The organism is Streptomyces sp. LBL, from assembly GCF_029893585.1.
Lineage (GTDB): Bacteria > Actinomycetota > Actinomycetes > Streptomycetales > Streptomycetaceae > Streptomyces.
This window is the reverse complement of the sequence record NZ_JARXYX010000008.1, coordinates 57672-171296: the sequence shown is the minus strand read 5'-3', so window position 1 is coordinate 171296 and position 113625 is coordinate 57672. Positions and strand designations below refer to the sequence as shown.

Here is a 113625-nt window from a genome sequence, read left to right as displayed (position 1 = left end):
GTTTATGGCCGACCCGCCCTTGACCGAGAACGCTCAAGGCCGGTGTCGTCCCGGATCCAGGGGGTCGGCAGGTTCTGCCTTCATCGGCGCATCTCGGACGACTCCCTGTGCGAGCCGTCCGTCGAACGGATCGTCGTTGCGGAGGGCCGGTGTCCGAGGTGAGAATGCGTGGAGGTGCCGGGTGGTCATCCCGGCGAAGTGTTGGAGGCGCTGCTTGTGAACACCGCATCGCGGTGCGCCTCGCTATGCGCGCCAGACGCTGACCACTTCGCTTCGCCCATCGGCTGACCTGCTTCATTCACGGTGGGCGCTTCCCCTTATGGGAGACCACCGTAGTGTCCGAAGACTTCGGGACGGTTGATCGCCGTCCTCTGGCAACGGTTCTTGCCGCCAACCTCGTTTCGATCACAGGGAATTGCCTCACGTACATGGGCGGGGGGTGGGGGGAGCCCCCGCATATCCTGAACCGCGCCCCGCGTTTCCCCATACATATGGGGAAACGCGGGGCGGGAGTCTCCCCGTAGGAAACCTTGCGTGAGGGGTCAGGACGAGGCAGGCAGGGCCTTGATAGCGGCCTGCCATGGGTAGGCGTCGAGGTTGCCGTGCCGTGGTGGGTGCGGTACGAACGCGTCTTCACCGAGCAGGACGGTGACGCCAGCGTCGCGCAGGGTCTGGACGCTGCGGGTGATAGCGGGGTGTGCGTCCTGGGCGTTGTTCCAGTGGGGCAGGGCGACGATGGGCAGCTGCAGCCCGATGCCCTCGGTGATGAGCCCGAGGGCGAGGGTGTCGCTGATGCCTGCGGCCCACTTGTTGACCGTGTTGCTGGTCAGCGGGGCGACGAGCAGCGCGTCGGGGGCCGGGAGGACGTCCTCCTGGCTGGGGAGTTTGTACTCGTGGCGGACTGGGTGCCCGGTGAGTTGCTGCAGGGCCTCGATCTCGCCCTCGGCGTCCTCGGATGCCCACCGGTAGGCGGAGGGCGTGAGGATCGTGCAGACGTCCCACCCGGCCTGTTGGGCAGCGCGGATGGGCACGGTGAGGCGGCGGGAGGGCGGTGCGGCGCAGGCGATCAGGTACAGGGTGCGGTTCGTCACCGGGGCAGTCCACAGCGATCAGCGAGCGTGCGCAACCGGCCCTCGGCGGACCCGGCTCCGAGTAGGCGCAGGTTCTCGACGGTGGTCTTCGTGCGGGGTCGGCACTGGACCTCTTCGGGGGCCAGCTCCTCGGCATCCAGCAGGGTGTCGACCGCCTTCTCACGCTGTCCGGCCTGCAGCTCGCCGAGGGCACGGTCGGCGAGCAGGTGCGCCCGGCGCTCCTTGGGGAGGTTGCTGAACGCCTGGGTCGGGATGACCGCGACGGCGTCCGCTCCTTCGCTGAGCTGGACGTGTGCGGCGACGCGGGACAGCGACACGTTCGTCGGCCCGAAGCTGGTCCACAGCAGATTGTCGTCCCGGCCGAGGCGGGCGGCGTGCTCGTCGGCCTGGTCGAGGTGGTCGGGGAGCTGGCGGGCGTGGGCGGCGGGGTTGCGGTCGTCGGCCTCGGCGGCCGCCGCGGACGCCATGGCGGCCTTGAGGTAGAGCATCCCCAACACCGAGAAGCCGCCCGGACCGCTGCGCAGCAGCTCGTCCTGGAGGCGGTGGGCTGAGGCGAGCACGAACCGGGCGGCGTCGGCGGCCTGGCCGTGGTTGGTCATCGCGTTGCCGAGGTGGCGGGCGGCCGAGGCCATGAGGACGGGGTTCTCGCTGCGCTCGGCGGCGGTGACGGCGCGGTGCCCGGCGATGAGCGCCAGCTCGGTGTCACCCCACTTGATGGCGGCGACCTCGGTCAAACTCCAGGGTGAGCGAGAGCAGCTCGTACGCGGTGCGCCGGTCGTCGCCGCGGTGGTGCTGGGCGGCCCGGGTCGCGTTGACGAGCAGGGCGGGGATGGCGCTGCCCAGCTGCGCGAAGTGCCCGGCCTGGAAGCCGGTCCTGGCGTACGTCAGGGCCGGGCGCAGCCGCTCGACGGGCAGGGGCTCCTCGGGGGAGTCGTCGACCGCGCCCGTGATCACGTCGTGCCGGTGCAGCGCGCGGCGTACGGCGTCGATCTCGCTCTGCCCAACGCACTCGGTGTCGATGACGTCGGCGATCAGCCGCTCCAGCGTGATGCCGAGGCGCAGGGCGGCGAGCCGCATCACCGACAGCTGCGGGTCGGCCTGGCGGCGCCCGCCTTCGAGCTCCTCGACCCAGCGCAGGGACTTGCCCATGAGGTAGGCGAACTCCTGGCGGGACATGCGTCGGCGGGTGCGCCAGTAGTTGACTCGGCGGCCGAACTGGAAGGGGTCCATGGGTTTCTCCGGATGCGGAGCACGACCCACACACATCGTGTGGTCTGACCCCGGTATACCGCCCCTACCGTCCGGATATGGCCAAGTCCCAGAACCCCCTCACCCCAACGTGGGGGCCCTCCTCGTCCCTGACGACAACACCCTCGCCCATCTGCGCACCGCCAGCCCCGGCGCGACCCGCTTCGTCCAGTGCGGCGGCGGCCGGGACGCGGTCGTGATCTCGCCCCTGCAGCGCGGCCTCGCGGCGCTCGACGCCCTGGACCTGCCCGTCGAGGACGGGTACTCGGTGTTCGCCGACCCCTCCCGCCAGGAGCTGATCGTGGTGGTGGACGAGGGCTGGGTGCATCTGTGGGAGGACACCCCCGGTGTGCGAGTGCTCTCCCTCAGCTCCTGGCTCCTGCTGCCCGCGCCGGGCGGCGACAGCTCGTACTCCGCGCACTGGCTGAGCCGCCCGGCGCGGGACATCCCGTCCCTGTGGCGGGACCAGGAGACCGACCCGCTCCTCGGCGGGATGTCCGCCCGGGTCGATCCGCGGGCCCTGCTCGACGCGCTGGCCACGGTCGACAAGCCCGTGACGGCCCCGGTGGCGGCGTCATGAGCTCGTACACCGTGCTGTACGACCCGGAGGGTCTGCTCGGCGCGGAGTTCCCCCTCGACAGCGAGCCGTACATGAAGCTGGTCAAGGAACTGCTCGACTGGCCGGACATGGCCGACCTGTCGTCGAGCGACTGCCTGCAGCTCGCCCTGCAGCTGACCGGGCACGGCCGGGCGGTCGCCGGCGAAGTCCGCAAGCTCTGCGACGAACTGGCCGAGGGCGACGAGATCCGGGCCCTGGGCGAGGTCGTCCTCGCCGAAGCGGACCGCCAGCTGTCGGCTCGCCGGATGGGCACAGTGCACTTGCGTACAGCAGCGGGCCCGCATGGTCCGCGCCCTCTACGAACGCCTTGACCGGCTCAACAGCACACGCCCGGCAGCGTCCTCGACCTGATCGGCCCCAGACCGCCCGTCGTCTTCCCCCGTGGACGCGGGCGTACGGAGCCCCCAGCTGGCCGTTCCACCCGACCCAGCTGGGGGCTCTCCCATGCCCGGCCTGCTCCTGGTGGTCCGCCGCGCGGGTCACCGCAGGCCCGCCAGGGCCGAGGAGCTGCCGACCCTCGCGCCGCGACCGGAGCGGGAAAAATCGGGCATTGAGGCACTGTCCAGGACGTGCAGCACGTACGGGTGAAGCCCTCTCGGCCCCGTCCTGGATGAGGGTGCAGCGCGTGCTGATGCCGGACTCGGAGGCCGAGTCGTGGACCGTGCTCGGGGACGACCACGTGGCGGTCGCGCCGATCGAGCGCTACCTGGCCTGGGGCGAGAAGTCACCGAACACGGTCAAGGCGTACGTCCACGATCTGAAGGACTGGTTCGTCTACCTGGTGGCTTCCGAAACCGCCAGAGCCAACGCCTCCGATCACACTGCGCAACCACCCGAAGGGCCCGCAGCAAGCTGACGACCCATCAAGTTTGTTGACCCAGGAAACCCCCGGATGCCATACGGGTGGCACTCGAATTGATTATTATTGGGGCCTCTTGGCTTACAGTAGAGATCCTCTCCTGCTTCATTGCTGCTACTTTTTTTTGACTTGCCACCAATGGCAGAGTCATTTGGTGGATGAGCCATGACTTCACGAAAATTCTCAAGGAAAGGAATCGGATAATGGATGCCACTACATGGGTGAGTCACCGGGACTACCGCCTCTTCAAGGGAAATCGACTCGCCTGCATTGACACAGAAGCGGGCAACATCATCACGTTCGGCGGGACGATCGCCGATCACGGTACCTACAAGCACCTGCCGGAGGACTTCAAGCTGGGGGTCGACGCCACTACGTGGGTATATGGCAAAGACTACCGCCTCTTCAGGGGCCGTCGACTGGTCTGTATCGACACGGAGGACGGGAACTCTGTCACGTTCGACGGTAAGATCGCCGACCACAACACCTACAAGAATCTGCCGGAGGACTTCAAGCTGGATATTGATGCCACTACGTGGGTCAGCCACAGGGATTATCGCTTGTTCAAGGGTGACCACCTCGTGTGCATCGACACGACAAACGGTAACGCCATCACCTACGACGGTAGAATTGCCGATCACGGCACCTATGAGAACCTGCCGAAGGAGTTCAAGCTGGGGGTCGACGCCACTACGTGGGTAAGTGGCAAAGACTACCGCCTCTTCAGGGGCCGTCGACTGGTCTGTATCGACACGGAGAACGGGAACTCTGTCACGTTCGACGGTAAGATCGCCGACCACGGCACCTACAAGAACCTCTCCTCTTTCTGGACCAGTTGATGCCGAACTGGTCGAGAGGCCATTCGGGCCCCGTCAAGGGGTTCCCGTAGCGCCCACTGAAAAACGCCGATGCCCCGGGTGTCAGCTTTCGAAGTCGGCTGCACAGATGCCCGAAGTGGTCTGCACTCGCTGATGGCGGATCGCGCTGGGGCCAGCCAGGAGAGCCTGGCTGGCCCATCTTCTCTTGTCAGACCTTGTTCACCGGTTCTTGGAGTTCGGTGACCCACTCGTTGTGGTTGCCGGGGCATTCCAGGTTGATCTCTCGGGGGTAGCCGGCCGAGCGGTAGCCGTTGGCGTCGATCCAGCGGCCGAGGGTCTGGACGGTGGGCAGGACGCGTAATTCGTGCTGCAGAGCACGGGCAGTGCCGCCAAGGCCGGGACCGTGGCGTTCTGCACGCTGCTGCCCGCCGTGCTCGCTGCGCTCGTCAGCGGTCCGGTCATCGACCAGATGGGCCGACGGCGGGTGAGTGTCGCCTCGGATCTCGCCTGCGGGGTCGCCGTTGCGGCGATCCCGCTTCTGCAGTTCGCCGGCATCCTGCAGTTCTGGATGCTGTGCGTGCTGATGGCGATGACAGGGCTGTTCCGTGCGCCGGGTGAAGCCGCTCCCGGCGTCCTGTTGCCCACGCTCGCCGAACGCGCCGGAATGCCGCTGACCAGGGCCGCCGGGCTGTACGACGGTGCGGCACGCTGTGCGGCTCTGACGGCATCCGCTCTCGGAGGTGTGCTGATCGCCGTACTCGGAGCCGCCAACGTCCTGTTGGTAGATGCCGCGACCTTCGCCGTGGCCGCGCCACCTTTCGCGTTCGGGGTGCGCGGCATGCCAGAGGCACGGGCCCAACGACGGGCCGAGCCGACGACGCTGCGGGCCTACCGTCGTGAACTCGCTGAAGGGTATCGCTTCGTGGCGGCCACGCCGCTGCTGCTGGGCCTGTGCCTGATGACCCTGGTCACCAGGGGACTCGACCAGGGATGGAGCGCCGTGCTCCTGCCCGTCCATGCCCGTGAGGAGCTTGACGGTGCCGTCCATCTCGGTCTGCTGAACGCGTCGTTCGGGATCTGCGCTCTCACCGGGGCGCTGGTCTACGGGGCGGTGGGCAGCCGCTTTCGGCGGTGGCCCGTGTTCACGATCGCCTTTCTCATCGGGGGCCTGCCGCGCTTCGTGGTGGCCGCCTTCACCGACACCTTCACCCCGCTGGCTCTGACGATGGCGGTAGAGGGTCTCGCCTTCGGTGTACTCAACCCGATCATGGCCACCGTGACGTATGAGACGGTCCCGGAGGACCTGCGCAGCCGCGTGCTGAGCGCGACAACGGCCTCGGTCCAGCTGGTCACTCCGCTTGGCGGACTGGCCGCAGGCTTGCTCGTGGACTCGGTCGGCCTGCCCTCCACGCTGCTGGCGGTTGGCGGTGTGTATCTGCTCGCCACGCTGTGTCCAGTGATCTTCCCGGCCTGGAGAAGGATGGACCGTACCGGTTCTCCCCACGCCAGGGCGAAGGGCTCGCCGCTGCGAGGCTCGGGGTCGAAGCGGGTGTAGAGGCTCGGGCTGTTTGTGCCTAGGCTGTCTTCCGCCCACGGACCGCCGCACGGAGTCGCCCGGCCGCCGCGACGATTGACAACACGGAACGGGCGGCATCGTGATCACGATGCCGCCCGTTCCGTCGGTGCGTCAGCGCCGCTTTCGTCGGTGCCCATCATCGAGGAATGGGGCCGCGGAGGGGCGAGGTCGTCCGAGGCCGTGGGTGCGGACGCTTCGGCGGGGCGTACTGAGGTGGCGCCGGGGCCGCTCATGCGGGGGTCTCACGCTTCTCGCCGTCCGGCTCGGACGTGATCTGATAGGACAGCAACTGCTGGAACAAGCCCGGCTGTTGGGAGAGCTGGGCGTAGGTGCCCTCCTGGACGATTTTGCCGTCGTCGAGGACCACGATGCGGTCGGCGATGGCGACATTGGTGATGCGGTGGGTCACCAGCAACACCGCCCGGTCCCGGGCGAGGTTTCGCAGCCGCTGGAAGATGCGGTACTCGGCGCGGGGATCCAGGTTCGCCGTCGGCTCGTCGAGGACCAGCAGACCGGCCTGGCGGAAGAACGCTCTCGCCAGGGCGATGCGCTGCCACTGGCCGCCGCTGAGTTCCTCCCCGTTGAGCCACTCGCGGGCCAGGAGGGTGTCCAGGCCGGCACCGAGCTTGTCGACGACTTCGTCGGCGTCGGCCGCTTCGCACGCCTCGCGGACCGCCGCGTCGCCGCGCGCCGTGGGCTGACCCTGGGTCACGTTCTCGCGCACGGTCAGTGGCCAGTGCGCGTAGTCCTGCGGCACGAGGGCGACCTGCTGCCACAGAGCCTGCGGATCGGCGTCACCGGTGGGGACACCGTCCCACAGCACCTGCCCGTCCGTGGGCAGGTAGAGGCCGCTGACCAGCTTCGACAGCGTCGACTTGCCCGAGCCGTTGAAGCCCACCAGCGCGGTGACCTCGCCCCGGCGCAAGGTGAGGGAGACGTCGGACAGCGCGTCGCGGTCCTTGCCGGCGTACCGGTGGGTGACCGACTTGACCTCGATCGTCCCCGGCGACTCGGGACGGCGCGGGCCCCGGCGCATGCGGAAGCCGCCGGCCTTGTCGAGGAAGCCGGTCCAGTCGTCCATGTACAGCCCAGTCCGCACTGCGCGCGCACCGACGGCCACCAGACCGCGGACCGACATGCCTACCGTCTGCAGGGCGAAGACGGCCGTCCCGGCATGCCCGACGGTGATCCGGCCGGTCGCGAGCAGCCACACGACCGCCGCCCACACCACCGCCGAGCCCAGCCCTCCGCACACCGCGCCGACCAGGGACATCCGGGCTCCCTTGTCGGCCGCGGCCCGGTCCTCGCGGTTGATCCGGGCGACCGTGTGCCGGTACCGGCCGGACAGGAAGCCGGCCATGGTGCCGGCGCGGATCTGGTCGGCGGCGTCCTTGGTGTAGATGTGCCAGCGCAGCACCGACAGCATCCGGTTGTCGCCGTTGCTGCGCAGATTCGCCAAGTACCGGACGCGCGCAGCGCTCACCTGAGCCAGGGCCTGCGGCAGGCTGGCTGCGACGAGGAGCGGGAGAAGGACCCAGTGCACGCCGGTCAGCACGATCGCCCCGGCGAGGAAGCCGGCGCCCGAGGCGATCAGGTCCTGGCCCTCGTTGATCAGGTCGCCGGTGACCTGGGCGCCGCGGTCGGCGGCTTCCCGGTCACGGTTGAAGTCGGGGTCGTCGTACGCGCACAGCTCGACCTCGGCGCAGCCGGTCAGCAGCATCTGCTCGGCCTCGCGTGACATCAGCGGGCCCAGCCGGGAGGACAGCCAGTTGACGGTGATTCCGAGGAGCGCGCGCACACCGGCGGCACCGGCGAGCAGGGCGACGGAGGGCCACGCCTGAAGGAGCCGATGGTAGACGTCTCCCTCGCGCAGCAGGGCGGTCAGGGTGCCGGCGATGGCGATCAGGCCCAGGGCCTGCATCATGCCGGTGACGGTCTGGCACAGCAGAAGGCCGACGGTGGCGCGTCGATCGACGCGCCAGGCGAGAGCCAGCGAGCGGCGCACCAGCTGCGGCAGGCGTCGGGCCATGTCGCGCATCCGGATCGAGCGGCCGGCCGCCTCGCGGCTGCCGGTCAGGTCGACGTACCGCATCTGCGGCTCGGGAGCGGACGGGTGCGAGACGCCACTCGGTGCGGAGGGGGCGGTGGGGGACGCTGCGGGGGTGGTGCGCGGTCCCGGGACACTGGCGGCTGATGCATCGGTGGGCTCACTCATGCCGCCCACCCCGTATCCGGACGTGCTGAGCTGAGCTTGCCGTCAACGTTGTGCGTGATCACGCCGGGCCGCCGTTCGATTCCAGGAGTCTGCTGCAAGGGGGCAGGGGTGGGGTGCATGGCGTGTCCTCCGTCTGGGCGTCGGTGTGGCATCGATGCTCTAAAAACGCGCTGGACCTGGTCCCGTCACGGCCCGATCGGAGGGCATTTGGTGAACGGGAGTTCTCATCCCAGGGGCAGGGCGTGCGGGCTCTGGGCGGACGCGGCTCAAACTCGTTCGATCAGGGCGGTTCACTCCTTCAGGGGGTTGCGGACAGCACGGACCGGGCCGCAGCGGAAGTCCGCGGCGGCCGTGCGGTAGGCACGGCCACGAGTACATGCCGGAGAACGGATACCTGGGCTCTCGTCGGCAGGTGCGGCAGTGCCGGAGCGGGGCAAGGCCCGCCAGGTCCACCCCGGCGATGTGACATCTCGTGACAGATGAGAGGGTCAGGCGGGTGAGTGAGACACCGACGAACACCCTGCAATACCGCTTTGACGGGCCAGAAGACGCTCCCGTCCTGATCCTGGGTCCCTCCCTGGGTACCACCTGGCACATGTGGGACCGGCAGGTCCCCGAGCTGGCGAAGCAGTGGCGGGTCTTCCGGTTCGACCTGCCGGGGCACGGCGGTGCGCCCGCGTACCCGGCAGGTGCCGTCGGAGACCTCACCGCGCGACTGCTCGCCACCCTCAACGGCCTCGGTGTGCAGCGCTTCGGCTACGCGGGCTGTGCGCTCGGCGGCGCGGTCGGGATCGAGCTGGCCCTGCGCCATCCCGAGCGTCTCGCCTCACTCGCGCTGATCGCCGCCTCGCCCCGCTTCGGCACGGCCGACGAGTTCCGCCAGCGCGGGGTGATCGTGCGGACGAACGGGCTCGACCCCATCGCCCGTACGTCCCCGGACCGCTGGTTCACCGGTGGTTTCGCCGCCGCGCAGCCCGCCATCACCGAGTGGGCCGTGCAGATGGTACGCACCACCGACCCCGGCTGCTACATCGCCGCCTGCGAGGCGCTGGCCTCGTTCGACGTACGGGGCGAACTGGCCCGGGTCGGTGTCCCGACGCTCGTCCTCGTCGGCTCGGACGACCAGGTCACCGGCCCCGCCGAGGCCCGCACCCTGGTCGCCGGGATCCCGGACGCCCGGCTCGCCGTCGTCCCCGGGGCCTCCCACCTGGTACCGGTCGAGCAGCCCGGCGCCGTCACCGACCTGCTGGTCAGACACTTCTCCACCGCCTGGCAGCCCGGCTTCGACTCCACCACCGGTATGACGGCGATCCAGGCGGCCCCGGTCAAACCGATCCTGGCCGCCGCGCCGCCGCAGCCCGCGCAGCCGATCGCCGAGATCGCCCCCGCCGCCGTCGAACCGCAGGTCATGGGCCGCCCGGACCCGTACGACGCCGGCCTCAAGGTGCGCCGTGAGGTGCTCGGCGACGCACACGTCGACCGGGCGATGGCCCAGGCCGACGAGTTCTCCGGGGACTTCCAGGAGCTCATCACCCGCTACGCCTGGGGCGAGATCTGGGACCGGCCCGGCCTGGACCGGCGCACGCGCAGTTGCGTCACCCTCACCGCCCTGGTCGCGGGCGGCCACCTCGACGAGCTCGCGTTCCACACCCGCGCCGCCCTGCGCAACGGCCTCACCCCGGCCGAGATCAAGGAAGTGCTGATGCACGCGGCCGTCTACTGCGGGGTTCCGGCGGCGAACAGCGCGTTCAAGGTGGCCCAGCAGGTCATCCGCGAGGAGACGACCCCCACCGAGTGAGCCCCGCGCGCGCGGCGGAGGCAGGATGGACGTCATGAAACTGACGAAAATGTCGCACGCCTGCGTCCGCCTCGAGAAGGACGGGCAGACGCTCGTCCTCGACCCCGGCGGATTCAGCGAGGAGGACGCCGCCCTCGGCGCGGACGCGATCCTCGTCACGCACGAGCACCCCGACCACTTCGACGAGGGGCGGCTGCGGGCGGCCCTGGCGGCCGACCCGGCCACCGAGATCTGGACCCTCGGATCGGTCGCCGAGCAGATCTCCGCCGCCTTCCCCGGCCGTGTCCACACCGTCGGCCACGGCGACACCTTCACCGCCGCCGGCTTCGACGTCCAGGTCCACGGCGAGCTGCACGCGGTCATCCACCCGGACATCCCGCGGATCACCAACGTCGGCTACCTCGTCGACGGCGGCAAGGTCTTCCACCCCGGCGACGCGCTCACCGTCCCCGACCACGCCGTGGAGACGCTGATGCTCCCGGTGATGGCCCCCTGGAGCAAGCTCTCCGAGGTCATCGACTACGTCCGCGAGGTCGGGCCGCAACGTGCCTACGACATCCACGACGCCCTCCTCACCGACCTCGCCCGCCCGATCTACGACGGTCAGATCGGCGCCCTGGGCGGCACGGACCACCTGCGGCTGACGCCGGGGGAGTCGGCCGAGGTGTGACGCCCCCTCCGGGGTCCCGGGCGGGCGGCGTTGTCAGACCCGCCCGGTAGGTTGTGAGACATGCGCATCGCGACCTGGAACGTGAACTCGATCACCGCCCGCCTGCCGAGGCTCCTGGCCTGGCTGGAGAGCAGTGGCACCGACGTGCTCTGCCTCCAGGAGGCCAAGGTCGCCGAGGCCCAGTTCCCGTTCGACGAGCTGCGCGAGCTGGGCTACGAGGCGGCGGTGCACGCCACCGGCCGGTGGAACGGCGTGGCGGTGATCTCCCGTGTGGGCGTCGAGGACGTGGTCAAGGGCCTGCCCGGCGACCCCGGCTACGACGGCGCCCCGGAACCCCGTGCCCTCTCCGCGACCTGCGGCCCGGTCCGTGTCTGGTCGGTGTACGTGCCGAACGGCCGCGAGGTGGACCACCCGCACTACGCGTACAAGCTCCAGTGGTTCGAGGCCCTGAAGGCGGCTGTCGCGGGCGACGCGGCGGGCAGCCGCCCCTTCGCGGTGATGGGCGACTACAACGTGGCTCCGACCGACGACGACGTGTACGACAGGGCCGCCTTCGAGGGCTCCACCCACGTCACCCCCGCCGAGCGCGCCGCCCTCGCCTCCCTGCGCGGGGCCGGCCTGTCCGACGTGGTCCCGCGGCCCCTCAAGTACGAGCACCCGTTCACGTACTGGGACTACCGCCAGCTCGGCTTCCCCAAGAACCGCGGTATGCGCATCGACCTGGTGTACGGCAACGAGCCGTTCGCGAAGGCCGTGAAGGACGCCTACGTCGACCGCGAGGAGCGCAAGGGCAAGGGCGCCTCGGACCACGCGCCCGTCGTGGTCGACCTCGACGTGTAGCCGCGCAGCAGCCGCAGGTCCACCGGCTCCCCGAGCGCGGCCAACCCCGCGTACCCGGGATGCAGATGGTCCCCGCTGTCGTAAGGAGACACCGGAGACAGGTCGACGAGCGATGCGCGAAGCCCTCGTGAGGTCGACCCCATCGAAAGCCCGCGCGCCTGTGGTGCGCAGGGTGGGGTGAATGACACGCTGGGCGTATGAAGATCCCTTTTCTGGGCCACCGGCACGACAAGCCCGGAGCCCCCGACCCCGAGGGCATCGCCGACCTCCTCTCCGAGTGTGAACTGCTGCGTTCGCAGGCGTCCCGGGAGGGCATCCAACTCGACGACACCGCGGCCTCGTTGGAGGCGCTGGACCAGTTGGTGCCGCGCTGGCGGGACGACGAGGAGGTGCTGCCCTGGCTCGGCAACGACGCCGGGCTCTACCTCGGCACGGTCGTCGTACGAACCGTCCCGGGCGCTGCCTGGGACCTCCGGCCGGACGGCCAGCCCGTGATCCGGCTCGACTCCGGCCGTGAGTTCGACGTCGTCGCCTCCGGTCACGAGTGGGCCTCCAGCGGGGCGCCCGAACTCTCCCAGTTGTACGCCGAGGTCGCCGAAGCGTGAATCCCTGGCCCGCAGTTCGATGTAAATACGGCTAATGCCCGAAAAGTGCGTGTCGTTCATTGAAGTCGATCTTGTGCGGATAAGTTGCGGCACCTACGACACGGCTGAGAGTGAGCTGAGAGTGAGTAGGGCTGGGCATGGCCGTCGATCCTCCGATCGACTTGCGTGACGTTTGCGTGACGTCACACCGACCCGCGCAGCCACCGCGCCAAGGACTTCATCTCCAAGATCCTCAAGTACTGAGCGGGGGAGTGTGCACCGTGTTCCGCACCACTCGCGTGTCCCTCGTTCCGGTGGTCACGGCGACGGTGTCCTCGGCGCCGTCGAACCGGCCGTCGGCGCCGCCCTGTCACGCCGGCAAGGTCATCGCGTCGAACCTCGACTACGATGTGCCGTTCATCCCCGTGATGACGGTGATCTCGCCGATCGCTCCGACCGATCCAGGGACGCTGCTGCGGGTGGGGGCCCTACGGCCCCTGGACCGCAGGGGGCGGCAGTCACAGAGCCCTACCCGCCCGGCGCCGGCCGGAGATCACTGCTCGCGCAGCGGGATCGACACGTACGACGGGTCGTTCGCCGGTGAGGAGAAGGTCAGCCGAGCGCCGGACGGGTTGTGCTCGAAGGGGAGCGGGTCGACCGTGTCGACCACCAGGGCCGGCCGGTGCCCTGGGCCAGGACGTCGTAGCCGTGGAGGGCAGCTCCGGGCCGACGCCGAACGGCTTCCGGGGCGTTCGCTCGTGGAAGGCGTACGGCGAACCTAGGAAGCCCGGTGGGAGTTGCGCGCAGCCGCCGGGGTCGGCAGAGGTGCCTGCGCCGCCCGCGTCACGTCCCCGACCAGTTCGACCACATCGGGGCCGTACGCCTGTGAGTTGACGACCTTCAGAAGCAGCACGAAGGAGTTGTGGCCGTGTTTGCGGGCCAGCCGCTCGTGATTGCGGGAGAGATAGCGGGTCGCGGCCTGGTTGGTGATCGCGCGCTGGCCGCAGAACAGGAAGACGGGCCGGGCCAGGCCCGGTTCTCCGGCCGTGAGCCGGGCCAGCAGCACGTACTCGGTCAGGCCGGCCTCCATGCGGTAGCGCTCGCTGCCGATCTGGAAGGCCAGTCGGTCAGGGCCCGGGTCCGGGTCGGTGTTCACGCGCACCCCGGGCAGCATGGCGAGCATGTGGGCCGCCATGCGTCGATTCGAGCCCGGGCCGCCCACGCAGAACTCCGTCCGCTCACCGAAGCCCTGCCGGGCCGCGTCCTGGGTGATCACCTCGGCGTGTGCGCCGCAGTCCTTGATGAGCGCGGAGAGTTCGAGGAGCGCGAACACGTCGTAGCGGTGCACCGTGAGGTCGGGGCTGCCCGCGTCACGGTTGACGACCAGCAGGGACTCGGAGTTGTCGGGCAGCCCGAAGAAGGCCTGCTTGCGGCGGAGCTTCCGCTTCCACAGGTAGGTCCGGGCCAGCCAGCCGAACGCGGCACTGATACCGGCGGCCACCACGCCCAGGACGAGGTTGCGCACGTCGTCATTCATGGGCGCGCATGCTAGCGGGCGAACGGCGAACCCGTGTTCGAGACCGGTCGACGCGCCTTCCTGACGGGGGCATGGCGATCGCATAAGCTGCGCGGACGGTCTTTTGCTGGAGGTTCGGATGCGTCGCCCTGTCGCACGGAAACTGTCGGTGCTGGCGGTCTCGGCCGCCCTGGTGTCGGTGGGGGCGGCAGCTCCACCCGCCCCGCCCGGCGCCCCCGTCGGGAAAGTCCCTGTGGCCGTCGGCTACGGCGGTGCCGTCTCGAGCGTCGACGCGGACGCCTCCGCCGCCGGCATCGAGGTCCTGAAGAAGGGCGGCAACGCCGTCGACGCGGCCGTCGCCACCGCCGCCGCGCTCGGCGTCACCGAGCCCTACTCCTCCGGCGTCGGAGGAGGCGGCTACTTCGTCTACTACGACGCCAAGTCCCGTACGGTGCACACGATCGACGGGCGTGAGACGGCACCGCTGAGCGCCGACTCCGACCTCTTCGTGGAGAACGGCAAGCCGCTCGCCTTCGCGAACGTCGTCAGCAGCGGCCTGAGCGTCGGCACCCCGGGCACGCCCGCCACCTGGCAGACAGCACTCGACAACTGGGGCAGCAGAGGGCTCGGCAGCGTCCTCAAGCCCGCCGAGCGCATCGCCCGGGACGGATTCGTCGTCGACGACACCTTCCGCTCACAGACCGCCTCCAACGAGACCCGGTTCCGTTACTTCCCGGACACCGCGAAGCTGTTCCTGCCCGGCGGGCAGCTCCCGGTGGTCGGCTCGACCTTCAAGAACCCCGATCTCGCCCGCACCTACGCGGAGTTGGGCCGCAACGGCGCCGGCGCGATCTACCGCGGAGACCTCGGCGACGACATCGTCGACACCGTGAACAACCCGCCGGTGGACCCGGGTTCCGGCTGGAACGCCCGCCCCGGCGACCTCTCGGAGAAGGACCTCGCGGCCTACCGCGCCAAGCTCCATGCGCCCACGAAGACCTCGTACCGCGGGCTCGGCGTCTACTCCATCGCCCCCTCCTCCTCCGGCGGCACGACCGTCGGAGAGGCCCTCAACATCCTGGAGAACACGAACCTTTCGAAGGCCGGCGAGGTCCAGTACCTGCACCACTTCATCGAGGCGAGCCGGATCGCGTTCGCGGACCGGGGGCGCTGGGTCGGCGACCCCGCCTTCGAGGACGTACCGACGAAGGGGCTCCTGTCGCAGAAGTATGCCCGCTCGCGGGCGTGCCTCATCAAGGACGACGCGGTGCTCACCAGCCCGGTCGCGCCCGGCGATCCGCGCCACCCGGCGGCCTGCACAGCGGGCGGTACGGCGGCGCCGACGACGTACGAGGGCGAGAACACCACGCATCTGACCGTGGCCGACAAGTGGGGGAACGTCGTCTCCTACACGCTCACCATCGAGCAGACCGGCGGCAGCGGCATCACGGTCCCCGGGCGCGGGTTCATCCTCAACAACGAACTGACGGACTTCTCCTTCGCCCCGGCCAACCCGGCCGTCCACGACCCGAACCTGCCCGGCCCGGGCAAGCGGCCGCGCTCGTCGATCTCGCCGACGATCGTGCTCGACCAGCACAACAAGCCGGTGGTGGCGCTCGGTTCGCCCGGTGGCGCGACCATCATCACGACCGTGCTGCAGACCCTGACCGAGTTCCTCGACCGCGGGCTGCCCCTCGTCGACGCGATCGCCGCACCGCGGGCCAGCCAGCGCAACGCGGCCCAGACCGAGCTGGAACCGGCGCTCTACGGCAGCGAGGTGCGCAAGCACCTCGAAGCCATCGGGCACTCCTTCAAGCTGAACCCCGAGATCGGCGCGACGACGGGCGTGCAGCGCCTGCCGAACGGGAAGTGGCTGGCCGCCGCGGAGACGGTACGGCGCGGCGGCGGCTCGGCGATGGTCGTGCGCCCGGCGAAGCAGCAGAAGTAGACGGCGGTCACAACTCGGCGGCGGGCGGCGGGTCTTCCGTACGGACGACGGGCGGCGGGTCTTCCGTACGGAAGGCGAGCTGCCCGTCCGCCAGGTCCACCGTCACCCGGCCGTCCTCGCCGATCCGGCCGTCCAGCAGCAGCCGGGAGAGCCGGTTGTCGACCTCCCGCTGGATGGTGCGGCGCAGCGGCCGGGCGCCGTACTCCGGCTGGTAGCCGCGCTCGGCGAGCCAGTCGACCGACGCGTCGGTGAAGTCGACGGCGATGCGCTGCGCGTGCAGCAGCCGGCGGGTCTTCTCCAGCAACAGCTTGGTGATCTCCCGCAGTTGGCCGGCGGTGAGCTGGCGGAAGACGACGATCTCGTCGATACGGTTGAGGAACTCGGGTCGGAAATGCTCCCGCAGCGGCCGCAGGATCTGCTCGCGCCGCGCCTCCTCGTCGGCCTCCGCGCCGCCCGCCCCGAAGCCGATGCCGGCGCCGCGCCGGGTGATCGCCTCGGAACCGAGGTTGCTCGTCATCACGATGACCGTGTTGGTGAAGTCGACCGTGCGGCCCTGGGAGTCGGTGAGCCGGCCGTCGTCGAGGACCTGGAGCAGGATGTTGAAGACGTCCGGGTGCGCCTTCTCCACCTCGTCGAGGAGCAGCAGCGAGTACGGGTGGCGGCGGACGACCTCGGTGAGCTGGCCGGCCTCCTCGTGGCCGACGTACCCGGGCGGGGCTCCGACCAGGCGGCTGACGGTGTGCCGCTCCTGGTACTCGCTCATGTCCAGGCGGACCATCCGCTCCTCACTGCCGAACAGTGCCTCGGCGAGCGTCCGCGCCAGCTCGGTCTTGCCGACACCGGTGGGACCGAGGAACAGGAAACTGCCGATCGGCCGGTCCGGGCTCGCCAGCCCGGCGCGGGAGCGCAGCACGGCGTCGGCGACCACACGGACCGCCTCGTCCTGGCCGACGATCCGTTCGTGCAGGTGCGCCTCCAGGCCGAGCAGTCGGTCCTTCTCCTCCTCGGTGAGGCTGCTGACCGGGATGCCGGTCTGCCGGGACACCACCTCGGCGATGGCTTCCGCCGTCACCTCCAGGTGCTGGCCCTCGTCCGCCGTGTCGCCACCGGTGGCCGCGGCGATCTGCTTCTTCAACTCGCCGATCCGGTCCCGTAGTTGCGTGGCCTGCTCGTACTGCTCGTCCGCGACCGCCTGGTCCTTGTCCTGGGTGAGCTGCTCGACCTCGCGCTCCATGGCCCGTACGTCCGTGCCCTTGGTCCGCGCCCGCAGCCGTACCCGGGCGCCGGCCTGGTCGATCAGGTCGATCGCCTTGTCGGGCAGACGACGGTCGGTGAGGTAGCGGTCCGACAGTTCCACGGCGGCCACCAGGGCCTCGTCGGTGTAGCGGATCTGGTGGTGGGCCTCGTAACGGTCACGCAGACCGCGCAGGATCTCGATCGCGTCCGCGGTGGTGGGCTCCGGCACCAGGATCGGCTGGAAACGGCGGGCCAGCGCCGCGTCCTTCTCGATCCGGCGGAACTCCTCCAGCGTGGTCGCGCCCACGATGTGCAGCTCGCCGCGGGCCAGGGCGGGCTTGAGGATGTTGGCGGCGTCCATGGAGCCGCCCTCGCCGCCGCCTCCGGCACCGACGACGGTGTGCAGTTCGTCGATGAAGACGATCAGCTCCCCGGAGTGGTCGCGGATCTCGCCCACGATCGTGTTCAGCCGCTCCTCGAAGTCCCCGCGGTAGCGGGTGCCCGCGACCACGCCGGTCAGGTCCAGTGCGAAGACCCGCCGGCCGATGAGCACGTCGGGCACGTCACCGTCGATGATCCGCTGCGCGAGCCCCTCCACGATCGCGGTCTTGCCGACGCCCGCGTCACCGATGAGCACCGGGTTGTTCTTGCCGCGCCGGGAGAGCACCTCGATCGTCTGCTCGATCTCCCCCTCCCGGCCGATCACCGGGTCGATACCGCCCTGCCGGGCCAGGTCGGTCAGATCGCGGCCGTACTTGTCCAGCGTGGGTGTGCCGGTGGAGGCCGGCCGTTCGCCGCGGGCCTGCCCGCCGTCGGGTGTCGCCTCGGGCGGCAGACCGGAGGGCGCGTAGTGGGCCGAGTTGAGGATGTGCCCGGCGGCCGAGTCCGGGTTCGCGGCGAGGGCGCTCAGCACGTGTTCGGGGCGGATGTGACCGGCGCCGCGCGCCCGGGCCAGGTCGTGCGCGTCCAGCAGGGCACGCTTGGCGGCCGGGGTCAGGGACAGCGAGGTCGGCGGCGGGGCCTCGCCCGGCTGGTGCTGGACCGGGCCGGAGCGCTGGTCGATCTGCGAGGCGAGCGCGTCGGGATCCGCGCCGGCGCGGCTGAGCAGGCTCCGGGTCGACTTGGCGGACAGCGCGGCCCGAAGCAGGTGCTGCGTGTCCAGGTCCCGGCTGCCGTGCTCGGCCGCGTACTGGGCGGCGCCCCGCACCAGCTCCCGGGCGGGCTGACTGAGCAGTCGCCCGATGTCGATCTGGCGGGGACCGGAGCGTGGTCCGCCGAAGAAGCGGGCGAGGAACTCTCCGAAGGGGTCATAGCCCTCCGGACCGGTGAAGCCGCTGGTCATGGCGTTCCCATCCGGCGTCCCTGCGCGGGCCGGGGACGCCCTCGCTGATCGACGTGCCGGAGCCGGGTAACCCGGGCGGGAGCCGGTACACACCTGGGCGCGCGTTCGTAGAAAACCTTCGCACGATCGGTGGGAGGGGGCACCTTCTGCAACACAACGCAATTAATATACCGGTATGAGAATGGCGGCATGGTGCGTAACCCTCTCACTCCCGAAGAGCGTGAACGCGGCGAACGGCTCGGCAGGTTGCTGCGCGCGGCGCGGGGCGGCAGCATGACCGAGGTCGCGGCGAGCGCCGGCATCTCCGCCGAGACGCTCCGCAAGATCGAGACCGGCCGTGCGCCGACGCCGGCCTCCTTCACCGTGGCCGCGCCTGCCCGCGCGCTCGGTCTGTCGATGGACGACCTGGCGGGGAGGTGTGCGCCGGCGCGGGCGGGAGGGGGCTTTGCCGGGGTTCCGTAGGGTGCCCTTGACGGGTTCCGTAGGGTGTCTTCCGGGCGGTCGGCGTGCAAGGGCCCGAGGTTCGGTGTCGAGGTCCCCGCACTGCCCCCGAAAACTGTTCGTAGCTCTCCCGTAACACGACTGGTGTTCCCTACGGACCGGAGTTCTCCGGTCTGGCGGGAGTTGGGCGATAATTGTGGATCAACTCCCCGTGCAGGTACGGGAGTTCGCGAACTACCTGGACGCTCTCCTGGCACGCCTCGACCAGGGCGGCGGTTGGTGCGGTGTGTTCTGGGAGCGCGACCCCGACGGCATGCAAGCCTGCCTCGACGGCCGCGAGATGCCGCCGTGGGACGTCGTGGAGGCCCTCCTTCAGGACCTCGCGACGGCGTACGGTCCCCAGGTCGCCGGCGCCGAGACGGAACGCGCCCGTGCGCTGCACGCCGCCGCGCTCGTCGCGTACGACGCACGTCCCGATGGCAGGGACGCCCTCGAGGACCGCTTCGACGTCATGCTCCGCGAGCAGCGCTACGCCATCGAACGGCAGGCGGAACTGGGCCGGCTGCTGGCCTCCGCCACCACCCAGGAGGAGGCCGACGCCCTCCGCCTCGACCTCGCCTGGGCCCGCGACGACCACGCCCGCGCGACCCGCCGCTGCGCCGAGATCCGCTCCCGTATGACGTACCTGGACCGGCGTACCACGGACCAGCAGGCACAGGCGATCCGACGCGAGGCAGTCGGGGAGGGCGCTGTGATCCGGACGCGCGAGGAGTTCCGGGCGGAGGGAGCGGGGACGGACGTCGGACGGCCGGACGGACGGGGCGCCGGGGGTGCTCCGCACGGTGCCTCACATGACGCCGGGCGCGGCGGGGGTGCAGCGGGACCGGAGGGCCGCGGGCCCGGCGGTGCGCGATCGACCAGCCAGGACGCCCCGGGCGAGGGGCGGAACGGGGGCGGTTCGTACGGCAGCCAGTCGGACGGGCACGGCTCGGCCCCGGCCCGGTCGGATGGGCCCGGTGCGTCGTCGGACGGACAGGTCGCCGACGGGCCCGGCTCGTACGGCGAGCGGGCCTCGTCCACCGAGCAGCCGGACGGGCCCGCCTCGCACGGCGAGCATCCCGACGGGCTTGGTATGCACGACGGGCGTGGCGCGCGCGACCGCGGCTTCCCGCAGATGCCGAGCCGGCGCGATCACGACGCGCGGCCCGCCGCCGCAGCGACCGGTTGGCTGGAGGCGGCGGAGGAGACCGCCGCCGGGATACGGGACGGTCGCGAGGCGCGGCGGCAGGCTCCTGCGGGTCCTTCCCTGCCCGACGGCTCCGCCCATCCCGTCCCCGGTGCCTACGGTGCACATCCAGGCTCCGGTGCCCATTCGGCCACGTCCCCCGCATACGACCCCCGCCTGCGCACCACCGCCCCTCCGCAGTCCCATCCCGGCTACGACGCCTCGGCTCCGCAGCCGACGTCCACCGACGCCCCCGTCACCCCTCAGCCGGCCCCCGCGGCCAAGCAACGCAAGCGTCGCCGGAGCAGTGCCCGCTTCGCCGGTATGACCGAGGGGACAGCCGCCCCCGTCGCCGTACCGCCGACCGCCGTACCGGATCTGCCCATGACGCCCATGACGCCTGTGACGCCCGAGGTCGGCGGCCGCACTCAGCGCGGGGCCCGGTTCGCCGGGGCAGCGCGGGCGGACGCGCGGGCTGACGCGCTGTCGGAGCCGGGGGCCGAGTCGTTGGACGCGGGGGGCCGGCGGGAGGCGGTCCGGACCGTGGAGCGGCTCATGCGGCTGCGCGTCGAGGGCCGCAGCGGTGAGGCACACGCCCTGCTGATCGAGCTCGCGTACTGGCCCGCCGCCCGCTACCCACTGCTCGCCATGGAGATGCAGCGCGCCGGGCTGGGCGCCGACTGGGCGACCCTGCTCTGGGAGGCAGCCTCGCTGCCCGCCGACCGGCTCGTCGCCGCCGCCGACGCGCTGGTCGAGGCCGGGCGCAGCATCGACGGCGAGCAGATCCTGCGGCAGGGCGTCGGGCGGCCCGCCGCCGAGGTCGGGAAAGCCGTGCTCGCGCTGGCGACCGAGGGCCGTCACCGCGAGGTCCGCGCCCTCCTCGACGCCTACGTGCGCGTCCGCACCCCTGAGGAGGCCGCCCGCAGTGCCGAACCCGACCCGGACACGCTCGTCCCGCTCCTGGTGGAGGCAGCCCAGGGCGTCTCGGACGAGCGCCACTGGGACCTGGTGCACGCACTTCGCGTCGCAGGATTCAGCGCCTGACTCTCTGCAGAGCCCCTCCCTGTCCGACGCAGAGCCCCCTGTCCGCCGCAGAGCCCCCCTGTCCGCCGCAGAGCCCCCCTGTCCGCCGCGCAGAGCCCCTCCCTGCCCCTCCCCGACGCCCCGCTGAGCTTCCCCCGACGCGCTCCGAGCGCCCCCGGACGCACCTCCGTGCTCCCCTCCTCCCGCCGAGCTCCCTGGCACTCCGCTCACCGGCCCAGCGACTCACCCACAGAGGTGTGAAACGTGATCGACTCAGCGGGTTAACGACGATGGTCTTGGCAAGCCCCTTCAGGAGGCTTACGTTCGTCCCTCTACAGCCTGCGTCTACGGGCGTAGATTTTCTTACGCTCGTCAAAGGAGCAGCTCATGGCCAACGTCGTACGTGCCGCTCTGGTCCAGGCCACCTGGACCGGCGACACCGAGTCCATGGTGGCGAAACACGAGGAGCACGCCCGCGAGGCGGCCCGCCGGGGCGCCAAGATCATCGGCTTCCAGGAAGTCTTCAACGCTCCCTACTTCTGTCAGGTCCAGGATCCGGAGCACTACCGCTGGGCCGAGCCGGTGCCCGATGGGCCGACCACACGTCGTATGCGGGAGCTCGCGCGCGAGACGGGCATGGTCGTCGTCGTCCCGGTCTTCGAGGTCGAGCAGTCGGGCTTCTACTACAACACCGCGGCCGTGATCGACGCGGACGGCACCTTCCTCGGCAAGTACCGCAAGCATCACATCCCGCAGGTCAAAGGCTTCTGGGAGAAGTTCTACTTCAAGCCGGGCAACCTCGGCTGGCCGGTCTTCGACACGGCCGTCGGCAAGGTCGGCGTCTACATCTGCTACGACCGTCACTTCCCCGAGGGGTGGCGGCAACTCGGCCTGAACGGCGCCCAGTTGGTGTACAACCCGTCCGCCACCCACCGAGGTCTCTCCTCCCATCTGTGGCGGCTGGAGCAGCCGGCGGCCGCGGTCGCCAACGAGTACTTCGTCGCCGCGATCAACCGGGTGGGCGTCGAGGAGTACGGGGACAACGACTTCTACGGGACGTCGTACTTCGTGGACCCGCGTGGCCAGTTCGTGGGGGAGACCGCGAGCGACAAGGAGGAGGAACTGGTCGTCCGCGACCTGGACTTCGATCTCATCGAAGAGGTGCGGCAGCAGTGGGCGTTCTACCGCGACCGCCGTCCCGACGCCTACGAGGGGCTGGTGCAGCCGTGACCAGGGACCTGATGGCCCGCCACCGGAGCGTGCTGCCCGACTGGCTGGCCCTCTACTACGAGGAGCCGCTGGAGATCACGCACGGCGAGGGCCGGTACGTCTGGGACGCCGAGGGCAACAAGTACCTCGACTTCTTCGGCGGCATCCTGACGACGATGACCGCGCACGCCCTGCCCGAGGTCACCAAGGCGGTGAGCGAGCAGGCCGGGCGGATCATCCATACGTCCACGCTCTACCTCAACCGGCCGATGGTCGAACTCGCCGAGCGTGTCGCCCAGTTGAGCGGCATCCCGGACGCCCGCGTCTTCTTCACCACCTCCGGCACCGAGGCCAACGACACGGCCCTGTTGCTGGCGACGACGTACCGCCGCAGCAACACGATCCTGGCGATGCGCAACAGCTACCACGGCCGTTCCTTCAGCGCGGTCGGCATCACCGGCAACCGCGGCTGGTCCCCGACCTCGCTGTCGCCGCTGCAGACGCTGTACGTCCACGGAGGCGTGCGCACGCGGGGTCCGTACGCCTCGTTGAGCGACGAGGACTTCATCGCCGCCTGTGTCGACGATCTGAACGACCTCCTCGGCCACACCCGCCCGCCCGCGGCTCTGATCGCCGAGCCGATCCAGGGTGTCGGCGGCTTCACCTCACCCCCGGACGGCCTGTACGCGGCCTTCCGCGAGGTGCTGCACGAGCGCGGCATCCTGTGGATCGCCGACGAGGTGCAGACCGGCTGGGGCCGCACCGGCGACCACTTCTGGGGCTGGCAGGCCCACGGGCACAACGGCCCGCCCGACCTCCTCACCTTCGCCAAGGGCATCGGCAACGGCATGTCCATCGGCGGCGTGGTGGCTCGCGCCGAGATCATGAACTGCCTGGACTCCAACAGCATCTCGACCTTCGGCGGCACCCAGATCACCATGGCGGCGGGTCTCGCCAACCTGACGTACCTCGTGGAACACGACCTCCAGGGCAACGCCCGGCGCGTCGGTGGTCTGCTCAGGGAGCGGCTGCAGGCGGCCGGGGCGCAGATTCCGGGCGTACGGGAGGTGCGCGGACGCGGGCTGATGCTGGGCATCGAACTGGTCAGGCCCGGCACCGACCAGGCCGATCCGCAGGCCGCGGCAGCCGTGCTGGAGGCGGCCCGCGAAGGCGGGCTGCTCATCGGCAAGGGCGGCGGGCACAACACCAGCGCCCTGCGGGTGGCCCCGCCGCTGTCCCTGACCGTCGCGGAGGCCGAGGAGGGCGCCGCGATCCTCGAAGCCGCTCTGAGGAGCATCCAGTAACAGCATCCAGTAACACCGTCAAGCGACACCATCAAGTAACACCGTCCTGAGCAAGGGAATCCGCGCCCCGGTGAAGGGCGCAGCCGCGGTGAGGGGCGCAGCCGTGGTGAGGGGCGCAGCCGTGGTGAGGGGCACGGGGCGGCGTCCCTGTGCCGCTCCGCCGCAGGGCGCGACCAGCCACCGACATCGGCCACCGACGCCGACCACCGACGACCCGCATCTTTCGACCACGACCCAGCGGAGCGTTCACACATGAGCAGCCGTACCGTCATCCGCGGTGGTCTCGTCATCACCGCGTCCGACGAGATCCACGCCGACGTCCTGATCGAGGACGGCCGCATCGCCGCCCTCGCCGCCTCCGGCACTCCGGCCGCTGCGGCCTGGACGGCCGAGCGCACCATCGACGCCACCGGGAAGTACGTCATCCCGGGAGGCGTCGACGCACACACCCACATGGAGCTGCCGTTCGGCGGCACCTTCGCCTCCGACACCTTCGAGACCGGCACCCGGGCCGCCGCCTGGGGCGGGACGACCACGATCGTCGACTTCGCCGTGCAGAGCGTCGGCCACACCCTGCGCGAGGGCCTGGACGCCTGGCACGCCAAGGCCGAGGGCAACTGCGCGATCGACTACGGCTTCCACATGATCGTCTCCGATGTGAACCAGGAGACACTCAAGGAGATGGACCTTCTGGTGGCGGAGGGGGTGACCTCATTCAAGCAGTTCATGGCCTACCCCGGTGTGTTCTACAGCGACGACGGCCAGATCCTGCGCGCCATGCAACGCTCCGCCGAGAACGGCGGCCTGATCATGATGCACGCGGAGAACGGCATCGCGATCGACGTCCTCGTCGAGCAGGCACTCGCCCGCGGGGAGACTGACCCCCGCTATCACGGCGAGGTCCGCAAGGCCCTGCTGGAGGCTGAGGCCACGCACCGCGCCATCAAGCTGGCGCAGGTCGCCGGCGCGCCCCTGTACGTCGTGCACGTCTCCGCGATGGAGGCGGTCGCCGAGTTGGCCAGGGCGCGTGATCAGGGGCTCAACGTCTTCGGCGAGACCTGCCCGCAGTACCTCTTCCTGTCCACGGACAACCTTGCCGAGCCCGACTTCGAGGGCTCCAAGTACGTGTGCTCGACGCCGCTGCGCCCCAAGGAGCACCAGGCCCACCTGTGGAAAGGCCTGCGGACGAACGACCTGCAGGTCGTCTCCACCGACCACTGCCCCTTCTGCTTCGTGGGCCAGAAAGAGCTCGGCCGGGGCGACTTCTCGAAGATCCCCAACGGCCTGCCGGGCGTCGAGAACCGCATGGACCTGCTGCACCAGGCCGTCGTCGACGGGCACCTCTCGCGCCGCCGCTGGATCGAGATCGCCTGCGCGACCCCGGCGCGGATGTTCGGTCTGTACGGGAAGAAGGGCACCATCGCGCCGGGCGCGGACGCCGACGTCGTGATCTACGACCCGACCGCCGAGCAGGTCATCTCGGCGGACACCCACCACATGAACGTGGACTACTCGGCGTACGAGGGCAAGCGGATCACCGGACGGGTCGAGACCGTGCTGTCGCGCGGCGAGATCGTCATCGAACAGCGCGAGTTCAAGGGCCGGGCAGGTCATGGCACGTACACCCCGCGCTCCACCTGTCAGTACCTCAGCTAGGAGCAGCCAGAGCCATGGACTTCGGACTTGTCCTGCAGACCGACCCACCGGCCACGAAGGTGATCGAGCTGATGCAGCGTGCGGAGCGTAACGGCTTCACGCATGGCTGGACCTTCGACTCGGCGGTGCTCTGGCAGGAGCCTTTCGTCATCTACAGCCAGATCCTCGCCAAGACGGACCGCCTGATGGTGGGCACGATGGTCACCAACCCCTCCACCCGCACCCCGGAGGTGACCGCGTCGACCTTCGCGACGCTCAATGACATGTACGGCAACCGCACGATCTGCGGCATCGGGCGTGGCGACTCCGCGATGCGGGTCGCGGGCCGCACCCCCAACACCCTGGCCAGGATCAGCGACGCGATGCGCATCATCAAGGCGCTCGGTGCCGGCCAGGAGGCGGACCTTGGGGGTGCGACCATCAAGTTCCCCTGGGCGAAGGAGGGTTGTGAGGTTCCGGTCTGGATGGCGGCGTACGGTCCCAAGGCGCTGAAGATGACGGGGGAGGAGGCCGACGGCTTCATCCTGCAGCTGGCGGACCTGTACCTGACGGAGTGGATGGTCAAGGCGGTACGCGATGCCGCCGTGGCAGCGGGACGCGACCCGGCCGACGTGAAGATCTGCGTGGCGGCCCCCGGGTACGTCACCGAGGACGACTCGCCCGAGGCCCTCGCGCACGCCCGCGATCAGTGCCGTTGGTTCGGCGGGATGGTCGGCAACCATGTCGCGGACCTGGTGTCGAAGTACGGCGAGGGCACGGGCATGGTCCCGCAGGAACTCACCGACTACATCAAGTCCCGTGAGGGGTACGACTATTCGCACCACGGCCGCACCGGCAACCCGGACACGGCGTTCGTCCCCGACGAGATCGTCGACCGGTTCTGCCTGATCGGCACGGCGGAGACACACATCGAGAAGCTGAAGGCCCTGCGCGCGGTGGGGGTCGACCAGTTCGCCCTGTACAACATGCAGGACACCAAGGAGTCGGTGATCGACACGTACGGCGAGCGGATCATCCCCGCGGTCAACGCCTGACCTCACTCCTGCCACCCAGACGTCCCCTCCCCGCCGTCCCGGGGAGGGGACCGACGCACACCCGCACACCCGCACGGCCCATTCGCACCACCCCTCCCGTCCCCAACTCCCCTGAACGAATGGCCTGCTCATGACCGAAACCGCGATACCGTCCCCCTCGCCGACCACCGAGATCCCCGACGGCCGTTACGCCAACGACGACCTGAGCCCCGTACCGGAATCCCAGCGCACCTGGACGACCTACAATTTTGTGGCGCTGTGGATCGGCATGGCGCACTGCATCCCGTCCTGGACCCTGGCCTCTGGCCTGGTCGCGCTCGGCATGGACTGGAAGCAGGCGGTCCTCACGATCGCCCTGGCCAACACCATCGTCCTGCTCCCCATGCTTCTCACCGGCCACGCGGGCCCCAAGTACGGCATCCCCTTCCCGGTCCTGGCCCGCGCCTCCTTCGGTATCCGGGGTGCGAACCTGCCCGCGATGATCCGGGCGGCCGTGGCCTGCGCGTGGTTCGGGATCCAGACGTGGATCGGCGGCCAGGGCGTCTTCGTCCTGCTCGGCAAGATCTTCGGCGGCTGGGCGGACGCGTCGAAGGTGGGCGGCTACCCCTGGACGCTCTGGCTCTGCTTCGTCATCTTCTGGGCCATCGAACTGGCCATCATCTACCGGGGCATGGACACCCTGCGCCGCTTCGAGAACTGGGCGGCGCCCTTCGTGCTGGTCGGCGCGCTGGTCCTGCTGATCTGGATAGCGAACAAGGCGGGCGGCTTCGGCACCCTCCTGGACGAGCCGTCGAAACTGGGCTGGGGCAGCGACTTCTACAAGGTCTTCTTCCCGGGCCTGATGGGCATGATCGGCTTCTGGAGCACATTGAGCCTGAACATTCCGGACTTCACGCGCTTCGGACGCGGCCAGCGCGCGCAGATCTGGGGTCAGACCTTGGGCCTGCCCACCACCATGACGCTCTTTGCGCTGATGTCGGTGCTGGTCACCTCGGGCTCGGAGAAGGTCTACGGGGTGGCGATCTGGGACCCGGTCGCGCTCGCCTCGAAGACGGACAACACCTTCGGGCTGCTCTTCGCGCTGATCACGGTGTTCGTCGCGACGATCTCCGTGAACATCGCGGCGAACATCGTCTCGCCCGCGTACGACCTGGCCAACCTCGCCCCGAAACTGATCAACTTCCGTACCGGGGCGCTGATCGCGGGTGTGATCGGCGTACTGATCATGCCGTGGAAGCTGATCTCCTCGCCCCAGCTGTACATCTTCACCTGGCTCGGTGTGGTCGGCGGTCTGCTCGGCACGGTCGCCGGCATCCTGATCGCCGACTACTGGATCATCCGCCGCACCCGCCTCCACCTGGCCGACCTCTACACCCCGTCGGGCCGCTACTGGTACACGGGCGGCTGGAACTGGCGGGCGCTGGTGTCCTTCGCGGTCGGCGCGGTCCTGGCCGTCGGCGGCTCCTACTCCACCCTGGACGCGAAGGGGAGCAAAGCAGGTCCCTTCCCGGTCGACGGACTGATCCCCTTCCTCAAACCCCTTGCCGACTACGGCTGGGCCATCGGCCTCGGGTCCTCTCTGGTGTTGTACGCGGCGCTGATGGCGGGCTCCCGCGCAACTGAGCGCGGTTGACTGCGCTAAGGACCTTCCCGCCGACGGACCGCGAGGTTGAACGTGTCGCTCTGATGGCAAGGATTCAGCACCGCGTCAGGACGCCCAAGCACGTAGCTACCCCAGTCCCCCGACTGGGGTAGCGTGCTCGTTCTGGTGCAGGTAAGTGATGCCGAAGCCGCGTACCTCGCGGTACTGCTGGTACTTAATCGACAGATCGAATGCGTGGGCGGCCGGGGCGGGCCGCCCTCCGGGTCGGCTTCCGGCCGCCCTCCGGGCGCCCCCCGGCTCAGCTCTTCCCGCCGTCCTGCAACGGGGCGACCGCCTCCTTGGCGGCCTTGATGGCACCCTTGTTGATCTCGTCCGCGCTGGGCGCCTTCTTCGTCTCGAAGTCGCTGCCGTTGTACGTGACGGTCACCAGCGCGTTGGACACACGGACCAGCACCACGCCCTCGCGGGTCTGCTGCTTGTCCTCGGTGGCGAGGTTCACGACGGAGTAGCCCGAGTCGCCGACACCGGGCACCTCTCCGCCGCCGCTCTTCTCCGATACCGTCTCCTGGTACGACTTTTGCGCCGCGGCGTCCGACTCCACGATCTCGTAGGACACGTCCAGCCAGCGGTAGTCGTATCCCTTGAGCGCGTTCCAGGAACAGGTGCGGCGCAGCTTCGCGTCCGTGGACGGAATCTCCTTGCCGGCCGTCTTGGCGCCCGGAACGAGCGACGTGATCGTCTTCTTCGCCACGCTCGCGCACGGCGAGGGCGCGGCCGAGTACGCCTTCGAGGCCGCCGCTGTCGCGGGGGCGGAGGCGGAGGCGGGCTGGTTCGCCGTCTTCCGCTCCTCCTTGTGCTCGGCGGCGGGCGTCGCGGCGAACGGACCGGACGACATCGCCCAGCCCGCCGCGGCGAGCACGACGACAGGCGACAGACGCGCGGTGAGGGCGAGCGGCAGGGGCAGAGAACTGGAACGCACGTGCGCACATTTCGTGGGGGACGGTGCGGAGCGGGGTCCGCACTGCGGACGGGACGCCAGTCTCACACGACTCCCTGTGGGGCGGAAGAGCCAACTCGCTCCGTGGCTGCCCGGTGACTGTGGTGGTGCGCCGCCGGTGCGCCAAGTATCCGCTTATGTCCGGGCGATGGGGCGATGGGGCGATGGGGCGATGCGGCGGTGCGTCGATGGGGTGATGCGGCGGTGGAGCGCTGATTCGATGTGCTGATGGTTCGATGCCCTGATGGATGGTGTGTGGCCGCGCTCCACGTGGCGTCGGGCCGCCTCTGGCAAACGAGTGGCGGGTACGCCCGTTCGGCCCGCCCGTGTTGCTGTGCCTCGCCGGGGCTTCTGTGATGGGTCGGGGTGCTCCTGACGCCCTGTGGACTCGATCTTTCGGAGGTATCAGTGGCAATACGTCAATGGAGTGCGAGTGTGGCCGCTACGGCCGGCCTTGCCGGTTCCCTTCTGCTCAGTGCTCCCCCGTCCGCTGCCGTGGACACGCAGACATCCACCGCCCATCGCTCCCTGACACCGGCGGTTTTCGTTCCGCCGCCGGCGGGTGGCCGGACAGCCGACCAGGGCAAGCAGCGGCAACAGGACCTCCAGCCCGGAGCGGACGACCAGGAGACCCGCTGCCTGGGGCTGGTGCCGTCGCCCTACCCTTACGCACACACGCAATTCGAGTGCAACGACTGGCGGTTCGGCCCGGCCGAGCTGCCGCGTACCGGGATCCTCGGCACCATCCTCAAAGGCTACGATCGGTTCGGCACCCTCACCCCGGTGGAGTTCCTCAACAAGTGGTGGGACCCGATCGCCGACTCCGGGCAGGGCGACTGGAAGTACTCGCTGGTCCCCGACGACGGCTTCGCCCATGACATGAACGGGAACGTGATCGCGGCCGAGATCACTCTCAAGCCCGGCCAGCTCCTGGACCGCTTCGGCAACGAGTTCGGCAAGTTCCTCGCGCCGGCCGGTGCCAAGTACGGTGAACGCTCGATTCCGCCGTCCAATCTCAACACCCAGGACCCGCGGTACCCCTACGACTACCGCCTGTACCGGGTGAAGAAGGACACCCTCGTGTGTACCGGGCCTGTCGCCCCGGCGTTCGAGCAACCTGGCCTGGGCGTGCAGTACGTCACCTCGGTCTCGACCAAACAGACCAAGTACTGCCCGCACGTGAAGACCGGTGCGACAGTGAACTCCCTGGTGTTCAGCAAGAACCTGGAGCGCGCGAACTGACCGAACCGACCGACAACAGCTCCCGTCAACAACTGCTCCAGGGCAGAGGGGGCGACGGGCACGTGGAGGAGATGGCCTCGCGCTCTTTCTCCTCGGACTCTCCCCACGGCCCGTTTTGATGTTGGATGGGTCGACCGACGCACGCAAACACCGGGGTGAGAGATGCAGTTCACGACTCGGCCCACACTTCAAGGCACCTTCGGCATGGTGTCGTCCACGCACTGGCTGGCCTCGCAGTCGGCGATGGCGGTGTTGGAGGACGGGGGGAACGCGTACGACGCCGCTGTCGCGGGGGCGTTCGTGCTGCATGTGGTCGAGCCGCATCTCAACGGGCCCGCCGGTGAGGTGCCGATCCTGCTCGCCCCGGCGGGCGGGGAGGTGCGGGTGCTGTGCGGGCAGGGCGTCGCGCCGGCCGGGGCGACGGTCGCGCACTACCGGGGGCTCGGCCTGGAGCTTGTCCCCGGCACCGGGCCGCTCGCCGCCGCCGTTCCCGGCGCCTTCGACGCCTGGATGCTCCTGCTGCGGGACCACGGCACCAAGTCCCTCGCCGACGTCCTCACATACGCCATCGGGTACGCCGAACACGGGCACGCGCCCGTGGAGAACGTCGGGGCGACCGTCGAGACCGTGCGGGAGCTGTTCGAAACGGAGTGGACCACGTCGGCGGAGGTGTATCTGCCGGGCGGGAAGGCACCCCGGCCGGGCGAGCTCTTCCGTAACCCGGCCCTCGCCGCCACCTGGAAGCGACTCCTCGACGAGGTCGCCGGGGCCGGCGGCAGGGAGGCGCAGATCGAGGCCGCGCGGGAGGTGTGGCGCACCGGGTTCGTCGCCGAGGCGCTGGTACGGCAGGCGCGGCGGCCCACCATGGACACCAGCGGCGAACGGCACACCGGCACGCTCACGGCGGCCGACCTCGCCGGGTGGTCCGCGACCTACGAGGTGCCGGCGACGTACGACTGGAACGGCTGGACGGTGTGCAAGGCCGGCCCCTGGAGCCAGGGCCCGGTCCTTCTCCAGCAGCTCGCCCTGCTCCCGCCCGAGCTGCCCCGCCACGGCTCCGCGGACTACGTCCACCTGCTGATCGAGGGCTGCAAGCTCGCCATGGCGGACCGGGAGGCCTGGTACGGGGACGCGGCCGAGGTGCCGCTCGACGCGCTGCTGTCGGACGCGTACAACGCGGGGCGGCGGGAGCTGGTGGGGGAGAAGGCCTCGTACGAGCTACGGCCCGGCAGTCCGGGCGGGCGCGCGCCCCGGCTGAGCGGCCACGCGCGCGTGGTCGCCGATGACGAGCCCGGCTTCGACGGGCTGGGCGTCGGGGAGCCGACGGTCGCGATCCGCGACGTACTCGGCGCCGGGGAACCCACTGTCGCCACGTACCCCACGACGTCCGCCATCCCAGGGGAACCGGCCCCGGGGGAGCCTGAGGTGGACGCCCTCGACAGTGCACGTGGCGTCGCCCTCGACGTCGGCGCCGACGGCCGCACCCGGGGCGACACCTGCCACCTCGACATCGTCGACCGCTGGGGCAACATGGTCGCCGCCACGCCCAGCGGCGGCTGGCTGCAGTCCAACCCCGTCGTGCCCGAACTGGGCTTCCCGCTCGGGACCCGGCTGCAGATGACCTGGCTGGAGGACGGCCTGCCGAACACTCTCACCCCTGGCCGCCGTCCCCGCACCACCCTCACGCCCTCGATCGCGCTGCGCGACGGGGTGCCGGTGATGGCGTTCGGGACGCCCGGCGGGGACCAGCAGGACCAGTGGCAGCTGCATTTCTTCCTCGCGGTCGCGCTGCGGGCCCACGTCCGCGGCGGGCTCGACCTTCAGGGCGCCGTCGACGCCCCGAACTGGCACAACGACAGCTTCCCCGGCTCCTTCTACCCCCGCGGCATGCGACCGGGCAGCGTCACGGTGGAGTCCCGGACGGCCCCGGACGTCGTGGAGGAGCTACGGCGGCGCGGGCACGACGTGACCGTGGGCGCCCCGTGGTCGGAGGGACGTCTGTGCGCGGTCGCCCGGGATCCGCGGACCGGCATCCTGTCGGCGGCGGCGAACCCGCGGGGCATGCAGGGGTACGCGGTCGGTCGCTGAGCCCGACGTCGGCCTCGCTCGCAGCGCCGGCGTACGGCATTCCTGGTGATCCGCCGGGTTCCGGTATTCATGGTGATTCCACCCGCTGTGCACCGGACGGGCGGGGATTGTCAGTGGCGCGTGCTCTCATGGAGCCATGATCGGAGACAAGGAAACCATCGACGAGTTTCTCGCCCACCACTCGGCCGCCGTGGAGGAGGCCGTCCGCAAGGCGGCCGCGGCCGAGATCATGCCGCGCTTCTGCCGGCTCGCCGCGCACGAGGTCGACCAGAAGACCGGCCCGCACGACCTGGTGACGGACGCCGACCGCAACGCCGAGCGGTATCTCACCGAGGCGCTCGGTGCCCTGCTGCCCGGCTCGGTCGTGGTCGGCGAGGAGGCGGTGCACGCCGACCCCATCTCGTACGAGGCGATACAGGCCGACGCCCCGGTCTGGATCGTCGACCCGGTGGACGGCACACGGCAGTTCGTGCACGGCGACACCGGATTCTGCACGCTGGTCGCGCTCGCCCGACGTGGAGTCCTCCTCGCCTCGTGGACGTACGCCCCCGCCCGTGACCAGATGGCCACGGCCGTGCGGGGACAGGGCGCGTTCCTCGACGGCGAGCGGCTGATACCGGGCGCTCCGGAGCCGGGCCGTGAGCTGCGCGTGGCTCACTCGCACCCGGACTACACGACCGAGGAACAGAAACAGGACCTGCTGGGCCTGTGGACCGAGGGCGTGGCACCGCGCGCGTGCGGCTCGGCCGGCCTGGAGTATCTGGCCATCGCCCGGGGCGAGTTGGACGCCACGGCGTTCTCGTGGGAAGCCGCATGGGACCACGCGGCCGGACTGCTCCTGGTGGAGGAGGCGGGCGGCGCCCACCTGACCCGCTCGGGCGAGCCGTTCCGCATCACCGGCCACAACACGCTCCCGTTCACCGCGGCCCGCGACGCGGCCACGGCCCGCCGGGTGGCGGAGCTGCTGGGGGCGCGGTAGCGCCTGGGCTGTCACGGAGGGGTAGCCCCAGCTGTCACGGATGCGGTAGCCCCAGCTGTCACCGACGCGATAGCCCCAGCTGTCACCGACGCGGTGCTCGCTGCCGCTGAAGCCCTGCCCCCACCACCGGCGACGCCCCCGCTCCACCCTGTCCGTACTCCGTCATATCCTGATCCTCACAGGCCGTCGGCTGACGAAGGAGTCCGAAGGTGCCGTCGATGCTCGATGTGGTCGTGGTGGGTGCGGGGCCGAACGGGCTGACCGCTGCCGTGGAGCTGGCCCGGCGAGGCTTCTCCGTGGCCGTCTTCGAGGCTCGGGACACCATCGGCGGGGGCGCCCGCACCGAGGAACTCACCCTCCCCGGCTTCTGGCACGACCCGTGCTCTGCGGCCCACCCGCTCGCGATCAGCTCCCCCGCGTTCCGCGCGATGCCCCTGGAGCGGTACGGCCTGGAGTGGCTGCACGCCGACCTGCCCATGGCGCACCCCTTCACCGACGGCACCGCCGCCGTCCTGGCACGGTCGGTCGGCGAGACGGCGGCCTCGTTCGGACCGCGCGACGCGGGCACCTACCGCAGACTGGTCGAGCCGTTCCTGCCCCGGTGGGACACCCTGGCCCGGGACTTCATGTCCCTGCCGTTGACCGCGCTGCCCCGCGACCCGGTCACCCTCGCCCGGTTCGGCCTCGTCGGTCTGCCCCCGTCGACCTGGCTGATGCGCCGCTTCCGCGACGAGCGGGCCAGGACACTGTTCGCCGGTCTCGTCGCTCACGTCATGGCCCCGCTCGGCGGCTTCGCCACCAGCGCCATCGCCCTGGTCTTCGCCCTCGCCGCGCACGCCCGCGGCTGGCCGGTGGCCCGTGGCGGCTCCCAGGCCGTCTCCGACGCGCTCGCGGCCTACCTCAAGGACCTCGGCGGCACCGTCCACACCGACTACGAGGTCAAGCGCCTCGACGACCTGCCGCCCGCCCGCGCGTACGTCTTCGACACCTCGCCCACCGCCCTGGCCCGTATCGCCGGCTTCGGCAGCTACTACGCGAACTTCCGGTACGGCCCGGGTGCCTTCAAGATCGACTACGCGCTGGACGGCCCCGTGCCCTGGACCGCGCCCGAGGCGCACCGGGCCACCACCGTGCAGATCGGCGCCGACAGCGCCGAGATCAACGCCGCCCTGCGCGCGGCGTCCCGCGAGGGCCGCGCACCCGACAAACCCTTCCTGATCACCGTGCAGCCCAGCGTCGTCGACCCGGGCCGGGCCCCGGCCGGCAAGCACGTCTTCTGGGCGTACGGCCATGTCCCCAGCGGCTGGACCGGCGACCTCACCGACGCCATCGAACGCCAACTGGAGCGCTTCGCCCCGGGATTCCGCGACCGCGTCCTGGCCCGCGCGACCGCCGGACCCCCCGAACTCGCCGCCCGCAACGCCAACTACGTCGGCGGCGACATCGCCTCCGGCGCGGTCTCGGGGCTCCAGACCCTGCTGCGCCCCAAGCTCTCCCTGTTCCCGTACGGCACCCCGCACCCGGCCGTCTTCATCTGTTCGTCGGCCACCCCGCCCGGGCCCGGGGTGCACGGCATGTCGGGGCACAACGCGGCCAAGGCCGTCTGGAGGAGGCTGCGCGGAGCATGACCACGCTCACCCTCGTCCAGGGCGACATCACCCGGCAGAGCGCCGACGCCCTCGTCAACGCGGCCAACTCCTCCCTGCTCGGCGGAGGCGGCGTGGACGGCGCCATCCACCGCCGGGGCGGCCCCGCGATTCTCGCGGACTGCCGCCGACTGCGCGCCGGTCACCACGGCAAGGGACTGTCCACCGGCCAGGCCGTCGCGACGACCGCGGGGGACCTGGACGCGCGCTGGGTGATCCACACCGTCGGTCCGCGCTACAGCAAGGAGGAGGACCGGTCGGAGCTGCTGGCCTCCTGCTACCGGCAATCGTTGCGCGTCGCCGACGAGTTGGGCGCCCGGACGGTCGCGTTCCCGGCCGTGTCCGCCGGCATCTACGGCTGGCCGCTGGAGGACGCCGCCCGCATCGCGGTGGAGACGGTGCGGGCCACGGACACGGCGGTCGAGGAGGTCCGGTTCGTGCTCTTCGACGAGCGGGCGTACGAGGTGTTCGCCGGCTGGGTGGGATGACGAGCCGTCGCTACGCCGCGTCGGGCATGACCCGCTGGTAGGACGACGATGCGTGCGGTGTCGACGACACGTGCGGTGTCATGGTCGGGTGCAGCAGGCCGGTCTCGTAGGCGAAGATCACGGCTTGGACGCGGGTGCGTGCGCCGATCTTGGTCAGGATGTGGCTGACGTGGGATTTGACGGTCGTCGGGGCGATGGAGAGCCGTTCGGCGACCTCCGCGTTGGAGCATCCTGAGGCGACCGCTGTGAGCACGTCCCGTTCGCGCCCGGTGAGGGCGTCGAGCCGGGGCGCCGGGGCGGGCACCGAGACGGGGCGCTGTCTTCGGACGATGTCGATGAGTTCCCGGGTCAGGCCGGAGGAGATGACGGCGTCTCCGACGGCGACCGTGTGGATGGCCGCGGTCAGTTGGTCGGGGGTGGCATCCGGTTCGATGAATCCGCCGGCCCCGGCGCGCAGAGCGGCGGCGACGTAAGGGTCGTGCCCGGTGGGGTTCAGGAGGAGCACGCGGGAGGACCGGGTGAGACGGCGGACCGTCTCGATGCCGCCCGTACCGAGACCGCGGCCGTCCATGAGGACCACATCCGGTCGGAGTCGGTCGGTCAAGGGAATAGCCTCGGCTTCGTCGGCTGTTTCCCCGACGACGGTCAGACCGGGGCGGGCCGCCAGGAGCATGCGCAGACCGAGTCGCTGCAGAGCCTGCTGGTGGACGATGAGTACGGTGATCATGCTCCCCCCTTCTGAACGAAACGGTTTCGTTCACCTCGATGGCGTCAGCCTAACCCCGGCATTATCGAAACGGTGCCGTTTTTGTTGTGGCCTGCGTCACATGCGTGCCAGGCGGGGCGTGCCACACGCAGGACATGCAGGCCCTCCTCGCACGCAGGCCCCGTGTCGCAAGAGGGCCCCGTGTCGCATGCGGTCGGGAGTCATGTGCTGATGCGACCCACACTCCCTCGACCAACAGGACCGCACAAAGTCCGACAGGATCATTGCTTCGATTGTGTGCGAGTTCTAGGGTTTCCTGGCTGACGCACCCTCAGTCCGCGCACCCCACTGTCGAACCGAGGAAGGCCCCGCCATGCCGCACCCGCACGTGCCCCACGCCGACCGTCCGCTCGTCAGCCGCCGCCGTCTCCTGGAAGGCGGCGCCGCCGTGTTCGGCGCGCTCGCCCTGTCCGCGTCGCCCGGCCTCGCACGGGCGGCCGGTCCGCGCGCGGCGGCGGACGGATCGCCGGAGTGGAACGGCCACATCGACGTCTTCCGGCTGGGTGCCGAGCCCGCGCACACCACCCTCATGCCGTACCAGGACGTCAGACAGGCCCTGGCCGCCGACCGCACCCGCTCGCCGTACCGCCTCAGCCTCGACGGCACCTGGAAGTTCGCCTACGCCGACCGCCCCGACGACCGGGACATCGACTTCCACCGCACCGACGTCGACGACCGCGACTGGGACACCATCCCCGTCCCCTCCGCCTGGCAACTGCACGGCTACGACCGTCCGATCTACATCAACATCACGTACCCGTGGTGGGGCCCCAACGGTCAGGGCGAGGAGGCGCAGCCGCCGGCCGTCCCCACCCGGTACAACCCGGTGGGGCAGTACCGGCGCACCTTCACCGTCCCGCGGGACTGGTCGGGACGGCGGACGTTCCTGCACTTCGAGGGCGTGAAGTCCGCCCACTACGTGTGGATCAACGGGGAGTTGGTCGGCTACCACGAGGACTCCTACGACCCCGCCGAGTACGACATCACCCCGCACCTCAAGCCCGGCACCAACCAGATCGCCGTCGAGGTCTACCGCTACTCCGACGGCGACTGGCTGGAGGACCAGGACATGATCCGGCTGAGCGGCATCTTCCGCTCGGTCCACCTCTACTCCACGCCCGCCGTGCACCTGCGTGACTTCAAGCTGGACACCCCGCTGAGCGACGACTACCAGGCCGCCGAACTGTCGGTCACCGCCGGGGTGCGCGACTACGGCGGCAAGGGCGCCGGTCAGTACTCCGTCGAAACTCAGCTGTACGACGGGAACGGCCACCCCGTCTGGTCCCGCCCGTTGCAGCAGACGGTCGCACTGGACTCCGGCGCCGAGACGACCGTACGGGCCGCGAAGGCCGTGCCCGCTCCGCGCCTGTGGTCGGCCGAGCACCCGAACCTCTACACCGCGGTGCTCCAGCTGCGCGACCCGGCCGGCAAGGTGATCGAGACCCTCTCGCACCGGGTCGGTCTGCGCGAGTTCGCGCTCAAGGACGGGCTGATGCGGATCAACGGCAAGCCGGTCTCCTTCCGGGGCACCAACCGGCACGAGATGCATCCGGTGCACGGCTCGGCGCTCACCCGCGCGGACCTCGTCGAGGACATCGGCCTCATCAAGCGGCTGAACATCAACAGCGTCCGCACCTCGCACTACCCCAACAACCCGTTGTGGCTGGAACTTGCCGACGAGTACGGCCTGTACCTCGTGGACGAGACCAACCTCGAGACGCACGGCATCCGGGACGAGTACCCCGGCGACCACGCCGAGTGGACCGCGGCGTGTGTGGCCCGGGCCCAGAACATGGTCCACCGCGACAAGAACCACGCCTCGGTCGTCATCTGGTCGCTGGGCAACGAGGCGGGCGGCGGCAGCACCTTCAACGCCATGCACGATTGGATACGCTCCTACGACCCCACCCGCGTCATCCAGTACGAGGGTGACGACCGCCCGGAGATCAGCGACCTCCGCTCCAAGATGTACGAAAGCCCCTCCCGCGTCGAGGCACGGGCGCAGGACACCGGCGACACCCGGCCGTACGTGATGATCGAGTACTCCCACGCGATGGGGAACTCCAGCGGCAACTTCAAGAAGTACTGGGACATCGTCCGCCGCCACGACGTGCTGCAGGGCGGCTGGATCTGGGACTTCGTCGACCAGGCCCTGAGCTGGCCCACCCCGACACGCAAGCTGCTCACCGAGTCCGGGCCCGCAGCCCTGCGCGGCGAGGTCATCGCCCCCAGCGGCACCTTCGCCCGCGGCACGGGCGTCCTCGGCGGCACCGTCTTCCCGCGCGACGAGAGCCTCGACCTCACCGGCTCACTCACGCTCGAGGCGTGGGTCACCCCGCACGTCACCGGACCCCACCAGCCGATCCTCGCCAAGGGCGACACCCAGTACGCCCTGAAGCAGTCCGGCGGGACCCTGGAGTTCTTCATCCACGGCGGCGGCGAGTGGGTCACCGCGAGCTGGGCGTTGCCGGACGACTGGTCCGGACGCGAGCACCACATAGCCGGCGTCTTCGACGCGGAGGCCGGCACGCTTACCCTTCACGTCGACGGTTCGGTGCGGGCCACCCGCAGCACCACCCGGCGCCCCGGCATCAACTCGGCGCCGCTGGCCCTGGCCACCGACGTCGACAACCCGACCCGCGAGTTCAGCGGCACCATCCGGCGGGCGCACGTGTACGCCCGGGCCCTGAGCGCGGCCGAGCTGGCCTCCGACGCCCGTGGCCCCGGCGGCGACGAGGTGCGGTTCTGGTTCGACGCCGCCACCGTCGGCCTCACCGAGAAGCGGCCCCGCGACAGGACGTTCCTCGCCTACGGCGGCGACTGGGGCGACAACCCCAACGACGGGGCGTTCTCCGGTGACGGCATCGTCACCGCAGACCGCGGCCACACCGGCAAGGCGGCCGAGGTCAAGCAGATCTACCAGGCGATCAACGCGGCGCCCGCGTCCGGCGACACCGTCACCTCGGGACGGGTCACCCTCACCAACGAGTACCTGTTCACCAACGTCCGTGAATTCGACGGCAGTTGGTGGCTCGTCGCCGACGGCAAGGTCGTCCAGCGCGGCAAACTGAGCCGCGACCAGCTCGACATCGCCCCGCTGACCAGCAAGAACATCACCATCCCGGTGCGGCTGCCGGCGAACCCGGCGCCCGGCACGGAGTACTTCCTGCACCTCTCCTTCACCACCAAGGCGCCCACGAAATGGGCCGAGGCCGGCTTCGAGACGGCCAAGCAGCAACTCCCCGTCGACGCGAGCAGCCCGGCCGTGAAGCCCGTACCCCTGGAGAGCGTCCCGGCGCTGCGCCATGAGGACACCGGAAAGGCCGTCACCGTCCGGGGCCGGGGATTCTCCGTCACCGTCGACAAGAGCAGCGGGACCATCACGTCGTACGAGGCCGGAGGCGTCCGGCTGATCACCTCGGGGCCCGTGCCGAACTTCTGGCGGGCGCCGACCGACAACGACCGGGGCAACAGCCAGCACACCCGCAACCAGACCTGGCGCGACGCGGGTTCCCGGCGCGAGATCACCGACGTCACCGTGCGTGCCCTGCGCGACAGGGCCGTCGAGATCAAGGTCAGCGGCACCCTGCCGACGACCGTCGAGTCGACGTACACCATCACGTACACCGTCTTCGGCAACGGCGAGGTCAAGGTCGACAACACCCTGCACCCGGGCGCGTCGAGCCTGCCCTACGTCCCCGAGGTCGGCACCCTGCTGTTCCTGCCGAAGCATCTGGACCGTCTGCACTACTACGGCCGCGGTCCCGAGGAGAACATGTGGGACCGCAACCACGGCACCGACGTGGGCCTGCACTCCGGCACCGTCGCCGGGCAGTGGACCTCCTATCTGCGTCCGCAGGAGAACGGCAACAAGACCGACGTCCGGTGGGCCGCGCTGACCGGACGCGACGGCGTCGGGCTGCTGGTCAGCGGGGAGCCGCTCATCGAGGTCAGCGCCTCGCACCTGACTCCGGAGGACCTGTCGGTCGGGGCACGTCACGACTACCAGCTCACGCCGCGCGACGAGGTCGTCCTGCGCGTCAACCACCGGCAGATGGGAGTCGGCGGCGACAACAGCTGGGGGGCTCACACGCACGACGAGTACAAGCTCCTGGCCGACCGTGACTACGCCTACACCTACCGGCTGCGTCCATTGCGGGACGTCGACGGGGCGACGGCGGCCTCACGGCGGCCGACGGCGACGGAGTAGCCGCGCGGCGGGCGGTCCTTCGCGGTGCCGGGGCCTGGGGACGGTGTCCCCAGGCCCCGGCACCGGCGCAGGCCCCGGCACCGTGACGGCGGGTCTGTGGTGCCCCCTGGCCGCCGCCATGGGCAGCACCCCGCTCTGCGCACCACCGGCCATGGGCGGCACCCCGCCAGGGGCACCTCCCCCGGGACGAACGCAGGTGCCGGTCGCGGGCAGGCAGATGTCGTATTCCTGCCAGCCGGGCCACCCCACCGTGCTCGATGCTGGACGCATGCAGAACGGGATGCACCACGAACGGGAGCGCTGCGTACGCGCCGTCCAGTCGAAGGACGCGCGCTTCGACGGCTGGTTCTTCACCGCCGTCCTGACCACCCGCATCTACTGCCGGCCCAGCTGCCCGGTCGTACCGCCCAAGCCCGAGAACATGACCTTCCACCCGAGCGCGGCGGCCTGCCAGCAGGCCGGATTCCGGGCCTGCAAGCGCTGTCGCCCCGACACCAGCCCGGGCTCCCCCGAGTGGAACCAGCGCGCCGACCTGGTGGCCCGGGCCATGCGTCTCGTCATCGACGGGGTCGTGGACCGCGAGGGCGTCCCCGGACTCGCCGCCCGGCTCGGCTACAGCACCCGGCAGGTCGAACGCCAGCTGCTCGCCGAACTGGGTGCGGGCCCGCTCGCGCTCGCCCGCGCCCAGCGCGCCCAGACCGCGCGTCTGCTCATCGAGACGACTCCGCTGCCGATGGCGGAGGTCGCCTTCGCCGCCGGGTTCTCCTCGGTCCGTGGCTTCAACGACACCGTGCGCGAGGTCTTCGCCCTCTCCCCGAGCGAACTGCGCGCCCGGGTGCCGAGGAAGAACGCCCTGTCCGCTTCTGGCGCGTTCGCCCCGGCCGCCTCTGGTGGGCTCGCTCCGGCCGCCGCGGGCGCGCTCGCCCTGCGCCTCCCCTTCCGTGCCCCCCTCAACCCCGACAACCTCTTCGGCCACCTCGTGGCGACCGCGGTCCCGGGTGTCGAGGAGTGGCGCGACATGAGGCGGGCGGGCGGCGCGGATCGCCCCGACAAAGGGGCGGTGAGGGCAGAGGCAGGAGAGATGGCAGAGGCGGGAGACGGGTGGGCGTACCGGCGCACGCTGCGACTGCCGAACGGCCACGGCATCGTCGCGCTCACCCCGCAGCCGGACCACATCGCCTGCCGCCTCGCCCTCAGCGACCTGCGCGACCTGACCGTCGCCATCAGCCGCTGCCGCCGCATGCTCGACCTGGACGCCGACCCGGTCGCGGTCGACGACCACCTGCGCACGGACCCGGTCCTCGCCCCGTTGGTCGACAAGGCCCCCGGCCGACGCGTCCCGCGCACGGTGGACGAGGCGGAGTTCGCCATGCGCGCGGTCCTCGGCCAACAGGTCTCGACGGCGGCGGCCCGCACCCACGCGGCCCGCCTGGTCACGGCGTACGGCGACCCGGTGGACGACCCCGAGGGCGGCCTCACCCGCCTCTTCCCCACCCCCGAGGCGCTCGCCGCGCTCGACCCCGAGTCACTCGCCATGCCCCGTACCCGCCGCACCACTTTCACCACTCTGGTGGGCCAACTGGCCGACGGTACCCTCAACCTGGGCGTGGAGAGCGACTGGACCCAGACCCGCGCCCAACTCCTCGCGCTCCCCGGCTTCGGCCCCTGGACGGCCGACGTCATCGCGATGCGCGCCCTCGGCGACCCCGACGCCTTCCTCCCGACCGACCTCGGAATCCGCCGCGCCGCCCAGGAGTTGGGCCTGCCCTCGACCCCGGCCGCGCTCACGGCCCGGGCGGCGGCCTGGCGGCCCTGGCGGGCGTACGCGGTCCAGTACCTGTGGGCGACCGACAGCCACCCGATCAACTTCCTTCCCACGCAGGGTGTTTCGTGATGAGCTCGACCAAGCAGCACACCGTGATCGACAGCCCCTACGGCGCCCTGACCCTCGTCGCCGACGACGGCGTCCTGTGCGGCCTTTACATGACCGACCAGCGCCACCGCCCCGCGGAGGAGACCTTCGGCGCCCGCGCCGAAACCGCCTTCGCGGCGGCCGAGGAGGAGCTGGAGGCGTATTTCGCGGGCGAGTCGGAGGAGTTCACCCTCCAACTGAGTCTGCACGGAACCCCGTTCCAGCGCAGCGTCTGGGAACAACTCCGGAAGATCCCTTACGGCGAGACCCGCACCTACGGCGAACTGGCCGACGCCCTCGGCAGCCCCACCGCCTCCCGCGCGGTGGGTCTCGCCAACGGCAGGAACCCGATCGGCATCATCGTGCCCTGCCACCGCGTCGTCGGCGCGAACGGCAGCCTCACCGGATACGGCGGCGGCCTGGACCGCAAGCAGCGCCTGCTGGACTTCGAGAGCGGAACGGCGCTGTTCTAGCCGCGCCTGCGGTCCTGGCTGTACCGCTCAGGTCAGCCGGCGCGCTGCGCCGCGCTCCACGCATCACTCGTTGCCCTCCGGGTCTCCCAACACTCCGTTCTAGCGGTTCTGGAGTGTGGCCGTGGTGGCATCGGTGCTGGTCAAGGGCGAGAACGTCAGGAACTCTCTGGTCCCCAAAGAGAGCATGACGACTACCCGCAACCCCCTGGTTGGGACGGACTACACCGAGACCCTTCGGGGTGTGCGGTGCGTCAGGCTCTCGGTACTCACTGACGAGACCACCAGCCCCGAGCGGCAGCGCGAACCCGACGACATCGCAGCGGCAGCCCTCGGAATCGACTTCGGCGAGGGTGACGCGCTCCGCGAAGCCGTCGACCTGGACGTGAGCGCGTCCGCGTTCGGCCCCTTCGACCGTCCGCAACTCGGCGGATGGCTTGCCCGTCCGGACGAGTACGACGCGCTTGTCTGGTGGCGTTTTTTGACCGTGCCATCCGGTCCATGAGCCACATGCGCGGATCTAGCCGAGCTGGAGACCCGCGAAAAGGTCGACCCGCAACGCGTCGTGCCCCCCACGGGCCGCACGTTCGCGGACGAGTGGACGGACGCGGACACGGCGGGCCAGCGAGCCATGCTCATTGAAGCGGGGGTGCGGCTGGACGTCCAGTGTGGCGGATGGCGGAAGCTGGACACGTCCCGCGTGGACTTCACCATGACGGGTGAGCTGGACCCCGCAGCGGAAGTCGTGCCCGTAGCCGCTGACACCGAAGCCGAAGCCAACGGCACGGACGTTCCCCCGATGCCCGGTGCCGTGGCACAGCTTGCGGAGACCACGGCTGTGCATCCAGCTCAAAACAGGGCAATTGCCAATCCCACGAACAGCGCAGCCGAGACGACCCCAAGAGCGATGTAAACAACCCTGGACCACTGCTCAGCACTCACCGAACTCTCCCCTCCCTGGACAACTAGCCCAATAATTCTATGTCCGTGACACCCCAAATGGGGCGCTCACGAGAAGAGAAGATGCCAGCGCCCCCTGTACGCCCGTGAGCATGCGGTGTATTGACTGCACCGAGCCCGCCACTCACCGGGGCCGCTGCGAGGGTCACCACCAGGTCTACGAACGACGCGCTTCGGTACGTGCTCGGCGAGTCCGCCGGGCGGTACTGGTCCGAATGTTCTCGGGGGCCGCTCGGCTCCGTGCTCTGGTCGGTGCCCGTGGTGGTGCTCGCGGTGCGGCTCGCTCGTCCTCGCGAACGTGGTGGACGTGGACCATGTGCAGCCGCTCGCTCTCGGTGGCGAGGACACGGACGGGCACGTTCAACCGCTATGTCACGCATGCCGTTTGATCAAGAAGGGTGAGGACTTTCCGTCCGTTCCAGTGCCCCGCTGAGGTGCACCAGCCCGGCACCAAGAGCCAAGAAAGCGACCCCGAGCCAGGCAATGGGGTTATTGGGGACATGGTGCACGCTCACATCAACCCCCTCGGGGTGGAGTTCGAAGGCATGGGTTCGTGAACGAGCGTTGCCGCCGCCACTCGTGTTCCTGGTCATGGACGCAGGACACCGTGTCTCGGGCGGTACGTCAAGTTCCGCAGATACCGGGGCGATCAGATGATCAAAAACGAACAGCGCGCCCGATCCGGCATCGGTCACCGGGACGTGAAGTATGCGGCGAGGCCGCTTCCCGTGGCTGTGGCGACGGCTGCCACCAGCCATCCGGGGACGCGATGGACGGTCACGTGAAGCACATTGCCGCAGCGGAGTTCGAACGGGGGACGCTGCTGGGTGCTCTCGGTGCTTCGGGTCATGCAGCAATCCAACACAACTTGTGCCGAAAGCACACCCCACTTCGGCCCCTTTCCTTGCCCCGCTCTCACCCTGTTCTGGAGGTGATCCCTCATGCCGCGAAAGCCCCGCCCCCGTGCTCGGTACCCGGCAGCCCGGAACTGACCACGGGCGGACGCTGCCCCAAGCACACCAAGGAAGCGGAGCAGCAGCGCGGGACGACCGCGGGGTTCTCGTCAGTCGGCGTCGGGCCCTCGGACAAGCAGGTCATCACCGGCCGGGAAGCGGGCCGAGCCGCCCTCCTCCCAGGTGACCACCACAGCTAACCCGCCCATCGGACCCCGGGCGGTCGTCGTCTTCTTGACCGTGCGCCACACGCCCTCGTAGCCGATCACGTCGCCCGAGGTGACGAGTGCCGCGCGCTTGGTGGGCAGGCTTAACCGTTCCCGTCGACGGGCTTGATACGGGTCAAAGGGGCCTCCCACTCGATGCCACCCCCTCTCGGGCGCACGTACGCGGTGAGGCTGATGATCTGTCCGGTCTCCTTGACGCGTTCCTCGATCACGCCTTGCAGCTCGCCCTGACATTCCGTCTCAACGTCTTCGACGAAAGTGCCTTGCGGGTACGGCAGTCTGCCGTGGCTGAGCATTGTCGTCGGATTCTCGTGTGTTGGTGCCATGACCCCTCGTCCCACTTGCGCATACCTGTCTCACACAAGAGAACTGCCATCGTGCAAAGCGGACTTGCACACCTCTTGCACAACAGCAGGGCGCTTGAGTGGCCACGGTGAGACGATGGGACGTAACGGAAGTCGAGTGGGGAAGACGCACAATATGAGCGCGACCATGATTCCCGGACCCGGAGCGAACGTGGCCGTCTGCCGCAAAGCGCGCGGCTTCAGCCAGGTTGCCCTTGCCCGGCGGGCAGGCGTGTCCGTCTCGCTGCTCAGCAAGATCGAAGTCGGCGACCGCGCGCTGACCCAGGGCGTTGCTGCCGCTCTCGCGCAGGCTATGGGCTTGACCCTTGATGAGCTGCTGGGCACGGCTCCGGTCGAGCGCACAGACGAGAACAGCCTTGCCGCCCTCAACTACGTCATCCGGCGGTTCGACATCCCAGACGCGCCACCGGCCCACCCTGAGGACCTGCCTCGCGGGCTGGCCGAGCTGAACGAGCACCGCTATCGGACCGAGCTGTCGGCGGTGCTGCGGAAGCTGCCCGGTGTGCTGGCCGACGCGACCATATACGCCCACGCCGCCCAGTCGCCCGCCGCCTGGACCCGTGTCGCCGACGTGTACTCGGTGGTCTATTGGCTGGCCGCCCGGCACCGGTGGATGCATCTTGCGGAGTTGGCCGTCATGAAGCAGCGGCTGGCCGCCGAGCGTGCCCACCCGATCGCCGCCACGGTGGCCGCCCGAGACGAGGCCGGGGCCTTCCTCAATTCGGGTGACTTCGGGGGCGGGATGGCCATCGTGGACCGCGCCATCGTCGAGGCCGAGTCAACCCTTGAGGGACGCGACCGCGCGTTCGGCCTGGGCATCCTGCACCTGCGCGGCCTGACCTTGGCCGGTCGGCTCAAGGACAAGGCCGCAGCCGAGGAACACATCAGGGCAGCTTGGCGGACGGCCGAGGCGTACGGCGAGGACGGCGACGAGCACGGCATCCACTTCGGGCCGGACCAGACGGCCACCCATGTCATCTCGACGTTTTCCGACATGGATCAGCACCGCCGCGCGCTGGACACTGCCGACGACCTGATCCGGGGCGGCACCTCGCTGCCCGCCACCCGCATCGGCCCCCTGCACATGAACCTGGGCCGGTCGCATCTCGCGCTGGGTGACCGTGACTCCGCGCTGGCGTCCCTTGAGGAGGCTTGGAACGTTGCCCCGCAGATGGCGCGGGTGCACCCGACAAGCCAAGAGCTGATGCGCGTGCTGACCTCGCTGCACCGCCGCAGCAACCCACGCCTTACCAGGCTTGCCAAGCGCGCGGGCGTGCCCTTCTGACCTACCGGGAGAGTTCTCGATTCGGCGAGGTCGCGCGGCCGACGACCGGCTCGAAGATGTCCGTCGCTCGCATGACTTCACCAAGCTGGCGTACGCCTCGTCGGCCTTGGTCGATCGTGGGGGCTCCGCTGTCAGCCGACCCGGTGGCCGTTCTCCAGCTCCGCCGTCCCGGCGCCCCCGTCGAGGACGTCCAGCGCGGCCAGGACGCGGCGGCCCAGCGAACCCTGCAGATACTCGGTGAGTTCCTCGCGCGGTACGAGCCGCCAGGACAGGAGTTCCTCCTCCTGGAGCCGGATCGCCTTGAAGTCGTCCTCGCCGAGGACCCCTCCGTCGTACAGGTAGGCCACCACCGGCGGCCGGGTGGTCCCGTGCACCCAGTCCACCGCGAGCAGCCGGCCCAGCTCACGGTCCAGGCCGATCTCCTCGGCGGTCTCGCGGCGCGCGCCCTGGCGGGGGGTCTCGCCGTCGTCGGACTCGATGGTGCCGCCCGGAAGCGCCCAGCCCTCACGGTAGTTGGGCTCGACGAGCAGTACCCGTCCCTCGGCGTCCTGGAAGAGGGCGGCGGCCCCGGCGAGGACACGGGGGAGTCCCGCGATGTAGGCGGCGTAGTCTTGAGTGGTGGTCATCCCGGAAGCGTAACCAGCTTCCCCGGGCCCTCCGGCCGGGCCACGGCTACAGCTCCGGCTCCGTCTGTGCCAACCGCACCGTCCGCTCCGCCAGTGCGCTGATCCGTACCCCGTCGAAGCCGAACACCGCGCTGCGGACCGTGTCCTCCAACGGGTCCTTCCACTGCTCGGGGATGGCGTCCGCGCCGGTCAGTACGCCGGCCACCGAGCCCGCGGTCGCACCGTTGGAGTCGGTGTCCAGCCCGCCGCGCACGGTGAGCGTGATGGTGCGGGTGAAGTCGCCGTCGCCGTACAGCAGCCCCGCGGTCAGCACGGCGGCGTTCGGGACGGTGTGGATCCAGCTGAGCCCGGCGGTCTCCTCGGCCACTGTGGTGAGCGTGTCCTCCCAGGTCATCCGGGTGTCATGGAGCGAGACGACCCGCCGTACGGTACGCGCGAGGCGACTGCTGCCCGGGATGACGGCGAGCGCCTGGTCCACCGCCTGCCGTACCGACCCGGCTGTGAACGCCGCCGCGATCAGCGCCGCCGCCCACATCGCGCCGTACACCCCGTTGCCGGAGTGGGAGAGCACCGCGTCCCGGCGGGCGAGCGAGGCGGCGCGGCGTGGGGCGCCCGGGCTGGTCCAGCCGTAGATGTCGGCGCGGATCAGCGCCCCGATCCACTCCTGGTACGGATTCTCGTACGTCGCCGTCAGCGGCGGCTTCAGCCCGTTGGCGAGGTTGCGGTACGCGACGCGCTCCGCCGTGAAGGTCTGCAGATACGGCAGCCGCAGCAGCCACAGGTCGCCGATCTGCTCCGTGGTGAAGCCGAAGCCGTGGGTCTCCAGGAGGTCGAGGCCGAGGATGGCGTAGTCGATGTCGTCGTCGCGGCAGCTGCCGTGGATGCGGCCGCGCACGCACTGACGCCACTCGGGACGCAGCGCGCAGCCGTCGCCCTCGCCGACCGGCTCCGGCAGATAGTCGGTGAGCGGCAGGGCGTCGGCCTGCCGGAGATAGCGGTCGATGCGGTCCCGCGTCCAGAGGTCGCCCTGCTCGACCGGCTTGCCGAGCATGTTGCCCGAGATCCGGCCGAGCCAGCCTCCGAGGACGCGGTCGGCGAGCTGTGACTCAGTGCCCACGGGGTTCATAGCTCCGGTCTACCCGATTCCGGGAACGACCGCGCGGGGTCCGGACCATGCACACAGTGCGTTCCCGGACGCCGTCCACGGGCCGATTCGGGACTCCGTCCACGGGCCGGTCGGGAATGACGGCGAAGGCGACCTCCGGTTAAGGTCGCAGCGGCGCGACTGGCCCTGACGTGCGTCGGGCCTGGAGAGCAAGGGGATGTCAAGGTGGCGAACGCTGGAGTGAACGGTGCCCAGAGGGTGCTCATCGCCGCGGACAAGTTCAAGGGCTCGCTGACGGCCGTTCAGGTCGCCGAGCGGGTCACGGCCGGGCTGCGCAACGTCCTGCCCGACCTCGCGGTCGAGTCGCTGCCGGTGGCCGACGGCGGCGACGGGACGGTGGACGCGGCGGTCGCGGCCGGTTTCCAACGGCGTGAGGTCCGGGTCGCGGGGCCGCTCGGCCACGAGGTGACGGCCGCGTTCGCGCTGCGCGGCGACACCGCGGTCGTGGAGATGGCGGAGGCGAGCGGGTTGCAGCGGCTGCCCGCGGGCGTCTTCGCACCGCTCACGGCCTCCACGTACGGCTCCGGCGAGCTGCTGCGGGCCGCGCTGGACGCGGGGGCGCGGACGATCGTGTTCGGGGTGGGCGGCAGTGCCACCACGGACGGCGGCGCCGGCATGCTGTCCGCGCTGGGCGCGCGATTCCTGGACGCGGACGGGGAGCCGGTGACACCAGGCGGCGAGGGCCTTGCCGCCCTGGCGTCGGCCGACCTGTCGGCCCTGGACCCACGCCTGGCCTCCGTCGACATCGTTCTCGCGAGCGACGTCGACAACCCGCTGACCGGCCCGAAGGGCGCACCCGCCGTCTACGGCCCGCAGAAGGGTGCCTCGCCGGACGACGTGCGGGTGCTGGACGAGGCACTCGCCCACTACGCGAACGTGCTGGAGAAGACGGTGGGGCCGCGGGCCGCGGAGTACGCCGCCTCGCCCGGCGCCGGCGCCGCGGGCGGCATCGGATTCGGCGCCCTGCTCCTCGGCGCCCGCTTCCGCGCCGGTATCGAGGTCATGCTCGACGTCCTCGGCTTCGCGGCCGCTCTGGAGGACGCGACGCTGGTGATCACCGGCGAGGGCTCCCTGGACGAGCAGACTCTCCACGGCAAGGCACCCGCGGGCGTCGCGGCGGCGTCCCGTGCGGCGAACAAGGAGGTCATCGCGGTGTGCGGCCGCCTGGCCCTGCGCCCGGAGGCCCTGGGTCGCGCCGGAATCCGCCGCGCCTATCCGCTGACCGATGCCGAGCCGGACGTGGCGACGTGCATGGCGGACGCCGGGCCGATCCTGGAGCGGGTGGCGGAGGGGATCGCTCGGGACTTCCTGACCTGATCCCGAACACCTTGGCCCACACGAGGGAGCGGCGCTTCCAGCGAGGTGCACCTCGACGCCGGGTGCGGACAAAGCGAGCAGACAAAGCGAGCAGACAAAAGCGCCGTCAAAGCGCCGTCAGAGCGAGCAGACAAAGCGAGCAGACAAAGCGAAAGGCCCCGAACCAACCCAACCCGGTCCGGGGCCCACCACATCACCGCTCGTTACGGAACCTGCGCCGCCCGAGCCTCCCGCCGATTGTCGCGGAACGTGTTCACCCGCCGAGCCGTCGCGAACAGCGGAATCACCGCCCCCATGACCAGCTGCAGCGCACACCCCGTCTGCAGTAGCAGCTGCCCGCCGGGCGCGTCGAACGCCCACGCCGCCAGCAGCCCCATCGACAGCACGATCCACGAGAGCATCGCCACCGCGAGGCGCCCCCGCGGCTTCGGGTACTCCACCCGGCTCACCATGAGCCACGCCGTACCGAGGATCGCCAGCAGCGTCGCCACGAACGGCAGCTCGAGGAGCACGATCGAGACCACCGTCAGCGCGCCGAACGGCGACGGCATGCCCTGGAAGGTGCCGTCCTTCACCGTGACGCACGAGAAGCGGGCAAGTCTCAGCACCACCGCCAGCAGCACCACGATCGCTCCGACCGCCGCCACTCGCTGGTACGCGTCGTCCGCCACCATGCCGTAGACGAGGACGAAGTACGCCGGGGCCAGACCGAAGCTGACCAGGTCCGAGAGGTTGTCCAGCTCCGCACCCATGGGGGAGGAGCGCAGCTTCCGGGCCACCAGCCCGTCGAAGAGGTCGAAGACGGCCGCGCACAGCATCAGGATGACCGCCGTGGCCGCGCTGTTGCGGGCCATGCCGGATTCCTGGCTGTCGGTGAGGTGCGGGATCAGGATCCCGGTGGTGGTGAAGTACACCGCCATGAAACCGCATGTGGCGTTGCCGAGGGTGAGGGTGTCCGCTATTGAGAGGCGGAGAGAAAGGGGCATCTCCTCCTCGTCGTCCACCTCGTCTGCCTCAGGCACCCAGCCCGCCTGCGTTTCCGGATCAATCACGGTCAATGCGAGTCACCCCAGCCACGGTCTTCTGACCGACCTCGACCGCCACCTGCACGCCCTCGGGCAGGTAGATGTCGACACGCGAGCCGAAGCGGATCAGGCCGATACGGTCACCCTGCTCCACCTTCGTGCCCTGCGGCACGTAGGGCACGATACGACGGGCGACCGCGCCGGCGATCTGGATCATCTCGATGTCACCGAGGTCGGTGTCAAAATGCCAGACTACGCGCTCGTTGTTCTCGCTCTCCTTGTTGAACGCCGGAACGAACCCACCCGGGATGTGCTCGACCGACGACACGGCGCCGGAGAGCGGCGCACGGTTGACGTGGACGTTGAGCGGGCTCATGAAGATCGCGACGCGGGTGCGGCCGTCCTTCCACGGCATGATGCTCTGCACCACACCGTCGGCGGGCGAGATGACCCGGCCCTGGGCGATCTCGCGCTCGGGGTCGCGGAAGAACCACAGCATGCCCGCGGCGAGCGCGGTGGCGGGCACGGCGACGGCCTTGGCGGCGCCGGACTTGCGCGCGCGTACCAGGCTGAGGGCTGCGGTGGCGACGGTCGGGAGGAGCCACGGCGATGCTCCGCGCGCCAGGCGTACGCCTGCCAGGCTGTCGCGAGGTGCAGAGGTTTGGCTGTGGGGCATGGATGACCTTCGTAGCGGATGATGCCGCGCTGCGTGAGGGGGACGGCGGCTTTCCCGGATCGTACCGGTCGCGGGCCGCAACTGGCCAAGCCAGGAAGCCGAGTCGGCTGCTGAACAGTGCTGACGGGGTGTGATCTTCTTCTCGAAGGTAACACCCCGAACCCGGACATCTAGCCTTGGAGTCGATACTCTTCGAGCAGCCTGCGACCGATGATCATTTTCTGGATCTCGGCGGTACCTTCACCGATCAGCAGCATCGGAGCCTCACGGTAGAGGCGCTCGATCTCATACTCCTTGGAGAAGCCGTAGCCGCCGTGGATCCGGAAGGCGTCCTCCACGACCTCCTTGCAGTATTCGGAGGCGAGGTACTTCGCCATCCCCGCTTCAAGGTCGTTTCGCTCCCCGGAGTCCTTTTTGCGTGCCGCGTTCACCATCATCGCATGCGCGGCCTCGACCTTGGTGGCCATCTCCGCGAGCTTGAACTGGATGGCCTGGTGCTGGGCGATCGGCTTGCCGAAAGTGTGACGCTGCTGGGCGTACGAGACGCCGAGTTCGAACGCGCGCTGAGCGACGCCACAGCCACGCGCCGCCACATTGACTCGGCCGACCTCGACGCCGTCCATCATTTGGTAAAAACCTCGGCCGGTGGTGCCGCCGAGCACGCGATCAGCCGGAATGCGCAGGCCGTCCATGATCAACTCGGTGGTGTCGACACCCTTGTAACCCATCTTGTCGATCTTCCCGGGGATGGTGAGTCCGGGACGGACCTCTCCGAAGCCGGGCTCCTTCTCGACCAGGAAGGTCGTCATCGACTTGTGGGGCTTGGCGGCCGTTTCTTCGGGGGAGTGTCCTTCGTCACTTCGTACGAGTACGGCGACCAGAGTCGACGTACCGCCGTTGGTGAGCCACATCTTCTGACCGTTCAGGACGTACTCGTCGCCGTCCTTGACCGCCTTGGACGTGATCGCCGCGACGTCCGAACCCAGGCCCGGTTCCGACATCGAGAAGGCGCCACGGACGTCGCCGGCCGCCATCTTCGGCAGGAAGTGGTCCTTCTGCTCCTGCGTGCCGTGCTGCTTGATCATGTAGGCGACGATGAAGTGGGTGTTGATGATGCCGGAGACCGACATCCAGCCGCGGGCGATCTCCTCGACGCAGAGCGCGTACGTCAGGAGCGACTCGCCCAGGCCGCCGTACTCCTCGGGGATCATCAGACCGAACAGCCCCAGCTCCTTGAGCCCGTCGACGATCTGCTGCGGGTACTCGTCGCGGTGCTCCAGCTCGGTGGCGACCGGGATGATCTCCTTGTCCACGAAGTCGCGGACGGTGGAGAGGATCTCCTGCTGGATGTCGGTCAGACCGGCTGTCTGGGCGAGTCGCGCCATGGCTACTTCCCCTGTTCCTTGAGCTCGGGACGGCCCGGCTGCTCGCCGCCGCGCTCCTTGGTGTACGTCTCGGTCGGCACCATCACCTTGCGGCGGAACACGCACACGAGCGTGCCGTCCTGCTTGTATCCCTTGGTCTCGACGTGGACGATGCCGCGGTCGTTCTTCGACTTGGACGGCCACTTGTCGAGCACGGTCGTCTGGCCGTAGACCGTGTCGCCGTGGAAGGTCGGCGCCACGTGCTTGAGCGACTCGATCTCCAGGTTGGCGATCGCCTTGCCGGAGACGTCCGGCACGGACATGCCGAGCAGCAGCGAGTAGATGTAGTTCCCGACGACGACGTTCTTGCCGAAGTCCGTCGTCTTCTCGGCGTAGTTGCTGTCCATGTGGAGCGGGTGGTGGTTCATCGTGAGGAGACAGAACAGGTGGTCGTCGTACTCCGTGACCGTCTTTCCCGGCCAGTGCTTGTACGTCGCCCCGACCTCGAACTCCTCGTAGGTCCGGCCGAACTGCATGCTCACGCCTCCGGAATCTCGAACGTGCTGGTGCGCCGCATGCCCGCGGCGCGGCCCTTGCCCGCGATGACCAGGGCCATCTTGCGGCTGGCCTCGTCGATCATCTCGTCGCCGAGCATCGCGGAGCCCTTCCTGCCGCCGGCCTCGGAGGTGCAGTAGTCGTACGCGTCCAGGATCAGCTCGGCGTGGTCGTAGTCCGCCTGCGAGGGCGAGAAGATCTCGTTGGACGCCTCCACCTGGCCCGGGTGCAGCACCCATTTGCCGTCGAAGCCGAGGGCGGCGGCGCGCTGGGCGACCTCGCGGTAGCCGTCGACGTTGCGGATCTGGAGGTAGGGGCCGTCGATCGCCTGGAGGTTGTTGGCGCGGGCGGCCATCAGGATCTTCATCAGGATGTAGTGGTAGGCGTCCGCCGGGTAGCCGGGCGGCTGCTCGCCCACGACCAGCGACTTCATGTTGATCGATGCCATGAAGTCGGCAGGGCCGAAGATGATCGTCTCGACACGTGGGCTGGCACACGCGATCTCGTTGACATGGTTGAGGCCCTGGGCGTTCTCGATCTGCGCCTCGATGCCGATCCGCCCGACCTCGAACCCCATGGTCTTCTCGATCTGCGTCAGCAGCAGGTCCAGCGCGACGATCTGCTGCGCGTCCTGGACCTTCGGCAGCATGATGCAGTCAAGGTTCGGTCCGGCGCCCTCGACCACCGTGACGACGTCTCGATACGTCCACTCGGTCGTCCAGTCGTTGACGCGCACGACCCTCGTCTTGCCCGTCCAGTCGCCCTCGTTGAGGAACTTGACGATGGTGTGCCGCGCCTCGGGCTTGGCGAGGGGCGCGCACGCGTCCTCCAGGTCCAGGAAGACCTGGTCGGCCGGGAGACCCTGCGCCTTCTCCAGGAAGCGGGGGTTGCTTCCGGGGACCGCGAGGCAGGAGCGTCGCGGACGCAGACGGTTGACGGGCGTTGTCATGCGGGGACCTCCAGGGGGTCGAGCTTGTGCGCTTTCCGGATCTCGTCGACGATGCGGCCGATGATTCCGGTGATGTCGAAGTCCTTCGGGGTGAACACCGCCGCGACTCCGGCTGCCCGGAGTTTTTCGGCGTCCCCGTTCGGGATGATGCCACCTACGATCAGCGGTATATCTGTGGCACCCGCCACATGGAGCCGCTCCAGCACATCCGGCACCAGTTGGGCGTGCGAGCCGGAGAGGATCGACAGGCCGACCGCGTGCACGTCCTCGGCGAGGGCCGCGTCCACGATCTGCTCCGGGGTGAGCCGGATGCCCTGGTAGACCACCTCGAAGCCGGCGTCGCGGGCCCGTACGGCGATCTGCTCGGCACCGTTGGAGTGCCCGTCCAGACCTGGCTTGCCGACCAGGAAGCGCAGCTTGCCGACACCGAGGTCCTGAGCCGTCCGGTCGACCGTGCGGCGGACCTCGCTCAGCGCCGAGCCCGCCTCGGCGGGGAGGGCCACCGGCGCGGACGACACGCCCGTCGGCGCCCGGAACTCACCGAACACCTCTCGCAGCGCCCCGGCCCACTCGCCGGTCGTGACCCCGGCGCGGGCGCACTCCAGGGTGGCCTCCATCAGGTTGTCGGTGCCCTTGGCGGCCTCCTTCAGCTTCTCCAGCGCCTTGCAGGGGCGCGGATGGTTGAAGGGGGGCTGGTAGCGCGTGTCACGCCAGTGCTGGAGCGAGGCGATGACCTGGGCCTCGACAGCTGGATCGACCGTCTGTACGGCTGTATCGAGATCGGCCGTGAGTGGACTGGGTTCGGTCGTCTCGAAGATGTTGACGCCCACGATCAACTCTTGACCGGACTCGATACGAGCGCGGCGCTCGGCGTGCGCGGCGACGAGGTGCGACTTGAGGTAGCCCGACTCGACGGCGGCCATCGCGCCGCCCAGCTCCTCGATCCGCTCGATCTCCCTGAGCGACTCCTCGACCAGCTCGCCGACCTTGGCCTCGACGACCGTCGAGCCCTCGAAGATGTCGGCGTACTCCAGCAGGTCGCTCTCGTACGCCAGCACCTGCTGCATGCGCAGCGACCACTGCTGGTCCCAGGGGCGGGGCAGGCCCAGCGCCTCGTTCCAGGCGGGCAACTGCACGGCACGCGCGCGTGCGTCCTTGGAGAGCGTCACCGCCAGCATCTCGAGGACGATCCGCTGGATGTTGTTCTCCGGCTGCGCCTCGGTCAGGCCGAGGGAGTTGACCTGGACGCCGTAACGGAAGCGCCGGTGCTTGGGGTCCTGGATGCCGTACCGCTCGCGGGTGATCTGGTCCCAGATGCGGCCGAAGGCGCGCATCTTGCACATCTCCTCGACGAAGCGGACGCCCGCGTTCACGAAGAAGGAGATACGGCCGACGACGTCGCCCATGCGTTCCTGCGGCACCTGGCCGCCGTCGCGCACGGCGTCCAGCACCGCGATCGCCGTCGACATCGCGTACGCGATCTCCTGGACCGGCGTGGCGCCCGCCTCCTGCAGGTGGTAGCTGCAGATGTTGATCGGGTTCCACTTCGGCAGGTGGGAGACGGTGTACGCGATCATGTCGGTCGTCAGCCGGAGTGACGGCACCGGCGGGAACACGTGCGTGCCCCGCGACAGGTACTCCTTGACGATGTCGTTCTGGGTCGTGCCCTGGAGCTTGGTGACGTCCGCGCCCTGCTCCTCGGCGACGACCTGGTAGAGCGCCAGCAGCCACATGGCGGTGGCGTTGATCGTCATCGAGGTGTTCATCTGCTCCAGGGGGATGTCCTGGAACAGCCGGCGCATGTCACCGAGGTGCGCGATCGGCACGCCGACCCGGCCGACCTCGCCGCGGGCGAGGATGTGGTCGGAGTCGTATCCGGTCTGCGTCGGCAGGTCGAACGCCACCGACAGACCCGTCTGACCCTTGGCGAGGTTGCGCCGGTACAGCTCGTTGGACGCCTCGGCCGTGGAGTGACCGGCGTACGTGCGCATCAGCCACGGCCGGTCCTTCTCCTTTCGTGTCTGCGACTGATCTTCTCGGGTCTGCGACTGACGCTCGGTCATCTTCGGCCTCCGCTGTCTTCAGATGTTCCGGAAGCGGTTGATGGCGTCGACGTGCTGGGCGCGCTTCTCCGCGTCGCGCACGCCCAGGCCCTCCTCGGGAGCCAGGCACAGGACGCCGACCTTGCCCTGGTGGAGGTTGCGGTGGACGTCGCAGGCGGCCTGCCCGGTGTCCTCCAGGGAGTACACCTTGGAGAGCGTCGGGTGGATCTTGCCCTTGGCTATGAGCCGGTTGGCCTCCCAGGCTTCGCGGTAGTTGGCGAAGTGGGAGCCGATGATCCGCTTCAGGGACATCCACAGGTACCGGTTGTCGTACTCGTGGTTGTAGCCGGAGGTCGAGGCGCAGGTGACGATCGTGCCGCCCTTGCGCGTGACGTACACGGACGCGCCGAAGGTCTCGCGGCCGGGGTGTTCGAAGACGATGTCCACGTCCTCGCCGCCGGTGAGTTCGCGGATGCGCTTGCCGAAGCGCTTCCACTCCTTCGGGTCCTGGTGGTGCTCGTCCTTCCAGAACTTGTAGTCCTCGGCGGTGCGGTCGATGATCGCGTCCGCGCCCATGGACCGGCAGATCGCCGCCTTCTGCTCGCTGCTGACGACGCAGATCGGGTTGGCGCCCCCGGCCAGCGCGAACTGCGTGGCGTACGAGCCGAGTCCACCGCTCGCACCCCAGATCAGGACGTTGTCGCCCTGCTTCATGTCGGCGCCGTTGCGGGAGACCAACTGCCGGTACGCGGTGGAGTTCACCAGACCCGGAGCCGCGGCCTCCTCCCACGACAGGTGGCCGGGCTTCGGCATCAGCTGGTTGGACTTGACGAGAGCGATCTCGGCGAGGCCACCGAAGTTGGTCTCGAAGCCCCAGATGCGCTGCTCGGGGTCGAGCATCGTGTCGTTGTGGCCGTCCGACGACTCCAGCTCCACGCTCAGGCAGTGCGCGACGACCTGGTCACCGGGCCGCCAGGCGTTGACGCCGGGGCCGGTGCGCAGGACCACGCCCGCGAGGTCGGAGCCGATGATGTGGTACGGCAGGTCGTGGCGCTTGGTGAGGTCGCTGACCTTGCCGTAGCGCTCCAGGAAGCCGAAGGTCGACAGCGGCTCGAAGATCGAGGTCCACACGGAGTTGTAGTTGACCGAGGAGGCCATGACGGCCACCAGGGCCTCGCCCGGGCCCAGCTCCGGCAGCGGCACCTCCTCCAGGTGCAGTGACTTGCGGGGGTCCTTCTCGCGGGTCTGCATGCCCGCGAACATCTCCGTCTCGTCCTTGTGCACGGTGATCGCACGGTAGGACTCGGGGAGCGGCAGAGCGGTGAAGTCGGCGGGCGTGGAGTCCGGCGACTGGATCGCGTCCAGAATCTTCTTCACAGTCACGTTGTTGCCTCCGGCGGTGCGCACCCTGAGGGAGGGGTGCTGAGGGTTACGTCGGTGCTGCTGAGGGGGGGAGAGGTGCCGTCGGTTCGGCGGAGGTGCTGTTCGGCAGCGCTTTGTGGCGCGGGAGGTTGCCTGTGACGCAGGCGCCCGGGCGCGCAGGCCCTGGGGGGCTTGCGGGGACAGCCGACGTACGAAAGATCTCTGCACGCCGGCCGCCCGGACATCTTCAAGGTATGACACCGCGTGTCACCTCGCAAGGCACTGAGTGCCAGAAAGTGCTCTCAGGTGAAATCTTTACGCAACAAATGAGCGATGATCGATCGAGCGAGGGTCGCGAAGGCACCTCAAAGGCGCCTTGAAGTGATTCGAAAAGCGGTCCTGACATGCGAAAACGGCCACCCCGAGGGGTGGCCGTGGTCGCGCCGTCGTCGCGCGGGAGCAGGCGGGTGAGGAGGCGGCTCAGCGGTCCCGGAGGGCCTCTTCTATGGCTCGCATGACCTGGTCGAGCGGGGCGTCCGTGCGGGCCACCGTCACCAGTACCTCGCCGTGCGTGGAGACCGTCGCCGTGGCCGGCTGGGGGGTCACGGTGCGCCCGGCACCGATGCCCGTCCCGAACGTCCTGCGCACGATCGCGAAGGCGTGGTCCAGCTGTGCCTCGACGTCGCCCTGGCCGCCGGCCCGCAGCCAGCGCCGCAGGACGTGGTTGTGGGCGGTGACCACGGCGGACGCGGCGACCTCCGCCAGCAGCGGGTCGTCGTTGGCGTCGTCGTCGTGCGCGTGCTCGTCGAAGTGGCCGAGCAGGTAGCGGGTGAAGAGCCGCTCGTAACGGGCCACCGAGGCGATCTCCGCCTCGCGCAGGGTGGGCACCTCGCGGGTGAGTTTGTAGCGGGCGACCGAGATCTCCGGCCGGGCCGCGTACATCCGCATGACCTCCTTGATGCCGCGGCACACCGTGTCGAGCGGGTGCTCGTGCGCGGGGGCGGCATTGAGGACGGCCTCGGCCCGGATCAACGTGTCGTCGTGGTCCGGGAAGATCGCCTCTTCCTTGGAGCGGAAGTGGCGGAAGAAGGTGCGGCGCGCGACCCCGGCCCGGGCCGCGATCTCGTCGACGGTGGTGGCCTCGTACCCCTTGGCCGCGAACAGCTCCATCGCGGCGGCCGCCAACTCGCGCCGCATCTTGAGGCGCTGGGCGGCGGCGCGACCGCCTGCGGCACTTTCCGGCGCGTCGGGCGTGACTGGTGTACGTACGGACTTGGCGGGCTGGGACATGACCTGAACGTACTGCATGTGTGCAGCTTGCTGCGCGTGTCCAGGGGGTCCCCCGCCCTGGACGGGCGCGGGAGTACCGGACCGGGAAGGCGGGGAAGAGCTGCCGGGGTCGAGCAGCCCGCCCCAGTCCGCCTCCGTTTCGAACCAGTCGCCCGGCCGGTCAGCGGCGGGCATGTTCGCGAAAGCCGCGGCCCGTCTTGCGGCCGAGGCAGCCCGCGGCCACCAGGTGCTCCAGGAGCGGGGCCGGGGCCAGGCCGGGGTCGCGGAACTCGCGGTGCAGGACCTTCTCGATGGCCAGGGAGACGTCGAGCCCGACGACATCGAGGAGTTCGAAGGGGCCCATCGGATAGCCGCCGCCCCACTTCATCGCCGCGTCGATGTCGTCGAGGGACGCATAGTGTTCCTGCACCATCTTGATCGCGTTGTTGAGGTACGGGAACAGCAGGGCGTTCACGATGAAGCCCGCACGGTCTCCACAGTCGACCGCGTGCTTCCTGATCCTGACGCAGACCTCGCGCACCGTCGAGTGGACGTCGTCGGCCGTCAACACCGTACGGACGACCTCGACCAGCTTCATCGCCGGCGCCGGGTTGAAGAAGTGCATGCCGATCACGTCCTGCGGACGCGAGGTGGCGCGGGCGCACGCGACGACCGGGAGCGAGGAGGTCGTGGTCGCGAGCACCACGCCCGGCTTGCAGACCTTGTCCAGGGTGGCGAAGAGCTGCTGCTTGACCTCCAGGTCCTCGGCGACGGCCTCGACGGCCAGGTCGACCTCGGCGAAGGACTCGTACGAGCCCACCGCGGCGATCCGGTCCAGGCTCTGCGCCGCGGCCTCCGCGGTCAGCCGGCCCTTGTCGACCGAACGTGAAAGCGACTTACCGATACGGGCCTTGGCGGCCTGGGCCTTCTCCTCGCTGCGGGCGGCGAGGACGACCTCGTACCCCGCCTTGGCGAACACCTCGGCGATTCCGGACGCCATGGTGCCGGACCCCGCGACGCCGACGGACCGGACCGGACGACCGGGGACCTCAAGGCTGCCCGACAAGGGTGTCAGGGCGTCCGGCACGGCCGTCGCGCTGCCGGGAGCCTCGTAGGTGTAGAAGCCGCGGCCCGACTTGCGGCCGGTCAGGCCCGCCTCGCTGAGCTGCCTGAGGATCGGGGCGGGAGCGTGCAGCCGGTCGTGGGACTCGGCGTACATGGCCTCCAGGACCGTGCGCGCGGTGTCGACGCCGATCAGGTCGAGCAGGGCGAGAGGGCCCATCGGCAGTCCGCAGCCCAGCCGCATCGCGGCGTCGATGTCCTCGCGGGAGGCGTACTTGGCCTCGTACATGGCGGCGGCCTGGTTGAGGTAGCCGAACAGCAGCCCGTCGGCGACGAATCCGGGCCGGTCGCCGACCGCGACCGGTTCCTTGCCGAGTTCCAGGGCGAGGTCGGTCACGGCGGCGACGGCCTGGGGCGCGGTCAGCACCGACGAGACGACCTCGACCAGCTTCATCGCCGGCGCCGGATTGAAGAAGTGCAGTCCGAGCACGCGCTCGGGACGGGCCGAGTCGGCGGCGAGCCGGGTGACGGAGAGGGCGTTGGTACCGGTCGCCAGGATCGTCCCGGGCCGCACGATCCCGTCGAGTTCACGGAAGATCTGGTGCTTGATCTCGTACGACTCGGGAGCGACCTCGATGACGAGGTCGGCGTCGGCCGCGGCCCGCAGATCGGTGGACGTGCGCACCCGGGCGAGGGTGTCGGCGCGCTGCTGCTCGGTGAGCCGGCCGCGCTTCACGGCGCGGGCGGTCGCGGTCTCCAGGGCGGCGGTGGCCTTGGCGGTCGCGGCCTCGTCGATGTCGATGCCGACGACGTCACGGCCGGCCTTGGCCAGGACCTCGGCGATGCCGGTGCCCATGGTGCCGAGGCCGACGACGGCGACGGTCCGGAGCGGGGGCAGAGGGGTGTCGGACAGGGGAGTGGCCATCGCGGGACTCCAGGAATGAGGGTGACGACTGGGAGCGCGCCGGATGCGCCGACGGGACCGGCCGAGGCCGGGCCGACGGGCGCACCGGGTGCGAAAGGAGGGAGGGCGGGTGGTGCCGGGCTGACGGGCGCACACGCCCGGGTGCCGTGCTGCCGGGCGTGCACACGCTCGGAAACGGCGGAACCGACCGGCCCTGTCCCGAGGCCGAGTTGTCACTCAGGTACGCGAGGTACCGAACCGACTGCTCTCTCGCGGCGGCTGCGTCACCAGGCCACCACAAGCAGATCCGCGAGTGGGTGACTCGCTCGAATGAGCTTAACCCGCGGGTAACGAGCGCGCCAGCCCCCGAGTTTGTGAGGTAGCTCCCGGCCTGCGGGCGCGGCACCTAATCTCGGATTCATGGACGAAGAGTTGCGAACGCTCACGGAGCGCTTACGGCGGGAGGCGGGGTCCTCGGCCGTCTACGACCGTCTGGTGGCGACCGAGGACATCGACGAGCTGGCCGGAGTGCTCACCGAGCCGGGACAACCGCTGTGGGCCCGGGAACTGGCCGCGTTCCGACTGGGGGAGGCGGGCGACCGGCGGGCCTTCGAATCCTTGGTCCTCCTTCTCAATCACCGTGACCCGCCGCGCTGCGCCTCCGCCGCCCATGCCCTGGCCCGCCTCGGCGATCCCCGCACCGCCCGCGCCGCCGCCGCCCTCGCCACGAACGAGCTGCGCGTGGCCTACGCCCTGCACCCGGTCCTGCTCCTGGTGGAACTGCGCGCCCCTGAGGCCGTACCGGCGCTGATCACCACCCTGCAACGCCGGCTGCGCCCGCACGACCCGTACCGGCGGGTGGCGCTCGCGTGCGTGGAGGGTCTCGGCACGCTCGGCGACACCCGGGCCGGACCGGTCCTCGGCGAGGCACTCGCGCACCCGGCGCTCGCCGAGGCGGCGGTACACGCGCTGGCCCGGATCACCGGACCCGGGCAGCGATGAGAGCTCACCGCTCCTTCGCGTACCGCACCCGTCAGTGCACTGAGCGCCCATCCTGGACGGTGTCCTTCAACGCCCGCTCAGGGACCTCGACTCGGCAGGGGTCTCAGCCGCGGGCGCCGAGCAGCCTGTGCAGGACGGGACCGTGGGCCGACCGCGACGTCGACCCGTCCGTGCTCAGCGGCTCGGGGTCGGGCAGCGCCTGGCAGACGGCGTCGGCCTCGCCGTGGCCGCGCGGCACCTTGCCGTCGGTCAGGTACGAGGCCAGGTACTTGTCCAGGCAGGTGTTCCCGCTGAGGGTGATGCCGTGGTTCCCGCCGCCCTCCTCGACCACCAGGCTGGAGCGGGCGAGCATCCGGTGCACCGTGAGGCCGCCCTGGTACGGGGTGGCCGCGTCGTTCGTCGCCTGGAAGAGCAGGACCGGCGGCAGCTTGCCGTTGGCGACGTCCACCGGCTTCAGCGACCTGGTCGGCCAGAACGCGCACGGCGCGTTGTACCAGGCGTTGCTCCAGGTCATGAACGGGGCCTTCTCGTAGACCGCCCAGTTGTCCTTGCGCCACTGGTTCCAGTCGCGCGGCCAGGAGGCGTCACGGCACTGCACGGAGGTGTAGACGCTGTAGCCGTTGTCCGCGGACGCGTCGGCGGCGGCGAAGTCCTCGTACGCCTCGACCAGTGGGTCGGCGTTCTTGTCGTTCACGTACGCCGCGAACGCCTCGGCCAGGTAGGGCCAGTAGCCGTTGTAGTAGCCGCCCGGGAGGAAGGTGTCCTCCAGCTCGGAGGCGCCCACCTTGCCACCGGCCGGCTTCTCGACGAGGGCCGCGCGCATCGCGTACCACTTGGCTTCGATGTTCTCCGGATCGGTGCCGAGCTGGAACGTGTCGTCGTACTCGGCGATCCAGGCCATCAGGGCTCGGTGGCGGTCGTTGAAGGCGCGGTCCTGGGCGAGGTTGTCGTCGTACCAGACGCCGGTGGGGTCGACGATCGAGTCCAGGACCAGGCGCCGTACCCGGTCCGGGTAGAGCTTGGCGTAGACCGCGCCGAGGTAGGTGCCGTACGAGTAGCCGAAGTAGCTGAGCTTCTTCGCGCCGAGCGCCCCGCGGATCGCGTCCATGTCCCGTGCGGCGCTGACGGTGTCGATGTACGGCAGCACGCGCGCGTACTTCTTGCCGCAGGCGGCGGCGAAGGACGTGGCGCGGGACAGGTTGGCCTTCTCGATCGCGGGTGTGCTCGGCACCGAGTCGGGGCGCACCGGATCGAAGAAGCCGGGCCTGCAGTCCAGGGCGGGCTTGCTCGCGCCCACCCCACGCGGGTCGAAGCCGATGACGTCGTACTGTGCCGCGACCGCCTTGGGCAGCGAGGACGCGACGAAGCCGGCGAGCGTCAGACCGCTGCCGCCGGGGCCGCCGGGATCGACCAGTAGCGGGCCCTGGTACTTCTTCGCGGTGTGCGGGACGCGCGACAGCGCGAGCGTGATCCGCTTCCCGTGCGGCTTCGCGTGGTCGAGCGGCACCTTGAGGGACGCGCACTGGAGCTTCGGATAGTCGTCGGTGCCGCATTTCTTCCAGGCGGGCTTCGCGGCCTGAGGGGCTTGCGGGGTCTGTGCGGGGTGCGAGGTGTTCGCGTCGGCGGGGACGGCCGTGAAGGTTCCGGCCACGACGAGGGCGACGCCGCCCAGCACGGCTGCGCGTTTTCTCATGGAGTCCTACCCGGGACGGAGGGTTTCGGGCCGCGAGAGTCACGGTCCCCGCGGCATCGTCCCGGTCGGCGGACCTGGAGGAACGCGATCAGCTGAAAGTTGACCCGGTTGGGCCGTGGGATGCGCTCGGATGCTCTCAGCTGAGGCCTCCTCGGTAGCACTGCTTCCGGAAGGGAACGTCTGTTCACGTGATCGGGCGAGGGCCCTTTCCGACCGCTTCCGCGACCCCGATTTGGGCGCCCGGAGACCTGGGTGGTTGGCTTGGCCGAAACCCCGAGCACCCAGGTCCTGGAGGAAGTCAATGGCGCAGGTCGAGGCCACTACGGAGCGGATCGTCGCGGCGGACGCGGAGAAGGTGTTCGACGCCCTCGCCGACTACGCCGGCACGCGCGCGAAGCTGCTGCCCGAGCAGTTCAGCGAGTACGAGGTGCGCGAGGGCGGCGACGGCGAGGGCACCCTGGTCCACTGGAAGCTCCAGGCCACCAGCAAGCGCGTGCGCGACTGCCTCCTGGAGGTCGGCGAGCCCACCGACGGCGAACTCGTCGAGAAGGACCGCAACTCCTCCATGGTCACCACCTGGCGGGTCACCCCGGCCGGGGAAGGGAGGTCCCGGGTGGTCGTCACCACCACCTGGCAGGGCGCCGGCGGCGTCGGCGGCTTCTTCGAGAAGACCTTCGCGCCCAAGGGGCTCGGCCGGATCTACGACGCCATGCTCGACAAGCTGGCCGCCGAGGTCGAACGGTAGGCCCAACCCGCCGCCGGTGACAGGGCGTTGGCCCTCACCGGTTCGAGTGGATATTCGCCGGTACCCACTGTATGCCGTAACTCGTCGTGCTTGTTCGTAGTTGTCGCTTGATGCGGGAATTGTGTGACAGGTGCGACGAGGGGAGCGGTTCGTGGGCGGGACGACTCTGGTACCGGATGAACCGGTCGCGGCACCCCTCTTGGAAGGTCCGCCCGACGGCCTGGCCACCGCGCCGGAACTCAGTCCGCGCCGGGTGCGGTTGGTCTTCTTCGGGCTGCTGCTCGCGCTGCTGCTGGCGGCGCTGGAGCAGATGGTCGTCGCCACCGCGCTGCCGAAGATCGTCGGCGAGCTGCACGGCCTGGACCGGATGTCCTGGGCGATCACCGCGTACCTCCTCACCGCCACCGTCGGACTGCCGATCTACGGCAAGCTCGGCGACCTGTACGGCCGCAAGGGCGTCTTCCAGTTCGCGATCGTCGTCTTCGTCGTCGGCTCCGCCCTCGCCGGCCGGGCCGCGACCATGGACCAGCTGATCGCCTTCCGCGCGGTCCAGGGCGTCGGCGCGGGCGGCCTCCTGACCGGGGTGCAGGCGATCATCGCGGACATCGTGCCCGCCCGGAAAAGCGGTCGCTTCATGGGGCTGATCGGCGCCGCGTTCGGCCTCGCCTCCCTCGCCGGGCCCCTGCTGGGCGGTTACTTCACCGACCACCTCTCCTGGCGCTGGTGCTTCTACGCCAACGTGCCCTTCGGCCTGATCACCCTCATCGTCGTCGCCTTCGCCCTGAAACTGCCGAAGCAGACCGTGAAGGCCCGGCTCGACCTCCTCGGCGCGCTGCTGCTGGCCGCCGCCTCCACCTGCCTGGTGCTGCTGACCAGTTGGGGCGGCACCGCGTACGCGTGGGACTCGCGGGTCATCCTCGGCATCGGCGCCGGAGCGGTGGCGGCCAGCGCGCTCTTCCTCGTCGTCGAGTACTTCGCGGTCGCACCCCTCATCCCACTGCGGCTGTTCCGGGACTCCGTCTTCAACGTCACCGCTCTCGTAGGGTTCGTGATCGGTGTCGCCCTGTTCGGCGCCACCAGCTATCTGCCGACGTACCTGCAGATGGCCGACGGGGCCTCCGCCACCGAGTCCGGCCTGCTGATGCTCCCCATGATGGGCGGCATCGTGGGCGCCTCGATCATCTCGGGACAGCTCATCACCCGCACCGGGCACTACCGGGTCCATCCGATCCTCGGTGCCGCGCTCACCGTGCTCGGCATGTGGCTGCTGTCCCGGCTGGAGGCCGACACACCCCGGCTGCACTACGGCATCTGGACGGCCGTCCTCGGTGCCGGCATCGGCATGGTGATGCCGGTGCTGATCCTCGCCGTGCAGAACTCCGTCGACCCCGCCGACATCTCCACCGCCACCAGCGCCAACAACTACTTCCGGCAGATCGGCGGCAGCGTCGGCGCGGCGGTCTTCGGCGCCCTGTTCGCGGACCGGCTCACCGACTCCGTGCGCGAACGCCTGCCCGCGCGCGCGGGCGCCGCACTGCCCGACCCGGCGTCCCTCACCCCGCAACTCGTCCACGCGCTGCCCCCGGCGCTGCGCGACGGCTACGTCCAGGCGTACGCGGACGCCATGCCGCGGATCTTCCTGTACCTCGTGCCGGTGCTCGTCCTCGGCCTGCTCCTCGCCTTCTTCATCAAGGAGACCCCCCTGTTGACCAGTGCAGCGTCCCACAACGCCCCTGCCTCCGAGCCGGAGACCGCGCAGGTGAACATCCCCCGCCCGCAGACCTTCCCCCACTTCCCGGGCGGAGGGATCCCCGTCCCGCCGCGTTCGCCCCACGTCGCCGGAGTCCCCGTGTGCGGCACGGTGCAGCACCCCGACGGCACCGTCGTGCCCCGCGCGGCGCTCACCCTGATCGACGTCACCGGGCAGCAGATCGGTCGGGGCGCCAGCGGCGAGGACGGCCGGTACGCGCTGTCCACGCCGGGCTCGGGAGCGTACGTCCTGATCGCCACCGCGGGCGGGCACCAGCCGCAGGCGGTCTCCGTGAGCGTCGGCGAGCGCCCCGTCGAACTCGACATCGTCCTCGGCGGCGCCGGACGCCTCGCCGGGAGCGTGCTGACCGCGGACGGCACGCCCGTGCGCGAGGCCACCGTGACCCTCACCAACGTGCACGGTGAGGTCGTCGCCAGCACCCGCAGCGGGCGCGAGGGCAGCTATGTCATCACCGAGCTGGTGGCCGGCGAGTACACCCTCGCCGCCAGTGCGCCCGCCTTCCGCCCGGCCGCGCTCCAGGTCACCGTGCAGGCCTCCCGGGAGACCCGCCAGGATGTCGAACTCGCCGGCGGGGCCGTGCTGCGCGGCACCGTGCGGGCGACCGGCGGAAGGCCTGTCGAGGACGCGCGGGTGACGTTGCTGGACGCTGCGGGCAACGTCGTGGACACCGTCACCACCGGCCCGGACGGAACGTTCCGGTTCGTCGACCTGTCCTCCGGCGAGTACACCGTCATCGCCTCGGGTTACCCGCCGGTCGCCACCGTGTTCCAGGTGGCGGGCGGCGGGCGCACGGAACGCGATCTCCAGCTGGGACACGAGAGCTGAAAATCCCTCAGAAACCCCGGTTCGTGGCCATCGCCCCTGGTCAGCGCGGGCGCGCGGGGGCGTGCGCTGGTGCGAGTCCGAGCGGTCGATTCCCTTGTTGCCGCACATCGTGACCGACCGACGCCGTACGGTGGTGACGGCAGCACAGATCTTGCGGAGCCGTGGGGAAAGAGGATCCGGGCCATGGACCGTGGCACCGACAAAGACACATTTCCCAGCCCCGAAGCTGGGACCGGCGCGGCGGAACCGGCCGCGGCCGGGCGCATCCCGCTGGCCGTCGTCGTGGTGGACCGCGACGGACTGGTGTCCCACTGGAGCACCGGCGCCCGACGCCTGTTCGCCGTCGCCAAGGAGGGGGCGATCGGCCGGCCGGTGGTCGATCTGCTGCCCGTCTCCGGAGCACTGCCCGAGACGGACGAGGGCGCGGTCTACGGGTCGTACGGGACCTACGACGGCCTCGGCCCCGGCCTTGAGTCGTCCCTCGGCGGGCAGCTGGCCTACCCGGCCGCGGGCCGCGCCCGGCTCACCGTGTCCGAGTCCGACCGTGAGCGCGGCGAGACGGGGACGGCCCCGTCCGCGGGGCGGGGGAGGGCCGATGTCCTGTGGTGGGCCTACCCGTTGGCCGGCCCCGGGCGGGAGCGGCTGCTCGTCCTCGCCGCGGACGCGGACGGGCTCCGGCAGCGCGACCCGGACGAGGGCATGACCGTCGAGCGGATCGCCCCCGCCTTCGCGCTGCACACCGAGTTCCCCGGCGCCGAGGAACTGGCCCGGCGGCTCCCCGAGATTCTGCCCAGCATGAGCGTCGACGACAGCGCCCGCATCGTCGCGCAGATCCTCGAACTGGGCTATCCCGTACTGGAGTTCAGTCAGAACGACCGGGTCCCGGTGACCCCGGACTGGGGTGTGGCCCGGCGTGCCGAGCGCAAGGCCCGCCGTGAACGGACGGCGCGCGCCGTCGCGGCCGGCGAACCCCTGCCGCGGGACCTCGCCGACGAGGCCGAGGACCTCGAGTACGCCGCCGTACGCGAACGCCTGGAGTTCCTCAACGAGGTCAGCGGACGCATCGGCACCTCGCTCGACCTGTCCCGGACCATCGGCGAGGTCAGCAAGGCGGTGGTGCCCCGCTTCACCGACGTGGCCGGCACTTATCTGCGCGAACAGGTCGTCGCCGGCGAGGGCTTCCCGGAAGGCGTGCCGGACACCACCACCATGTGGCACCGGGTCGCCCTCGAACACACCGACGAACCCGGCCGCTGGGACGACGTCGTACCGGTCGGCGAGGCCATGCCGTTCCCGGCGCACACCCCGTTCTTCCAGTGCATGACCAGCGGCGAACCCGTGCTCGTGCCGCGCATCAGCGAGGAGATGGGACACGCCATCGCCTCGCAGTTCGAGAAGCGGGACATCCGGCCCCTCATCACCAACCGCTCCATGCTGATCGTGCCCCTCAAGGCCCGCAACGTGGTCCTCGGCTTCATGATCCTGCTGCGCCACCCGGAGCGCGTCGAGTTCAACGACATGGACCGGGTGACCGGCGCCGAACTCGCCGCCCGCGCGGGTCTCGTGCTCGACAACGCGCGCATGTACACCTACCAGGAGAGCGTCGCCGAGACCCTCCAGGACAGCATGCTGCCGCACATCCCGCCGCGCATGGCGGGCTGCGACGTCGCCACCCGCTACCTGCCCGGCACGCTCCTCGGCAGGGTCGGCGGCGACTGGTTCGACGCCGTGAAACTGCCCGGCGCCCGCACCGCCCTCGTCGTCGGAGACGTCATGGGACACGGCCTCAACTCGGCCGCCATGATGGGCCAGTTGCGTACGGCCGTCCAGACCATGGCCGCCCTCGACCTGCCGCCCGCCCAACTGCTGCGCAACCTGGACGACCTTGCCCAGCGCCTCGGCGACACCTACCTCGCGACCTGTCTCTACGCCGTCTACGACCCGATCGCGAGCGAACTGCTGCTCGCCAACGCCGGGCACATCCCGCCCGTCCTGGTGCGGGCCGGGAACGGCGCCGGCGAACTGCTCGACCTGCCCTCAGGCGCGCCCATCGGTGTCGGCGGGGTGCCCTTCGAGGCGGTGCGGGTGCGGGTGGAGCCCGGCGACCGGCTCGTGATGTGCACGGACGGGCTGGTCGAGGTGCGCGGCGAGGACATCGGCGTGGGACTCGCCACCCTGTGCGAGTCCGCCGCGCATCCGGCCGCCTCCATGGACGACGCCTGCGACACCATCATCCGTGCCCTCAACACCCGGGGTGGCCGCAAGGACGACGTGGCCCTGCTGATGGCCCGCCTCAACGGCATCGAGCCCGACGACGTCGCCGAGTGGCGGTTGCCTCTCGCCCCGGCCGAGGTCGGCCGGGCCCGTGCGGTGGTGCGCGAGCAACTTCACGAGTGGGGGCTTGCCAGGCTGGCCGATCCCGCCGAGCTCATGGTCAGCGAACTCGTCACCAACGCCGTACGGCACTCCCACAGCCGGCCCGTCGAGCTGCGTCTGGTGCGCGGCGACACCCTGCTGTGCGAAGTGGACGACGACGACCATGACCTGCCGACCCTGCTGGACACCGGTCCCGGTGACGAGATCGGACGCGGTCTGCGGTTGGTCAGCACCCTCGCGCGCGAGTGGGGCACCAGCCGGACCAAGGCCGGCAAGACCGTGTGGTTCGAACTGAGGCTGCCGCGGCGCTGAGGCTGCCGCGGCGCTGAGGCTGCCGCGGTGCTGGCACCGCCGCGGCGCTGGGCACCCGCGGCGCGCCGGGCTCACGGCGCGAACAGCGCACAGGGTGTACGGGGTGTACGGGGTGTACGAGACGCAGGGGGTGCACAAGGTGTACGGGACGCATGGGTGCAGAACGCGTACGGGACGCATGGGTGCACAAGGTGTACCGAGCGCACTCCGGCGCACTCCTTTCGCATGAGCCGTGAAGGAATGCGCCGGGCGCTTGTGAGCGTGCGCAGGGCGCGATACACCGTACTGGCCCGTCACTCGCGGCGGGCGGCCTGCGCATCCTGGGGAGTTGGTCATGAGCGTGAAGAGCGGGAACCGGGAGGCCTGGGAGGGCTTCTGGCGTGAGGCTCCCGGCGAGCAGGGGGCCGTGTTCTGGGACGCGGAGCCGGCGCTGACCGCCGGTGCCCATCTCGCCCTCTTCGAACCTCACCTGGCCGACCACGGCCTGCCGATGGTGGACCTCGGCTGCGGCAACGGCACCCAGACCCGCTTCCTCGCCGACCGCTTCCCCCAGGTCATCGGCGCCGACATCTCCGCCGCCGCCCTCGACCACGCCCGGCACGCCGACCCGGCGGGACAGGCGACGTACCGACTGCTGGACGCCGTAGGAAAGGGCGCGGTGGAGACCCTGCACGCGGAACTCGGCGACGCCAACGTGTACATGCGGGGCGTACTGCACCAGGCCGGCCCCGAGGACCGGCAGCCGCTGGTGGACGGGATCGCCGCGCTCGTCGGAGAGCGCGGCCGGGCTTTCCTCGTCGAGCTGTCCGAGGACGCCAAACCCGTCCTGCTCGGCCTGGCGCAGAGCGCCGAGGGCCCGCCGCCCAAACTGGCCCCGGTCTTCCGGCACGGCATCGCGCCCGGCGAGGTCGCCGACGACGCGATACCCGGATACCTGAACGCGGCCGGGCTGACCGTCCTGGCGAGCGGCGCACTTCCGCTCACCACCACGGAGCACCGGCCCGACGGCACCCGGATCGAACTGCCGTCGAGGTGGCTGGTGGCGGGCCGCGCCATGTGACCCGCGCCATGTGACCCGGGCCATCTGATCCGGCCATCTGATCCGGCCATCTGATCCGGGCCGACGGCTCCACACGAAGCGAGCCGCGCGGTTTCCGTGCTTCCTGGCCGGTTCCGCCGGCGGCGCGTAACGTGGCGCAGCATGAAGATCCTGATCAGCGCCGACATGGAGGGCGCCACCGGGGTGACCTGGCCGGCCGACGTGCTGCCGGGGACCCCGCAGTGGGAGCGGTGCCGGTCGATGTTCACCTCGGACGTCGACGCCGCCGTCCGGGGGTTCTTCGACGGGGGCGCCGACGACATCCTCGTCAACGAGGCCCACTCGACCATGCGCAACCTGCTTCTCGAGCAGCTCGACGAGCGGACCGAGATGCTCACCGGCCGCCACAAGTCGCTGTCCATGGTCGAGGGCGTGCAGCACGGCGACGTGGACGGCATCGCCTTCGTCGGCTACCACGCGGGCGCCGGCATGGAGGGCGTCCTCGCGCACACCTACCTCGCCAACTCCATCACCGGGGTCTGGCTGAACGACGTACGGGCGAGCGAGGGCCTGCTCAACGCGCACGTCGTCGCCGAGTACGGCGTGCCCGTCATCCTGGTCACCGGCGACGACGTGGCCTGCGAGGACGCGCTCGGCTACGCCCCCGAGGCGCTGAAGGTCGCCGTCAAGGACCATGTGTCGCGGTACGCGGCGGTGTGCCGTACCCCCGCCAGGACCGCCGCCGAGATCCGCGCCGCGGCGAAGGCGGCCGCATCCCTGGCGGTCCGTCAGGAACCGGTGCGGGGCGGGCCGTTCACCATCGCGCTGGAATTCGACGCCGAACACCTGGCGATGGCCGCCACCGTCGTGCCCGGCGTGGCCCGGACCGGTGAACGGAAGGTGGCGTACACGAGTGACACCATGTATGACGGGATCCGCACCTTCAAGGCGGTGACCACGATCGTCTCGGCTGCCGTGGAGGAGCAGTATGGCTGACCAGCCGGCCCTGGACGAGGTCGTCGAGTTCACCTCGGACCTCATCCGCATCGACACCACCAACCGTGGCGGCGGTGACGGTCAGGAGCGCCCCGCCGCCGAGTACGCCGCCGCGCGGCTCGCCGAGGCGGGCCTGGAGCCCACCCTCCTCGAACGCACCAAGGGCCGTACGAACGTCGTCGCCCGGATCGAGGGCACCGACCCGTCGGCGGACGCGCTGCTGCTCCACGGTCACCTGGACGTGGTGCCCGCCGAGGCCCGGGACTGGAGTGTGCACCCCTTCTCCGGCGAGATCCGCGACGGCGTCGTGTGGGGGCGGGGCGCGGTCGACATGAAGAACATGGACGCGATGATCCTCGCCGTCGTCCGTGGCTGGGCGCGGGAGGGGGTACGGCCCAGGCGGGACCTCGTCGTCGCGTTCACCGCCGACGAGGAGGCCAGCGCCGAGGACGGCTCCGGGTTCCTGGCCGACGAGCATCCCGGGCTGTTCGAGGGCTGCACGGAGGGCGTCAGCGAGTCGGGGGCGTTCACCTTCCACGACGGCAGCGGGCGGGAGCTGTACCCGATCGCGGCCGGCGAGCGCGGCACCGCCTGGCTGAAGCTCACCGCCGGCGGTCGCGCCGGCCATGGATCCAAGGCGAACCGGGAGAACGCCGTCACCCGGCTCGCCGCCGCCGTCGCCCGCATCGGCGAGCACCAGTGGCCGCTGAAGCTCACCCCGACCGTGCGCGCCTCGCTCACCGAACTCGCCGCGCTCCACGGCATCGAGGCCGACCTCGACGACGTGGACGCGCTCCTGGGCAAGCTGGGACCGGCGGCGAAGCTCGTCGAGTCCACCGTCCGCAACAGCGCCAACCCGACCATGCTGGACGCCGGTTACAAGGTCAACGTGATTCCGGGCGAGGCCGTGGCGTACGTGGACGGGCGGTATCTCTTCGGCGCCGAGGACGAGTTCCGGGCGACCCTCGACCGGCTCACCGGGCCCGACGTGGAGTGGGAGTTCCAGCATCGGTCGGTCGCCCTCCAGGCGCCGCTGGAATCGCCGACGTACGCGAGGATGCGGGCCGCTGTCGAGGAGTTCGCGCCCGAGGGGCATGTGGTGCCGTACTGCCTGTCCGGCGGCACGGACGCCAAGCAGTTCTCGCGGCTCGGCATCACCGGCTACGGCTTCACGCCGCTGAAGCTCCCGGCGGGCTACGACTACCAGGCACTCTTCCACGGAGTCGACGAACGGGTGCCCGTCGAGGCCCTCCACTTCGGGGTCCGTGTCCTGGACCGCTTCCTGCGCACCGCCTAGGCATCTGGGGGACGAAGTGCAGACGTTGGCCTACGGTTCCTGGTCCTCGCCCATCGGCGCGGCCCTCGCCGCCGCGCACGACGGGGACCCCGAGTACGTCGGCTTCGTCGGCGACGAGGCCTGGTGGACCGAGCCCCGGCCCGCCGAGGGCGGCCGGCGGACGCTGATGCGGCGGTGCGCCGACGGCACTGGGGAGTCGGTGCTGCCCGCTCCGTGGAACGTACGCAGCCGGGTCATCGAGTACGGCGGACAGCCCTGGGCGGGCGCGATCGTCGACGGCGAACCCCTCGTCGTCTTCGTGCACTTCGCCGACCAGCGCCTGTACCGGTACCGTCCGGGCGGCGAACCCGTCCCGCTCACCCCTGTCTCCCCGGTGGGTGGCGGACTGCGCTGGGTCGACCCGCAGATGCGTCTCGAACGCGGTGAAGTGTGGTGCGTACTGGAGGAGTTCACCGGCGACGCTCCCGACGACGTACGGCGGGTGCCGGCCGCCGTACCGCTGGATGGCTCGGCCGCCGAGGACCGGGACGGCGTACGCGAACTCAGCGACGACCGGCACCGTTTCGTCACCGGCCCGCGGCTCTCGCCCGACGGGCGGCAGGCCGCCTGGCTCGCCTGGGACCACCCGCGGATGCCGTGGGACGGCACGGAACTGCTCGTCGCCGAGGTCGGTGCGGACGGCACCTTCCGCGCGGCGCGCACGGTGGCCGGCGGGCCGGAGGAGTCCCTCGCGCAGGTGGAGTGGTCGGCGGACGGCCGGCTCCTGTACGCGAGCGACCGTACGGGCTGGTGGAACCTGTACCGCGACGGTGAGCCTCCCTCCCCCTTCGGGCGGGAGGACCCCCATCTCGCTTCACTCGCCCCGCGCGAGGAGGAGTTCGGCGGCCCCCTGTGGAAGCTCGGGTACCGCTGGTTCGCCCCGCTGGACAGCGGTCTGATCGCGGTCGTCCACGGCTGCGGCGCCACCACCCTCGGCGTCCTCGACCCGGAGACGGGCGAACTCGTCGACGCGGCGGGACCCTGGACCGAGTTCGCGCCCAGCCTCGCCGTGCACGGGGGGCGGGTCCTCGCCGTGGGGGCCAGTCCGCGCAGCGCGTACGAGGTGGTCGAACTGGACACCCTCCCGCAGGCTCGAACGGGCCCGCCCGAGGGCGCCCCCGTCGGCCGGGCACGGGTGATCGGCGCCCCGCACCACGACGCCGTGGACCCCGCGTACTACCCCGAACCGCAGATCCGCACCTTCACCGGTCCGGCCGGCCGCGAGATCCGCGCCCACATCTACCCGCCGCACCACCCCGGCTGCGCGGCCCCCGGCGAGGAACTGCCGCCGTACGTGGTGTGGGCGCACGGCGGCCCCACCGGACGTGCGCCGCTCGTCCTCGACCTGGCGATCGCCTACTTCACCTCGCGGGGCATCGGGGTCGCCGAGGTCAACTACGGCGGCTCGGCCGGATACGGCCGGGAGTACCGCAACCTGCTGCGGGAGCAGTGGGGCGTGGTGGACGTCGAGGACTGCGCGGCCGTCGCGACGGCCCTCGCCGACGAGGGCACCGCCGACCGCGACCGGCTCGCCATCCGGGGCGGCAGCGCGGGCGGCTGGACCGCGGCCGCCTCGCTCGTCACGACCGACGTCTACGCCTGCGGAACGATCCTCTACCCCGTCCTCGACCTGGCCGGCTGGGGCAGCGGGGAGACCCACGACTTCGAGTCGCGCTACCTGGAGACCCTCATCGGTCCGTACACCGAGGTCCCCGGCCGGTACGCGCAGCGGTCGCCCAGCGAGCACGCCGACCGGATCACCGCACCCTTCCTGCTGCTCCAGGGCCTGGACGACGTGATCTGCCCGCCCGCCCAGTGCGAGCGCTTCCTCGCCCGGATGGCGGGCCGTGGGGTGCCGCACGCGTACCTCACGTTCGAGGGGGAGGGGCACGGGTTCCGGCGGGCGGAGACCACCGTCCGGGTACTGGAGTCCGAACTCTCCCTGTACGCCCAGGTGTTCGGCCTGAATCCGCCCGCCGTCCCAGCCTTGGAGCTCGTCGAGTGAAGGAACTCCAGCGGCCGTTCCGCCTCGCTCCCGGCGCCCGGGTGGCCGTGGTCGCGCCCAGCGGACCCGTGCCCGAGGAGCGGCTGCAGGCCGGCCTGGACGTGCTGCGCGGCTGGCACCTCGACCCGGTGGTGGCACCCCATGTGCTGGACCGGCACGGGGAGTTCGGCTACCTGGCGGGCACGGACGCCGACCGGGCCGCCGATCTGCAGAACGCCTGGTGCGACCCGGCCGTGGACGCCGTGCTGTGCGCACGCGGCGGATACGGAGCGCAGCGCATGGCCGACCTGCTCGACTGGGAGGCGATGCGGGCGGCCGGGCCGAAGGTGTTCGTCGGGTTCAGCGACATCACCGCCCTGCACGAGGCCTTCGCGACCCGCCTCGGACTGGTCACCCTGCACGGGCCGATGGCGGCCGGCGTCGACTTCGTCAAGAACACCCGGGCCCAGGACCACCTCAGGGCCACCCTGTTCGCCCCGGAGACGGTCCGCACGATCACCTCCGGCGGCGTGGCCCTCGTCCCCGGGCGGGCCAGGGGAGTCACCCTCGGCGGCTGTCTGTCCCTGCTCGCCGCCGAACTCGGCACCCCGCACGCCCGTCCAGGCGCGCGCGGCGGACTGCTGTGCCTGGAGGACGTGGGCGAGGAGACGTACCGTCTGGACCGCTATCTCACCCAACTCCTGCGCGCGGGCTGGCTCGAAGGCGTGCGCGGGGTACTGCTGGGATCGTGGGAGCGGTGCGAGGCGTACGAGGGTCTCCGGGCGCTGCTGGCGGACCGGCTCGGCGGGCTCGGTGTGCCCGTCGTGGAGGAGTTCGGATTCGGGCACTGCGAAGGGGCGTCGACGGTCCCCTTCGGTGCGGCCGCCGAACTCGACGCCGACGCGGGCACGCTGACGCTGGACGAGCCGGCACTGCGCTGACGCGGGCAGGTTGACGCGGACGACGGGCATTGCGCTGATGCCGGCAGGTTGACGCGGACGACGGGCATTGCGCTGATGCCGGCAGGTTGACGCGGACGACGGGCATTGCGCTGACGCGGGCAGGTTGACGCGGACGACGGGCATTGCGCTGATGCCGGCAGGTTGACGCGGACGACCGGCACTCCGCTGACGCCGGTACCCGTGGCGGGCGACCGGGCCGTAGGGTGGCGGGGTGCCTCACCACGCTTCCCGCTACCTCGCCGAAGGCCCTCGCGTGGGCATCCGGCACTTCACCTACGAGGACGGTGCCGAGTTCACCGCCCGGGCCCGGGAGAGTCAGGAACTGCACCAGCCGTGGCTGTTTCCGCCGACCAGCTCGCCCGCGTACACCGCGTACGCGGGGCGGCTGATCGAGGACCCTGCCAAGGCGGGCTTCCTGGTGTGCGAGAAGGCCCCGGAGAGCGGTGAGGACGGGGTCGCCGCCGGGGCCGTCGCCGGGTTCATCAACATCAACAACATCGTCCAGGGCGGCTTCCAGAACGGGGCCCTGGGCTACGGCGCCTTCGCACACGCCGCCGGACGCGGACTCATGCGTGAAGGGCTCGACCTGGTGATCGGGTACGCGTTCGGGCCGATGCGGCTGCACCGGCTGGAGATCAACGTGCAGCCCGGCAACGCCGCCTCCATCGCGCTCGCCCGCTCCTGCGGGTTCCGGCTGGAGGGCTTCTCGCCGGACATGATCTTCGTCGACGGGGCCTGGCGGGACCACGAGCGTTGGGCCGTCACCGCCGGGATGCGGGCTTCCGGCTGATCCTCGGCGAGGCGGAAGCGCGCGGTGCACGGTCGAGCCAAGCCTTCCCGTCCGTCACACGCCGCCCCGGTCCACGTACTCGTAGATCGCCCCGTCCGGATGCATCGCGATCAGGTTGCGGCCCGCCGGGGTGGCGACCGGGCCCGCGATGACGCGGGCGCCCAGTTCCGTCAGGACCCGGTTGGCTTCGTCGACGTCCTTGACGGCGATCGTCGCGGCGACCTTCCGCAGCACCTCCAGCTCGGCCTCGGGCCCGCTCATCAGCAGGAAGCAGCCGACCGCGGCGACCTGGACACCCCCGCGCTCGAAGCGGAGGGCCGGACCGCCCGCGAGGCGCTCGTAGAAGGGGACCGCAGTCTCCAGGTCGTCGACGCAGACGCGCAGCGTGGCTCCCAGAATATCCATGCGGCGAGCCTAGCTTCCCCGCTTCCTTCGGGGATGGCTGACTCTGGGGCGGACGGACGAAAGTGCCTTCCTGGCCTGGGACGATGAAATTGCTGAGGGGCTCTGTCGGTCCAGCCGGAGGGCACCTTCGACGTGCGGCTATCGGGTTGGGGTTGCCCCGAGGAGCGGTTCTGCGGTGCCTCAGACGTGTGCCCCCTTGAACGCGGTGACGATCTCGTCGGCGCTCAGGATGGCGTGGGCGTAGGAGGGGCCGTTCAGGTCGTGGGCCGCGTGCAGCATCTCCCGGGTCCACGCGGCGGTCGCTCCGCGTACCAGGGTCACGTGGTAGCCCAGCTCCATGGCGTAGCGGCTGGTCGACTCGATGCAGGTGTTGGCCAGCATGCCGACGGTCACCACGTGGGTGATGCTGCCCTGCCCAGCCGAATCTGGCACCCGGCCGTGGAACAGGACGGATCCCTGCGCGGCTCAGCCGAGGTCGCCGAGCTGACCGGCATGCTCGACGATGTCGACATCGGCACCCGCCGGCCGACCATCGCCGGACGAGGACGCCCGCTCGACGACCTCACGCTGAAGCTGCTGCCGGACCGGCTGGAGCACCGACATAGCCGGTGGCCCGACACGGCGAACCCCCCTCTGCCGATCGACAACCGGACCGCCACGAAGACCGGCCGCGCCGGCAACGGCCGGATCGTGCCGTCAGTCTTCGGGGAGCCGCGGCGGCGCGGGTTTCAGTCCGTCCAGGGTGAGGTCGAGGAGGCGTTCGGCCTGCTCTCGCTGCTCGGGCTTGGCCGAGGTGAGGGCGATGCCGGCGAGGGCGGCGAACATGTCGGTCGGGCTGATGTCGGACCGGATCGTTCCGGCAGCGGTATTGGCGTCCATGAGGGAAGAGAGGGCGGCCTGGATCATCTCGTGACTGTCGGCGTAGGGGTTGGTTCCCGAATTGACGACGGCTCGCAGGGCGTCGGCCATGCCGAGTTTGGCGGTGGCGTAGTCGATGAAGCGGCGAGTCCAGGCTCGCAGGGCCTCAGGCGGCGACATCGCCGCAAGGAGGCCGGGGACGGCGTCGCACAGCCGGGCCACTTCGTTGCGGTACGCCGCCTCGATCAGGGCCTCTCGGGTCGGGAAGTTGCGGTAGAGGGTGCCGGTTCCCACGCCCGCTTCCCTGGCAATGCGCTCGAAGTGCGCGTCGAGTCCCACCTCGGTGAACACGCGCACCGCGGCGGCCAGGATCTTGTCCCGGTTGCGCTGTGCGTCGGCCCGCAGCGGGCGTCCTGCATCTCGGGCCATCTGTGGCTCTCTCCTCATCACCATTTGCCAAGTGGAGGCGGCGCCACTTAGTGTGGATGAAGTGGCGGGGCCTCCACTTTCACTGTAGGGCATGGCCCGCCCTCATTCCTCTTCCGGAAGGACGCCCATCATGTCGGGAATCGAAGGCAAGGTCGTGGCGATCACGGGCGCCGGCAGCGGAATCGGCGAGGCGACCGCGCTTCTGCTCGCCGAGCGCGGCGCGAAGATCGTCCTCGGGGCACGCCGTCCGGAGCGCCTCGAGGCTCTGGCCGCCCGCATCGAAACGGCCGGCGGTGATGCCGCCTGGGTCCGCACGGACGTGACACGCCGAGAGGACATGTCCGGCCTCGTCAAGCTGGCCCGCGATCGGTACGGCAAGCTCGACGTCCTCGTCGGCAATGCCGGGATCGGATTGATCTCCCGTCTCGACGACCTGCGCGTCGAGGACTGGGAGGAGATGATCGACGTCAACCTCAAAGGGGTCCTGTACGGGATCGCCGCGGCCCTTCCCGTCTTCCGGGAGCAAGGCTTCGGGCACTTCGTCAACACCGTGTCCACCGCCGGACTGCGCATCGTGCCGCTCCAGTCGGTGTACGCCGGCACGAAGAACGCCGTGCGCACCATCTCCGAGGGCCTACGCCAGGAGGCCGGCGACAGCCTCCGCGTGACCGTCGTCTCACCCGGCGCCGTCCGCACGGATTTCGCAGAGCGCATGGATCCGGCTGTGAAGGACCAGATCGACAAGCTGATGGAGATCGGTCTTTCGCCGGACGCGGTGGCCCGCGCCATCGCCTTCGCCATCGAGCAGCCGGACGGGGTCGATGTAGGTGACATCGTCGTTCGCCCCACCGCCCAGGGGTAGATGCCGGCGAGGGACGGGTTCTGTCCCTCGCGCTTGCCGGTGGGGATGATCAGGGTGGGCTGGATCTGCTCGACGGACTCGCCGAGCGCCTTGCGCCGCAGCAGGGTGTGCAGCATGTCTTCGGTGATCACCGGGGGCCGGCCGCCGTACTTGCCCTTGCGGGCCGCGGTCTCCAGCCCCTCCAGCGTGGATTCGCGGATGTTCTCGCTCCGTTTCTGCCATCGCTGCGAAGAAGCCGAACAGCAGCTTGCCGGGGCCGGTGGGGTCGTAGATGCCGGGTTCCCCCAGGCACTTCGAGCAGGTGCAGACCCTGGTCACCGAGGACATGGTAGTGGCCCGGCGAGCGTCTCCAGCACCAGGCCGTGCTCGGTCAGATGGTCCGTGAGGGCGGTGAGCCACCCGGTCCACCCGTGGAACGACGAACAGGGCCAGAGCCCGTTCGTCTGGTCGGTGATCGGCGCTCTGTCCGAGGCGGTGTCCCTGCCGATCGAGACGGCGGTGACCTGCCCGACCGTACGGATCCATCCGGCGGTGGTGGCGCAGGTAGCGGAGACCAGCACGGTGATGACGAACGGGCGCTTCCGGCTCGGCGTCGGCAGATAGTGGTCGGAGATCCACAGTGCCTGGAACCCGGCCTGCTCGGCCATCCGCGCCTGCTCGACGAGCTCCGCGGGACCGTACTGCTCGCACGAGAGGAAGTAGCCGTACTCGGGCATGGGGGGTGTCCCTCCACAGGGGGGACGGTGGTTCGCCTGCCGAGTACCCGGCGGTCGTGGCGGAAACCGGGCGGGCGCGGCGACCGGGCGCACGTTTGGCTGCCCTGACCAGGGGGACGCGGAAGGCTGCCGAGGCACGCGACAGCTCCGGAGGCGAACCGTGAGTCGACCCCGCATTGTGCTCGTCGGTGCCGGCTTCGCCGGATACCGGACGGCCCGAGAACTGTCCCGGATGTCCCGCGGCAAGGCCGACATCACCCTGTTGAACCCGACCGACTACTTCCTGTACCTGCCCCTGCTGCCCCAGGTCGCGGCCGGGATCCTGGAGCCGCGCCGGGTCACCGTCTCCCTGTCGGGCACGCTGCCGCACGTCCGCCTGGTGCTCGGCGAGGCCTGCGGCGAACCCGCCGGAGACCCGCCCGCCGGAGACCCGCCCGCCGGAGACCCGCCCGCCGACGGGCCCCACAAGGCCCCCGGCCCGGTCCCGCGCACCGACCGAACCCCCGTTGAAGGAGACTCATGAACACCGGCCAACTCGTCGAACTGGCCCAGCAGTTGCGCGTCGACAGCGTACGTGCCGCGGCTGCCGCGGGCTCCGGGCACCCGACCTCGTCGATGTCTGCCGCGGACCTGATGGCCGTACTCCTCGCCAACCACTTCCGTTACGACTTCGACCGCCCGGCCCATCCGGCCAACGACCGCTTCGTGCTGTCCAAGGGACACGCCTCGCCGCTGCTGTACGCCGCCTACAAGGCGGCCGGTGCCGTCGACGACGAGGAACTGCTCACCTTCCGCAAGCTGGGCAGCCGGCTCGAAGGGCATCCCACGCCCCGGCAGCTGCCGTGGGTCGAGACGGCGACCGGCTCGCTGGGGCAGGGGCTGCCCGTCGGTGTCGGCATCGCGCTGTCCGGGAAGCGACTGGACCGCACCGGTTACCGGGTGTGGGTGCTGTGTGGTGACAGTGAGATGGCCGAGGGCTCGGTGTGGGAGGCCGCCGAACACGCCGGGTACGAGCACCTCGACAACCTCACCGTGATCGTCGACGTGAACCGGCTCGGCCAGCGCGGCCCGACCCGGCACGGCCACGACCTGGACGCCTACGCCCGCCGCTTCCAGGCCTTCGGCTGGCACACCGTTGAGGTGGACGGCCACGACGTGGACGCCGTCGACCGGGCGTACGGCGAGGCCGCCTCCACCAAGGGCCAGCCGACCGCGATCATCGCCCGCACCCTCAAGGGCAAGGGAGTGGCGGACGTCGAGGACCGTGAGGGCCTGCACGGCAAGCCGCTGAAGAACGCCGACGACGCGATCGAGGAACTCGGCGGCGCCCATCGGAACATCCGCGTCGAGGTCCACGAGCCGCCCGCCGCCCGGATGCTGCACTCCGTACCCGCCGGACATCTGGAGCTGCCCCGCTTCGAGAAGGACGGTTCCGACCGGGACGACAAGGGCGTGGCCACCCGCGATGCCTTCGGCCAGGCGCTCGCCGCGCTCGGCAGCGGACGCGCGGACGTGGTCGCCCTCGACGGCGAGGTCGGCGACTCCACACGTGCGGAGTTCTTCGCCAAGGAGCACCCCGACCGCTACTTCGAGTGCTACATCGCCGAGCAGCAGATGGTCGCCACCGCCGTCGGACTCGCCGCGCGCGGCTGGGTGCCGTATGCCTCCACGTTCGCGGCCTTCTTCACCCGCGCCTACGATTTCATCCGCATGGCGTCGATCAGCGGCTCCGGCATCAACCTGGTCGGTTCGCACGCGGGTGTGGCGATCGGGCAGGACGGGCCCAGCCAGATGGGTCTGGAGGACCTGGCGATGATGCGGGCGATCCACGGCTCGACCGTGCTGTACCCGTGCGACGCCAACCAGACCGCGCACCTCGTCGCGGAGATGGCCGACCTGGAGGGCGTCCGCTATCTGCGTACCTCACGCGGCGAGAGCCCGGTGATCTACGGTCCCGACGAGGAGTTCCCGATCGGCGGCAGCAAGGTGCTGCGCTCCTCCCTGCAGGACCGGATGACGATCGTCGCGGCCGGTGTGACCGTGCCGGAGGCGTTGGCCGCCGCCGACGCGCTGGCCGGGGAGGGCATCCGGGCCCGGGTGATCGACCTGTACTCCGTCAAGCCCGTCGACACGCTCACCCTGCGCCGGGCCGCTGAGGAGACCGGTTGTCTGCTGACGGTGGAGGACCACCATGAGGAGGGCGGCCTCGGCGATGCCGTCCTCGACGCGTTCGTCGACGGGCGGTCCGTACCGCGCCTGGTGCGTCTCGCGGTCCGCGCGATGCCGGGCTCGGCGTCCCCGGACGAGCAGTTGCAGGCCGCGGGCATCGACGCCGGGTCGATCGCGGCGGCCGGGCGGCTGCTGGTGGAGGAGGCGATCGTGCGGTGAGCGGTGAGCGGCGAGCGGTGAGCGGCGACGGCGCGGCGGCCGGCGCGCCGGAAGCGTCGACCGGCCCGACCGGATGGTCTTCGACCTCGACTCGGCGGGAGACTCCCGGGACGACTTCGAGGCGGTGCGGGAGGCGGCCCGGCTGCTGGGGGAGCTGCTGGGCGAGCTGAAACCGCCGTCGGTGTTGATGACCACCGGCTCGCGTGGTCTGCACGTGGTGGTGCCGGTCAACGGGCGCCAGGACTTCGACGAGGTCCGCGCCTTGGACGACCCCGGCCTCGACGCCCGTCGGTGGACCATCGCCGACGCCGTGGAGCGGGCCCGCACCAATCCGTGGGGATGTCCTCCTGAAGGTTTGGCCAACGGGGGAGCGGCCACCCGGAGAAAGAGGTGGCTATGACGAACACAAAAAACACATCGCAGTCACAGCATTCACAAAGCTCATCCAAAGGGAGAGAAAGAGGCGCGGAAGGGGACACGGAGAGGGACGCGGAACCGGACACCGGAAGCCGTCCCGAGCACAGGGAGGCTGCCGGTCGGCGGCCGAAGCCCATGGAAGTGCTCCGTCATGCGCGCGCCCAGCTCGCAGAGCTGACCGGCATGTCCGTCGAGAACGTGTCGTCCTTCGAGCAGACCGAGGACGGCTGGGCCTTGGAGGTCGAGGTCCTCGAGCTGGTCCGTGTGCCCGACACGATGAGCCTGATGGCGAGCTACCAGGTCGAACTCGACACGGACGGACAGCTCACCGGCTACCGACGGGTCCGCCGTTACGAACGCGGGCGGTCCGACGCACACCAGGCGGGCGGCGGCCGTTAGGGCGCTCACCCGCCCACCCGCCCGTTCACAGCCTGTAACCAGCCCGCAGAAAATCCATAACCAGCCCACAGAGAAGGAGGCGCGGTCGGCATGACCGTTGTCCCGGCCCAGCAGAGCGGTGGCGGAGGCGGCAGCAGTGGCCTCTACGACGTTCTGGAACTTGTCCTCGACAGGGGTCTCGTCATCGATGCGTTCGTACGGGTCTCCCTGGTCGGCATCGAAATCCTGAAGATCGACGTCCGGGTCGTCGTGGCCAGCGTCGACACCTATCTGCGCTTCGCCGAGGCGTGCAACCGGCTCGACCTGGAGTCCGGGCCGCGCAAGGACCCGGGCCTGCCCGACCTGGTCGGCAAGATGACCGAGTCCGGTGCGCGCGGCAAGTCCAAGGGCGCGCTGTCCGGTGCCGCCGAGACCATATCCGGCGCCTTCAAGGAGGCGCGCGAGGAGGGACAGTCCGAGTCCCGGCCGCGTGCCCGTAAGTCGACGGCGTCGCGCAGGAAGGAGGAGGAGCAGTGAGCACGTACGTCTACGGCATCACTGCCGCGTCCCACCCTTCGCCCCCGGAGGGCCTGGGCGGCGTCGGCGACCCGCCGCGCCCCGTGCGCATCCTGGAGGTGGGCGAGCTGGCGGCCGTCGTCAGCGAAGCGCCCGAGGGGCTGCGTCCCAAGCGCAAGGATCTCCTCGCCCACCAGAACGTCCTGAGCGAGGCGGGCGCGGACGGCTGCGTCCTGCCGATGCGCTTCGGCAGTGTCGCCCCTGACGACGACGCCGTCACCGGAGTGCTCGCCGAGCGCGCCGACCACTACAGCGAGCGGCTGCGCACGCTCGACGGCAAGGTCGAGTACAACGTCAAGGTCACTCACGACGAAGAGGCCGTGCTGCACCGCGTGATGTCCGAGAACCCGCAGGTCCGCGCCTTGGCCGAGGCCAACCGGCAGGCGGGCGGCGGCAGTTACGAGCAGAAGCTGAAACTCGGCGAGATGGTCGTCGCGGCGGTCAAGGCCCGTGAGGGCGAGGACGCCGCCGCGGTGCAGCAGGCCCTGGAGCGGGTCACGGACGCGATCAGCGTGGGCCCCGAGTCCACCGGCTGGCTCGCCAACGTGTCCTTCCTGGTGGAGCGCGACCAGGCAGCCGAGTTCCTGAACGAGGTGGAACAGGTCCGCACGAGCCTTCCGCACCTCGATGTGCGCGTCAACGGTCCGCTGCCGCCGTACAGCTTCGTCGAACCCGGCCCCGCGGAGCACGCGGGCTCCACGGCCGGCCCCGGCCGCGCGGAGGAATGAGGAGGAGGCCGTGGGACTCATCGGAGAGGTGTTCCTCCTGCCCTTCGCACCTGTGCGGGGCGCTGGGTGGGTGATGAGACAGGTCCTGAGCGAGGCGGAACGCATTTACTACGACCCGAGCGCGGTCAGGGCCGAACTCGCCCGGCTGGAGGAGCGGTTGGAGGCGGGCGAGATCGACGAGGAGGAGTTCGACCGGCAGGAGGACGAACTGCTGGACCGACTGGAGATAGGCCTGCGCGGTGGCGCGGGGACTGGCGACGGGACGGCACGATGAACCGAGTGGGAATGGGCCTCGCGATAGGGGCCGGATACGTCCTCGGACGTACCAAGAAAATGAAACTGGCGTTCGCCATCGGCAGCGTCGTGGCGGGCAAGAAGATGCATCTGAGCCCGAAGGGCGTCGCCGATCTGATCTCCGGTCAACTGCAGAACAACCCGCAGTTCAAGGAGATCGGGGACCAGCTGCGCGAGGACCTGCGCGGGGTCGGCAAGGCCGCCTCCGGCGCCCTGGTCGAGCGGCAGATCGACGCCGTCGCCGACCGTCTGCGCGGCCGTACCTCCCAGGTCCGCGACCAGCTCGCGGGCGTGACGCCGGACCTCGGCTCCGAGGACTCCGAGGACGAGGAGCCCCAGGAGGAGTACGAGAAGCCCGAGGCCGAGGACACCGACGAGGGCAACGAGGCCGAAGACACCTATGAGGCCGATGAGGCCGATGAGGAGCCCGACGAGGAGCCTGAGCCGCCGCGGAAGCAGGCGAAGAAGACGTCGGCGAAGAAGGCCCCGGCCAGGAAGGTGCCCGCGAGGAAGACCGCGTCCGCCAACAAGGCTCCTGCCGGCAAGACGGCGGCCAAGAAGACGACCGGCAAGACGACCGGCAAGAAGACCGCCGCGGCTCGCGGTGCGGGCGGCGGCGCACGCCATCGGCCGAAGGGAGGCGGTGAGTGATGACCGAGACTCTCGGATCCGCACAGGGGGCCACCGACAAGGCGACGAAGAACAATCCGCTCACCGACGTGGCCAAGAGCGAGGCAGTGGACCGCCTCAAGTTCGAGGTGCAGGAGTACCTCGGGGCCCAGGCCCAGCGCCTGCTGGTCGGCGCCGGCCGCAAGCTCGGCGAGACCACGGGAAAGCTGAACGACATCGCCGAGGGCAACAGCCCAGGCTTCGCCAAACTCGCCCTCGACGGCGGCCGCAAGCTCGCCGAGGGCAAGGGACCGTTGCGCTCCGCGGTGGGGGTCGGGGCCGGCCGCGCCAAGGACAGCGTGGTCGGAGCGTTCAAGAACCTCGGCGGCGGCAAGGGCAAGAAAAAGGGCGCGGGTGGGAAGCCCACCGTCATCATCGAGTACGTCGACGTCGGCGTGCCGCTGCGCACGGCCTACGACCAGTGGACCCAGTACCAGGACTTCAGCACCTTCGCGAAGGGCGTCAAGAGCGCGAGCCGCGCCGACGACACCACCTCCGACTGGCAGCTGAAGGTCTTCTGGTCCAGCCGCAGCTGGAAGGCCACGACCACCGAGCAGGTGCCGGACGACCGGATCTCCTGGACCACGGAGGGAGCCAAGGGCAACACGAAGGGCGTCGTCTCCTTCCACCGGCTCGCCGACAACCTCACCCGCGTCCTGTTGGTCATCGAGTACTACCCCTCGGGCTTCTTCGAGAAGACCGGCAACATCTGGCGCGCCCAGGGCCGCCGGGCCCGGCTCGACCTCAAGCACTTCGTCCGCTTCATCACGCTCAAGGGCGAGGCGGAGGAGGGCTGGCGCGGCGAGATCAGCGACGGCGAAGTCGTCCGCGATCACGACGAGGCGGTGGCCGAGGAGGAAGAGGCCGCCCAGGCCGAGGACATGGACGAGGACACGGCCGAGGACGAGCCCGCCGAGGACTCCGCGGACGAGGACGAGGACGCCTACGAGGACGAGGAGGAGGGCCCGTACGCCGAGGAGGACGAGGAAGAAGAGGGCAAGGACACCGACTCCGAGGACGAGTACACCGAGGATGAGGACGAGGAGGCCGAGGCGGCGGACGGCGAGGAAGAGTACGCCGACGCCGGGCGCGGGAGTCGATGATGAGCACGCCCAGCCGGCTGCCCGACCCCTACGGCCAGGGTGGCGGCGCCAACCTCGCGGACATCCTGGAGAGGGTGCTCGACAAGGGCATCGTGATCGCCGGTGACATCCGCATCAACCTGCTCGACATCGAACTCCTCACGATCAAACTGCGGTTGATCGTGGCCTCGGTCGACAAGGCCAAAGAGATGGGAATCGACTGGTGGGAGGACGACCCGGCGTTGTCCACCCGAGCCAGACGCGACGAACTCTCCCGGGAGAACGCCGAGTTGCGGGAGCGGCTGGCGCGACTTGAACAACTCGAGCCGGCCCGGACCGAGGAGGAGCGTTCCTCCTCGGTCCGGGCCGAGGAGGAACGCTCATGACCGGACTGCGGTACGCCTACGCCGTCTGTCACCCCTTCGACACGCCGCTGCAGGCGCAGTTGACGGGGGTGGCCGGCGATCCGCCCAGACTGTTGCACCACCACGGTCTGGCCGTCGTGGTCAGTCATGTGCCGGAGCGGGACTTCGCCGAAGAACCGCTCCACAGGCATCTGGAGGACATGGACTGGCTGACCGCGACAGCCCGCGCCCACCAGGGCGTGATCGACGCGCTCACCGTCGTCACCACTCCGCTGCCGCTGCGGCTCGGCACCGTCTTCCGCGACGACAGCGGGGTCCGGGTGATGATCGAGGCGCGCGAGGACGCCTTCCGGCGCACCCTCGACCGGCTGCACGGCCGGGTGGAGTGGGGTGTCAAGGTGTACGCCGAGCCGGAGGAACCCGCGAAGAAGACGGACAGCGTCGAGGCCCGACCGGAAAAGGCCACCTCGGGCCGGGACTACCTGCGCCAGCGGCGTACGCGGGTGCGTTCGCGCGAGGAGAGGTGGCAGCAGGCGGAGTCCTTCGCGACCCGACTGCACGAGACGCTTTCCACGCACGCCGAGGATTCCCGGCTGCACGCCCCGCAGAACCCCACACTGTCCGGCGTCCCGGGACAGAACCTGCTCAACGCGGCTTATCTCGTGCCGCGTTCCGAATCCGAGGAATTCGTGGAACTGGTGGATCGTACGAAGGACGACATCCCGGGAATGCGGGTGGAACTCACCGGCCCCTGGGCCGCCTATTCCTTCGCGGGCGAGGAGGGGGAGGACCGGTGACGGTGATCGAGCGCCGTGAGGTCGCCCTGGTGGACCTCCTGGACCGGCTGCTGGCCGGCGGCGTCGTCATCACCGGGGACATCACCCTGCGCATCGCGGACGTCGACCTCGTCCGTATCGACCTGAACGCGCTGATCAGCTCCGTGAACGAGCAAGTGCCGTCACCATGGGGAGACTGATGTGACCGAGCGACGCAACCGGCTGGACCTCGAGCCCGACACCGTCGAGCGGGACCTGGTCAAACTCGTGCTGACCGTGGTGGAACTGCTGCGCCAGCTCATGGAGCGCCAGGCTCTGCGCCGGTTCGACACCGGCGACCTCAACGAGGAGCAGGAGGAGCGCATCGGGCTCACCCTGATGCTGCTCGACGACCGTATGACCGAGCTGCGTGAGCGCTACGGCCTGCGGCCCGAGGACCTCAATCTGGACCTCGGGCCGCTCGGACCGCTGCTTCCCCGGGAATGAACCCCGGGCCCCGTGAATCAATCCCACCCCGGGATTCGTTCCCGGGGTGGGATTGATTCACGGGGTCAATTCACCATTTGTACCAGCGGCCCCTGCCTCCGCCCGCGGAGGTACCCCGCATCAGGAAGCCCAGAAGCCATAGCACCAGGACGATCAAGGCAATCCACCAGAGTATTTTCACCGCAAAACCAGCACCGAAAAGAATCAGCACCAGCAGCAGTACCAGCAGAATCGGAACCATAGTGTGAACCTCCTGCAATCAGGGTTTCCTGAAAACGGGGATTCAGACTTCCTTTCGGCACAGAATCTCTCCGTGCAGCACACCGAACCACCCGTCCTCCCGGGCGCCCCACTCCCGCCAGGCCGATGCCACGGCCCGCAGCTGCTCCCAGGTCGCGTGAGCGCCCTCCGTGGCCCGCTCCGCGTACTCGGAACTCAGGGTGCGGTCCGCCCACAGGCCGCTCCACCAGGCCCGTTCCTCGGCGGTGGCGAAGGTCCAGGTGCTGGAGGTGGCCGTGACGTCCGTCAGGCCCGCTGCGAGCGCCCAGGACTTCAGCCGGCGCCCGGCGTCCGGCTCGCCGCCGTTGGCGCGGGCCACCCGGCGGTACAGGTCCAGCCAGTCGTCCATCCCCGCGGACGCCGGGTACCAGGTCATCGCCGCGTAGTCCGAGTCGCGGACGGCGATGAACCCGGTCGGCCTGGTCACCCGCTTCATCTCGCGCAGCGCCTGCACCGGGTCGCCCACGTGCTGGAGCACCTGGTGGGCGTGGACCACGCAGAACGTGTCATCCGGGAAGTCCAGCGCGTGCACGTCCGCGACCGCGAAGCCCACGTTGGTCAGACCGCGCTCGGCGGCCGTCGCCCGGGCCTGGTCCAGGATCCCCGGCGCCCGGTCGACGCCGGTGACGTGCCCGTCGGGGACCAGCTCCGCCAGGTCGGCGGTGATCGTGCCCGGACCGCAGCCGATGTCCAGGATCTTCATATGGGGTTTGAGCGAGCCGAGCAGATAGGCCGCCGAGTTGGCGGCGGTGCGCCAGGTGTGCGAGCGCAGCACCGACTCGTGGTGCCCGTGCGTGTAGACGGCGGTCTCCCGTGTCCTGGACATGGCTGATCCCCTCTCGGTCTACCGGCATACCGGTTCACCGGCACCTCGCGGCCCCTCCGGTGACACACATCACCGTACGCGCGCATGTCGAATGATGAGACCCACGTTTTGGGATATGGACTGACGGGTGATCAGATGTGGGCCGGGGTGGAAGACGGTCAGCGCCTCCGGCGGCTTCTCCTCGGCTGACGTACCGGCCGGGCTGGAGAAGGCCGCGGCGACGGCCGCCGTGCACGCCCCGTACGTCGAGCTGCCCGCGGATCAGGTACGACACCCGCACGGGCCGTGACGGTGCGGTCCGGGTGCCGGACCGATGGGTATTCAGCTTGTCGTGGGCGGTCCCGCGCACGCAGACTGCCTCCTCATGGGACATCTGGAAGCCGCGCACCTCGAATACCACCTCCCCGACGGGAGGACGCTGCTCGGCGATGTGTCCTTCCGGGTGGGCGAAGGGGCCGTCGTGGCCCTCGTCGGCCCCAACGGGGCCGGCAAGACGACACTGCTGCGGCTGATCTCGGGCGAGCTGAAACCGCACGGCGGGACGGTCACCGTCAGCGGCGGCCTGGGCGTCATGCGCCAGTTCGTGGGGTCCGTACGGGACGAGACGACCGTACGCGACCTGCTGGTGTCCGTCGCGACGCCCCGGATCCGCGAGGCCGCGCAGGCCGTCGACAAGGCCGAGCACGCCCTCATGGCCGTCGACGACGAGGCCGCCCAGCTGTCGTACGCGCAGGCACTCTCGGACTGGGCCGAGGCGCGCGGGTACGAGTCCGAGACGCTGTGGGACATGTGCACCACGGCCGCGCTCGGGATGCCGTACGAGAAGGCGCAGTGGCGGCAGGTGCGCACGCTGTCCGGCGGTGAGCAGAAGCGGCTGGTGCTGGAGGCGCTGCTGCGCGGCACCGACGAGGTGCTGCTGCTCGACGAGCCCGACAACTACCTGGACGTGCCCGGCAAGCGATGGCTGGAGGAGCGGCTCAAGGAGACTCGCAAGACGGTCCTGTTCGTCTCCCACGACCGTGAACTCCTCGCCCGCGCCGCGGAGAAGATCGTGTCCGTGGAGCCCTCGCCCGCGGGCGCCGACGCCTGGGTGCACGGCGGCGGCTTCGCCACCTACCACGAGGCCCGGCGCGAGCGCTTCGCCCGCTTCGAGGAGTTGCGCCGCCGCTGGGACGAGAAGCACGCCCAGCTGAAGAAGCTGGTCCTGAGCCTCCGTCAGGCAGCCTCCATCAGCCACGAGTTGGCCTCCCGCTATCAGGCCGCCCAGACCCGGCTGCGCAGGTTCGAGGAGGTGGGCCCACCGCCGGAGCCGCCGCGCGAGCAGGACATCAGGATGCGTCTGAAGGGCGGCCGGACCGGCGTACGGGCCGTCACCTGCGAGGGACTCGAACTCACCGGTCTGATGACCCCCTTCGATCTGGAGGTCTTCTACGGCGAACGGGTCGCCGTGCTCGGCTCCAACGGCTCCGGCAAGTCGCACTTCCTGCGGCTGCTGGCCGGCGGCGACGTGGCTCACACGGGCACGTGGAAGCTCGGCGCGCGGGTGGTCCCCGGGCACTTCGCCCAGACGCACGCGCACCCCGAACTGGAGGGCCGCACGCTCCTGGACATCCTGTGGAAGGAGCACGCCCAGGACCGGGGCGCCGCCATGTCCCGGCTGCGGCGTTACGAGCTGACGAACCAGGCCGAGCAGACCTTCGAGCGGCTCTCCGGCGGCCAGCAGGCCCGCTTCCAGATCCTCCTGCTGGAACTGCAGGGCGTCACGGCCCTGCTGCTGGACGAGCCCACCGACAACCTCGACCTGGAGTCCGCCGAAGCCCTGCAGGAGGGCCTGGAGGCCTTCGACGGTACGGTTCTCGCGGTCACCCACGACCGCTGGTTCGCCCGCTCCTTCGACCGCTACCTGGTCTTCGGCAGCGACGGCCGGGTCCGTGAGACGGCGGAGCCGGTCTGGGACGAACGACGCGTGGAACGGGCCCGGTAACCCTCAGGGACCCTGTCGGTCGAGCAGCAGCAACTCGCCGATACGGTGCTCCCGCGCCGCCTCGACCAGCGCGGGCACGCCCTCGACCGCGCCGGCGCGTCCGTCGTCGCCGGGCTCCCGGGCGGCCAGGAACCGCTCCAGCTCACGCTCCGCGCGCTGCCGCAGATGCGCGGCGGGATGCCGCTCGGGGGTAGTGCGGGCCGGGCGGGTACTCGGAGGGCATGAACGAACACGACGAGCGGGACAGGCACGACGAGCGGGACAGAACCATGACCGGACTCGACGCCGGCCGGCTGGACGACCAGCAGCTCATGAAGGAGCTGGAGACCATCCACCGCACCCGGCACGACACTCTCCTGTACGGGTCGAACGACGCGTTGCGGGCCCACAACGAGCGCATGGCGCAGTTGGAGGGCGAGTTCCTGCGCCGCAACCCGCGCCGCCCGGTAGCCGCGGGCCGCACCCGCGCAGGGGCGCGGGAACGCGGAAGCGGGGAGTCGACGACTCCCCGCTCCTGAAAGCTCCTGAGCTCTTCCTGAGCCCTTCCTGGCCGGTCAGCGGCGCACCGGCGGCCGTTCCCGTGCCGCCGGTGCGCTCCGTCAGGCGGCCTCCTGGGCGAACACGTCGAGGTAGGCCTCGCAGAAGGCCTTGAGGTCGTCCGGCTTGCGGCTGGTGACGAGCTCGAGGTGGTGGAAGGCCTGGATCTCACCCGGCTCCGTCGACACCGGCGCGGGGTCGTGGCCCGCGTCCTTCGCGGCCTGCCACGGATCGGTGAGTTCGATCTGCTCGACGCCTTCGGGTGTCGTCAGAAACGCGATGCGCATGGTGGTTCGACCACCTTTCCTGGAAAGTTTCTCGAAGCGCGGCGGTCCCCGTTCAAAGGACCTCCCGCCCGTCGCCGCCCCGCTCCGCGTCCGGCTCGGCCCGGCTGATGTCGGCGAGCGTCGAGTCCGGATCCTCGGCCTCGGCGACGTCGCCGAGGCTGACCATGCCCACCGGCAGCCCGTCCTCGACGACCGGCAGCCGCCGTACGGCGTGCGCCCGCATCAGGGCGATCGCCGCCGACACCGGGTCGTCGGGAGCCACCACCACCGGGTCCGGTGTGCACACGGCGTGGGCGCTCACGGTCAACGGGTCGACGCCGTCGGCGATGGCCCGCACCGTGATGTCCCGGTCGGTGAGCATCCCCACGACGCGCTGTCCGTCGGCCACCAGGACATCGCCGATGTCCTGCGCGCGCATCAGCTGCGCCGCCTCGACGAGCGAGGCGTCCGGGCGGACGGCGACCACCCCGGGTGTCATCACGTCCTTCACGAAGTAGGCCGTCACTGCGGTCCCTCCCGCCGGGTCACGGCCCGCGCGAGTTCCTGGACGTTGGCGTAGCGCTCCCTGCGCGGCAGCCGTTCCAGGGCCTCGACCAGGGTGTCGGGGGCGTTCTTGCGGCGCAGGACGCGCACCAGGTCCCCGGCGCTCGCGGGGAACGAGCTGCGGCCCAGGAGCCGGGCCAGCTCCAGCCGGACCGCCTCCAGGGACGCTCCGGCGCGGCCCGGGGTCACCGGACCGCCCGCGATCTCGGGGTCGTCGTCGGCGGTCGGCTCGGGGTCGTTCCACTCCTCGGTTCGCGTGGGGTGCCCGGACCGCAGCAGACCCTGCAGTTCGTGCTTCATCTCGTCGTCGCGGTGGCGGCTCAGCCGGTCGCTGCCTCGCTGCATGTTCGCCCTCCAGATCCTTCGAAGTGGCCACCGCGTACCCGAGGACCGGAGGCCGACACGGGGTTTGCACCCCCAATGCCGGGAGACCCGAGTCGGGCCCCCCGCGCACATTCCTGCAGAAGGACATGCCATGGCGGTGCTCGCTGTGATCATTCCGCTCGTCATGCTCGGCGTGATGCTGGCGCTGGGCCGATACGAGGAGCTGCTGCTGCCGGGAGAGGACGCCGACCGACCCGAACCGGCCGTCGCCCCGTCCCCCGCGGTCCCCGTCGGTTCGCCCGTTGCCGCATCGGTCGGACGCAAGTGAAAGAGTTCGGTCCCCACGTCTGTGACCTGGGGACCGAACTCTTTTCCGCGAGGCGACGGAGACCGTCTCTCCACGTCACACGCTGTTCTCCTGCGGGTGCGGCGTGATGTCGAAGCCGGGGGCGCCCGGGACCGCGTCGAGCAGCGCACGTGTGTAGGCGTGCTGTGGACGCTCGTAGAGATCCGCGGCCGTACCGTGTTCCACGATGTCGCCGCGGTACATCACCATGACGTCGTCACTGACGTGCCGGACGACGGCCAGGTTGTGCGAGATGAACACCATGGTCAGACCGAGTTCCTCGCGCAGTTTCGCGATGAGGTTGAGGATCTCCGCCTGGACCGAGACATCGAGCGCCGAGGTGATCTCGTCCGCGATCACGACCTCCGGGCCGAGGATCAGTCCGCGGGCGATCGCAACCCGCTGGCGCTGTCCCCCCGAGCACTCGTGGGGATACCGGTGGATGGTGTCCGCCGGCATCCTGACCATGTCGAGCCAGTGCACGACCTCGTCCTGGTGCTTCTTGACGTGGGCGTGCCGCGGGTCCACCGCTTCGGCGAGTGCCTCCCCGACGGTCCGACGGGGATCGAGCGAGGAGTAGGGGTCCTGCGGGATCAGCTGGACCTTGCGCCGCAGTGCCTCACGGTCCGCACCGCGGGTGGCGAACACGTCCGCGCCGCTGATCCGCACGCTCCCCGCGGTCGGCCGGAGCGTGCCGGTCAGCGCCTTCGCCAGCGTCGATTTGCCCGATCCGGATTCGCCGACGACACCGACGGTGCGTCCCGCGGCGACATCCATCGAGATTCCGTGGAGGATGCGTGTCGCACTCCGTCCCCAGCCGTAGCTCACTTCGAGGTCGCGGACCTCGACAGTCGCCGCTTCCTCAGCCATGTGCGTGCTCCTTCGTCGCGTCCGGGGCCCAGGACATGCCGGGCAGCTTCGCCACGGGACTGCCGATGTCCGGCGTGGCTCCGAGGAGGGCCCTCGTGTAGGGATGGCGGGCGGATTCCACCGTCAGGTCCGCTGCGGCGATCTCCTCCACCACCTCGCCGTGGTACATGACGATCACGCGATGACACAGGGCGCGTACCACGCCGATGTCGTGCGAGATGAACATGATCGAGGTGCCGAAGCGGCTGTTGACGCGACCCAGTTCGCGCAGGATCTCCGCCTGGACCGTCACGTCCAGAGCCGTGGTCGGTTCGTCGGCGATGATCAGGTGAGGATCGGTCGCCAGTGCTGCCGCGATCATCGCGCGCTGTCGCATGCCGCCCGAGAGTTCGTGCGGATACTGCTTCATACGGTCTTCCGGTTCCGTCATGTGCACCACCCGCAGCGCGTCCACGATCCGGCGCTTCGCCTCCTGCCTGTCGTGCCCCTTGTGGGTGCGCAGCACCTCGGTGAGCTGGGTGCCCATGCGCAGTGCCGGGTTGAACGTGGAGCCGGGGTCCTGGTAGACGAGGCTGACCCGGTCGGCCAGCAGACCTGGTGGGACGGGCCTCAGAAGATCGAGGTCGCCCAGGGCCATGCGACCGCAGTCCGAGGTGAGGCCGTCGGGCAGGAGTTGCGCGAGCGCCATCGCGGTCAGGGTCTTCCCGGACCCGCTCTCTCCCACGATCCCGACGATCTCGCCCTTCCTGATGCCGAACGAGATGCCCTTGACCAGCGCCTTGTCGCCGTGGTGAATCCACAGCCCCCGTACGTCGACGAGATGCCCGGCCTGCTCGTCCCCCGAGACCGGTGTCTTTTGCCCCGCGTCGCGCGCGTTCGTCCGGCCGGCGGTCTTCCGCCCCGCTCGTGGGTTGGCCGCGGCGGCGAGCCCGTCGCCGATCAGCACGGCGGCGAGGCCGGTCACGATCACGAGAACCGCCGGACCCACCATCTGGTACGGCCGGTCCGCCAGCAGCGACGGCAACGCCTCGCTGAGCAGCTTTCCCCAGTCGTACGAGGGCGCCTGGACGCCGATGCCGACGAACGAGAGGGCGGACAGGGCCGTGAGGGTGCTGGCGAACGTCGACGCCGAAAGCACCAGAAGCGGCTCCGCCATGTTGGGCAGCATGTGCCTCAGCACGATCCGCGGCCGGCTCACCCCGAGCAGGCGCGCGGTCGAGATGTACTCGTGCTGGGAGACCTTCGCGGCGAGGTTCGCGGTGAGACGTGCGAAGTAGGGGATACCGGCCACTCCGATGGCGATCACCACCGAGGAACCCCCCGCGCCCAGGACCGCCGCGACGACGAGGGCGAGAAGCAGCGCGGGGAAGGCGACCATCGCGTCGATCACGCGAAGGCAGATCTCCCGGGCGCGGGCCGGCATGAGCCATACGCCGGTGCCCAGACCGACGCCAAGGATGACCGCGATGGCCGTGGCGCCCACCGTCATCACCAGGGTCAGACGGGTGGCGACCAGGCTGCGCAGCAGCATGTCGTGACCGGCGGCGTCGGTTCCGAGCCAGTGCCCGGACGAGGGAGCGGCGAACCGGCTGCCCATTTCGTTCGCCCCGTCGGTGAAAAGGACGGGTGCCAGTACGGCGATGAGGACGATGACGCCCAGCAGCGCCAGACCCAGGACGAGTCCGGGGTTCGCCCGGTGCCGTCGGTTACGCGGAGACATGCGAACCCCCGAGGGTGCGTCGGTCGATCAGCCCCAGCAGCACGTCGACGAGGAGATGGACCAGCGCCGCGATCATGCCGATGACGATCACCATGCCCTGGATGACCGGGTAGTCCCGGTCGAGGATGGCCTTGATGATGCCGCTGCCGAGGCCCGGCAGCGCGAACACCGACTCGATGACGATCGCTCCGCCGATCATCCCCGTCAGGATGAGCCCGCTCAGGGTGAGCGTGGTGGTGAGAATGTTGGGCAGCGTCCACTTCACGTACCGCTTGAGGGCGGGCAGACGCCAGCCACGCGCGGTTCTCGTGTAGTCCTGGTCGAGCACGACCGCCGTCTCGCGGCGGACGACCCGGGCAACGGTGCAGATCGGGCCGATCACGATCGACGCGACGGGAAGGATGAACGACTGGGCCCCGAAGCGGGGCGTGTACGCGGGGGGATAGAGCGGCACCACCCCGATGCCCACGGCGAACATCACGACGAGGAACGACGCCATGATGTAGCCCGGAATCGCGTCGAGGAAGCCGGTGATCACTCCGAACACCGTGTCCAGCCACCCGCGCCGCCCGCCCTGCGTCAGCACCCCGACGGTCATGCCCAGCGGAATCGAGACCAGCAGCACGATGACGATTCCGGCCAGTGCGATGGTCGCCGTGAAGGGGAGCCGGTTGAAGACGATCGTCTCCACGGGCTGCCGGTACATGAACGACGTGCCGAGGTGCCCGGAGAGGACGTTTCCGGCGTAGTCCAGGAACCGCTGCCCGAGCGGTCGGTCGAGTCCGAGTTCGACCCGGACGCGTGCGATGTCCGCAGAATCGGCGTTGGCGCCCGCGATTCCCGCCGCCGGATCGCCGGGAATGAGCTGGACGATCAGGAACGACACGACGAGGAGCGAGACGAAGACCGCGGCGAGGCCGATCAGCCGCCGGACGGCGAACCCGAGCCAGGGCGAGGAGAGGTGCGGGAGGCGGTGCGGACGTGCCGGGAGCTCCGCGGAACTGAGAGAACTCATGATCTGGGCGGCCTTCCAGCTATTCGGTGATGCGGAGGGTGGCGGCGTCGAGGTAGTCGTCGAAGGCGCGGACGGAGAACCCCTTGGCGACGATCGTGGTGTTCGGCACGGTCGACAGCGGAACCGCGTCGACCCGCTGCAGGAAGGACTTCTGCGCCGACGCGAAGGCGGCGCACTGTGCGGCGGGGTCGACCTTGCTCATGGCCTGCTCGACGGCCTTGTACCCCTCGTCGTTGACGAGCCCCATCTTGTTGCGGCCGCCGTCCTCGGTCGCCGGGCCCATGACGCGCAGCAGGGAGGAGGTGAGCGTGCCCATGACGTTGTTGTCGCCCTGGACGTTGATGTCCCAGTCCTTGCCGCCCGCGGTGGTCACGGTGGCCCAGTTGGTGTTGTCGAGGGAGTCGACCTTGACGGTGGCGCCGGCTTTGCGCAGTGCTTCGGCGATGTAGTCGTTGCCGCCGCGGAGCAGGGTGGTGCCCACGATGTGGACGCGGACCCCGGCCAGCTTCTTGGCCGCGGCGGCGGGGTCGGTGGCCGCCAGCAACGACTTGTCGGTGTTGACGCAGGGGACCTTGGCCGCCGCGACCGAGCTGATCGTGCTGCCGCGCTTGCCACTGACGATGTCGCTGAAGGCCTGTGCGTCGACGGCCTGTGCCACTGCCTTGCGCAGATCGGGCCGGTCCGCGAACGCGGTCCCGGAGCGCTCGTTGAACATCAGATACGTCGTGGTGTTCGACGTGAGGGAGGTGGTGAACTTCGCGTCACCGTCGAACCGGGACGCGTTGACGTCGACGATCACGCCCACGTCCAGGCTGCCGGAAAGCAGCTGGGTGGCGATCGTCGAGTAGTCGGTGATCGGGGTGAGGTCGATGTTTTCGGCGGGCTTTCCCTGCAGGGGCTTGGCGAACTTCGGCCAGGCCGTGTAGTCGCGCCTCAGTGCCAGCTTGTACGCGACGGCCGGCTGGGACGAGGCCAGGGTGTAGGGGCCGGAGAAAGCCCCCTTCACCTTGCCGGTCGCGAGTTTCCCGGGGTCGGCCAGGCCGGCCGGGCACACGATCCCGGCCTGCGGAAGGCTCAGCCCGGTCAGGAAGTCCGCCCAGGGAGCGGACAGCGTGGCCCGCACCGTGCCCGCCCCGTCGTCGGCCGTGAACGTCGCCGTCGCCGGGCCCAGTGCCAGCGTGCGGCCCGACGACCCGGTCTTCGGAGAGGCGAACCGCGTCAGTGACCGTGCCACCACCGACGGCGTGAGCGCGCTGCCGTCCGAACAGTTCAACCCCTTGCGGATGTCGAAGGTGTAGTGCGCGGCGTCGACCGCCTTCCACTTCGACGCGATGCCGCCCACCAGGCGGTTGCCGGAGTCCTTGCGCACCAGGGTGTCGAACAGCAGCCGTGTCACCGTGTAGTCGTCGCCGCCCTTCGCCAGCGCCGGATCGAAGGTGGCCGGATCGGTGTTCAACGACATGTTGATGGTGTCCGTCGATCCCTTCGCGGCATCCTCACTCACCCCGCAGCCGGCGACACCCAGCCCCAGTACGGACACCACCGCCAGCACAGCACGCGTCGAACGCATCCGTTGCCTCCCAAACCCATGGCCAAAAAACGATGGCCGGAGCCTAAGCCGCGCGCATCCTTCCGAGTCGTTGCGGAGCACACCGCGCAAGGAACCGGGAAATCGCGCGGTTCTGGTGCACGGTCCTTCCAAAAGTCCGGGTCGCCGGGTTTCTGGCTGGTTTCGGATTGCCGCTGTTTCCGACGCCGAGCCGCACCGATGCCGTGGACGCCGGCACGCGCAGCGCTTTGCAAGGATCAAGAGTCCGGATGCATGCTGCCGTGCATGGTCGACACGTTGGACGCCCAGATCCTCAATGCGCTCCAGATCCATCCCCGGGTCTCGTGGGCCCAGCTCGGGAAGATCCTCCGCGTCGACCCCTCGACCATTTCGCGGCGATGGTCGACTCTCACCAGCCGGCGGCAGGCCTGGACGAGCTGTTCCGAGGGCGACGCGACACAACTCCGCGAGGAGATGATCTCCGCGTTGGTCGAGATCAGCTGCGCCCCGGGCCGGCGGGAACACGTGATCGGTGAGCTCGGCGGACAGGGATCCGTCTCCAGCGTGAACTGCACCTCGGGACCCCGTGACCTCTACATCATGATCTCGACCGACAGCCTGCTCTCCATGGACCGGTACATAGACGAGCGCATCGCGGTGATTCCTGGCATCGTCGGCCTGCGCACCCACTATTTCCGAAGGATCTTCTTCGAGGGTTCGAGCTGGCGGCTGCATGCACTCTCCAAGGAACAGGTCAAGGCACTGCACGACCTCCGGCCGTCCGACCCTCCCAAGACGCGTAAACCCCTCCACCGGGCCGTCGTCGCCGCACTGGGGGCGGACGTCCGTCGAAGTGCCGCCGACATGCAGCCGGAGCTGGGCCGATCCCTCTCCATGATCTCGCGGGACATCGACGCGGTACTCGCGGCGAACTGGGTCACGTGGCGAGTGGACTTCTCACATTCCCTCATGGGCTGGTCGGCGGCGGCCGCGTTGTGGCTCGACGTCCAGCCCTCGGACCTGGAGCGCGTCGTCGGCTCGCTGCGGCTGCTGAACCATGTGCGCCTGTGCGCCTCCGTGACCGGTGACGCCAACCTCGCGGTGTTCCTCTGGGTGCGCGGCCTGTACGAGGTCGACGAGATCGAGAACCGGCTGACTTCGATCTTCCCCAAAGTGCTGGTCAAAGACCGCTGGATCGTGCCAAGGATCGCGAAGCGAGCCGGCCACCTCCTCGATCTCGACGGCCGTCATGTTCGTCTCGTCCCTCTGGGCCATCACCCGGTGTTCGAGGACTGACCGCGTCTGCGTCGACGGCCGACGCTCCTCGGCGATCTCGTGCATCGCAGGTCGGCAATTTCGATGTTCCGTGCCATCGCGCCGCTGCCGGGCACGGATCGGCGGTGCCTCCCATAGCCTCGGCCGGGCGGTCGCACCTGCGGTCGCTGACGGTGGAAACGAGAGGTCAGGCGTGGATTTCGAGCAGCTCACAGCTTTCCGCCGGGAACTGCACCGCAACGCGGAGCCCGCATTCCTGGAAATCGGGACGGCGACCCGGATAGAACGAGAGCTCGACGGACTCCCGGTGCGCGTCCTCACAGGAAGGGCCGTCCAGGACCTCTCACCGGTGGTCAACTTCCCGTCCGAGGCCACCCTCGACGAGTGGGCGGCTCGCGCGGTGGACTCCGGTGTCCCGGAGGAGCGGGCCCGGTACTTCCGTGACAACGGCACCGCACTCGTCGTGGACCTGATGGGCGCCCGTCCAGGACCTCGCTGGGGCCTGCGCGTCGACATGGACGCGCTCCCGATGCGTGAATCGGCCGATGCGGGTCATTTCCCGGTGGCGAACGGCTTCGCCTCGACGAACGGCGCGATGCACGCCTGCGGCCATGACGCGCACACCACCATCGGCGTCGGCCTTCTCCACCGGCTGACGGACCGCGACTTCGCGGGCTCACTGCGCATCTTGTTCCAGCCCGCCGAGGAGGGGGTCCGGGGAGCGCAGACGATGATCGACGCCGGGGCGGCCGACGACATCGACCACATGCTCGCCGTGCACATGGCCGGAGACATGGCGGTCGGTGGGGTCGTGGGGAGCTTCACCGGCGGCCTGGCGACCAGGAAGCTGAAAATCGACTTCGTGGGCAAGGCCTCGCACGCGGCCGGCGCACCGGAAGCCGGCCGCAACGCGCTGCTCGCGGCATCGACGTCGGCACTGGGCATCATGGGGCTCCCGCGCTTCAGCTCGGCGGACACCCGGCTCAACGTCGGCACCCTCGTCGCCGGTGACGGGGTGAACATCGTGCCCTCCTCGGCGGTGATGACCTGTGAGGCCCGGGCGAGCGACGACGAGGTGGTCGACGAGCTGGTCGACCGGGTCCGGGCGATCGCGGAGGGGGCGGCCCTGGCACAGGGTGTGCGGGTGAACATCGCCCTCATGGGACAGTCGGCGACCGTCGCTCCCGACGACGAGCTGATCGACCTCATCGTCAAGGCGGCCGAGACCCATCGCGAGGTCACCGAGATCGTCCGGACCCAGGTGCTCGCCGGCAGCGACGACGCCAACCTGCTCATCCGGCACGTCCAGCGGCGCGGTGGCATGGGCGCGTACCTGATGGTCGGAGCGGGGAGTCCGGGCCCCCATCACAGCGAGACCTTCGACGTCGCGGAGGAGTCGATCCCGATCGCGATCGACATCCTCGAATCGCTTCTCCGCGGCTGACAGCGCCGCCTGGAAACGCACGGCAACGACCTCGCCGACGCAAACCGGTCATGTCCGTGGCTCGTTGAGGTGATGTTGCGGGGAGTCGGCGGAGCAAGGTCCATGAGCCGCTAGTATCACGGTGTGATTACGGCCTGGTTACTCCCGTGCATAGTGCGGGCCCGTGTTTCTGCGGGCCCGCTGCTTCGCGTGCTGGCCATGGCTGTGCTGTTGTCCGGCGTCGGGTTCACGCACGGACTGAGTACCGAGAGTGTCAAAGGACACCTGGTGACCAGCGCGGTCGCGCCTGCCGTCGCAGCGCACGAGGAAGCTCCCGCCGCTGAGGGCGAGGCAGTGGTGTCCCGGCTGATCGCGATAGGTGACCCGGATGACGGCCACGGCTCCTCACACCCGAGTGAGCACTGCCTCTCGGGGCAGCCGCAGCAGGGCCCGGTGCTGACACCGCCGAGCTGTGCGGTGGCGGTCAGCGAATCGGCCGTCATCGGGCGCGTCCTGGACAAGCCGGGTGCCAACGAGTCGGTGCTGCCTGTCACGTCGTCGACAGCCGTGAGAATGTCCGTGGTTCAGCAGGTCTAGAAGCCGGAGCCCCCTTCGTCTTCCGGCCGTTCCGGCCATGCCCGTCACCGGCTCATGGTGAGGGGATGGTTCACCGGCTCCCGCACGACGAGCAACGGGTTCGCGCACCTCAACGTGGCGCCGACTCCGGATCGTCGATGCCGTCCTGCCCCCCACCCCCCCCTTGCTCGCCCCTGCTCCGCCGCGGCTGCCGTCCTTGCCGAAGAAGGAGCCGGCGCACGGAGGACCTGTGCCGACACATTCCAGAACACCCGTGTACCCCCTACGGACCGAGCCCGACTCGCGTCGGCCGCAGCCGTTCGTGGCTCTGTTGTCCGGCGTCCTGCTCGTGGTGATCGGCCTGTGCGGCGTTGCACATGGGCAGTTGGCAGGGCCGGACCGCCCGGTACCCGCGGTGGCCACGGCATCGGGTGCCTGGTCGGCGGTGGCGAGCGAAGCGACGCCCTATGTGCCGCACGGACACCACGGGAACGAGCACTGCGCCCTGGACGAGGCCGCCCGGACGACGACCCAGGCCGCTCAGCATCCTCCTGCCGACGCAGGCGCGACCCTGCCCGTCGGCGTCTTCGGGGTGCTGGTCACTGGCTTCGTTCACCGTCGGCCGTATCGCTTGCGCACCCGGCACACGGGCAGAACCGCGCTGGTCCGCACCTCGCGGTGGCGCATCTAGACCTCCCGCCAGCAGCCGGCATCGCACGGCTGCCGCGCCACGGCTCCCCACCTCGGACCGACAACGAACGTCCGCCGTGTGGCCGTGGCGCGAGATGAGCACGCCACCGCGCATTCATCGAGCGAGAGCGAAAGACATGCAGTCACTCACGAACACCGCTGCCCTGCCCGACCGGTCGGCCCTGTCGGCGCTGGTGGGCAACACGCCTCTGCTGCGGGTGTCCCAGCCGCTGACACCCCCGGACCGCGGCTTCTGGGCGAAGCTGGAGGGCTTCAACCCCGGCGGCATCAAGGACCGGCCCGGTCTGCACATGGTGAAGCGGGCCCGCGCCCGCGGCGATCTGCGCCCCGGCGCCCGCATCATCGAGTCCACGAGCGGCACCCTCGGACTCGGCCTGGCCCTGGCCGGAATGGTCTACGGCCATCCCGTCACCCTGGTCACCGACCCGGGCCTGGAGACGTCCATGACCCGGCTGCTCACCGCGTACGGCGCCCAGGTCACCGTGGTCTCCGAGCCCCATCCCACCGGCGGCTGGCAGCAGGCCCGCCGCGAGCGCGTCCAGCATCTGATGACACAACACCCCGAATCGTGGTGCCCGGACCAGTACAACAACCCGGACAACACCACCGCCTACACCCCGCTCGCCCTGGAACTGGCCACCGAACTCGGCCACATCGACGTCCTGGTGTGCAGCGTGGGCACCGGCGGGCACTCCGCCGGCGTCTCCCGGGTGCTGAAGCAGCTTTATCCCGGGCTGAAGGTGGTCGGCGTCGACACCATCGGCTCCACGATCTTCGGCCAGCCGGCCCGGCCGCGGCTGATGCGGGGCCTGGGGTCCAGCATCTATCCCCGCAACGTCGCCTACGACGCCTTCTCGGAGGTCCACTGGGTGAACCCGGCCGAGGCGGTCTGGACCTGCCGCCAGTTGGCCGGCTCGCACTACGCCACCGGCGGGTGGAGCGTGGGCGCGGTCGCCCTGGTCGCCGGATGGCTGGCCCGCACCCTCCCCGCCGACACCCGGATCGCGGCCGTCTTCCCCGATGGTCCGCAGCGCTACCTCGGGACGGTGTTCGACGACGACTACTGCGCAGCCCACGGCCTCCTCGACGGCCCTCCCGCTCCCGAGCCCGAGGTGATCGGGAGCGTGGACGAAAAGGAAGTGGCTCACTGGACGCGGTGCACCGCCGTGGTCGACCCGCTCACCCTGGCGTCCGTGGAGGAGAGCCGGTGAAGGGCACCCTCGCACAGGTACGCACCTACGAACGCAGCGTCCAACTGCTGATGGTCAATCAGTTCACCATCAACCTGGGCTTCTACATGCTCATGCCCTACCTGGCCGCGCACCTCTCCGGGACGCTCGGACTGGCCGGCTGGGTCGTCGGACTCGTCCTCGGCGTCCGCAACTTCAGCCAGCAGGGCATGTTCCTCGTCGGTGGGACGCTCGCCGACCGGTTCGGCTACAAGCCGTTGATCATCGCCGGCTGCGTGCTGCGCACGGTCGGTTTCGCGACGCTCGGCCTCGTCGACTCCCTGGCCGCGCTGATCGCCGCTTCCGCTGCCACCGGCCTCGCGGGGGCGCTGTTCAACCCGGCGGTCCGGGCGTATCTCGCCGCCGACGCGGGGGAGCGCAGAGTCGAGGCGTTCGCGCTGTTCAACATCTTCTACCAGGCCGGCATCCTGCTGGGCCCGCTCGTCGGAATGGTGCTGACCGGCGTGGACTTCCGCATCACCTGCCTGGTCGCCGCCGGTATCTTCGCAGTGCTGAGCGTCGTGCAGATCCGTGCGCTGCCCACCCGGCACGCCGACGACGCCAAGGGCGAGGAGAACCAGGACCGCGACGGCGTCCTCACCCAATGGCGGGGCATCCTCGCCAACCGTCCGTTCCTGCTCTTCTCCGCAGCCATGATCGGCTCATACGTCCTCTCCTTCCAGGTCTATCTCGCCTTGCCGCTGGAAGTACGACGGGTCGGCGGGGACGGAGAGTTCGGTACCGCGGCGGTAGCGGTTCTCTTCGCGGTCTCCGGACTCAGCACGATCGTCGGCCAAACCAGGGTGACCGCCTGGTGCAAGGCCCGGTACGAGCCGGGCCAGGCGCTGGCGCGAGGACTGGCCGTCATGGGCCTGGCCTTCGTGCCCCTGCTGTCGGCCACCGCTCTGCCCGTCCCCGGGTCCGGTGCCGGTCTGTGGCTGATGGCCGCGGTACCGCCCACGCTGGCCGCGCTCCTCCTGGCGGTCGGCACGATGATCGCGTACCCCTTCGAGATGGACACCATCGTCCGGCTCTCCGGGGACCGTCTCGTCGCCACGCACTACGGGCTCTACAACACCATCTGCGGGATCGGCATCACGCTCGGCAACCTCCTCACCGGCGTGGCGCTCGACGCGGCCCGCGAGGCGGGGATGCCCGCGCTGCCGTGGATCTGTCTGTGCCTGCTCGGCTTCGCCTGCGCGACCGCCTTGTACGGCCTGCACCGCACCGGCCGCCTGGCGGCCCCGGCAGCAGTGCCGCAGCCCGTCACCGTCTGACCCTCCCTCGCCGAACGAAGGGGGCGGATGCCCGTACGGCATCCGCCCCTGCCTGCTCGCGTCGCTCGCCGAACGTAGGCGCTACCGGCGCCACCGGCGCTACCGGCACTGCTCGGCCCCTTGTGCGGCGGCAGCCGGCTGGGCCAGGCCCGCCGTCCACCCGTCGTCGTCCACCCGCCGAACGTGACCGGCGCTGACGCTGGTCCGGCCCCATGGTGGATCGCACCGGGCCCCGAGGTCGCCACACACACTCCGAGACGGCCGCTGAACTTGGCGTAACCGACCGCCTGGAACGCGGACATCTCCTCGTGCCGGGACTGGATGAAACGGGGCTGGTTGTCGGCCCGCCCCCAGGCGGCGAGCAGACCGTTGATGCCGTTCTCACACAGAACCTGTCGGCGGCGCACCCGCGCCGCCGAGCGGACCGGCTTCCACCACCTGCACACCACCGAAGTCCACCCCCTCACCCCGAGGTTCGGACCACCGGACGGTGACCGCACACGGCCACGCCACGCCCGAAAAGCCTGGAAACCACAGGCACACACAGAGTTCTAGAGACGCTGCAGCCCTACGAGTGACCCCGGCGTCCCCGGAAAACCTGCCCGGTGTTTGCGGCGGGGGGCCGGGGGCAGGCGCACTCTCAGTGCTTCGGACCGGAGGCACGTCCGTGGGAGCGGCCCTCAGCTGCCCAGGACGCGCCTGCTCGATCTGCAGACGCGCTCCCGCGGTGACCGTCCCACCCCAAGCACAACCAAGGGAGTTGCGACGCACATGCCCACTCAAGTGAGCGCGAAGCACCACCCGCACGACGACGCCCCCGACACCGTCGAAGCCTTCCGCACGCTCGCCGAGCTCCCCCCCGGGAGAGCAGCGCGACGCCCTCCGTGGACTGATCGTCGAGGCATGGCTGCCCATGGCGAACCGGCTCGCGGGGCGGTTCCGCAGCCGCGGCGAGAACCTTGAGGACCTGCGCCAGGTCGCGGCGCTCGGCCTGGTCAAGGCCGTCGACCGCTACGATCCCGCGCTCGGCAACGCGTTCGAGAGCTACGCCGTGCCGACCATCACCGGCGAGATCAAGCGGCACTTCCGCGACCACATGTGGACCCTGCATGTGCCGCGCCGGGTCCAGGACCTGCGTAATCGGGTGCGCCTCGCCAGCCAGGACCTGTCCCAGACCATCTCCGGGCGCCGCCCCACAGTCGCGGAGATCGCCGAGCACGCGAGCATGAGCGAGGAGGACGTCCGCGTCGGCCTGGGAGCTCTGGAGAGCTTCACCGCGCTGTCCCTGGACGCGGTACTGCCCGGCAGCGAGGACGGCTACTCGCTCAGCGACGTGCTGGGCTCGTCCGACCCGGCGCTGGACACGGTGGTGGACCGGGAGGCCGTGCGGGACGGGCTCGCGGCGCTGCCCGAGCGGGAGCGGGCGATTCTGTACATGCGGTTCTTCGGGGACATGACCCAGGGCCGGATCGCGGAACAGCTGGGGATCTCACAGATGCACGTGTCCCGGCTGATCAGCCGGTGTTGCGGACGGGTGCGGGAGCAGGTCCTCCGGGATGTGGCGTAGCTCGTGAGGGATGTGAGGGGTGTGAGGGGTGAGTGCGCGGGCAACGGGTGCCGGCCGCGGGCCTGAGTGGACCATGGGGCCTGAGTGGACCACGGGTTGGGTGTATGGGCGGGCCGGTCCGTGTCGGGCGTGGGCGTGGGCGCGGGCCGGTCTGCCTCTCTCACGGGCCCGTGCAACGGCCGGTCTGCCTTTGCCACGGGCCGTGCAACGGCCGGTCTGTCTCTGTCACGGGCCCGCACACCGGCCGGTGCCCGTCGGTCACGGCCTGTCACCCGCTCGGCCGTCGCCGTCCCGCGAATGGTGTCCGGCCGCGCGCGGCCCGGCGGTGGGCGGGCTGTGATGGCTGCGGGGGCACGACCGCCGTGTCCCCGCAGTCGGCCGAAGGAGTCCGCCCTATGCGCCGCAGCGCACGTGCCCTGTCCGCAGCCGTCCTGGCCGGTACCGCCCTGAGCTTCACTGTGCCGACCGTCTTCGCGGAACCGACCGCCGCGGCGGAGTCGGCCGCCGAGGTCAGCCCGAGCGCCGCGTCCCCGGGCGGCAGCGTCACCGTCTCCGTCTCCTGCGATCCGAGCGGCGGTTCCCCGCCCGAGTCGATCACCGCCACCTCGCAGGCCTTCGACCCGGGCAGCGTTCCGCTGAAGCTGGTCTCCGGCAGCGACGACGAGGCCGCGGGCCCGAGGTACAGCGGCACCGCCCTTGTCGCGGCTGCGGTGAAAGCCGAGGACGGTGTGAACGGCGAGGACGGTGGGGCTGGCTTGGAGTCCGGGGCCGGCGGGGCCGGCGGGGCCGGTGGGGCCGGCGTGGAGTCCGGGGCCGGCGTGGAGCCCGAGGCGGGCGTCGAGCCCGAAGCCGGCGTGGAGCCGCCCGAGGCCGGTGTCGGTCAGGACTCCGCCTGGACGGTGGACGGCACCTGTCCGGTGGCGCCCGGCGGGCAGGGCAAGCCGTGGAGCGGCACGTTCACCGTGAGCCGGGGGAGCGCCCCGCCGTGCACTGAGTCGTACGGCAGCTCCTGTGCCACCACCCACCCCTGCACCGAGCCGCACGCCGACTCCTGCGGGGGCGCGGTCATCCAGCGCGGGGCCCGGGCCGGCGAGGGCGGCGCCTTCAGCGGCTCCGTGCCCGCCCTGGTCGCGGGCGGTCTGCTGATCGCGGGCGCGTGCGGCGCGGCCGTCCACCGCCTGTGCCGCAAGGAGCCCGCCGCGGACGACTGACTCGTTCCGGCCCCGCCGCGGACGACTGACCCGTTTCGGCGCCGCCGCTGTCGACCGCCGGCCCACCGCACCGGTCGTGCCCTCGCCTCACGCCGTCGCCGCGTGTGATCCGCGCAACCCGGATCGGCACTCATGGCACCCCGCCTCCCTGGGTACTCACAGCCCGAGGGCACGACCCGCACCGCCCGAGACCCCGCCCGAGCCTTCGGACACGTCGGCGCCGACCGACGGAAGAGACGAGCAGCCCCACAGGCCCGCACGGGCCCGCACACGGAGGTACGGATGCCGCGGACGGACCCGGAAGGCCACGGGCCCGTCCGTTTCGGGCCGCCGCTTCCCGAGGACGGCCTGCCCGTGCTGCCCGAACTGTCCGCCGTACTCGCCGCCGCGGCAGGCCGTGCGGAGAGCGAACCGGTCGGCGGCGGGCCCGCCCTGCTGGAAGCCGCCTGCGGCTACTGGGACCGGCGGGGCCTGCCCACCGAGCCCGACCGGGTGGTGGCCGCCCCCGGCGCCCCCGCCCTGCTGCTGGCGCTGACCGCCGCGCTCGGCGGAGACGTTCTGGTGCCGCGGCCCTGTGCCGCCTGGTGGGCGCCGTACGCACGTCTGTTGGGCAGACCCGTCTTCCATGTGCCGACATCGGCCGAGTCCGGCGGTGTCCCGGACCCGTACGCCCTGCTGGAGACCCTGGGCCGGGTGCGCGCCGAAGGTGGCGATCCGCGGCTGCTCGTGCTGTCCGTCGCCGACGACCCGACCGCCACCGTGGCCCCGCCCGAACTGCTGCACGAGACCGTCCAGGCCGCCGTCGGCGAGGGTCTGCACCTGGTCAGTGACGAGACCTGGCGCGACACGCTGCACGACCCGCACGACACCGTGCTGCTCAGCCCCGCCGAGATGCTGCCCGAGCAGGTCACCGTCGTCAGCGATCTGGCCGGCGCCCTGCTGCCGACCGGCTGGCCGGCCGCCGTCGCCCGCTTCCCCGTGGGCGAGGCCGACGGGGACGGCCTCCACGCGCGCGTGCTCGATGTCCTGACCGCGCTCGGCGCCCGGGTCGCCGCACCGGTCGCTGCCGCGGGTGGGTACGCCCTCGGTGAGCCCGAGCCGGTCACCGCCCGCCGGAGGGCCGCCGTACGGCTGCACGCGCGCGTGGCCGCCGCCGCGCACACCGTCGTCGTCACCGCGGGCGCCGTCGCCCGGCCACCGCAGGCCGGCCGGCACCTCTACGTCGACCTGGACCCCCTGCGGCCCGCGCTCGGCGCGCTCGGCGTCGGTGACGCGCAGGAACTGGAGGACTTCCTCGCCGCCCGGCTCGGCATGCCCGCCCCCGGCGGTCACCGCTTCGGTGACGACCTCGGGGCGCTGCGCGTGCGGTTGTCCACCGGCCCGCTGCTGGGCGGGGGGACGGACGAGCAGGCCGCGGAATGCCTCGACGCACCCGCGCCGTTGGAACTGCCACATGTGCAACGCGGGTTGACCCTTCTGGAATCGATCTTCGACGACCTCCGCGACGATCTCCGCGACGACGCAGGGCGATGGGAGCCTCCTCGATGACGCAGCAGTCCGAGTCGACCACGAGCACGCCCTCCCGGGAAGCCGATGCTCCGGCGGCCTCGACACCCTTCGCGCCGCCTGCCGCGCCCCGCCCCGTCGGCGAGCGACGGGTGTGGCCGCGGACCTTCCACGACCGTCTCACCGCCCCGCTGCCCGGCCTCAAGTCCATGGCCCGCTTCGCCCGCGAGGGCTCCATCCGCCCCGGCCGGGAGGGCCTCGCCGACATCCCCGGACTGCCCTTCGCACCGGGCCCGCTGCCCCGGGTGGACACGCGCACGGTCGCCGTCTCGTGGGCGGGGCACGCCAGTTGGGTGGTGCAGATCGGCGGGCTGACCGTCCTCACCGACCCGGTCTGGTCCCGCCGCATCCTCGGCACCCCGGCCCGCATCACCCCGGTCGGCGTCGCCTGGGATGCTTTGCCGCGCGTCGACGCCGTCGTCATCAGCCACAACCACTACGACCACCTGGACGCGCCCACGCTGCGCCGACTCCCGCGCGACACCCCGGTGTTCGTTCCCGCCGGGCTCGGCCGCTGGTTCCACCGCCGCCGGTTCACCCGCGTCACGGAGCTGGACTGGTGGGAGGCGGCCGAACTGCATCCGCGGGGCGCAGCGCCAGGCGCCTCGGTCGAGGGTGGTGGTGGGCGACGGGCGGGAGTCCGCTTCGACTTCGTCCCCGCCCACCACTGGTCCAGGCGGAGTCTCACCGACACCTGCCGCACCCTGTGGGGCGGCTGGGTCCTCACCGCTCCGGACGGACAGCGCGTCTACTTCGCGGGGGACACGGGATACGGCCACTGGTTCGCCCGCATCGGCGAGCGCTACCCCGGTATCGACCTCGCCCTGCTGCCCATCGGCGCCTACGACCCCCGCTGGTGGCTCCGCGACGTCCACTGCGACCCGGAGGAGGCGGTCCGCGCCGCCCAGGACCTCGGGGCCCGGCGGATGGCCCCTATGCACTGGGCCACGTTCGTCCTGTCGGCGGAGCCGGTTCTGGAGCCGCTCACCCGGGTGCGGGCGGCCTGGCAGAAGGCGGGACTGGACCGGGACGACCTGTGGGACCTGCCGGTGGGAGGCTCCCGGGTGCTGCCCCTGAGTCCCCTACACCCCTGAGTCCCCTGCGCCCCTGATGCGTCTTGATACCCCTGATGATCCCTTGAACCCCCCTGAGCTACTGCGCGGCGGGCTTCCGGACCCTCTTCCACACACTCGGCGCCGCGCCGACCACCACGGTCAGCGCCACCGCCGCGACCACACCCTCCCAGGGCTCCCTGAAGAGCGACCCGCCGAGGATCCCGATCAGCTGATACGTCACGGCCCAGGCCAGACACGCCGGCAGATTCCCCCGGGCGAACCTCCGTATCGGCCACTTCGCCATCAGACAGGCGAGCATCACCGGTATTCGACCGGCCGGCACCAGCCGGGACAGCACCAGCACCGCCACCCCATGGTCGGCGAGCTTCTCCTGGGCCTGTGCGAGCCGGTCCTCGGGGGCGCGTGAGCGGATCGCCTCCAGCCAGCGCGAGCCGTTCTTCGACTTCATGCCGCGCCGTCCCAGCCAGTACAGGGCCATGTCACCGAGGAACGCGGCCGTCGAGGCCGTCACGAACACCAGCGCCGGCGCGTACGGCGCCGCCTGGTGGACGGACACCACGGCGGCCGAACTCACCAGCGCTCCGGTCGGCACGACCGGCACCAGCGCCCCGAGCAGCACCAGCACGAACAGCGTCGGATACCCGATGGCCTGCTGGGTGGAGGCCGGTGTCACGCCCGTCAAGGCGGCGGCGAGCGAGCTCATCGGGCGACCTTCAGCCGCACGCTCTCCCCGTGCACGAGCCGGTGCACCGCCACCTGCGGAGCGCGTTCGGCCGCGAGGCGCACGAACTCCTCGCCCGGCGCGTGGAACTCGTGCGGGCGTACGGCGTCCATCCCGATCGGCCAGTACGTGCCGTAGTGCACCGGCACCGCGCTGAGCGGCCGGAGCCGGGCCAGAGCCTCCGCGGCCCGCCCCGCGTCCAGGTGGCCCTCACCGAGGTAGGGCCCCCAGCCGCCGACCGGCAGCAGGGCCACGTCGATCGGCCCGACCTCCTTCGCCATCTCGTCGAACAGGCCGGTGTCCCCGGCGAAGTAGGTGCGGGCCTCGCCTTCGACGACGTACCCGAGAGCGGGGGAGCGGTGCGGCCCGAGCGGCAGCCGCCGTCCGTCGTGCTGGGCGGGCACCACCCGTATCAGCAGGTCGCCGACGCGGGTCTCGTCCCCGGGCGCCACCTCACTCACATCGAGGTGGACGAGCCGGCGCAGCCCCGGTACCGCGCGTCGTGCGCCCCGGGGCACGAGCAGGCGCGTGCCCGGCGAGAGCCGCGCCAGCGAGGGAAGGTGCAGATGGTCGGAGTGCAGATGGGAGACCAGCGCCACGTCGGCACGCCAGGCTCCGGGCGGCGGCAGCGCACCCTGGCGGCGCCGCAGATGCGCCAGCCGACGAGTGAACAGAGGATCGGTGAGCACACGGACGTTCGACTCCTCGATCGTGCAGGTGGCGTGACCCCACCAGGTGATCTCCACCGGCACCTCTTTGCCTCCTTCGCGCGACTCCCCCGAAGCCTACGGGCAGGAGTAGGGTCGGCGACGAAACCCGGAGGTGAGGGGGGACTTCATGGGACAGGTACGCGGTGCCCTCGGCCCGCCCGGACCGTTACGCGTCACGGCGATCGCCAGCCTGACGCCCCTGGAGGAGCTCGACGACGACCCCTTCCTGGTGGACTCCCGCAGCCAGCACGCGATGTGCGCCCGCTGGGCCGCCGAGCGGGGCTACGTCGTCACCCGGGAACTCCTCGTGCGTGCGCTGCGCCCCGACCACGGCGTCCTGTGGGAGGGCGTGCGGCCCGGCCGTGACCTGTTCGTCGCGCCGAGCCTGCGGGTGCTGCGCAGCGCGCTGTCGTCGGTCGACGAGTTCACCGCCGAGTGTGCCCGGCGCGGCGTGCGGGTGGAGACGGTCGGCCACGCGGAGCCGTCGTACGACGCCCAGATGAAGGCACGGGTGCACCGGCGGCTGTCGATGCCGACGGCCGGGTACGACGGACGCTGAGCGCTCCACCCGTACTGCAACACCGCACCCAACGCACCCACCGCACGCACGTCGCCGAGCGTGCCTGGCAGACCCGCGGCGGCCGGCCGCGGAAATCCCGGTGGGGAATCCCGGTGGGGGATTCCGGTGGGGGATTCCGGCGGAAAAAGCATATGACAGGCTTGGCTCACGCCCGCAGCGACGACGGGCCGGGACGTGAGGTGGGCGGGGCGTGCGTGCAGGGCGTTGGCGGCGGGTCGTCAGTCAGATCGGGCGGAGTGTCGCGGTGTGGGGGGTCTCCACCCTGACGATGCTCGTACTGGCGGGCATCCTGCCGGACTTCAGGCTCCAGTCCGCCGACGGCGACAGCGCCACCCGGATCGCCGTCACCGCCGCGTTCGGCGCCGGCGCCTTCGGTCTCCTGTCGGCCCTGGTGTGGCCCCTTCTCGTACGGCTGCTGCTGCTCGTGCCCGCGCTCGTGCTCGGGCTGCTGGTGTTCTTCCTCAACGGCGCGCTGCTGGTGCTCGCGCTGCGGCTGAACCCCGCCGAGCAGGGCGACGCCGCCCCGGAGACCGCGGTCGTGGTCGCCGCCGTGATGTCCGCGGTCGCCTCCGCCACGGGCGCCGCGCTGGCCGTCCGCGATGACGACGCCTACCGGCGCCGCCTGTACCGTCTCGCCGACCGCCGCCGCCGTTCCGGCCCGGCGGCCCCCATGACCCCCGGCACCGTGTTCATACAGCTCGACGGCGTGGGCCACGACGTGCTGCTCGACGCGGTCGGCAAGGGTGTGATGCCCACGGTCGCCCGCTGGCTAGGCGTCAGTGAGACCGACGGCGAGACCGACGGCGGCAACTACGGTGGCAACGACGGCGAGAGCGCGGTCGGCGGCGCGGCCGCCGGCCGCAAGGCCACCCACCGGCTCACCCCCTGGCACACCGACTGGTCCAGCCAGACCGGAGCCAGCCAGCTCGGCATCCTGCACGGCAGCAACCACGACGTCCCCGCCTTCCGCTGGTACGAGAAGGACCGCGGTGAGGTCATGGTCTGCAACCGCCCCACCAGCGCCGCCGAACTCCAGCGTCGTGCCGTCCAGGCCACCGGCGACGGCGGACTGCTCACCCTGGACGGCGCCAGCCGCGGCAATCTGTTCTCCGGCGGCGCCGACGAACTGGCCCTGGTGCTGTCCATAGCCACCCGCCGCCGCAGCCGCGAAACCCGCTCCAGAGCGGGCTACTTCGCCTACTTCTCCGACCCGGCCAACTCCGTGCGCACCGCCATGTCCTTCGTCGCCGAAGTCGGCCGCGAGATGGGCGAGTCCACCCGGACCCGCTTCCGCAAGGTCCGCCCCCGGGTGAGGCGGGGCGGCCTCTACCCGTTCATCCGCGCCTTCGCGACCGTCGTCGAACGCGATGTCGTCGTCGCCTCGGTGAGTGGCGACCTGCTCGC

103 protein-coding genes and 8 pseudogenes (1 of these 111 cut by a window edge) are annotated in these 113625 nt (G+C 70.4%); 69 read left to right on the top strand and 42 right to left on the bottom strand.

Annotated features, from left to right (window positions below):
* Positions 1 to 542: 542 nt before the first annotated feature.
* Genes M2271_RS12200 through M2271_RS12190 form a run of 3 tightly spaced genes read right to left on the bottom strand, consistent with a single transcriptional unit; the run spans position 543 to position 2321 of the window.
* Positions 543 to 1091, bottom strand: a complete 549-nt coding sequence (locus M2271_RS12200; RefSeq protein WP_280887169.1) for a flavoprotein — start codon at positions 1089 to 1091, stop codon at positions 543 to 545.
* Positions 1088 to 1825, bottom strand: coding sequence for a hypothetical protein (locus M2271_RS12195; RefSeq protein ID WP_280887168.1), 738 nt, complete (start codon positions 1823 to 1825; stop codon positions 1088 to 1090). The genes M2271_RS12200 and M2271_RS12195 overlap by 4 nt, the downstream gene beginning before the upstream one ends.
* Complete coding sequence (locus M2271_RS12190; RefSeq protein ID WP_280887167.1) at positions 1794 to 2321, bottom strand: helix-turn-helix transcriptional regulator; 528 nt, start codon at positions 2319 to 2321, stop codon at positions 1794 to 1796. The genes M2271_RS12195 and M2271_RS12190 overlap by 32 nt, the downstream gene beginning before the upstream one ends.
* Positions 2322 to 2430: 109 nt before the next feature.
* On the opposite strand from M2271_RS12190, the gene M2271_RS12185 reads away from it, so the two are divergent.
* The 4 genes from M2271_RS12185 (at position 2431) to M2271_RS12170 (ending at position 4656) form a co-directional block, all read left to right on the top strand.
* On the top strand, positions 2431 to 2919 hold the full coding sequence (locus M2271_RS12185; protein ID WP_280887166.1) for a hypothetical protein: 489 nt from the start codon (positions 2431 to 2433) through the stop codon (positions 2917 to 2919).
* Complete coding sequence (locus M2271_RS12180) at positions 2916 to 3269, top strand: restriction endonuclease (RefSeq protein WP_348539162.1); 354 nt, start codon at positions 2916 to 2918, stop codon at positions 3267 to 3269. The genes M2271_RS12185 and M2271_RS12180 overlap by 4 nt, the downstream gene beginning before the upstream one ends.
* A gap of 314 nt (positions 3270 to 3583) precedes the next feature.
* Entirely contained in the window at positions 3584 to 3814 is a 231-nt protein-coding gene (locus tag M2271_RS12175) for a hypothetical protein (protein ID WP_280887165.1), read from the top strand.
* Positions 3815 to 3975: 161 nt separating this feature from the next.
* On the top strand, positions 3976 to 4656 hold the full coding sequence (locus M2271_RS12170; protein WP_280887164.1) for a hypothetical protein: 681 nt from the start codon (positions 3976 to 3978) through the stop codon (positions 4654 to 4656).
* A gap of 187 nt (positions 4657 to 4843) precedes the next feature.
* On the opposite strand, the pseudogene M2271_RS12165 reads toward M2271_RS12170, so the two are convergent.
* Positions 4844 to 4990: pseudogene (locus M2271_RS12165) on the bottom strand (MerR family transcriptional regulator); the annotation flags it as partial.
* A 9-nt stretch (positions 4991 to 4999) separates the two neighbouring features.
* Between M2271_RS12165 and M2271_RS12160 the strand changes: the two are divergent.
* On the top strand, positions 5000 to 6190 hold the full coding sequence (locus M2271_RS12160) for an MFS transporter (RefSeq protein WP_280887163.1): 1191 nt from the start codon (positions 5000 to 5002) through the stop codon (positions 6188 to 6190).
* Between the two features lie 250 nt (positions 6191 to 6440).
* Here the strand turns inward: M2271_RS12160 and M2271_RS12155 are convergent, their stop codons facing one another.
* Complete coding sequence (locus tag M2271_RS12155; protein ID WP_280887271.1) at positions 6441 to 8303, bottom strand: ABC transporter ATP-binding protein; 1863 nt, start codon at positions 8301 to 8303, stop codon at positions 6441 to 6443.
* Positions 8304 to 8922: 619 nt separating this feature from the next.
* Between M2271_RS12155 and pcaC the strand changes: the two genes are divergently transcribed.
* The 4 genes from pcaC to M2271_RS12135 all read left to right on the top strand — a co-directional run bounded on the left by pcaC (position 8923) and on the right by M2271_RS12135 (position 12339).
* The gene (pcaC, locus tag M2271_RS12150; RefSeq protein WP_280887162.1) at positions 8923 to 10224 is read left to right on the top strand and encodes a 4-carboxymuconolactone decarboxylase; all 1302 of its coding nucleotides are present in this window, start codon (positions 8923 to 8925) and stop codon (positions 10222 to 10224) included.
* Positions 10225 to 10258: 34 nt separating this feature from the next.
* Positions 10259 to 10894: an MBL fold metallo-hydrolase gene (locus M2271_RS12145; protein WP_280887161.1), complete on the top strand. Its 636-nt coding sequence runs from the start codon at positions 10259 to 10261 to the stop codon at positions 10892 to 10894.
* Between the two features lie 60 nt (positions 10895 to 10954).
* Positions 10955 to 11734, top strand: a complete 780-nt coding sequence (locus M2271_RS12140; protein ID WP_280887160.1) for an exodeoxyribonuclease III — start codon at positions 10955 to 10957, stop codon at positions 11732 to 11734.
* Positions 11735 to 11931: 197 nt separating this feature from the next.
* A complete protein-coding gene (locus M2271_RS12135; protein ID WP_280887159.1) occupies positions 11932 to 12339 on the top strand; it encodes a DUF6278 family protein in 408 nt (135 codons plus the stop codon).
* A gap of 532 nt (positions 12340 to 12871) precedes the next feature.
* Here the strand turns inward: M2271_RS12135 and M2271_RS12130 are convergent.
* Both M2271_RS12130 and M2271_RS12125 read right to left on the bottom strand, forming a co-directional pair.
* Positions 12872 to 13094, bottom strand: a pseudogene (locus M2271_RS12130) (acyl esterase); the annotation flags it as partial.
* A 2-nt stretch (positions 13095 to 13096) separates the two neighbouring features.
* The gene (locus tag M2271_RS12125) at positions 13097 to 13855 is read right to left on the bottom strand and encodes a hypothetical protein (protein WP_280887158.1); all 759 of its coding nucleotides are present in this window, start codon (positions 13853 to 13855) and stop codon (positions 13097 to 13099) included.
* Between the two features lie 118 nt (positions 13856 to 13973).
* On the opposite strand from M2271_RS12125, the gene ggt reads away from it, so the two are divergent.
* Positions 13974 to 15782 carry a gamma-glutamyltransferase gene (ggt, locus tag M2271_RS12120; protein WP_280887157.1) on the top strand — a complete coding sequence of 603 codons (1809 nt, stop codon included), beginning with the start codon at positions 13974 to 13976 and terminating at the stop codon, positions 15780 to 15782.
* A 7-nt stretch (positions 15783 to 15789) separates the two neighbouring features.
* On the opposite strand, the gene M2271_RS12115 is transcribed toward ggt, so the two are convergent.
* Positions 15790 to 18360 (bottom strand): ATP-dependent Clp protease ATP-binding subunit, encoded by a 2571-nt coding sequence (locus tag M2271_RS12115; RefSeq protein WP_280887156.1) that lies wholly within the window; start codon positions 18358 to 18360, stop codon positions 15790 to 15792.
* Between the two features lie 189 nt (positions 18361 to 18549).
* Between M2271_RS12115 and M2271_RS12110 the strand changes: the two genes are divergently transcribed.
* The 7 genes from M2271_RS12110 to M2271_RS12080 all read left to right on the top strand — a co-directional run bounded on the left by M2271_RS12110 (position 18550) and on the right by M2271_RS12080 (position 27885).
* A complete protein-coding gene (locus tag M2271_RS12110; protein WP_280887155.1) occupies positions 18550 to 18822 on the top strand; it encodes a helix-turn-helix transcriptional regulator in 273 nt (90 codons plus the stop codon).
* Positions 18823 to 18991: 169 nt separating this feature from the next.
* Complete coding sequence (locus M2271_RS12105; RefSeq protein ID WP_280887270.1) at positions 18992 to 21070, top strand: hypothetical protein; 2079 nt, start codon at positions 18992 to 18994, stop codon at positions 21068 to 21070.
* A gap of 366 nt (positions 21071 to 21436) precedes the next feature.
* A complete protein-coding gene (locus tag M2271_RS12100; RefSeq protein WP_280887154.1) occupies positions 21437 to 22279 on the top strand; it encodes a nitrilase-related carbon-nitrogen hydrolase in 843 nt (280 codons plus the stop codon).
* Complete coding sequence (locus M2271_RS12095; RefSeq protein ID WP_280887153.1) at positions 22276 to 23562, top strand: aspartate aminotransferase family protein; 1287 nt, start codon at positions 22276 to 22278, stop codon at positions 23560 to 23562. The genes M2271_RS12100 and M2271_RS12095 overlap by 4 nt, the downstream gene beginning before the upstream one ends.
* A gap of 252 nt (positions 23563 to 23814) precedes the next feature.
* A complete protein-coding gene (gene hydA / locus M2271_RS12090) occupies positions 23815 to 25218 on the top strand; it encodes a dihydropyrimidinase (RefSeq protein ID WP_280887152.1) in 1404 nt (467 codons plus the stop codon).
* Between the two features lie 14 nt (positions 25219 to 25232).
* Positions 25233 to 26252 carry a TIGR03842 family LLM class F420-dependent oxidoreductase gene (locus tag M2271_RS12085; RefSeq protein WP_280887151.1) on the top strand — a complete coding sequence of 340 codons (1020 nt, stop codon included), beginning with the start codon at positions 25233 to 25235 and terminating at the stop codon, positions 26250 to 26252.
* Positions 26253 to 26382: 130 nt separating this feature from the next.
* Positions 26383 to 27885 (top strand): NCS1 family nucleobase:cation symporter-1, encoded by a 1503-nt coding sequence (locus M2271_RS12080; RefSeq protein WP_280887150.1) that lies wholly within the window; start codon positions 26383 to 26385, stop codon positions 27883 to 27885.
* Between the two features lie 268 nt (positions 27886 to 28153).
* Here the strand turns inward: M2271_RS12080 and M2271_RS12075 are convergent, their stop codons facing one another.
* Positions 28154 to 28834, bottom strand: a complete 681-nt coding sequence (locus tag M2271_RS12075; RefSeq protein WP_280887149.1) for a hypothetical protein — start codon at positions 28832 to 28834, stop codon at positions 28154 to 28156.
* A gap of 513 nt (positions 28835 to 29347) precedes the next feature.
* On the opposite strand from M2271_RS12075, the gene M2271_RS12070 reads away from it, so the two are divergent.
* From M2271_RS12070 to M2271_RS12050, 5 genes are all read left to right on the top strand, one after another.
* A complete protein-coding gene (locus tag M2271_RS12070; protein WP_280887148.1) occupies positions 29348 to 30094 on the top strand; it encodes a TNT domain-containing protein in 747 nt (248 codons plus the stop codon).
* Positions 30095 to 30256: 162 nt separating this feature from the next.
* Entirely contained in the window at positions 30257 to 32182 is a 1926-nt protein-coding gene (locus tag M2271_RS12065) for a gamma-glutamyltransferase (protein ID WP_280887147.1), read from the top strand.
* A gap of 136 nt (positions 32183 to 32318) precedes the next feature.
* Complete coding sequence (locus M2271_RS12060; RefSeq protein WP_280887146.1) at positions 32319 to 33161, top strand: inositol monophosphatase family protein; 843 nt, start codon at positions 32319 to 32321, stop codon at positions 33159 to 33161.
* 218 nt (positions 33162 to 33379) lie between these two features.
* Positions 33380 to 34789, top strand: coding sequence for an NAD(P)/FAD-dependent oxidoreductase (locus M2271_RS12055; RefSeq protein ID WP_280887269.1), 1410 nt, complete (start codon positions 33380 to 33382; stop codon positions 34787 to 34789).
* Positions 34786 to 35295, top strand: coding sequence for an O-acetyl-ADP-ribose deacetylase (locus tag M2271_RS12050; RefSeq protein WP_280887145.1), 510 nt, complete (start codon positions 34786 to 34788; stop codon positions 35293 to 35295). The genes M2271_RS12055 and M2271_RS12050 overlap by 4 nt, the downstream gene beginning before the upstream one ends.
* Positions 35296 to 35305: 10 nt before the next feature.
* Here M2271_RS12050 and M2271_RS12045 read toward each other — a convergent pair whose 3' ends face one another.
* The gene (locus M2271_RS12045) at positions 35306 to 36022 is read right to left on the bottom strand and encodes a response regulator transcription factor (protein ID WP_280887144.1); all 717 of its coding nucleotides are present in this window, start codon (positions 36020 to 36022) and stop codon (positions 35306 to 35308) included.
* A 352-nt stretch (positions 36023 to 36374) separates the two neighbouring features.
* On the opposite strand from M2271_RS12045, the gene M2271_RS12040 reads away from it, so the two are divergent.
* From M2271_RS12040 to M2271_RS12025, 4 genes are all read left to right on the top strand, one after another.
* Positions 36375 to 40271 carry a glycoside hydrolase family 2 TIM barrel-domain containing protein gene (locus M2271_RS12040; RefSeq protein ID WP_280887143.1) on the top strand — a complete coding sequence of 1299 codons (3897 nt, stop codon included), beginning with the start codon at positions 36375 to 36377 and terminating at the stop codon, positions 40269 to 40271.
* 268 nt (positions 40272 to 40539) lie between these two features.
* Positions 40540 to 42165, top strand: a complete 1626-nt coding sequence (locus M2271_RS12035; RefSeq protein WP_280887142.1) for an AlkA N-terminal domain-containing protein — start codon at positions 40540 to 40542, stop codon at positions 42163 to 42165.
* Positions 42165 to 42656 (top strand): methylated-DNA--[protein]-cysteine S-methyltransferase, encoded by a 492-nt coding sequence (locus M2271_RS12030; protein ID WP_280887141.1) that lies wholly within the window; start codon positions 42165 to 42167, stop codon positions 42654 to 42656. Before M2271_RS12035 ends, M2271_RS12030 begins: the two co-directional genes overlap by 1 nt.
* 121 nt (positions 42657 to 42777) lie before the next feature.
* Positions 42778 to 43158 (top strand): hypothetical protein, encoded by a 381-nt coding sequence (locus M2271_RS12025; protein ID WP_280887140.1) that lies wholly within the window; start codon positions 42778 to 42780, stop codon positions 43156 to 43158.
* A 15-nt stretch (positions 43159 to 43173) separates the two neighbouring features.
* Here the strand turns inward: M2271_RS12025 and M2271_RS12020 are convergent, their stop codons facing one another.
* The 3 genes from M2271_RS12020 to M2271_RS12005 all read right to left on the bottom strand — a co-directional run bounded on the left by M2271_RS12020 (position 43174) and on the right by M2271_RS12005 (position 44925).
* A complete protein-coding gene (locus M2271_RS12020) occupies positions 43174 to 43497 on the bottom strand; it encodes a hypothetical protein (protein ID WP_280887139.1) in 324 nt (107 codons plus the stop codon).
* An 807-nt stretch (positions 43498 to 44304) separates the two neighbouring features.
* Complete coding sequence (locus M2271_RS12010) at positions 44305 to 44463, bottom strand: hypothetical protein (protein ID WP_280887138.1); 159 nt, start codon at positions 44461 to 44463, stop codon at positions 44305 to 44307.
* A 213-nt stretch (positions 44464 to 44676) separates the two neighbouring features.
* On the bottom strand, positions 44677 to 44925 hold the full coding sequence (locus M2271_RS12005) for a hypothetical protein (protein WP_280887137.1): 249 nt from the start codon (positions 44923 to 44925) through the stop codon (positions 44677 to 44679).
* A gap of 384 nt (positions 44926 to 45309) precedes the next feature.
* Here M2271_RS12005 and M2271_RS12000 point away from each other — a divergent pair, with 384 nt between their 5' ends.
* Positions 45310 to 46443, top strand: coding sequence for a helix-turn-helix transcriptional regulator (locus tag M2271_RS12000; RefSeq protein WP_280887136.1), 1134 nt, complete (start codon positions 45310 to 45312; stop codon positions 46441 to 46443).
* Between the two features lie 131 nt (positions 46444 to 46574).
* Here the strand turns inward: M2271_RS12000 and M2271_RS11995 are convergent, their stop codons facing one another.
* Positions 46575 to 47069, bottom strand: a complete 495-nt coding sequence (locus tag M2271_RS11995; RefSeq protein WP_280887135.1) for an NUDIX hydrolase — start codon at positions 47067 to 47069, stop codon at positions 46575 to 46577.
* 46 nt (positions 47070 to 47115) lie between these two features.
* On the bottom strand, positions 47116 to 48195 hold the full coding sequence (locus M2271_RS11990) for an ADP-ribosylglycohydrolase family protein (protein ID WP_280887134.1): 1080 nt from the start codon (positions 48193 to 48195) through the stop codon (positions 47116 to 47118).
* 204 nt (positions 48196 to 48399) lie between these two features.
* Here M2271_RS11990 and M2271_RS11985 point away from each other — a divergent pair, with 204 nt between their 5' ends.
* Entirely contained in the window at positions 48400 to 49551 is a 1152-nt protein-coding gene (locus tag M2271_RS11985; RefSeq protein WP_280887133.1) for a glycerate kinase, read from the top strand.
* A gap of 203 nt (positions 49552 to 49754) precedes the next feature.
* On the opposite strand, the gene pssA is transcribed toward M2271_RS11985, so the two are convergent.
* The 9 genes from pssA to M2271_RS11940 form a co-directional block, all read right to left on the bottom strand.
* Entirely contained in the window at positions 49755 to 50573 is an 819-nt protein-coding gene (gene pssA, locus M2271_RS11980) for a CDP-diacylglycerol--serine O-phosphatidyltransferase (protein WP_280887132.1), read from the bottom strand.
* A 22-nt stretch (positions 50574 to 50595) separates the two neighbouring features.
* A complete protein-coding gene (locus M2271_RS11975) occupies positions 50596 to 51252 on the bottom strand; it encodes a phosphatidylserine decarboxylase (protein ID WP_280887131.1) in 657 nt (218 codons plus the stop codon).
* A 170-nt stretch (positions 51253 to 51422) separates the two neighbouring features.
* Positions 51423 to 52637, bottom strand: coding sequence for an acyl-CoA dehydrogenase family protein (locus M2271_RS11970; RefSeq protein WP_280887130.1), 1215 nt, complete (start codon positions 52635 to 52637; stop codon positions 51423 to 51425).
* A gap of 2 nt (positions 52638 to 52639) precedes the next feature.
* Complete coding sequence (locus tag M2271_RS11965) at positions 52640 to 53152, bottom strand: MaoC family dehydratase (protein WP_280887267.1); 513 nt, start codon at positions 53150 to 53152, stop codon at positions 52640 to 52642.
* A gap of 2 nt (positions 53153 to 53154) precedes the next feature.
* Positions 53155 to 54120, bottom strand: coding sequence for a CoA ester lyase (locus M2271_RS11960; RefSeq protein ID WP_280887129.1), 966 nt, complete (start codon positions 54118 to 54120; stop codon positions 53155 to 53157).
* On the bottom strand, positions 54117 to 56183 hold the full coding sequence (locus M2271_RS11955) for a protein meaA (protein WP_280887128.1): 2067 nt from the start codon (positions 56181 to 56183) through the stop codon (positions 54117 to 54119). The genes M2271_RS11960 and M2271_RS11955 overlap by 4 nt, the downstream gene beginning before the upstream one ends.
* A gap of 18 nt (positions 56184 to 56201) precedes the next feature.
* Positions 56202 to 57545, bottom strand: coding sequence for a crotonyl-CoA carboxylase/reductase (gene ccrA, locus M2271_RS11950; RefSeq protein ID WP_280887127.1), 1344 nt, complete (start codon positions 57543 to 57545; stop codon positions 56202 to 56204).
* Between the two features lie 459 nt (positions 57546 to 58004).
* Entirely contained in the window at positions 58005 to 58832 is an 828-nt protein-coding gene (locus tag M2271_RS11945; RefSeq protein WP_280887126.1) for a TetR family transcriptional regulator, read from the bottom strand.
* A gap of 142 nt (positions 58833 to 58974) precedes the next feature.
* Positions 58975 to 60780 (bottom strand): 3-hydroxyacyl-CoA dehydrogenase family protein, encoded by a 1806-nt coding sequence (locus M2271_RS11940; RefSeq protein ID WP_280887125.1) that lies wholly within the window; start codon positions 60778 to 60780, stop codon positions 58975 to 58977.
* Positions 60781 to 61179: 399 nt separating this feature from the next.
* On the opposite strand from M2271_RS11940, the gene M2271_RS11935 reads away from it, so the two are divergent.
* Positions 61180 to 61761, top strand: a complete 582-nt coding sequence (locus M2271_RS11935) for an adenylosuccinate lyase (protein WP_280887124.1) — start codon at positions 61180 to 61182, stop codon at positions 61759 to 61761.
* A gap of 103 nt (positions 61762 to 61864) precedes the next feature.
* On the opposite strand, the gene M2271_RS11930 is transcribed toward M2271_RS11935, so the two are convergent.
* A complete protein-coding gene (locus tag M2271_RS11930) occupies positions 61865 to 63454 on the bottom strand; it encodes an alpha/beta hydrolase (RefSeq protein WP_280887123.1) in 1590 nt (529 codons plus the stop codon).
* Between the two features lie 301 nt (positions 63455 to 63755).
* Here M2271_RS11930 and M2271_RS11925 point away from each other — a divergent pair, with 301 nt between their 5' ends.
* The 9 genes from M2271_RS11925 to M2271_RS11885 all read left to right on the top strand — a co-directional run bounded on the left by M2271_RS11925 (position 63756) and on the right by M2271_RS11885 (position 76590).
* Positions 63756 to 64199, top strand: a complete 444-nt coding sequence (locus tag M2271_RS11925; RefSeq protein ID WP_280887122.1) for an SRPBCC family protein — start codon at positions 63756 to 63758, stop codon at positions 64197 to 64199.
* 151 nt (positions 64200 to 64350) lie between these two features.
* Positions 64351 to 66795: an MFS transporter gene (locus tag M2271_RS11920; protein WP_348539161.1), complete on the top strand. Its 2445-nt coding sequence runs from the start codon at positions 64351 to 64353 to the stop codon at positions 66793 to 66795.
* A gap of 183 nt (positions 66796 to 66978) precedes the next feature.
* Positions 66979 to 69483: a SpoIIE family protein phosphatase gene (locus M2271_RS11915; protein WP_280887121.1), complete on the top strand. Its 2505-nt coding sequence runs from the start codon at positions 66979 to 66981 to the stop codon at positions 69481 to 69483.
* A gap of 334 nt (positions 69484 to 69817) precedes the next feature.
* Positions 69818 to 70543 (top strand): methyltransferase domain-containing protein, encoded by a 726-nt coding sequence (locus M2271_RS11910; protein ID WP_280887120.1) that lies wholly within the window; start codon positions 69818 to 69820, stop codon positions 70541 to 70543.
* Positions 70544 to 70684: 141 nt separating this feature from the next.
* Positions 70685 to 71518, top strand: a complete 834-nt coding sequence (locus M2271_RS11905; RefSeq protein WP_280887119.1) for a M55 family metallopeptidase — start codon at positions 70685 to 70687, stop codon at positions 71516 to 71518.
* Positions 71511 to 72815, top strand: a complete 1305-nt coding sequence (locus M2271_RS11900; protein ID WP_280887118.1) for a M20/M25/M40 family metallo-hydrolase — start codon at positions 71511 to 71513, stop codon at positions 72813 to 72815. The genes M2271_RS11905 and M2271_RS11900 overlap by 8 nt, the downstream gene beginning before the upstream one ends.
* Before the next feature lie 4 nt (positions 72816 to 72819).
* Positions 72820 to 74859 (top strand): prolyl oligopeptidase family serine peptidase, encoded by a 2040-nt coding sequence (locus M2271_RS11895; RefSeq protein ID WP_280887265.1) that lies wholly within the window; start codon positions 72820 to 72822, stop codon positions 74857 to 74859.
* Positions 74856 to 75779, top strand: a complete 924-nt coding sequence (locus tag M2271_RS11890; RefSeq protein ID WP_280887117.1) for an LD-carboxypeptidase — start codon at positions 74856 to 74858, stop codon at positions 75777 to 75779. The genes M2271_RS11895 and M2271_RS11890 overlap by 4 nt, the downstream gene beginning before the upstream one ends.
* Before the next feature lie 232 nt (positions 75780 to 76011).
* A complete protein-coding gene (locus M2271_RS11885; protein WP_280887116.1) occupies positions 76012 to 76590 on the top strand; it encodes a GNAT family protein in 579 nt (192 codons plus the stop codon).
* Between the two features lie 54 nt (positions 76591 to 76644).
* On the opposite strand, the gene M2271_RS11880 is transcribed toward M2271_RS11885, so the two are convergent.
* The 4 genes from M2271_RS11880 to M2271_RS11865 all read right to left on the bottom strand — a co-directional run bounded on the left by M2271_RS11880 (position 76645) and on the right by M2271_RS11865 (position 78282).
* Positions 76645 to 76995 (bottom strand): VOC family protein, encoded by a 351-nt coding sequence (locus M2271_RS11880; RefSeq protein WP_280887115.1) that lies wholly within the window; start codon positions 76993 to 76995, stop codon positions 76645 to 76647.
* 180 nt (positions 76996 to 77175) lie between these two features.
* Positions 77176 to 77391 carry an isochorismatase family protein gene (locus M2271_RS11875; RefSeq protein WP_280887114.1) on the bottom strand — a complete coding sequence of 72 codons (216 nt, stop codon included), beginning with the start codon at positions 77389 to 77391 and terminating at the stop codon, positions 77176 to 77178.
* Between the two features lie 69 nt (positions 77392 to 77460).
* On the bottom strand, positions 77461 to 77592 hold the full coding sequence (locus M2271_RS11870; protein WP_280887113.1) for a hypothetical protein: 132 nt from the start codon (positions 77590 to 77592) through the stop codon (positions 77461 to 77463).
* 99 nt (positions 77593 to 77691) lie between these two features.
* The gene (locus tag M2271_RS11865; RefSeq protein ID WP_280887112.1) at positions 77692 to 78282 is read right to left on the bottom strand and encodes a helix-turn-helix domain-containing protein; all 591 of its coding nucleotides are present in this window, start codon (positions 78280 to 78282) and stop codon (positions 77692 to 77694) included.
* A gap of 130 nt (positions 78283 to 78412) precedes the next feature.
* Here M2271_RS11865 and M2271_RS11860 point away from each other — a divergent pair, with 130 nt between their 5' ends.
* Positions 78413 to 79144: an SDR family oxidoreductase gene (locus tag M2271_RS11860; protein ID WP_280887111.1), complete on the top strand. Its 732-nt coding sequence runs from the start codon at positions 78413 to 78415 to the stop codon at positions 79142 to 79144.
* Between the two features lie 405 nt (positions 79145 to 79549).
* Positions 79550 to 79741 (top strand): annotated as a pseudogene (locus M2271_RS11855) (LLM class F420-dependent oxidoreductase); the annotation flags it as partial.
* Here the strand turns inward: M2271_RS11855 and M2271_RS11850 are convergent.
* Positions 79738 to 79860 (bottom strand): annotated as a pseudogene (locus M2271_RS11850) (LLM class F420-dependent oxidoreductase); the annotation flags it as partial. The pseudogenes M2271_RS11855 and M2271_RS11850 overlap by 4 nt on opposite strands.
* A gap of 160 nt (positions 79861 to 80020) precedes the next feature.
* On the opposite strand from M2271_RS11850, the pseudogene M2271_RS11845 reads away from it, so the two are divergent.
* The 13 genes and pseudogenes from M2271_RS11845 to M2271_RS11785 form a co-directional block, all read left to right on the top strand.
* Positions 80021 to 80254 (top strand): annotated as a pseudogene (locus M2271_RS11845) (dehydrogenase); the annotation flags it as partial.
* A gap of 125 nt (positions 80255 to 80379) precedes the next feature.
* On the top strand, positions 80380 to 82248 hold the full coding sequence (locus tag M2271_RS11840; protein ID WP_280887110.1) for a transketolase: 1869 nt from the start codon (positions 80380 to 80382) through the stop codon (positions 82246 to 82248).
* Positions 82249 to 82291: 43 nt separating this feature from the next.
* Positions 82292 to 82648, top strand: a pseudogene (locus tag M2271_RS11835) (hypothetical protein); the annotation flags it as partial.
* Positions 82645 to 83064: a gas vesicle protein gene (locus M2271_RS11830; RefSeq protein WP_280887109.1), complete on the top strand. Its 420-nt coding sequence runs from the start codon at positions 82645 to 82647 to the stop codon at positions 83062 to 83064. The pseudogene M2271_RS11835 and the gene M2271_RS11830, both read left to right, overlap by 4 nt.
* 90 nt (positions 83065 to 83154) lie before the next feature.
* Positions 83155 to 83580: a gas vesicle structural protein GvpA gene (locus tag M2271_RS11825; protein WP_280887108.1), complete on the top strand. Its 426-nt coding sequence runs from the start codon at positions 83155 to 83157 to the stop codon at positions 83578 to 83580.
* Complete coding sequence (locus tag M2271_RS11820; RefSeq protein ID WP_280887107.1) at positions 83577 to 84347, top strand: GvpL/GvpF family gas vesicle protein; 771 nt, start codon at positions 83577 to 83579, stop codon at positions 84345 to 84347. The genes M2271_RS11825 and M2271_RS11820 overlap by 4 nt, the downstream gene beginning before the upstream one ends.
* A gap of 10 nt (positions 84348 to 84357) precedes the next feature.
* Positions 84358 to 84621, top strand: a complete 264-nt coding sequence (locus M2271_RS11815) for a gas vesicle protein GvpG (RefSeq protein ID WP_280887106.1) — start codon at positions 84358 to 84360, stop codon at positions 84619 to 84621.
* Entirely contained in the window at positions 84618 to 85292 is a 675-nt protein-coding gene (locus M2271_RS11810) for a DNA primase (protein WP_280887105.1), read from the top strand. Before M2271_RS11815 ends, M2271_RS11810 begins: the two co-directional genes overlap by 4 nt.
* On the top strand, positions 85292 to 86413 hold the full coding sequence (locus M2271_RS11805) for an SRPBCC family protein (protein ID WP_280887104.1): 1122 nt from the start codon (positions 85292 to 85294) through the stop codon (positions 86411 to 86413). Before M2271_RS11810 ends, M2271_RS11805 begins: the two co-directional genes overlap by 1 nt.
* Complete coding sequence (locus M2271_RS11800) at positions 86413 to 86778, top strand: gas vesicle protein (protein WP_280887103.1); 366 nt, start codon at positions 86413 to 86415, stop codon at positions 86776 to 86778. The genes M2271_RS11805 and M2271_RS11800 overlap by 1 nt, the downstream gene beginning before the upstream one ends.
* Positions 86775 to 87554 (top strand): GvpL/GvpF family gas vesicle protein, encoded by a 780-nt coding sequence (locus tag M2271_RS11795; protein WP_280887102.1) that lies wholly within the window; start codon positions 86775 to 86777, stop codon positions 87552 to 87554. Before M2271_RS11800 ends, M2271_RS11795 begins: the two co-directional genes overlap by 4 nt.
* Positions 87551 to 87733, top strand: coding sequence for a gas vesicle protein (locus M2271_RS11790; protein WP_280887101.1), 183 nt, complete (start codon positions 87551 to 87553; stop codon positions 87731 to 87733). The genes M2271_RS11795 and M2271_RS11790 overlap by 4 nt, the downstream gene beginning before the upstream one ends.
* A gap of 1 nt (position 87734) precedes the next feature.
* Positions 87735 to 88019 carry a gas vesicle protein K gene (locus M2271_RS11785; RefSeq protein ID WP_280887100.1) on the top strand — a complete coding sequence of 95 codons (285 nt, stop codon included), beginning with the start codon at positions 87735 to 87737 and terminating at the stop codon, positions 88017 to 88019.
* Positions 88020 to 88089: 70 nt separating this feature from the next.
* Here M2271_RS11785 and M2271_RS11780 read toward each other — a convergent pair whose 3' ends face one another.
* Both M2271_RS11780 and M2271_RS11775 read right to left on the bottom strand, forming a co-directional pair.
* Complete coding sequence (locus M2271_RS11780; protein WP_280887099.1) at positions 88090 to 88260, bottom strand: hydrophobic protein; 171 nt, start codon at positions 88258 to 88260, stop codon at positions 88090 to 88092.
* A gap of 42 nt (positions 88261 to 88302) precedes the next feature.
* Positions 88303 to 89124, bottom strand: coding sequence for a class I SAM-dependent methyltransferase (locus tag M2271_RS11775; protein WP_280887098.1), 822 nt, complete (start codon positions 89122 to 89124; stop codon positions 88303 to 88305).
* A gap of 127 nt (positions 89125 to 89251) precedes the next feature.
* Here M2271_RS11775 and M2271_RS11770 point away from each other — a divergent pair, with 127 nt between their 5' ends.
* The 3 genes from M2271_RS11770 (at position 89252) to M2271_RS11760 (ending at position 91626) form a co-directional block, all read left to right on the top strand.
* Complete coding sequence (locus tag M2271_RS11770) at positions 89252 to 89413, top strand: hypothetical protein (protein ID WP_280887097.1); 162 nt, start codon at positions 89252 to 89254, stop codon at positions 89411 to 89413.
* A 75-nt stretch (positions 89414 to 89488) separates the two neighbouring features.
* Positions 89489 to 91108: an ATP-binding cassette domain-containing protein gene (locus tag M2271_RS11765; protein ID WP_280887096.1), complete on the top strand. Its 1620-nt coding sequence runs from the start codon at positions 89489 to 89491 to the stop codon at positions 91106 to 91108.
* A 221-nt stretch (positions 91109 to 91329) separates the two neighbouring features.
* Positions 91330 to 91626, top strand: coding sequence for a DUF6158 family protein (locus M2271_RS11760; protein ID WP_280887095.1), 297 nt, complete (start codon positions 91330 to 91332; stop codon positions 91624 to 91626).
* 81 nt (positions 91627 to 91707) lie between these two features.
* Here M2271_RS11760 and M2271_RS11755 read toward each other — a convergent pair whose 3' ends face one another.
* From M2271_RS11755 to M2271_RS11745, 3 genes are read right to left on the bottom strand one after another with little or no spacing between them, the layout of a single operon-like run.
* A complete protein-coding gene (locus tag M2271_RS11755) occupies positions 91708 to 91932 on the bottom strand; it encodes a hypothetical protein (protein ID WP_280887094.1) in 225 nt (74 codons plus the stop codon).
* 52 nt (positions 91933 to 91984) lie between these two features.
* Entirely contained in the window at positions 91985 to 92437 is a 453-nt protein-coding gene (locus M2271_RS11750) for a CBS domain-containing protein (RefSeq protein ID WP_280887093.1), read from the bottom strand.
* Entirely contained in the window at positions 92434 to 92820 is a 387-nt protein-coding gene (locus M2271_RS11745; RefSeq protein WP_280887092.1) for a DUF2795 domain-containing protein, read from the bottom strand. Before M2271_RS11745 ends, M2271_RS11750 begins: the two co-directional genes overlap by 4 nt.
* A gap of 130 nt (positions 92821 to 92950) precedes the next feature.
* Here M2271_RS11745 and M2271_RS11740 point away from each other — a divergent pair, with 130 nt between their 5' ends.
* Entirely contained in the window at positions 92951 to 93127 is a 177-nt protein-coding gene (locus tag M2271_RS11740; RefSeq protein WP_280887091.1) for a hypothetical protein, read from the top strand.
* A gap of 75 nt (positions 93128 to 93202) precedes the next feature.
* Here the strand turns inward: M2271_RS11740 and M2271_RS11735 are convergent, their stop codons facing one another.
* From M2271_RS11735 to M2271_RS11720, 4 genes are read right to left on the bottom strand one after another with little or no spacing between them, the layout of a single operon-like run.
* Positions 93203 to 94015 carry an ATP-binding cassette domain-containing protein gene (locus tag M2271_RS11735; protein ID WP_280887090.1) on the bottom strand — a complete coding sequence of 271 codons (813 nt, stop codon included), beginning with the start codon at positions 94013 to 94015 and terminating at the stop codon, positions 93203 to 93205.
* Positions 94008 to 95735, bottom strand: a complete 1728-nt coding sequence (locus M2271_RS11730) for a dipeptide/oligopeptide/nickel ABC transporter permease/ATP-binding protein (RefSeq protein WP_280887089.1) — start codon at positions 95733 to 95735, stop codon at positions 94008 to 94010. Before M2271_RS11730 ends, M2271_RS11735 begins: the two co-directional genes overlap by 8 nt.
* Positions 95722 to 96750: an ABC transporter permease gene (locus M2271_RS11725; RefSeq protein ID WP_280887088.1), complete on the bottom strand. Its 1029-nt coding sequence runs from the start codon at positions 96748 to 96750 to the stop codon at positions 95722 to 95724. Before M2271_RS11725 ends, M2271_RS11730 begins: the two co-directional genes overlap by 14 nt.
* A 19-nt stretch (positions 96751 to 96769) precedes the next feature.
* A complete protein-coding gene (locus tag M2271_RS11720; protein WP_280887087.1) occupies positions 96770 to 98320 on the bottom strand; it encodes an ABC transporter substrate-binding protein in 1551 nt (516 codons plus the stop codon).
* A gap of 264 nt (positions 98321 to 98584) precedes the next feature.
* Between M2271_RS11720 and M2271_RS11715 the strand changes: the two genes are divergently transcribed.
* The 6 genes from M2271_RS11715 (at position 98585) to M2271_RS11690 (ending at position 104790) form a co-directional block, all read left to right on the top strand.
* Positions 98585 to 99595, top strand: coding sequence for an Lrp/AsnC family transcriptional regulator (locus tag M2271_RS11715; RefSeq protein ID WP_280887086.1), 1011 nt, complete (start codon positions 98585 to 98587; stop codon positions 99593 to 99595).
* A 172-nt stretch (positions 99596 to 99767) separates the two neighbouring features.
* Positions 99768 to 101018, top strand: a complete 1251-nt coding sequence (locus M2271_RS11710; protein WP_280887085.1) for an amidohydrolase — start codon at positions 99768 to 99770, stop codon at positions 101016 to 101018.
* A 267-nt stretch (positions 101019 to 101285) separates the two neighbouring features.
* The gene (locus tag M2271_RS11705) at positions 101286 to 101594 is read left to right on the top strand and encodes a hypothetical protein (RefSeq protein ID WP_280887084.1); all 309 of its coding nucleotides are present in this window, start codon (positions 101286 to 101288) and stop codon (positions 101592 to 101594) included.
* Between the two features lie 301 nt (positions 101595 to 101895).
* Complete coding sequence (locus M2271_RS11700) at positions 101896 to 102264, top strand: hypothetical protein (protein WP_280887083.1); 369 nt, start codon at positions 101896 to 101898, stop codon at positions 102262 to 102264.
* Positions 102265 to 102400: 136 nt separating this feature from the next.
* Entirely contained in the window at positions 102401 to 103495 is a 1095-nt protein-coding gene (locus M2271_RS11695; RefSeq protein WP_280887082.1) for a PLP-dependent cysteine synthase family protein, read from the top strand.
* Positions 103492 to 104790 carry an MFS transporter gene (locus M2271_RS11690; RefSeq protein WP_280887081.1) on the top strand — a complete coding sequence of 433 codons (1299 nt, stop codon included), beginning with the start codon at positions 103492 to 103494 and terminating at the stop codon, positions 104788 to 104790. The genes M2271_RS11695 and M2271_RS11690 overlap by 4 nt, the downstream gene beginning before the upstream one ends.
* 215 nt (positions 104791 to 105005) lie before the next feature.
* Here the strand turns inward: M2271_RS11690 and M2271_RS11685 are convergent.
* Positions 105006 to 105197 (bottom strand): annotated as a pseudogene (locus M2271_RS11685) (thiamine pyrophosphate-binding protein); the annotation flags it as partial.
* A gap of 364 nt (positions 105198 to 105561) precedes the next feature.
* On the opposite strand from M2271_RS11685, the pseudogene M2271_RS11680 reads away from it, so the two are divergent.
* The 4 genes and pseudogenes from M2271_RS11680 to M2271_RS11665 all read left to right on the top strand — a co-directional run bounded on the left by M2271_RS11680 (position 105562) and on the right by M2271_RS11665 (position 110228).
* A pseudogene (locus tag M2271_RS11680) lies at positions 105562 to 106357 on the top strand (RNA polymerase sigma factor SigF).
* 395 nt (positions 106358 to 106752) lie between these two features.
* Positions 106753 to 107568 carry a hypothetical protein gene (locus M2271_RS11675; RefSeq protein WP_280887080.1) on the top strand — a complete coding sequence of 272 codons (816 nt, stop codon included), beginning with the start codon at positions 106753 to 106755 and terminating at the stop codon, positions 107566 to 107568.
* Between the two features lie 282 nt (positions 107569 to 107850).
* A complete protein-coding gene (locus M2271_RS11670) occupies positions 107851 to 109116 on the top strand; it encodes an aminotransferase class I/II-fold pyridoxal phosphate-dependent enzyme (protein WP_280887079.1) in 1266 nt (421 codons plus the stop codon).
* Positions 109113 to 110228 (top strand): MBL fold metallo-hydrolase, encoded by a 1116-nt coding sequence (locus M2271_RS11665; RefSeq protein ID WP_280887078.1) that lies wholly within the window; start codon positions 109113 to 109115, stop codon positions 110226 to 110228. Before M2271_RS11670 ends, M2271_RS11665 begins: the two co-directional genes overlap by 4 nt.
* Before the next feature lie 58 nt (positions 110229 to 110286).
* On the opposite strand, the gene M2271_RS11660 is transcribed toward M2271_RS11665, so the two are convergent.
* Complete coding sequence (locus tag M2271_RS11660) at positions 110287 to 110913, bottom strand: VTT domain-containing protein (RefSeq protein ID WP_280887077.1); 627 nt, start codon at positions 110911 to 110913, stop codon at positions 110287 to 110289.
* Complete coding sequence (locus M2271_RS11655) at positions 110910 to 111683, bottom strand: MBL fold metallo-hydrolase (RefSeq protein WP_280887076.1); 774 nt, start codon at positions 111681 to 111683, stop codon at positions 110910 to 110912. The genes M2271_RS11660 and M2271_RS11655 overlap by 4 nt, the downstream gene beginning before the upstream one ends.
* A gap of 85 nt (positions 111684 to 111768) precedes the next feature.
* Here M2271_RS11655 and M2271_RS11650 point away from each other — a divergent pair, with 85 nt between their 5' ends.
* Positions 111769 to 112200, top strand: a complete 432-nt coding sequence (locus tag M2271_RS11650) for a hypothetical protein (protein WP_280887075.1) — start codon at positions 111769 to 111771, stop codon at positions 112198 to 112200.
* 211 nt (positions 112201 to 112411) lie between these two features.
* A protein-coding gene (locus M2271_RS11645; protein ID WP_280887074.1) for a phage holin family protein crosses the window boundary here: on the top strand, positions 112412 to 113625 show its 5' portion. The gene runs 934 nt beyond the window's last position; the window shows 1214 of its 2148 coding nt (coding positions 1-1214); its start codon is at positions 112412 to 112414; its stop codon lies beyond the right edge, outside the window.

What these genes read in the sequence shown, in the direction of transcription:
- M2271_RS11800 (WP_280887103.1), top strand. Translation starts at nt 86,413, where the DNA reads ATGAGCACGCCCAGCCGGCTGCCCGACCCCTACGGCCAGGGTGGCGGC.
- M2271_RS11965 (WP_280887267.1), bottom strand. Translation starts at nt 53,152, where the DNA reads ATGCAGTTCGGCCGGACCTACGAGGAGTTCGAGGTCGGGGCGACGTAC.
- M2271_RS11865 (WP_280887112.1), bottom strand. Translation starts at nt 78,282, where the DNA reads ATGGCCCGAGATGCAGGACGCCCGCTGCGGGCCGACGCACAGCGCAAC.
- M2271_RS11650 (WP_280887075.1), top strand. Translation starts at nt 111,769, where the DNA reads ATGGGACAGGTACGCGGTGCCCTCGGCCCGCCCGGACCGTTACGCGTC.
- M2271_RS12100 (WP_280887154.1), top strand. Translation starts at nt 21,437, where the DNA reads ATGGCCAACGTCGTACGTGCCGCTCTGGTCCAGGCCACCTGGACCGGC.
- M2271_RS12085 (WP_280887151.1), top strand. Translation starts at nt 25,233, where the DNA reads ATGGACTTCGGACTTGTCCTGCAGACCGACCCACCGGCCACGAAGGTG.
- M2271_RS11915 (WP_280887121.1), top strand. Translation starts at nt 66,979, where the DNA reads ATGGACCGTGGCACCGACAAAGACACATTTCCCAGCCCCGAAGCTGGG.
- M2271_RS11830 (WP_280887109.1), top strand. Translation starts at nt 82,645, where the DNA reads ATGACGAACACAAAAAACACATCGCAGTCACAGCATTCACAAAGCTCA.
- M2271_RS11660 (WP_280887077.1), bottom strand. Translation starts at nt 110,913, where the DNA reads ATGAGCTCGCTCGCCGCCGCCTTGACGGGCGTGACACCGGCCTCCACC.
- M2271_RS11715 (WP_280887086.1), top strand. Translation starts at nt 98,585, where the DNA reads ATGGTCGACACGTTGGACGCCCAGATCCTCAATGCGCTCCAGATCCAT.
- M2271_RS11665 (WP_280887078.1), top strand. Translation starts at nt 109,113, where the DNA reads ATGACGCAGCAGTCCGAGTCGACCACGAGCACGCCCTCCCGGGAAGCC.
- M2271_RS12050 (WP_280887145.1), top strand. Translation starts at nt 34,786, where the DNA reads ATGACCACGCTCACCCTCGTCCAGGGCGACATCACCCGGCAGAGCGCC.
- M2271_RS11840 (WP_280887110.1), top strand. Translation starts at nt 80,380, where the DNA reads ATGAACACCGGCCAACTCGTCGAACTGGCCCAGCAGTTGCGCGTCGAC.
- M2271_RS11925 (WP_280887122.1), top strand. Translation starts at nt 63,756, where the DNA reads ATGGCGCAGGTCGAGGCCACTACGGAGCGGATCGTCGCGGCGGACGCG.
- M2271_RS12045 (WP_280887144.1), bottom strand. Translation starts at nt 36,022, where the DNA reads ATGATCACCGTACTCATCGTCCACCAGCAGGCTCTGCAGCGACTCGGT.
- M2271_RS12180 (WP_348539162.1), top strand. Translation starts at nt 2,916, where the DNA reads ATGAGCTCGTACACCGTGCTGTACGACCCGGAGGGTCTGCTCGGCGCG.
- M2271_RS11720 (WP_280887087.1), bottom strand. Translation starts at nt 98,320, where the DNA reads ATGCGTTCGACGCGTGCTGTGCTGGCGGTGGTGTCCGTACTGGGGCTG.
- M2271_RS12035 (WP_280887142.1), top strand. Translation starts at nt 40,540, where the DNA reads ATGCAGAACGGGATGCACCACGAACGGGAGCGCTGCGTACGCGCCGTC.
- M2271_RS11735 (WP_280887090.1), bottom strand. Translation starts at nt 94,015, where the DNA reads ATGGCTGAGGAAGCGGCGACTGTCGAGGTCCGCGACCTCGAAGTGAGC.
- M2271_RS11825 (WP_280887108.1), top strand. Translation starts at nt 83,155, where the DNA reads ATGACCGTTGTCCCGGCCCAGCAGAGCGGTGGCGGAGGCGGCAGCAGT.
- M2271_RS12055 (WP_280887269.1), top strand. Translation starts at nt 33,380, where the DNA reads ATGCTCGATGTGGTCGTGGTGGGTGCGGGGCCGAACGGGCTGACCGCT.
- M2271_RS11725 (WP_280887088.1), bottom strand. Translation starts at nt 96,750, where the DNA reads ATGAGTTCTCTCAGTTCCGCGGAGCTCCCGGCACGTCCGCACCGCCTC.
- M2271_RS11695 (WP_280887082.1), top strand. Translation starts at nt 102,401, where the DNA reads ATGCAGTCACTCACGAACACCGCTGCCCTGCCCGACCGGTCGGCCCTG.
- M2271_RS12145 (WP_280887161.1), top strand. Translation starts at nt 10,259, where the DNA reads ATGAAACTGACGAAAATGTCGCACGCCTGCGTCCGCCTCGAGAAGGAC.
- M2271_RS12155 (WP_280887271.1), bottom strand. Translation starts at nt 8,303, where the DNA reads ATGCGGTACGTCGACCTGACCGGCAGCCGCGAGGCGGCCGGCCGCTCG.
- M2271_RS12030 (WP_280887141.1), top strand. Translation starts at nt 42,165, where the DNA reads ATGAGCTCGACCAAGCAGCACACCGTGATCGACAGCCCCTACGGCGCC.
- M2271_RS12020 (WP_280887139.1), bottom strand. Translation starts at nt 43,497, where the DNA reads ATGCACAGCCGTGGTCTCCGCAAGCTGTGCCACGGCACCGGGCATCGG.
- M2271_RS11755 (WP_280887094.1), bottom strand. Translation starts at nt 91,932, where the DNA reads ATGCGCATCGCGTTTCTGACGACACCCGAAGGCGTCGAGCAGATCGAA.
- M2271_RS12140 (WP_280887160.1), top strand. Translation starts at nt 10,955, where the DNA reads ATGCGCATCGCGACCTGGAACGTGAACTCGATCACCGCCCGCCTGCCG.
- M2271_RS12060 (WP_280887146.1), top strand. Translation starts at nt 32,319, where the DNA reads ATGATCGGAGACAAGGAAACCATCGACGAGTTTCTCGCCCACCACTCG.
- M2271_RS12110 (WP_280887155.1), top strand. Translation starts at nt 18,550, where the DNA reads ATGGTGCGTAACCCTCTCACTCCCGAAGAGCGTGAACGCGGCGAACGG.
- M2271_RS11905 (WP_280887119.1), top strand. Translation starts at nt 70,685, where the DNA reads ATGAAGATCCTGATCAGCGCCGACATGGAGGGCGCCACCGGGGTGACC.
- M2271_RS11675 (WP_280887080.1), top strand. Translation starts at nt 106,753, where the DNA reads ATGCGCCGCAGCGCACGTGCCCTGTCCGCAGCCGTCCTGGCCGGTACC.
- M2271_RS12135 (WP_280887159.1), top strand. Translation starts at nt 11,932, where the DNA reads ATGAAGATCCCTTTTCTGGGCCACCGGCACGACAAGCCCGGAGCCCCC.
- M2271_RS11795 (WP_280887102.1), top strand. Translation starts at nt 86,775, where the DNA reads ATGACCGGACTGCGGTACGCCTACGCCGTCTGTCACCCCTTCGACACG.
- M2271_RS11955 (WP_280887128.1), bottom strand. Translation starts at nt 56,183, where the DNA reads ATGACCGAGCGTCAGTCGCAGACCCGAGAAGATCAGTCGCAGACACGA.
- M2271_RS11760 (WP_280887095.1), top strand. Translation starts at nt 91,330, where the DNA reads ATGAACGAACACGACGAGCGGGACAGGCACGACGAGCGGGACAGAACC.
- M2271_RS11975 (WP_280887131.1), bottom strand. Translation starts at nt 51,252, where the DNA reads ATGCCCCACAGCCAAACCTCTGCACCTCGCGACAGCCTGGCAGGCGTA.
- M2271_RS12010 (WP_280887138.1), bottom strand. Translation starts at nt 44,463, where the DNA reads ATGACCCGAAGCACCGAGAGCACCCAGCAGCGTCCCCCGTTCGAACTC.
- M2271_RS12115 (WP_280887156.1), bottom strand. Translation starts at nt 18,360, where the DNA reads ATGACCAGCGGCTTCACCGGTCCGGAGGGCTATGACCCCTTCGGAGAG.
- M2271_RS11900 (WP_280887118.1), top strand. Translation starts at nt 71,511, where the DNA reads ATGGCTGACCAGCCGGCCCTGGACGAGGTCGTCGAGTTCACCTCGGAC.
- M2271_RS11880 (WP_280887115.1), bottom strand. Translation starts at nt 76,995, where the DNA reads ATGGATATTCTGGGAGCCACGCTGCGCGTCTGCGTCGACGACCTGGAG.
- M2271_RS12065 (WP_280887147.1), top strand. Translation starts at nt 30,257, where the DNA reads ATGCAGTTCACGACTCGGCCCACACTTCAAGGCACCTTCGGCATGGTG.
- M2271_RS11995 (WP_280887135.1), bottom strand. Translation starts at nt 47,069, where the DNA reads ATGACCACCACTCAAGACTACGCCGCCTACATCGCGGGACTCCCCCGT.
- M2271_RS11780 (WP_280887099.1), bottom strand. Translation starts at nt 88,260, where the DNA reads ATGGTTCCGATTCTGCTGGTACTGCTGCTGGTGCTGATTCTTTTCGGT.
- M2271_RS11745 (WP_280887092.1), bottom strand. Translation starts at nt 92,820, where the DNA reads ATGCAGCGAGGCAGCGACCGGCTGAGCCGCCACCGCGACGACGAGATG.
- M2271_RS11740 (WP_280887091.1), top strand. Translation starts at nt 92,951, where the DNA reads ATGGCGGTGCTCGCTGTGATCATTCCGCTCGTCATGCTCGGCGTGATG.
- M2271_RS11930 (WP_280887123.1), bottom strand. Translation starts at nt 63,454, where the DNA reads ATGAGAAAACGCGCAGCCGTGCTGGGCGGCGTCGCCCTCGTCGTGGCC.
- M2271_RS12190 (WP_280887167.1), bottom strand. Translation starts at nt 2,321, where the DNA reads ATGGACCCCTTCCAGTTCGGCCGCCGAGTCAACTACTGGCGCACCCGC.
- M2271_RS12080 (WP_280887150.1), top strand. Translation starts at nt 26,383, where the DNA reads ATGACCGAAACCGCGATACCGTCCCCCTCGCCGACCACCGAGATCCCC.
- M2271_RS12170 (WP_280887164.1), top strand. Translation starts at nt 3,976, where the DNA reads ATGAGCCATGACTTCACGAAAATTCTCAAGGAAAGGAATCGGATAATG.
- M2271_RS12040 (WP_280887143.1), top strand. Translation starts at nt 36,375, where the DNA reads ATGCCGCACCCGCACGTGCCCCACGCCGACCGTCCGCTCGTCAGCCGC.
- M2271_RS11775 (WP_280887098.1), bottom strand. Translation starts at nt 89,124, where the DNA reads ATGTCCAGGACACGGGAGACCGCCGTCTACACGCACGGGCACCACGAG.
- M2271_RS11730 (WP_280887089.1), bottom strand. Translation starts at nt 95,735, where the DNA reads ATGTCTCCGCGTAACCGACGGCACCGGGCGAACCCCGGACTCGTCCTG.
- M2271_RS11935 (WP_280887124.1), top strand. Translation starts at nt 61,180, where the DNA reads ATGGACGAAGAGTTGCGAACGCTCACGGAGCGCTTACGGCGGGAGGCG.
- ggt (WP_280887157.1), top strand. Translation starts at nt 13,974, where the DNA reads ATGCGTCGCCCTGTCGCACGGAAACTGTCGGTGCTGGCGGTCTCGGCC.
- M2271_RS11670 (WP_280887079.1), top strand. Translation starts at nt 107,851, where the DNA reads ATGCCGCGGACGGACCCGGAAGGCCACGGGCCCGTCCGTTTCGGGCCG.
- M2271_RS11765 (WP_280887096.1), top strand. Translation starts at nt 89,489, where the DNA reads ATGGGACATCTGGAAGCCGCGCACCTCGAATACCACCTCCCCGACGGG.
- hydA (WP_280887152.1), top strand. Translation starts at nt 23,815, where the DNA reads ATGAGCAGCCGTACCGTCATCCGCGGTGGTCTCGTCATCACCGCGTCC.
- M2271_RS11960 (WP_280887129.1), bottom strand. Translation starts at nt 54,120, where the DNA reads ATGACAACGCCCGTCAACCGTCTGCGTCCGCGACGCTCCTGCCTCGCG.
- M2271_RS11805 (WP_280887104.1), top strand. Translation starts at nt 85,292, where the DNA reads ATGACCGAGACTCTCGGATCCGCACAGGGGGCCACCGACAAGGCGACG.
- M2271_RS11945 (WP_280887126.1), bottom strand. Translation starts at nt 58,832, where the DNA reads ATGCAGTACGTTCAGGTCATGTCCCAGCCCGCCAAGTCCGTACGTACA.
- M2271_RS11910 (WP_280887120.1), top strand. Translation starts at nt 69,818, where the DNA reads ATGAGCGTGAAGAGCGGGAACCGGGAGGCCTGGGAGGGCTTCTGGCGT.
- M2271_RS11810 (WP_280887105.1), top strand. Translation starts at nt 84,618, where the DNA reads ATGAACCGAGTGGGAATGGGCCTCGCGATAGGGGCCGGATACGTCCTC.
- M2271_RS11970 (WP_280887130.1), bottom strand. Translation starts at nt 52,637, where the DNA reads ATGGCGCGACTCGCCCAGACAGCCGGTCTGACCGACATCCAGCAGGAG.
- M2271_RS11940 (WP_280887125.1), bottom strand. Translation starts at nt 60,780, where the DNA reads ATGGCCACTCCCCTGTCCGACACCCCTCTGCCCCCGCTCCGGACCGTC.
- M2271_RS11860 (WP_280887111.1), top strand. Translation starts at nt 78,413, where the DNA reads ATGTCGGGAATCGAAGGCAAGGTCGTGGCGATCACGGGCGCCGGCAGC.
- M2271_RS12125 (WP_280887158.1), bottom strand. Translation starts at nt 13,855, where the DNA reads ATGAATGACGACGTGCGCAACCTCGTCCTGGGCGTGGTGGCCGCCGGT.
- M2271_RS11990 (WP_280887134.1), bottom strand. Translation starts at nt 48,195, where the DNA reads ATGAACCCCGTGGGCACTGAGTCACAGCTCGCCGACCGCGTCCTCGGA.